At 44.4% G+C, this 115,343-nt stretch carries 96 protein-coding genes and 3 tRNA genes (2 of these 99 cut by a window edge); 29 read left to right on the top strand and 70 right to left on the bottom strand.

What is annotated here, in order from left to right; genetic code table 11:
• Positions 1 to 84 carry the end of an STAS domain-containing protein gene (locus ACDQ55_RS12735; RefSeq protein ID WP_420981778.1) on the top strand. 291 nt of this gene lie to the left of the window's left edge, so 84 of the gene's 375 nt are visible here — the last part of the coding sequence; its start codon lies off the left edge, out of view; the stop codon is at positions 82 to 84.
• A gap of 162 nt (positions 85 to 246) precedes the next feature.
• Positions 247 to 1,155 (top strand): ribonuclease Z, encoded by a 909-nt coding sequence (locus ACDQ55_RS12730; protein ID WP_420981777.1) that lies wholly within the window; start codon positions 247 to 249, stop codon positions 1,153 to 1,155.
• A 140-nt stretch (positions 1,156 to 1,295) separates the two neighbouring features.
• Here the strand turns inward: ACDQ55_RS12730 and dapA are convergent, their stop codons facing one another.
• The gene (gene dapA, locus ACDQ55_RS12725) at positions 1,296 to 2,171 is read right to left on the bottom strand and encodes a 4-hydroxy-tetrahydrodipicolinate synthase (RefSeq protein WP_420981776.1); all 876 of its coding nucleotides are present in this window, start codon (positions 2,169 to 2,171) and stop codon (positions 1,296 to 1,298) included.
• Positions 2,172 to 2,250: 79 nt separating this feature from the next.
• A complete protein-coding gene (locus tag ACDQ55_RS12720) occupies positions 2,251 to 3,204 on the bottom strand; it encodes an acetyl-CoA carboxylase carboxyltransferase subunit alpha (protein WP_420981775.1) in 954 nt (317 codons plus the stop codon).
• 160 nt (positions 3,205 to 3,364) lie between these two features.
• On the opposite strand from ACDQ55_RS12720, the gene ACDQ55_RS12715 reads away from it, so the two are divergent.
• Positions 3,365 to 3,438 (top strand) — tRNA-Asp (locus tag ACDQ55_RS12715).
• 20 nt (positions 3,439 to 3,458) lie between these two features.
• On the opposite strand, the gene ACDQ55_RS12710 is transcribed toward ACDQ55_RS12715, so the two are convergent.
• From ACDQ55_RS12710 to ACDQ55_RS12700, 3 genes are all read right to left on the bottom strand, one after another.
• Entirely contained in the window at positions 3,459 to 3,638 is a 180-nt protein-coding gene (locus tag ACDQ55_RS12710; RefSeq protein ID WP_420981774.1) for a hypothetical protein, read from the bottom strand.
• Between the two features lie 377 nt (positions 3,639 to 4,015).
• Positions 4,016 to 5,755 (bottom strand): SWIM zinc finger family protein, encoded by a 1,740-nt coding sequence (locus ACDQ55_RS12705; RefSeq protein ID WP_420981773.1) that lies wholly within the window; start codon positions 5,753 to 5,755, stop codon positions 4,016 to 4,018.
• Between the two features lie 278 nt (positions 5,756 to 6,033).
• Positions 6,034 to 6,435, bottom strand: a complete 402-nt coding sequence (locus ACDQ55_RS12700; protein WP_420981772.1) for an ATP-binding protein — start codon at positions 6,433 to 6,435, stop codon at positions 6,034 to 6,036.
• Between the two features lie 336 nt (positions 6,436 to 6,771).
• Between ACDQ55_RS12700 and ACDQ55_RS12695 the strand changes: the two genes are divergently transcribed.
• Entirely contained in the window at positions 6,772 to 7,692 is a 921-nt protein-coding gene (locus ACDQ55_RS12695; protein WP_420981771.1) for a hypothetical protein, read from the top strand.
• Between the two features lie 152 nt (positions 7,693 to 7,844).
• On the opposite strand, the gene ACDQ55_RS12690 is transcribed toward ACDQ55_RS12695, so the two are convergent.
• From ACDQ55_RS12690 to ACDQ55_RS12675, 4 genes are all read right to left on the bottom strand, one after another.
• Positions 7,845 to 8,198 carry a DUF805 domain-containing protein gene (locus tag ACDQ55_RS12690; protein WP_420981770.1) on the bottom strand — a complete coding sequence of 118 codons (354 nt, stop codon included), beginning with the start codon at positions 8,196 to 8,198 and terminating at the stop codon, positions 7,845 to 7,847.
• Between the two features lie 74 nt (positions 8,199 to 8,272).
• The gene (locus tag ACDQ55_RS12685) at positions 8,273 to 9,451 is read right to left on the bottom strand and encodes an acyltransferase family protein (protein ID WP_420981769.1); all 1,179 of its coding nucleotides are present in this window, start codon (positions 9,449 to 9,451) and stop codon (positions 8,273 to 8,275) included.
• A 196-nt stretch (positions 9,452 to 9,647) separates the two neighbouring features.
• Complete coding sequence (locus ACDQ55_RS12680; RefSeq protein WP_420981768.1) at positions 9,648 to 10,634, bottom strand: aldo/keto reductase; 987 nt, start codon at positions 10,632 to 10,634, stop codon at positions 9,648 to 9,650.
• 294 nt (positions 10,635 to 10,928) lie between these two features.
• On the bottom strand, positions 10,929 to 11,621 hold the full coding sequence (locus ACDQ55_RS12675; RefSeq protein WP_420981767.1) for an HAD-IB family phosphatase: 693 nt from the start codon (positions 11,619 to 11,621) through the stop codon (positions 10,929 to 10,931).
• Between the two features lie 261 nt (positions 11,622 to 11,882).
• Here ACDQ55_RS12675 and ACDQ55_RS12670 point away from each other — a divergent pair, with 261 nt between their 5' ends.
• Positions 11,883 to 12,866 (top strand): family 43 glycosylhydrolase, encoded by a 984-nt coding sequence (locus ACDQ55_RS12670; RefSeq protein ID WP_420981766.1) that lies wholly within the window; start codon positions 11,883 to 11,885, stop codon positions 12,864 to 12,866.
• A 46-nt stretch (positions 12,867 to 12,912) separates the two neighbouring features.
• On the opposite strand, the gene ACDQ55_RS12665 is transcribed toward ACDQ55_RS12670, so the two are convergent.
• Genes ACDQ55_RS12665 through ACDQ55_RS12650 form a run of 4 tightly spaced genes read right to left on the bottom strand, consistent with a single transcriptional unit; the run spans position 12,913 to position 15,136 of the window.
• Positions 12,913 to 13,311 carry a hypothetical protein gene (locus tag ACDQ55_RS12665; protein ID WP_420981765.1) on the bottom strand — a complete coding sequence of 133 codons (399 nt, stop codon included), beginning with the start codon at positions 13,309 to 13,311 and terminating at the stop codon, positions 12,913 to 12,915.
• Positions 13,295 to 14,071, bottom strand: a complete 777-nt coding sequence (locus ACDQ55_RS12660; RefSeq protein WP_420981764.1) for a methyltransferase — start codon at positions 14,069 to 14,071, stop codon at positions 13,295 to 13,297. The genes ACDQ55_RS12665 and ACDQ55_RS12660 overlap by 17 nt, the downstream gene beginning before the upstream one ends.
• Positions 14,065 to 14,799: a DUF2071 domain-containing protein gene (locus ACDQ55_RS12655; protein WP_420981763.1), complete on the bottom strand. Its 735-nt coding sequence runs from the start codon at positions 14,797 to 14,799 to the stop codon at positions 14,065 to 14,067. The genes ACDQ55_RS12660 and ACDQ55_RS12655 overlap by 7 nt, the downstream gene beginning before the upstream one ends.
• A complete protein-coding gene (locus ACDQ55_RS12650; RefSeq protein ID WP_420981762.1) occupies positions 14,783 to 15,136 on the bottom strand; it encodes a DoxX-like family protein in 354 nt (117 codons plus the stop codon). Before ACDQ55_RS12650 ends, ACDQ55_RS12655 begins: the two co-directional genes overlap by 17 nt.
• A gap of 168 nt (positions 15,137 to 15,304) precedes the next feature.
• Between ACDQ55_RS12650 and ACDQ55_RS12645 the strand changes: the two genes are divergently transcribed.
• The 3 genes from ACDQ55_RS12645 to ACDQ55_RS12635 all read left to right on the top strand — a co-directional run bounded on the left by ACDQ55_RS12645 (position 15,305) and on the right by ACDQ55_RS12635 (position 17,108).
• A complete protein-coding gene (locus tag ACDQ55_RS12645; RefSeq protein ID WP_420981761.1) occupies positions 15,305 to 16,153 on the top strand; it encodes a helix-turn-helix domain-containing protein in 849 nt (282 codons plus the stop codon).
• A gap of 31 nt (positions 16,154 to 16,184) precedes the next feature.
• Positions 16,185 to 16,382, top strand: a complete 198-nt coding sequence (locus ACDQ55_RS12640; protein ID WP_420981760.1) for a KTSC domain-containing protein — start codon at positions 16,185 to 16,187, stop codon at positions 16,380 to 16,382.
• Positions 16,383 to 16,739: 357 nt separating this feature from the next.
• Entirely contained in the window at positions 16,740 to 17,108 is a 369-nt protein-coding gene (locus ACDQ55_RS12635) for a hypothetical protein (protein WP_420981759.1), read from the top strand.
• 48 nt (positions 17,109 to 17,156) lie between these two features.
• Here ACDQ55_RS12635 and ACDQ55_RS12630 read toward each other — a convergent pair whose 3' ends face one another.
• A complete protein-coding gene (locus ACDQ55_RS12630) occupies positions 17,157 to 17,999 on the bottom strand; it encodes a rhomboid family intramembrane serine protease (RefSeq protein ID WP_420981758.1) in 843 nt (280 codons plus the stop codon).
• 544 nt (positions 18,000 to 18,543) lie between these two features.
• Here ACDQ55_RS12630 and ACDQ55_RS12625 point away from each other — a divergent pair.
• The 7 genes from ACDQ55_RS12625 to ACDQ55_RS12595 all read left to right on the top strand — a co-directional run bounded on the left by ACDQ55_RS12625 (position 18,544) and on the right by ACDQ55_RS12595 (position 25,757).
• Positions 18,544 to 18,617 (top strand) — tRNA-Asp (locus ACDQ55_RS12625).
• 392 nt (positions 18,618 to 19,009) lie between these two features.
• The gene (locus tag ACDQ55_RS12620) at positions 19,010 to 19,339 is read left to right on the top strand and encodes an ArsR/SmtB family transcription factor (protein ID WP_420981757.1); all 330 of its coding nucleotides are present in this window, start codon (positions 19,010 to 19,012) and stop codon (positions 19,337 to 19,339) included.
• 117 nt (positions 19,340 to 19,456) lie between these two features.
• Positions 19,457 to 20,542: an ACR3 family arsenite efflux transporter gene (gene arsB, locus ACDQ55_RS12615; protein WP_420981756.1), complete on the top strand. Its 1,086-nt coding sequence runs from the start codon at positions 19,457 to 19,459 to the stop codon at positions 20,540 to 20,542.
• A gap of 50 nt (positions 20,543 to 20,592) precedes the next feature.
• Positions 20,593 to 21,006: an arsenate reductase ArsC gene (locus ACDQ55_RS12610; RefSeq protein ID WP_420981755.1), complete on the top strand. Its 414-nt coding sequence runs from the start codon at positions 20,593 to 20,595 to the stop codon at positions 21,004 to 21,006.
• Between the two features lie 86 nt (positions 21,007 to 21,092).
• A complete protein-coding gene (locus ACDQ55_RS12605) occupies positions 21,093 to 21,416 on the top strand; it encodes a DUF6660 family protein (protein ID WP_420981754.1) in 324 nt (107 codons plus the stop codon).
• A 115-nt stretch (positions 21,417 to 21,531) separates the two neighbouring features.
• Entirely contained in the window at positions 21,532 to 23,658 is a 2,127-nt protein-coding gene (locus ACDQ55_RS12600; protein ID WP_420981753.1) for a TonB-dependent receptor, read from the top strand.
• 434 nt (positions 23,659 to 24,092) lie between these two features.
• Positions 24,093 to 25,757 carry a Hint domain-containing protein gene (locus ACDQ55_RS12595; protein WP_420981752.1) on the top strand — a complete coding sequence of 555 codons (1,665 nt, stop codon included), beginning with the start codon at positions 24,093 to 24,095 and terminating at the stop codon, positions 25,755 to 25,757.
• Positions 25,758 to 25,838: 81 nt separating this feature from the next.
• On the opposite strand, the gene ACDQ55_RS12590 is transcribed toward ACDQ55_RS12595, so the two are convergent.
• A complete protein-coding gene (locus tag ACDQ55_RS12590; RefSeq protein ID WP_420981751.1) occupies positions 25,839 to 26,729 on the bottom strand; it encodes an SDR family oxidoreductase in 891 nt (296 codons plus the stop codon).
• Positions 26,730 to 27,256: 527 nt separating this feature from the next.
• Here ACDQ55_RS12590 and ACDQ55_RS12585 point away from each other — a divergent pair.
• Both ACDQ55_RS12585 and ACDQ55_RS12580 read left to right on the top strand, forming a co-directional pair.
• Positions 27,257 to 28,027 carry a DeoR/GlpR family DNA-binding transcription regulator gene (locus ACDQ55_RS12585; RefSeq protein ID WP_420981750.1) on the top strand — a complete coding sequence of 257 codons (771 nt, stop codon included), beginning with the start codon at positions 27,257 to 27,259 and terminating at the stop codon, positions 28,025 to 28,027.
• 65 nt (positions 28,028 to 28,092) lie between these two features.
• Positions 28,093 to 28,437, top strand: a complete 345-nt coding sequence (locus tag ACDQ55_RS12580; protein WP_420981749.1) for a four-helix bundle copper-binding protein — start codon at positions 28,093 to 28,095, stop codon at positions 28,435 to 28,437.
• 52 nt (positions 28,438 to 28,489) lie between these two features.
• Here ACDQ55_RS12580 and ACDQ55_RS12575 read toward each other — a convergent pair whose 3' ends face one another.
• From ACDQ55_RS12575 to ACDQ55_RS12525, 11 genes are all read right to left on the bottom strand, one after another.
• Complete coding sequence (locus ACDQ55_RS12575; RefSeq protein ID WP_420981748.1) at positions 28,490 to 29,269, bottom strand: alpha/beta fold hydrolase; 780 nt, start codon at positions 29,267 to 29,269, stop codon at positions 28,490 to 28,492.
• Between the two features lie 97 nt (positions 29,270 to 29,366).
• Positions 29,367 to 29,798 (bottom strand): SRPBCC family protein, encoded by a 432-nt coding sequence (locus ACDQ55_RS12570; RefSeq protein WP_420981747.1) that lies wholly within the window; start codon positions 29,796 to 29,798, stop codon positions 29,367 to 29,369.
• Between the two features lie 205 nt (positions 29,799 to 30,003).
• The gene (locus tag ACDQ55_RS12565; RefSeq protein ID WP_420981746.1) at positions 30,004 to 30,801 is read right to left on the bottom strand and encodes a patatin-like phospholipase family protein; all 798 of its coding nucleotides are present in this window, start codon (positions 30,799 to 30,801) and stop codon (positions 30,004 to 30,006) included.
• Between the two features lie 49 nt (positions 30,802 to 30,850).
• Positions 30,851 to 32,269 (bottom strand): hypothetical protein, encoded by a 1,419-nt coding sequence (locus tag ACDQ55_RS12560; protein WP_420981745.1) that lies wholly within the window; start codon positions 32,267 to 32,269, stop codon positions 30,851 to 30,853.
• Positions 32,270 to 32,376: 107 nt separating this feature from the next.
• The gene (locus ACDQ55_RS12555) at positions 32,377 to 33,972 is read right to left on the bottom strand and encodes a RagB/SusD family nutrient uptake outer membrane protein (RefSeq protein ID WP_420981744.1); all 1,596 of its coding nucleotides are present in this window, start codon (positions 33,970 to 33,972) and stop codon (positions 32,377 to 32,379) included.
• A gap of 17 nt (positions 33,973 to 33,989) precedes the next feature.
• Positions 33,990 to 37,382, bottom strand: a complete 3,393-nt coding sequence (locus tag ACDQ55_RS12550; RefSeq protein ID WP_420981743.1) for a SusC/RagA family TonB-linked outer membrane protein — start codon at positions 37,380 to 37,382, stop codon at positions 33,990 to 33,992.
• Positions 37,383 to 37,416: 34 nt separating this feature from the next.
• Entirely contained in the window at positions 37,417 to 38,382 is a 966-nt protein-coding gene (locus ACDQ55_RS12545) for a FecR family protein (protein ID WP_420981742.1), read from the bottom strand.
• A gap of 47 nt (positions 38,383 to 38,429) precedes the next feature.
• Positions 38,430 to 39,014 (bottom strand): RNA polymerase sigma factor, encoded by a 585-nt coding sequence (locus tag ACDQ55_RS12540; RefSeq protein ID WP_420981741.1) that lies wholly within the window; start codon positions 39,012 to 39,014, stop codon positions 38,430 to 38,432.
• 122 nt (positions 39,015 to 39,136) lie between these two features.
• Entirely contained in the window at positions 39,137 to 39,400 is a 264-nt protein-coding gene (locus ACDQ55_RS12535) for a UBP-type zinc finger domain-containing protein (RefSeq protein WP_420981740.1), read from the bottom strand.
• An 11-nt stretch (positions 39,401 to 39,411) separates the two neighbouring features.
• Entirely contained in the window at positions 39,412 to 41,070 is a 1,659-nt protein-coding gene (locus ACDQ55_RS12530) for an FAD-dependent oxidoreductase (protein WP_420981739.1), read from the bottom strand.
• Positions 41,071 to 41,083: 13 nt separating this feature from the next.
• Complete coding sequence (locus tag ACDQ55_RS12525) at positions 41,084 to 42,481, bottom strand: ATP-binding protein (protein ID WP_420981738.1); 1,398 nt, start codon at positions 42,479 to 42,481, stop codon at positions 41,084 to 41,086.
• Between the two features lie 175 nt (positions 42,482 to 42,656).
• On the opposite strand from ACDQ55_RS12525, the gene ACDQ55_RS12520 reads away from it, so the two are divergent.
• A tRNA-Asp gene (locus tag ACDQ55_RS12520) sits at positions 42,657 to 42,730 on the top strand.
• Between the two features lie 459 nt (positions 42,731 to 43,189).
• Here the strand turns inward: ACDQ55_RS12520 and ACDQ55_RS12515 are convergent.
• The 15 genes from ACDQ55_RS12515 to ACDQ55_RS12445 form a co-directional block, all read right to left on the bottom strand.
• Positions 43,190 to 44,092 carry a metallophosphoesterase family protein gene (locus ACDQ55_RS12515; protein ID WP_420981737.1) on the bottom strand — a complete coding sequence of 301 codons (903 nt, stop codon included), beginning with the start codon at positions 44,090 to 44,092 and terminating at the stop codon, positions 43,190 to 43,192.
• A 141-nt stretch (positions 44,093 to 44,233) separates the two neighbouring features.
• Positions 44,234 to 46,039 carry an OmpA family protein gene (locus tag ACDQ55_RS12510; protein WP_420981736.1) on the bottom strand — a complete coding sequence of 602 codons (1,806 nt, stop codon included), beginning with the start codon at positions 46,037 to 46,039 and terminating at the stop codon, positions 44,234 to 44,236.
• 71 nt (positions 46,040 to 46,110) lie between these two features.
• A complete protein-coding gene (locus tag ACDQ55_RS12505) occupies positions 46,111 to 47,124 on the bottom strand; it encodes a PorP/SprF family type IX secretion system membrane protein (RefSeq protein WP_420981735.1) in 1,014 nt (337 codons plus the stop codon).
• 4 nt (positions 47,125 to 47,128) lie between these two features.
• Positions 47,129 to 52,483 (bottom strand): Ig-like domain-containing protein, encoded by a 5,355-nt coding sequence (locus tag ACDQ55_RS12500; RefSeq protein WP_420981734.1) that lies wholly within the window; start codon positions 52,481 to 52,483, stop codon positions 47,129 to 47,131.
• 473 nt (positions 52,484 to 52,956) lie between these two features.
• Complete coding sequence (locus tag ACDQ55_RS12495) at positions 52,957 to 53,481, bottom strand: hypothetical protein (protein ID WP_420981733.1); 525 nt, start codon at positions 53,479 to 53,481, stop codon at positions 52,957 to 52,959.
• A gap of 287 nt (positions 53,482 to 53,768) precedes the next feature.
• Positions 53,769 to 54,194, bottom strand: a complete 426-nt coding sequence (locus tag ACDQ55_RS12490; RefSeq protein ID WP_420981732.1) for a c-type cytochrome — start codon at positions 54,192 to 54,194, stop codon at positions 53,769 to 53,771.
• Between the two features lie 9 nt (positions 54,195 to 54,203).
• On the bottom strand, positions 54,204 to 55,490 hold the full coding sequence (locus ACDQ55_RS12485; RefSeq protein ID WP_420981731.1) for a PQQ-dependent sugar dehydrogenase: 1,287 nt from the start codon (positions 55,488 to 55,490) through the stop codon (positions 54,204 to 54,206).
• 119 nt (positions 55,491 to 55,609) lie between these two features.
• Positions 55,610 to 58,744, bottom strand: a complete 3,135-nt coding sequence (locus ACDQ55_RS12480) for a lantibiotic dehydratase (protein WP_420981730.1) — start codon at positions 58,742 to 58,744, stop codon at positions 55,610 to 55,612.
• A gap of 82 nt (positions 58,745 to 58,826) precedes the next feature.
• Positions 58,827 to 59,204 carry a response regulator gene (locus tag ACDQ55_RS12475; protein WP_420981729.1) on the bottom strand — a complete coding sequence of 126 codons (378 nt, stop codon included), beginning with the start codon at positions 59,202 to 59,204 and terminating at the stop codon, positions 58,827 to 58,829.
• A gap of 50 nt (positions 59,205 to 59,254) precedes the next feature.
• Positions 59,255 to 59,437 carry a hypothetical protein gene (locus ACDQ55_RS12470; RefSeq protein WP_420981728.1) on the bottom strand — a complete coding sequence of 61 codons (183 nt, stop codon included), beginning with the start codon at positions 59,435 to 59,437 and terminating at the stop codon, positions 59,255 to 59,257.
• A 129-nt stretch (positions 59,438 to 59,566) separates the two neighbouring features.
• Positions 59,567 to 60,319, bottom strand: coding sequence for a LytR/AlgR family response regulator transcription factor (locus tag ACDQ55_RS12465; protein WP_420981727.1), 753 nt, complete (start codon positions 60,317 to 60,319; stop codon positions 59,567 to 59,569).
• Positions 60,320 to 60,328: 9 nt separating this feature from the next.
• Complete coding sequence (locus ACDQ55_RS12460; RefSeq protein ID WP_420981726.1) at positions 60,329 to 61,492, bottom strand: sensor histidine kinase; 1,164 nt, start codon at positions 61,490 to 61,492, stop codon at positions 60,329 to 60,331.
• A gap of 559 nt (positions 61,493 to 62,051) precedes the next feature.
• Positions 62,052 to 62,957 (bottom strand): DUF1266 domain-containing protein, encoded by a 906-nt coding sequence (locus ACDQ55_RS12455; protein WP_420981725.1) that lies wholly within the window; start codon positions 62,955 to 62,957, stop codon positions 62,052 to 62,054.
• A 155-nt stretch (positions 62,958 to 63,112) separates the two neighbouring features.
• Positions 63,113 to 64,297 (bottom strand): FAD-dependent oxidoreductase, encoded by a 1,185-nt coding sequence (locus tag ACDQ55_RS12450; RefSeq protein ID WP_420981724.1) that lies wholly within the window; start codon positions 64,295 to 64,297, stop codon positions 63,113 to 63,115.
• A 77-nt stretch (positions 64,298 to 64,374) separates the two neighbouring features.
• Positions 64,375 to 64,980 (bottom strand): TetR/AcrR family transcriptional regulator, encoded by a 606-nt coding sequence (locus tag ACDQ55_RS12445; protein WP_420981723.1) that lies wholly within the window; start codon positions 64,978 to 64,980, stop codon positions 64,375 to 64,377.
• Between the two features lie 118 nt (positions 64,981 to 65,098).
• Between ACDQ55_RS12445 and ACDQ55_RS12440 the strand changes: the two genes are divergently transcribed.
• Positions 65,099 to 66,439, top strand: coding sequence for a DUF2252 domain-containing protein (locus ACDQ55_RS12440; protein WP_420981722.1), 1,341 nt, complete (start codon positions 65,099 to 65,101; stop codon positions 66,437 to 66,439).
• A 212-nt stretch (positions 66,440 to 66,651) separates the two neighbouring features.
• On the opposite strand, the gene ACDQ55_RS12435 is transcribed toward ACDQ55_RS12440, so the two are convergent.
• From ACDQ55_RS12435 to ACDQ55_RS12415, 5 genes are all read right to left on the bottom strand, one after another.
• Positions 66,652 to 67,896 carry a DEAD/DEAH box helicase gene (locus ACDQ55_RS12435; protein WP_420981721.1) on the bottom strand — a complete coding sequence of 415 codons (1,245 nt, stop codon included), beginning with the start codon at positions 67,894 to 67,896 and terminating at the stop codon, positions 66,652 to 66,654.
• 258 nt (positions 67,897 to 68,154) lie between these two features.
• Entirely contained in the window at positions 68,155 to 68,562 is a 408-nt protein-coding gene (locus tag ACDQ55_RS12430) for a c-type cytochrome (protein ID WP_420981720.1), read from the bottom strand.
• A gap of 109 nt (positions 68,563 to 68,671) precedes the next feature.
• Positions 68,672 to 69,886 carry an alginate lyase family protein gene (locus tag ACDQ55_RS12425; RefSeq protein ID WP_420981719.1) on the bottom strand — a complete coding sequence of 405 codons (1,215 nt, stop codon included), beginning with the start codon at positions 69,884 to 69,886 and terminating at the stop codon, positions 68,672 to 68,674.
• 95 nt (positions 69,887 to 69,981) lie between these two features.
• Positions 69,982 to 70,110 (bottom strand): DUF4466 family protein, encoded by a 129-nt coding sequence (locus ACDQ55_RS12420; protein WP_420981882.1) that lies wholly within the window; start codon positions 70,108 to 70,110, stop codon positions 69,982 to 69,984.
• Positions 70,111 to 70,214: 104 nt separating this feature from the next.
• Positions 70,215 to 70,460 carry a DUF4466 family protein gene (locus tag ACDQ55_RS12415; RefSeq protein WP_420981718.1) on the bottom strand — a complete coding sequence of 82 codons (246 nt, stop codon included), beginning with the start codon at positions 70,458 to 70,460 and terminating at the stop codon, positions 70,215 to 70,217.
• A 313-nt stretch (positions 70,461 to 70,773) separates the two neighbouring features.
• Here ACDQ55_RS12415 and ACDQ55_RS12410 point away from each other — a divergent pair, with 313 nt between their 5' ends.
• The 3 genes from ACDQ55_RS12410 (at position 70,774) to ACDQ55_RS12400 (ending at position 77,042) form a co-directional block, all read left to right on the top strand.
• Positions 70,774 to 71,613: a bifunctional transcriptional activator/DNA repair enzyme AdaA gene (locus ACDQ55_RS12410; protein WP_420981717.1), complete on the top strand. Its 840-nt coding sequence runs from the start codon at positions 70,774 to 70,776 to the stop codon at positions 71,611 to 71,613.
• Between the two features lie 934 nt (positions 71,614 to 72,547).
• Positions 72,548 to 76,474, top strand: a complete 3,927-nt coding sequence (locus ACDQ55_RS12405) for a Pls/PosA family non-ribosomal peptide synthetase (protein WP_420981716.1) — start codon at positions 72,548 to 72,550, stop codon at positions 76,472 to 76,474.
• 37 nt (positions 76,475 to 76,511) lie between these two features.
• On the top strand, positions 76,512 to 77,042 hold the full coding sequence (locus tag ACDQ55_RS12400) for a GNAT family N-acetyltransferase (RefSeq protein ID WP_420981715.1): 531 nt from the start codon (positions 76,512 to 76,514) through the stop codon (positions 77,040 to 77,042).
• 34 nt (positions 77,043 to 77,076) lie between these two features.
• Here the strand turns inward: ACDQ55_RS12400 and ACDQ55_RS12395 are convergent, their stop codons facing one another.
• From ACDQ55_RS12395 to kduI, 5 genes are read right to left on the bottom strand one after another with little or no spacing between them, the layout of a single operon-like run.
• Complete coding sequence (locus ACDQ55_RS12395; RefSeq protein WP_420981714.1) at positions 77,077 to 78,276, bottom strand: glucuronyl hydrolase; 1,200 nt, start codon at positions 78,274 to 78,276, stop codon at positions 77,077 to 77,079.
• A gap of 19 nt (positions 78,277 to 78,295) precedes the next feature.
• Positions 78,296 to 79,351, bottom strand: coding sequence for a LacI family DNA-binding transcriptional regulator (locus ACDQ55_RS12390; protein ID WP_420981713.1), 1,056 nt, complete (start codon positions 79,349 to 79,351; stop codon positions 78,296 to 78,298).
• A 30-nt stretch (positions 79,352 to 79,381) separates the two neighbouring features.
• The gene (locus tag ACDQ55_RS12385; RefSeq protein ID WP_420981712.1) at positions 79,382 to 80,143 is read right to left on the bottom strand and encodes an SDR family oxidoreductase; all 762 of its coding nucleotides are present in this window, start codon (positions 80,141 to 80,143) and stop codon (positions 79,382 to 79,384) included.
• 52 nt (positions 80,144 to 80,195) lie between these two features.
• Complete coding sequence (locus ACDQ55_RS12380; RefSeq protein ID WP_420981711.1) at positions 80,196 to 82,412, bottom strand: DUF4861 family protein; 2,217 nt, start codon at positions 82,410 to 82,412, stop codon at positions 80,196 to 80,198.
• Between the two features lie 27 nt (positions 82,413 to 82,439).
• The gene (kduI, locus tag ACDQ55_RS12375; RefSeq protein WP_420981710.1) at positions 82,440 to 83,282 is read right to left on the bottom strand and encodes a 5-dehydro-4-deoxy-D-glucuronate isomerase; all 843 of its coding nucleotides are present in this window, start codon (positions 83,280 to 83,282) and stop codon (positions 82,440 to 82,442) included.
• A gap of 427 nt (positions 83,283 to 83,709) precedes the next feature.
• Between kduI and ACDQ55_RS12370 the strand changes: the two genes are divergently transcribed.
• Entirely contained in the window at positions 83,710 to 85,356 is a 1,647-nt protein-coding gene (locus tag ACDQ55_RS12370) for a UxaA family hydrolase (RefSeq protein WP_420981709.1), read from the top strand.
• 159 nt (positions 85,357 to 85,515) lie between these two features.
• On the opposite strand, the gene ACDQ55_RS12365 is transcribed toward ACDQ55_RS12370, so the two are convergent.
• Genes ACDQ55_RS12365 through ACDQ55_RS12345 form a run of 5 tightly spaced genes read right to left on the bottom strand, consistent with a single transcriptional unit; the run spans position 85,516 to position 91,395 of the window.
• Complete coding sequence (locus tag ACDQ55_RS12365; RefSeq protein WP_420981708.1) at positions 85,516 to 86,805, bottom strand: MFS transporter; 1,290 nt, start codon at positions 86,803 to 86,805, stop codon at positions 85,516 to 85,518.
• Between the two features lie 32 nt (positions 86,806 to 86,837).
• Positions 86,838 to 87,500 (bottom strand): bifunctional 4-hydroxy-2-oxoglutarate aldolase/2-dehydro-3-deoxy-phosphogluconate aldolase, encoded by a 663-nt coding sequence (locus ACDQ55_RS12360; RefSeq protein WP_420981707.1) that lies wholly within the window; start codon positions 87,498 to 87,500, stop codon positions 86,838 to 86,840.
• Between the two features lies 1 nt (position 87,501).
• Positions 87,502 to 88,506, bottom strand: coding sequence for a PfkB family carbohydrate kinase (locus ACDQ55_RS12355; protein WP_420981706.1), 1,005 nt, complete (start codon positions 88,504 to 88,506; stop codon positions 87,502 to 87,504).
• The gene (uxaC, locus tag ACDQ55_RS12350) at positions 88,500 to 89,894 is read right to left on the bottom strand and encodes a glucuronate isomerase (protein WP_420981705.1); all 1,395 of its coding nucleotides are present in this window, start codon (positions 89,892 to 89,894) and stop codon (positions 88,500 to 88,502) included. Before uxaC ends, ACDQ55_RS12355 begins: the two co-directional genes overlap by 7 nt.
• Before the next feature lie 7 nt (positions 89,895 to 89,901).
• The gene (locus ACDQ55_RS12345; protein WP_420981704.1) at positions 89,902 to 91,395 is read right to left on the bottom strand and encodes a tagaturonate reductase; all 1,494 of its coding nucleotides are present in this window, start codon (positions 91,393 to 91,395) and stop codon (positions 89,902 to 89,904) included.
• Positions 91,396 to 91,583: 188 nt separating this feature from the next.
• Between ACDQ55_RS12345 and mnmA the strand changes: the two genes are divergently transcribed.
• Positions 91,584 to 92,690, top strand: coding sequence for a tRNA 2-thiouridine(34) synthase MnmA (gene mnmA / locus ACDQ55_RS12340; protein WP_420981703.1), 1,107 nt, complete (start codon positions 91,584 to 91,586; stop codon positions 92,688 to 92,690).
• 87 nt (positions 92,691 to 92,777) lie between these two features.
• Here the strand turns inward: mnmA and ACDQ55_RS12335 are convergent, their stop codons facing one another.
• The 3 genes from ACDQ55_RS12335 to ACDQ55_RS12325 form a co-directional block, all read right to left on the bottom strand.
• Positions 92,778 to 93,935, bottom strand: coding sequence for an Fmu (Sun) domain-containing protein (locus tag ACDQ55_RS12335; RefSeq protein ID WP_420981702.1), 1,158 nt, complete (start codon positions 93,933 to 93,935; stop codon positions 92,778 to 92,780).
• Positions 93,936 to 94,116: 181 nt separating this feature from the next.
• The gene (gene odhB, locus ACDQ55_RS12330; protein ID WP_420981701.1) at positions 94,117 to 95,682 is read right to left on the bottom strand and encodes a 2-oxoglutarate dehydrogenase complex dihydrolipoyllysine-residue succinyltransferase; all 1,566 of its coding nucleotides are present in this window, start codon (positions 95,680 to 95,682) and stop codon (positions 94,117 to 94,119) included.
• Between the two features lie 98 nt (positions 95,683 to 95,780).
• Complete coding sequence (locus ACDQ55_RS12325; RefSeq protein WP_420981700.1) at positions 95,781 to 98,540, bottom strand: 2-oxoglutarate dehydrogenase E1 component; 2,760 nt, start codon at positions 98,538 to 98,540, stop codon at positions 95,781 to 95,783.
• 242 nt (positions 98,541 to 98,782) lie between these two features.
• Here ACDQ55_RS12325 and rpsT point away from each other — a divergent pair, with 242 nt between their 5' ends.
• Entirely contained in the window at positions 98,783 to 99,037 is a 255-nt protein-coding gene (rpsT, locus tag ACDQ55_RS12320; protein ID WP_420981699.1) for a 30S ribosomal protein S20, read from the top strand.
• A 74-nt stretch (positions 99,038 to 99,111) separates the two neighbouring features.
• Positions 99,112 to 100,836 carry a M14 family metallopeptidase gene (locus tag ACDQ55_RS12315; protein ID WP_420981698.1) on the top strand — a complete coding sequence of 575 codons (1,725 nt, stop codon included), beginning with the start codon at positions 99,112 to 99,114 and terminating at the stop codon, positions 100,834 to 100,836.
• 38 nt (positions 100,837 to 100,874) lie between these two features.
• Here ACDQ55_RS12315 and ACDQ55_RS12310 read toward each other — a convergent pair whose 3' ends face one another.
• The 10 genes from ACDQ55_RS12310 to ACDQ55_RS12265 form a co-directional block, all read right to left on the bottom strand.
• Positions 100,875 to 101,915 carry a beta-ketoacyl synthase chain length factor gene (locus tag ACDQ55_RS12310; RefSeq protein WP_420981697.1) on the bottom strand — a complete coding sequence of 347 codons (1,041 nt, stop codon included), beginning with the start codon at positions 101,913 to 101,915 and terminating at the stop codon, positions 100,875 to 100,877.
• On the bottom strand, positions 101,905 to 103,119 hold the full coding sequence (locus ACDQ55_RS12305; RefSeq protein WP_420981696.1) for a beta-ketoacyl-[acyl-carrier-protein] synthase family protein: 1,215 nt from the start codon (positions 103,117 to 103,119) through the stop codon (positions 101,905 to 101,907). Before ACDQ55_RS12305 ends, ACDQ55_RS12310 begins: the two co-directional genes overlap by 11 nt.
• A 14-nt stretch (positions 103,120 to 103,133) precedes the next feature.
• Positions 103,134 to 103,391 (bottom strand): phosphopantetheine-binding protein, encoded by a 258-nt coding sequence (locus tag ACDQ55_RS12300; RefSeq protein WP_420981695.1) that lies wholly within the window; start codon positions 103,389 to 103,391, stop codon positions 103,134 to 103,136.
• A gap of 92 nt (positions 103,392 to 103,483) precedes the next feature.
• Positions 103,484 to 104,782: an ABC transporter permease gene (locus ACDQ55_RS12295; protein ID WP_420981694.1), complete on the bottom strand. Its 1,299-nt coding sequence runs from the start codon at positions 104,780 to 104,782 to the stop codon at positions 103,484 to 103,486.
• 23 nt (positions 104,783 to 104,805) lie between these two features.
• Positions 104,806 to 105,552: an ABC transporter ATP-binding protein gene (locus ACDQ55_RS12290; RefSeq protein ID WP_420981693.1), complete on the bottom strand. Its 747-nt coding sequence runs from the start codon at positions 105,550 to 105,552 to the stop codon at positions 104,806 to 104,808.
• 17 nt (positions 105,553 to 105,569) lie between these two features.
• Positions 105,570 to 106,577 (bottom strand): BtrH N-terminal domain-containing protein, encoded by a 1,008-nt coding sequence (locus tag ACDQ55_RS12285; RefSeq protein ID WP_420981692.1) that lies wholly within the window; start codon positions 106,575 to 106,577, stop codon positions 105,570 to 105,572.
• A gap of 111 nt (positions 106,578 to 106,688) precedes the next feature.
• Entirely contained in the window at positions 106,689 to 107,087 is a 399-nt protein-coding gene (locus ACDQ55_RS12280) for a hypothetical protein (RefSeq protein WP_420981691.1), read from the bottom strand.
• 25 nt (positions 107,088 to 107,112) lie between these two features.
• Positions 107,113 to 108,249, bottom strand: a complete 1,137-nt coding sequence (locus ACDQ55_RS12275; protein WP_420981690.1) for a beta-ketoacyl-ACP synthase III — start codon at positions 108,247 to 108,249, stop codon at positions 107,113 to 107,115.
• A 161-nt stretch (positions 108,250 to 108,410) separates the two neighbouring features.
• On the bottom strand, positions 108,411 to 109,340 hold the full coding sequence (locus ACDQ55_RS12270; RefSeq protein WP_420981689.1) for a hypothetical protein: 930 nt from the start codon (positions 109,338 to 109,340) through the stop codon (positions 108,411 to 108,413).
• Between the two features lie 363 nt (positions 109,341 to 109,703).
• Positions 109,704 to 110,441 carry a head GIN domain-containing protein gene (locus ACDQ55_RS12265; protein ID WP_420981688.1) on the bottom strand — a complete coding sequence of 246 codons (738 nt, stop codon included), beginning with the start codon at positions 110,439 to 110,441 and terminating at the stop codon, positions 109,704 to 109,706.
• A gap of 92 nt (positions 110,442 to 110,533) precedes the next feature.
• Here ACDQ55_RS12265 and guaA point away from each other — a divergent pair, with 92 nt between their 5' ends.
• Together guaA and ACDQ55_RS12255 are read left to right on the top strand one after the other, a co-directional pair.
• On the top strand, positions 110,534 to 112,072 hold the full coding sequence (gene guaA / locus ACDQ55_RS12260) for a glutamine-hydrolyzing GMP synthase (protein WP_420981687.1): 1,539 nt from the start codon (positions 110,534 to 110,536) through the stop codon (positions 112,070 to 112,072).
• A gap of 126 nt (positions 112,073 to 112,198) precedes the next feature.
• Positions 112,199 to 113,506 (top strand): ABC transporter substrate-binding protein, encoded by a 1,308-nt coding sequence (locus tag ACDQ55_RS12255; RefSeq protein WP_420981686.1) that lies wholly within the window; start codon positions 112,199 to 112,201, stop codon positions 113,504 to 113,506.
• A 77-nt stretch (positions 113,507 to 113,583) separates the two neighbouring features.
• On the opposite strand, the gene ACDQ55_RS12250 is transcribed toward ACDQ55_RS12255, so the two are convergent.
• A complete protein-coding gene (locus ACDQ55_RS12250) occupies positions 113,584 to 114,720 on the bottom strand; it encodes a cytochrome-c peroxidase (RefSeq protein ID WP_420981685.1) in 1,137 nt (378 codons plus the stop codon).
• 367 nt (positions 114,721 to 115,087) lie between these two features.
• Here ACDQ55_RS12250 and ACDQ55_RS12245 point away from each other — a divergent pair, with 367 nt between their 5' ends.
• Positions 115,088 to 115,343, top strand: partial view of a ligase-associated DNA damage response exonuclease gene (locus ACDQ55_RS12245; protein WP_420981684.1) — the beginning only. The gene runs 758 nt beyond the window's last position; only the first 256 of its 1,014 coding nucleotides appear in the window; it begins with the start codon at positions 115,088 to 115,090; its stop codon lies off the right edge, out of view.

Below are 115,343 nucleotides of genomic sequence, written 5' to 3'. Positions count from 1 at the left end.
AATATTGCTCCTACAATGGCCGAAGCCATCGACCTAGTAATGATGGAAGAGCTGGAAAGGGAGTTATTGGATGGGCTGGAATGATGCCACGCAGCTGGTAGCTGTTAACAACAGGCTGAGCGCAAACATTTAGTTTCGGCTATTGCTCTCAGCTGTAAAACATACAATACACAATAAACACTCGAGCAGTTTAGCTTTTGAGCATAAGCGGCGGCAAGGGTTAATGATAAGCTAAATGCCATTACCATGTTTGCAGTAACAATTTTAGGTAACAACTCTGCTATCCCTACGCTGGACAGACACCCCACTGCCCAGATCGTTACCTGCAACGAACAGTTACTGCTGATCGATTGCGGTGAAGGGACCCAGCTACAGATAGCCAGGTATAAAATAAGACGCAGCAAACTGCGCTATATTTTCATCAGCCATCTTCATGGAGATCATTATTTCGGGCTGATCGGCCTGTTGAATACCCTAAGCCTGATGGGACGTACTGAGCCCCTTAGCGTATATGGCCCTGAAGAACTGGGGCAGATCATCCAGCTACAATTGGACTGCTCAGCTACGGAGTTAAAGTTTCAGCTCTCTTTCATCCCACTTCAACCGGGTTACAGTGGTGTTATCTTAGAGGATAAAGACCTGCAGGTAGGTTGTTTTCCTACCGAACACCGTATTACCTGCTTTGGTTTTTCTATCCAACTGCAAAAGAAGAAACGCAGGTTGATCGCTGAACAAGCCAGGGCCTATGAGATACCAGCCGCATATCTCTCCAAATTACAGGACGGGGCAGACTATTTACGTAAAGATGGTGTACTGGTAAAAAACGACTGGGTAACACTGCCTCCTTGCCCGGGCAAACGATATGTGTATTGTGCAGATACCATTTACGATACCAACCTGATACCCTGGTTAAGAAATGCCGATATGATGTATCATGAAACTACTTATCTGCATGCACTGCAGGAAAGGGCAGCAGAACGCTACCACAGCACCTCTATACAGGCGGCCTCTCTGGCAGCAGCGGCCAACGTAAAAAAGCTGCTTATCGGGCACTTTTCTTCTAAATATACCGCACTACAGCCTTTTTTAGACGAGGCCCAACCGGTATTTTCCAACACTGCCATCGCGGAAGAAGGCGTGACGTATATCGTATAGCTGCCAAGGCATTTAAGCCTGGCAAATGAGTGGTTGCCGGGCCCAAACGTAAAAGTAACAGCCTTTATATTTTTAGTCGTTAAAACGGGCTAAAAAATATAAAGGCTGTTACTTTTACGATGGTAACCGGTTATAGTAAACTAGTAATTTCCCAGGTAGGTTTGTATTTTGCCATATAACCCTTCGGTAACGGGCACCACGGGTAAGCGGAAGTTGTTTTCCACAATTCCGGCATGATGCAAGAATGCCTTGATACCAGCAGGATTGTTTTCTGCAAACATCAATTCAAAGCCTTCCAACATTTTATTGTTCAGTGCGCGGGCAGCCGGGTAATTATTCGTTAAAGCAGCTTTTACCATACCGGAAAAGTCTTTAGCGAAATAGTTGGCCGCCACAGAGATAACGCCATCCATACCGCAGGCCAATTGACCAAGGGCCAGGGCATCGTCGCCACTGATCACCAGGAAATCCTTTGGCTTATCGCGAATAATTTGCATGCATTGCATCATATCTCCGGAGGCTTCTTTCATGGCAACGATATTTTCCACTTCATGCGCCAGGCGCAGCGTGGTTTCCGCTGTCATGTTACGGCCAGTACGGCCAGGCACATTATAGAGGATAATTGGTTTAGGAGAAGCAGCCGCTATTGTTTTATAATGCTGAAAAATGCCTTCCTGGGTAGGTTTACTGTAATACGGCGCTACGCTGAGTACCGCTACCGCCTCATCCAGCGGGCATTTTTCCAGTCTTTTTACTACATCCCGTGTGTTATAATCGCCCACACCAATTACTACAGGCACCCGCTTCGCCACCTTTTCGAAAGTGAATTTTATCAAATCCAGCTTTTCATCTGCAGAAAGAGTGGGGGTTTCACCAGTAGTGCCTAATGACACCACATAGTCGACGCCGCCATCGATCACATAGCTGATCAATTTTTCCAAAGCATTCCAATCTATGCTTTCATCTGCTTTAAAGGGTGTTACCAATGCCACCCCGGTGCCTTTGAGTTGTTCCATATTACGTTTACGGGAAAATAAAAATTTCGAATTCCAAAGGCCGAAATTCGAAATTTTTATTGTGATCTCTAAATATTTTTTATTTCTCTTCGTAAAAACCCATACGGGAGAACTTGTCGATACGTTGTTCTATACGGGTATCAGGATCAATTTTCCTCAGTTCGGCCAATGTTTCTTTGATACGAATCTTTAAGATCCGGGCCATTTCATCAGGGCTTACATGTGCGCCACCGAGTGGTTCACGTATAATACCATCTACCAGCCCGAACTGGCTCATGTAATCGGATGTAAGTTTCAGCTCTTCTGCAGCCTTTTCCTTGAAGCTCCAACTACGCCAGAGGATTGTAGAACAGTTTTCAGGAGAAATAACGGTATACCAGCTGTTTTCCAGCATAAATACCCTGTCGCCGATACCGATGCCCAAAGCGCCACCGGAAGCACCTTCTCCAATAATGATACAAATAACAGGTACACGAAGCTTCACCATTTCAAACAGGTTACGGGCAATAGCTTCAGCCTGTCCCCTTTCTTCTGCTTCCAGACCAGGATAAGCACCAGGCGTGTCGATCAGCGTAACAACAGGCTTATCGAACCTTTCCGCGAGTTTCATTAGGCGGAGCGCTTTACGATAACCTTCAGGATTAGCCATACCAAAGTTTCTCAGCTGACGCATTTTGGTATTAATACCTTTCTGTTGGCCGATAAACATTACAGTTTCCCCATCCAGATCAGCGAAACCGCCCACCATGGCCTTGTCATCTTTCACATTCCGGTCGCCATGCAGTTCCATAAAATTAGTGCACATTTTTTCGATGTACGCCAACGTATAAGGCCTATCAGGATGACGGCTCAACTGTACCCGCTGCCAGGGAGTGAGGTGGTCGTAGATATCTTGACGGGTAGCAGCAATTTTCTGCTCATACTCGTTCACGGTAGCCGATACATCTACGCCTGATTTTTCACCATTTTCCTTCAGCTTATCCAGCTGCTCATATAAGTCAGCGATAGGTTTCTCGAAATCCAGGAATTGCATAATTTGATTAAATTGGTTAAAGATCGGCTGTAAAGATAATGCTGAAAATATTTTTTAAAAAAGATTTGCTTAATTGGGAACTTTGTTGCTATCTTTGCAATCCCAAAACGGAACAACACAACGAATTGGGACACAAGTTCTTAGTTAGAATTTACGGAAAGGATCAGTAGTTCAGTTGGTTAGAATGCCGCCCTGTCACGGCGGAGGTCGCGGGTTCGAGTCCCGTCTGGTCCGCAAAAGGGGACAAATCATCATCAGCATGATTTGTCCCCTTTTTCATTAGAGCCGGTATTGCCCGACAGGCTGGCGATTAACGCGAATACTTCATTTACTTTTCCGGTTCGAAATACCTCATTTTTGCGATCGTAGCCGATTCCCTCAGAAAATATGAGTTTTTGCAACTTCTCTTTCATACCCGCATCACTGAATGCCATACCATAGGTAGTTTCAGCTCATAGCTAATCTTGGGTCATGAAATCAAATGGAACCTCCTCGGAAACATGAACATCTTTCCTCTTTTACGATATTCTCTTATAAAAGAAATAAGCCATTTCGAATAGTAAGAGAAGTCTGCATCATTGTATTTGGAAAAAAGTTCAAATACTTCACCATTCCAGTCTACTACTACGTAGGAGTAATATCCATCAATTTTTCCCGTTCCCCACAAGAGACTATCCGTGGTCCGATACATTGGGTATCCAATGCCTTCTGCAATGTGTTGTTTATATTTTCCATCGTTCCAGAAGAAACCCGCTCATTGAGCGGGTTTCTTCGAGTTTTGCCGATTTCAGTTTAATGGCCTCCGATCAGTTTAACAAACGACTGCATTCAGTTCTTCAATCATAGCGGGACGGCGGGGGTATTTACGGATTAATTCCTTTGCCACGGCGATAATTTCATCTTTCCCTTCAGGAATAGCTTTAATTACCTTTTCCATTTTGATAGCCAAATCTGCATATTCCCTACGGTTCCCAACCACATCTCCTTTACGCTCAAATGCAGGAATATATATTGCCAATAGCTGTACCGGATATATCTTTATCAAATAGTTATGATACTGTAACAATCTGTCCAAATCTGTTTCCTTGCTTATAAGTGCAAGTAGCCTGTCCCAATATTTTTCTTCAATATAAATAGGGGCAAGTAAATCAAGCAGTAATGTATCGGTCGAATACCATGCTTTGCCCTTATTTTTTTGATATTGCAGTTCTACACTTGTTATTCTTTCCTCAATATATTTTTCTATTTCCTCTTCCCATTCATCAATGGTGAAAGTATTCTTCCATTGATTATAGTAAACTGTATCAAAGCCCCGATTAAAAGCAAAATACTTCGTGTAATGCCTGATCGTCTTTTTATCGTTTTCTAAGACGGCAATGCGCAGCAATTCTTTCTGCCACTCCGCAACGGTTCCGGGATGGTCTTTCTTTTCAGCAATTTTAATTCCTTCAGCTATAAATTTCTTCGCGGGAGAGAAATCTTTTTCTTCTATTAAACTATTTACCTCTCCACGTCTGACATCAACAATATCTAAATTTTCAAGAACAAGCTCTTGAGCTCCTCTAATATTTCCTATAGCTTTCAGAAAGACTATTTTTTTTACAATGAAATACTCTTTTCTGTAGGGATATTCATCCGCTGAAGTCATTTTAATCTGACCATCAACAAACTCCAAATAGGATTTTTCTCTATTTAGTTTTATGGCAAGAGTTTGATACAAATCAACTATCTCATATCCAAAGTCACCATAATCAAAGTATATAGAACGATTTAGCGCTGATTGCACGAAAAAAAGGACTTCCTCCTGCAAATCCACTACTAAGCTTTCAGCGTCTGCAACAACCCTTATCAGTTCTATAGAACTGTTGATAATATCACCAATATATCCACTGGAATCATCGCAGTAAGTAATAAGTTCGATAACTTCTGTTAATACAGATCTCGCTACAATAAAAGCACCGCGGAAATTGCTTTTTTGTATCATCTGGCGGCCCTCATCAAGCAATCCATTAACCTCGTTTGCCAGCCTGTGAATGGATCGATAATCAATAAAATCTCCGCTCGAATGACTCCTTATGAAACTTTTAAGCTGTTTCGTATACTTATCTTCTATATTAATGCTGCTATCCTTATCCGAAAAGTACCGCTCAAAGAGAAATTTGAAGGTTTCATCCTTTGTGGCATGGGTCAAAATAAATTCCTGGAACTCCTCTAAGCTTATTCTTTGTATTAACTTATAAAAATCTGTTTTGGGGACTACGTTTTTGCGAACAGCAGTGTTTATAATTTTTTCCCTCAGAAGAAATAAAAGAGCTACGACATGTTTGCAAATATCACCGTCATAAGGGCAGTCGCATGAATATGATTTTATTCTATCCTTTTTGAAAATATCCACTCTCACGGTATATAGTTCGGTTCCCATCACTTCGGCTTGCCAGAAGTCTTTTCCTGTTTTTTCAACATCAACAACAGCTCCATTTTCATAATATTCCCTTCCTCTATATACGATTGTATCACTTATCTGTAATTCAAATTTTCTCAATGTGAGCATAAGTAATATTTAAATCATCGAAATAAATCATCCATAGTTAAACTATTCTGGACTATGCTATTAGAATGCATATTTCTCACTATTCCAAAAGTAGTAATCATAGTCAAAAAAATGGATTTATTAGTACGTGTTGCTGTTCGGAATGTGTCTATTTTATCTTGTAATTCTGTTTGATACTTTTATCAATAGTAAAAGGATTAATAGAGAACTTCATTTCGCATATATTGATAACATCGTCTTTTCTATCTATAACCAGATCTATTTGTCGCTTGCTCCCCTCACCTGTGTTGATCCATGAAAGAGCTACTTGTCTGGACACCACTGATACCAAGAGCATGTTTAATCTCTCTCAGATGAGCAAGACACACCTGCTCAAATGCATAACCACTCCAGGACCTTTGTTGCGGTGAATCAAGTCCATTAATCCAGGTATTCTTGTTCAACGCATGATTTCCGCGTATAAATCTGATATAAAACAAGGAATAAAAATCACTTAACTGAAAAAGACTATTAGCTACACCAGTAAGGTAAAATGCAAAATCCTGTTGAAAAGCTTCTCTGATTAAAAAAGTTTTACCAACCCTTCGCCTTCCATATACTGCAATAAACTGGGAAGTCTCAGATCCCATTGCCTGTTCTAGAATTTTCAATTCCTTCTCTCTTCCTATTATTCTACTCATTTCTTGCAATTTGGCTTTAAGTATACAAATCCAAACACTTAGAGCCAAATTGACTATCAATTCGCTCTAAGTCCGATCATATATACTGGTAAAGCCAAATAGGTAACTTATGAAGATTTTATAATATCCGTGACTTATCCTTCCTAAATTGGCCTCATCATATTATTTTACAAATGACTATCAGACTATTACGCATTAATGTATTATCCGACACCTGGCAGAAACACCACAAATACCGCCAAAAGCAACCTATTTACCACCATTGGTTTAACTATTTTTATTAAATTAGCCCCATAATAATCCATTTCACCCCATCTATCCTATATTGCTAAGACTATGCCTGAGAATAATAATATCCCTACCATCCCTCAAGAATGGATAACAGCAAAAACACTCAAAACAATTAGTGGCGCAGCACTATGCTGCTGGATGACCACCCTATTTTTTGATCTCATTTGTTTTATGCCTATTCAAAGCTATCAGCTGCATACCACACTCGTTGGGATCATCAGTACGCTTAGTTGCCTTAGTCTTGCTATTTATAAAATTTTCAGCTCCAGGAGTAAAAAAATAAAAACCCTGTGGATGCTTGTTTTTCCTAACGCCATGCTCATATACATTCACGCTTTAGGCTTTCAGGTAGCTACTAAAGAGTTGGCATTAAGAGCTTATAGCAACGAGGAAAGAAAAGAAACAACCAATAAAGCTGCAATTGTTCCCTTTTTCTATTTTCTCACACAGCAAACTTCCTGGATACCGGATCTGGGGTTAATGAATAAACTCAATATAGCAGAAAATCAGATAGGCAACCTACGCCAGGAAAACCTGGCACAACACAATACCATCCAAGCGTTAAATGAACAAATAATCAAACAATCAGCCATGATTAATGGCCGGCAACCAGCTGTGAATACTTCAGCAACTGGTACAGACAGTACTTCTTATTACAGCAATCAGTATAAAAGATGCTTAATAGCAAATACTTCGCTAACCAAAGAAAGAGACTCACTTGATAACCGGGTCAAACAGATCATCTCTAATTACAACGCCTGGAAAGAGCAGTATACTACCTACGATAAAAGAGATGCTATACTCATCAAAAGAATTGAAGATAAAAATGCACTTATCAATAAGTGGAATCAATATATGCAAAGCATGCAGCTTCCCCGTGCAGAAATTGAAAGGCAAATGAATGGCTATATGGGAGATGAAAACTATTATAGGAAATTATTCACACCTATCGGTATGTCTTTTTAACAGACTATGAATAACAAAGAGCGGATTAATGCTGCCTGCACATCAACTAATAGAAAGCATACCGGGGAAATAGTGACGGTAAGCAAATAAAACATTCAAAGATCAATAAGCGTTAGCCTTAATCCCCAACGCTTATTGATCTTTGACCGGGCTTATATTTTTTCTTCTTCTACGTCTACACCAATACTTTCAATTTCAACAACGTCTACAAACCCTTTAGGATCATCCCCATATTTGTTGCTACCCTGGATACCTTCAGCAAACAATAACCATAACCCATAAAAAGGAATGATAATAAACCAACCGCTTTTATTAAGGTCATGCGCTCTTTTAACTGACTGAGCTATAAAAAGCCAAAGCATAGGAAGAAAAATTATCAAAGAAACATAAGCGATTGTTTCATTTAAAAACTCCATAAGTAAACAGCTAGCTATATAAGCAATCAGCGACAAACCGTACTCTGTTCTTTTAATACGGCCAGAAAAGGAAAATGGCTTTTTAAACATAGGTATCATTAAATTTTAGATAAAAAAACAAGGGAAATGGGGCCACACCAGCCGGTACAGGATGCGGTGCAACATTATACATACCTGCTGATCATCTTATACTTTCTCAACCAACTGCTCAACCACCAGCTTCCTCCCAACGCCACTCCGAAAGTAAAGAGAAATTTTATTCCTGCCGGCAAAGCTATAGGTAGTAAAGCAAATTGAGACCAGGTAACAAAAATATAATGCACCAAATAAATGCAATAAGCATTTTCAGACAATGAACGGCTCCACTTACCAGAGGCATTACCTATTGCACAAAACATACTGATAAATGCAAGACTGCTACAGGCACAGGAAGCGGCAAAGCATATAAAGTACAACGACCATCCAATAGCAGCTGGCATAAGCTGCTGCTTTACCCATTGGGTTAAAACAACCGAAGCCAATACCAACGTGGCATATACCAATACCATTGCCAAACTCCATCCTATCCATCGCTTTATTAACAGTCCCTCTTGCGAAAATATACCCGTATTAAAATTGGTGGCTCCTACGCAAACGCCTATATTGAAATAGCCAAAATAAAGCAATATTCTGCCTATCTGGAAATCGAAGGGCCCTATCCCTGTCCAGGTGCCAATACCTACCCAGGCAGATACAGGTGCATGCAACAACAACGTCAGCAACCATAATACCCCAAAAACGGCCAACGGCTTCGCACTTCCTTTTACCAATACCTGACGTAACCAGGGGATACGCCTTTCAATAACCTCCACATATAACAAAGCCAGGAAATTAAACAGGAATAATACCCAGATAAACCAGGGAGGCCCCACTGGCCAACCTTGTGCAGTGAAATAATCCACTACAAACCCGATGATACCCGTTTGTTTGGTAGCAAGATAGTAAGCAGGATAGTAGGCTATTAACATCAAGCAAGTGCAGCCTACAGCAAAGGGTATAAACAAACGGAAAAATCTTTCCTTCAAAAATGCTCTCTTCCCCTTTTTCCGGATGCTTTTAACGATAAACAAACCACCAATGAAAAACATCAGTGACATAAAAAAAATATCATTAAAATCCACGAAAAGATCTAATCCTTTCCAACGTTGGGTATCTACCACCGGATGCGTAGAGTTGATATACCGCTTTGGATCGAACCAGGCAAAAGTAGTATAAGACAATGCGGAGTGATGCGCCACTACCAATATGGTAATGCATGAGCGCAGGTTATCGACCCATTGGGTCCTTTCTGGTATTGGTTTCATTGCTGTACGGATCGTGTCAGCTTTCGAGTATGCAGGACTTAAAGATAAGTGCCGCAGCACTGGAATTCAAATTTTTTTGATGTAAAAATTGCTGGCGGGGATTTATTATCTGCAGAACGGCAGAAGAAACCAATCTGTAAACAGACTTTGATACCCTTATCGCACCAAAGCCTGTTATAGTACTATTATATTATGCTCAGCCCATCGCAGCCAAGGCTGAATGGATGAACTTCATTTCTTCTCCGGTGATCTGTATACTGGCAGCACGTGCATTTTCTACCGACTGCTGGGCATTACGGGCGCCAGCCAAAGCAATGGTAATACCGGGCTGCTCTAGGGTCCAACGCAATACAAGTTGGCCCAATGTAGCGCCCTTAGCTGCTGCCAAAGGCTTTATTTTTTCCAGAAAGACATTGGTTTTTTCAATGCTGGCAGCTGTAAAGAAAGGGTTACCAGCCCGATGGTCTCCTTCCTGGAATTGCTGGCCGGGCTTCATTTTACCCGTAAGCAATCCCCTTTCCAATGGACTGTAAGCCAGTATAGATTTACCATGTTGCAGGCAATAAGGCACTACCTCTTGCTCAATCCCCCTGTTTACCATGCTGTAAGGCACCTGGTTAGATACAATGTTCACCGCTTTCTCTGCCTCTGCCATCTGTGCAGCACTATAGTTACATACCGCTGCATAGCGTACTTTTCCTTGCTGGATCAACTGTGCCACAGCCTCAAAAGTTTCCTCTATAGGCGTAGTACTCTCCGGCCAATGGATCTGATAAAGGTCAATATAATCCGTACCCAGACGCCGTAAACTATCTTCACATTCCTTTATCACACTTTCTTTTCCGGCGTACTTATAGATATCGATGTCTTTACCACTGTTATCTTTACTTTTAAAGGCAAAATCTCCTTTCGCCAGATCCCAGCGCATACCAAACTTGGTAAGTATCTGGATGTTGTTACGAGGCAAATCCTTAATCGCCTCCCCTACAATTTCCTCACTTGTACCTTGTCCATATATCGGAGCTGTATCAATAGAGGTTACCCCTTCATCATATGCCGCGCGGATAGCAGCTACTGCATCTGCCCTGTCTGTTTTACCCCACATCCAGCCGCCTGCAGCCCAGGCGCCAAAAGTAATTACCGAAACGTCTAAGTCACTATTTCCGAGTTTTCTGTGTTGCATATAAAAAGATTAAATGATAAAATACCGGTTAAATTGTAAACAAAAATAAATGCCGTGGAGCGCTTTTATGTGTAACAAACTTTTTCAACAACAACAGATATTTTCAAAATGTTGCGCGGCACAGGAAAGGATCAATCATGCGGAATTTCACCGTATTCGCTACCTGCCTTAAATCTTTCACTATCTGTTTATCATAATCTGTGGCAATATCGGTGACCGCATAGCCAATCTGTTTATTAGATACTGTGATATAATGTTGATCTGATGATCAGCAAACACCTGATTCACTTTGGCCTACGGTTTAGGATAAGAGATGGCAGCTGGCAGTTGATTGATATACAGAAATTCATCCAGGCTGGGAGTAATATAGTCTGCTTTGGCTATCACCGATTTACGTTCTATGTTTTCTGTGAAAGCATAAAACTTACTGATCATACCAGATTCTTTTAACTGAAAATCCGAATAACCATCACCAATACCATGAATGTCGCCCTCCAACTGCAGCTCACGTAACAGCTTTACTTTCCCTCCTTCATAAGAAAGTGGGTTACGCTCATCGTACCCGATAATTCCCCCCTCTTTGTTAAACAGAAAAGTATTGGCATAAATGTTTTCTTTTTTAATATGAAAAGGCAACACTACCGGAGTAATAAACTCTTTAAATCCACCTGATACAATTAATACGTCGTCTGCATGATGTTTAAAGAAATTTTTATTGCGGGCAAAAGAAACAGATACCAGCTTCTTCAAATGTTTCACCAATTGTTTCAGGTGATTCTTATTGGCCTCCAGTAATTGTATCCTTTTCGCAAGACTTTCCCGGAAAGAAAGCTGGCCTTCCATCGCCTGGTTCGTTAAAACTTCAATTTCCTTATAACTATTTTCCCTTTCTGGATGATCTTTCAAAGAAATGCGGGCCAGTTCATCTAATGCTTCTACCTGGATGAAAGTACTATCGAAATCAATAATATAATATTTTTTACTCACGTATCTGGTTATTTAATGCCCGGTATTCCGGCAAGCGCTGAAAGAAGTACAAAATTATACGTTTCAAGAAATTCTAGTAGTTAAACTTATTTTTCCAGGGGGATAACCACCGGAGAAGAAAGGAATAAGTGCACATCACATGTAAAGGTTTTCCTAAATCCACCACTAATTAAGGACTATTTGCGCAAAATTAGCGCTATTGTTAGGGCATGCTGCTTAATTTTAAGCGTTTACTCTTTGTATTCAACATAATATTAATCAATGATGAAATCTGATCAATTTTTTAATTCCACGATGAAGGCATTTAAAAGAGTTATGCTGGCTCTTGCTATAACAGTAGGAATAAGTAGTACCGCTGTAAAGGCACAAACCAATCCTTTTATTACAGACATGTATACTGCAGACCCTTCTGCACACGTATGGAAAGACGGACGGCTTTATGTATATGCCTCTCATGATATTGCCCCACCCCGTGGTTGTGACCTGATGGACCAGTATCACGTATTTTCTACCAACGATATGATCCACTGGAAAGACCATGGCGAAATTCTCCGGGCCAGCCAGGTTCCCTGGGGCCGTAAAGACGGTGGCTTTATGTGGGCACCGGATTGTGCCTATAAAAATGGCACTTACTACTTTTACTTCCCACATCCTTCTGGCGACCAGTGGAATACTACCTGGAAAATAGGCGTAGCCACCAGTAAAAAACCCGCCAGTGACTTTAAGGTACAAGGATACATCAAGGGATTGGAATCTATGATCGACCCTTGCGTATTTGTAGACGACGATGGGCAAGCTTACCTGTATTACGGCGGCGGCGGCACCTGCAAAGGCGGTAAACTGCAGGATAACATGATGGAAGTAGATGGCGAAATGAAGCGAATGGAAGGACTGGAAGATTTTCACGAAGCCAGCTGGGTACACAAAAGAAATGGTATTTATTATTTGTCTTACTCAGACAACCATAATGTAGATGGCAAGCATAACCGCATGCGTTATGCTACCAGTAAAAGCCCATTGGGGCCATGGACCTCTCAGGGCATCTACATGGACCCTACCGATAGTTATACCAACCACGGTTCTATCGTAGAATATAAAGGCCAATGGTATTCTTTTTACCATACCAGCGCCCTGTCTCATCACGATTGGCTGAGATCCATCTGTGTGGATAAATTATACTACAACCCAGATGGCACCATCCAGAAGGTGATACCTACCCCTGCTACCACTGATGTGCAGAAATAAAGAACATCGCAAAAACCGTTGCTATTTCGCTATAGCAACGGTTTTTTTATACTGTCCAGAAGGCAAGAAAGAATATCAGGCTAAAATAAGTCCACAGTACAGAAAATATAATGTGTACCGCTGTCTCAAAACGCTTTCCCTTCCATAATTCTGGTGCGTACACGAAAAACTGGAAAAACAAACGGCATCCCCAAAAAATAAATAATCCCAATGCCAATAAATGCCCCAGGCGGGTATGCAATATATCTGTTGCAGCATAGATGCAACCTACTCCCATTAATAATACCACCAGGGCTATAAAGAAAGTGTGTACATACATCACTTGCCTGCTTAACTGGCTTATGGCCGCAAATTCCTTCTTCCAGTTAAAATATCGTGGAAAAAACACATGCAATAGGGCCAATAACACGAGTAGATAACCTGTAATATTAAGCTGTAGTTCCATTTTTAACCAGTATAAAAGCCGACAAAAAAGGGGTCACCTTTCTTTCTTCTTCCACAGTAAGACCCGCGCCACTGAAAGTACATGCCCATTCGCTCCGGGAAAGGAAATGCAAGCAACCTATGTTGTAGGCCAAACAATTAGGCGTATCTCTCAGGTGTTCCAGCACAACTATTTTTCCGGTGATTTTCAAGCAGCGGCACAGCTCCTGAAAAAAAGCAATGCGCTCTCCGCGGTGCCGGATCTCATGCGCAGCTAACAATACCCATATGGTATCTGCCGATGCCGTTTCCAGGGGCACCGCCGTTGTGGTAATGGTTTGGGTACCCGGAAAAGGGCGATACACCCGGCGGGCACGCTCTATGGAAATTTCTGTATGTAGTCGTGGGTCATAGAAATCAAATACCGCCAGCACCGCCTGTGGATATTGCTGTTGCAAGCGAAAACTTGTTTCGTCGAATCCGGCATGAACATTTACCATTCGCTCTCCCGGATCAATACCTTCCAGCCAATGCAGTTCATATAATCCCGACCAATCGTAAATATACCAGGATACCATCAAAGAAAGCAAGGTACTTATCATTGCCAGGAATATCAGCCCTTGTCCACACACCTGAAGAAAAACGGGCGCCTCCCGGATGATCCACCAACCTGTTAACATCCCCCAGAGTGCCAGCACATAAAAATGCCAATTGAACCGGATAATGTTCCGTACACCTTGAAGAGGTCTCCTAACGGCAGCTCCTGCGCTTATCATCACCATAGATCTACTTTACCTTTTTTCCAATAATAAGGGATATGCTGGATCATGAAAGCATTAGCCAACCGGGCTTCCTGCCATACAGATTGCTGCAGAAAAGCAATACGGCTTTCCAGTACTTCTACAGGCGCAGGCGTCCAGTTTTCCCTCACCCCCTCAATCACCAGTACTTTACCCACCACCCCATCGCAGGTAAAGGTAAAGGGCAAAGGCCCGGCAAAGCGCCTGGCCTCTTTCCAGCTATTAAATGGAGAATCAGTCGGCAATGGCGCCGCTGGCGAGCCCGTATTCAGCACAATATGCAACCCCGATTGCTCAGAATGCACCTGCACCTGGTTATGCTGGTGCGTATATTGGATATCTGTAGTAGTATAGTTATAATGAGTAAACAAATTTCCTAAAAAAGCCATTTTCCTTTTATCTGTTTCAGATTTCAGTATATAAAGCCCCCGTAAATTTTTACCCTGTGGAGTAGTATAGCGAACAAATACCCGATAGCCGGTAAGTATAAAATCAGTACCCATAAACGCAGGAAAGCCCTTTGGCCGCAGGCCCCTGGTTTTAACAATGGCAATAGCAATAAAAGCCCATTCGTCAAGAAAAGTATCCAACATCAAACGGCGGGGCACCTGCTGCCGCAATATTGCTGCAGGCACAGCATAAGTGAGTACCAGAGAGCTTTCAAAAAAGGCTTCCACTGCAAAAGGATGATCTTTAAAAACGGATAACATCTATCAACGGTTTACATTCATTAATATAGATCACTGCCATAAATATAACAGCAAAGATGATATTGACCCTGCCAAACAACAACAGATCGGCCGCCAGTATAAATTCTATCACATTCATCACCCCTATCAACAATATCTGTAGCAAAGCGCACCAACTTGGTTTTATACCAGATAATATCCAAACAGCCATTCCTATTTCCAGCCATCCGATGATACGGGTGAGCAAAGTGGCATGAACCTCCCCTAATATTCTAGATACAATCTGTTGGTGACGCGGTACCTTATTCATTACCTTACAAATAAAGCCGTTAACAAACCAAACCAGGGCAATCATCATGTGTATAAGAAATTTCAGCATTAACATAGGCTATCTGGCCAACAAGGTAAGGTAAGAAAAACAAATAATGAACGGGCCACTCAACAAACAAATTTGAGCCGTACAGCAAACTTATTAATCTTTTTAAACCGGATCTTTGTTTATAGATAAACAAACGCACCCACATTAATGAGTCATACAAAACCAACAACTTTTACAGAAGACTTACAACAGCAATATAATATCCTATACTCCTGTGTGAGCAAGCAAAAACGTGGCCATCAACAGATAGTGGCCGAGCACGCCCTGTGTTACGTACAGGCGGGCGAAATCAGGTTTTATACCAACGAAGGTACGATTAGCCTTATGCCTGGCGACTTCGGGATTATCCGGCGTAACCAGCTGGCCAAATCCTTAAAGCTGTGCGCACCCGATGGCACACCATTCCGATCTACCAGCATTTTCCTGGAACAATCGCTGTTACACCGGTACAGCAAAGAACATAATATTGTAGCCTCTGGCCCTTATACGGGAAAAGGCCTAGTGGTATTATCGCCCGATCCTTTCCTGAAAGGATATTTTGAATCCTTACAACCTTATTATGAACAGCCGGTGCAACTTACTTCTGCTATGGCAGAACTTAAAACCCGGGAAGCATTAGAGCTGCTATTACGTTTCCGCCAGGAAATGAAATCTTTTTTGTTCGACTTCAGCGAACCACACAAGATAGACCTCGAAGCCTTTATGAACCAAAACTTCACCTATCACGTACCTATCAGTCAGTTTGCCCGGTTAACAGGCCGTAGCCTGGCTACCTTTAAACGGGACTTCCAAAAAGTATTTCCTTTGCCTCCCGAAAAATGGTTGATCAAAAAAAGATTGGAAGAAGCACATTTTCTGATCGCCGAAAAGAGACAAGCCCCTTCGCAGGTGTACCTGGAAGTAGGATTCGAAAACCTCTCCCATTTTTCAGACGCCTTTAAAAGGATGTTTGGTTATAATCCTTCCAACCTTGCTGCTATCCAGGCAGAGCAATAAGTGCCGGTACAATAATTGATCTAAGGCACCTATGCCTTCTTCCGTTGTAGCCCATATGATTTATCGTGCTAATACCCATACATTACGGATCATATTTGTATCCGGGATGATATATGATTACAAAGAAGTACCCGAGGCAGTATACCTGGCTATGAAATCAGCGGAGTCTAAGGGCATCTACCTAAATAAACATATTAAAGGCCACTACAACTATGAAAAAATAAGATAGGCCTCTTTTATGAATGCTTATATATACTTGTAACAATGCCGTCTTCCCCTTATCAATAATTAAGCATTCCATCTTCGTAGAATATCTATTATTTTATTACCTGAATTATTATTCTATACAATGGTTTATCATGCCAATATTACATCGTTCATGAAATATCATTAATAAATGATTATCAATCATTTATCTCAATAAAAATTATTCTTTGCGGATATTCAAACCATGGCTAATTTTGATTTAAAATCGTAACAAATAAAAATGTTTTAACCAATCAAAACACACCTATTCTAAAAGGGTCATGATCTGAATAATTTTTATTAGCGTTTTACATTTTGACCGAATTCTAAATCTAAAAAAATGGATACAAACATCTTTGAACAAATACTGGCAGGGTTTGATGGAATGGAGAAGAAATTTGATAGTATAGATGAAAGATTTAATGCTATAGATAAGAGACTGGATGATATTGATGAGAGACTTAACGTTATTGATGAAAGACTGGATGGTATTGATGAAGGGCTGAACGTTATAGATAAGAGACTGGATGGTATTGATGAGAGACTAGATATTGTGGATGAAAGATTTAACGTTATAGATGAAAGGTTTAATACGGTAGATGAAAAATTAGATCCTATAAATGATAAGATTGATACAATAGCTGAATGGTTACCCTACAGAAAACCCCGTGTTAATATTCCTATAAATGCAAAACCGAAAAAAAACTAATACAAATCAATTAGCAGACAATTATCCATACCAGTGTGTAGTTGCCTGCTAATTGATTTGTTGGGAATACCGTTCCAATTTTTCTTTCTCTGCTTTAGTTAAACTGCTCATCCCCTTGTTATGGATCTTCTCCAATAAAGCATCTAATTCCTTCTGGCGGCTGGCCTTTTCAACATTGTACTTATCATCGATATCGGCGAATACCTGGTGCTGCCGGAAAAAATAATTATCGATTAACAGGAAATACGGGCGGGTAACAATCATATAGATAAAAAAGATACAAGGCAATGCCATCACCAGCACGGTGGGCAGATTTGCCAACAAGGCCTGAGGGGATATGAACAATGCCAACAACATACCAGTGAGACCACCGCCCAGATGGGCATCATGACCAATATTATCCTGCCGGGATTTAATACCGTATACCGCAATTAAAACATATACCAGTCCATACAACCATCCAGGTACCGATAACAGCCCAAAGAAACTAATCCCTATACCAGGATACAAAGCAATACAGGCAAAGATCACTCCACAGATAGCCCCCGAAGCTCCTACTGCACTATAATCGCTATCATATCTATGGATAAACAGCGAAAGCAGATCTCCCCCTATCAAACTACCAAAATAGATATACAGAAAAGAAAGGCCGCCCAGATCTGTTTCCAACAACAAACTGAAAGTCAATAAGGAAATCATGTTAAACAACAAATGCCTCCAGCTTACATGAAGGAAACCAGAGGTAATTAAACGCCAGTATTCCCTGAATACCTTTACCCGTTCTACCTCGAAAGTATACTTATCAAAAAAAGTGCGGTTTTTAAATCCTTTGTAAGAGAAAATAATATTGACCAATATGATCACCAGGGTTATCATGCCGGTATGTTGCATAGTAGAAAGGGATTTTTAAGGGTTGTTTTCAAACGCCCATGCAATAAAAGACCATAGCACGAGCCACGAATCTGGACAAAGATAAAACATTTACTAACAGGCATTACTATCCCACTGCAAACAAATCACCTGCTTTTTGCTGCCACCTTACCAAATCCACAGTAGATATCCTAATGCACAGAGGGCTACATGTGATACAACTGCCAAGGCCATACGAACTTCTCCTAAACCCACGGAATATACCAAGACGTTGGCTATATCTTTTGGATGAAATAGATAATAACAATATTAATTATAAAGCCGCCATACAATCGCAGTACGGTAGTGACGACCATGTTTCAAAAGATATGTGGTTACTAAATAACTACGTTTATTTTAGCTCCTCCAGGAATATTCATGAAGGAGCTTTTAGCATGACCAACACGGGGAAAACCAATAAATTTTATATTTTTTTTAAAAAATATTTGGAGGATTGGAAATAATCTTGCTACATTTGCAATCCCAAACGGGAATACAGAACGGCTGAAATGCCCGCCAGTATTAAGGATCAGTAGTTCAGTTGGTTAGAATGCCGCCCTGTCACGGCGGAGGTCGCGGGTTCGAGTCCCGTCTGGTCCGCAACAAGGACTTTCTTAAAGTTAAATCCGCGTCAATCGTATGATTGATGCGGATTTTCTGTTTTTAGCCTGCGCGCGTTGAGTCTGAGCTACTCCGGCATTATCATCTCGTGAAAGACACCACAACACTACCTCCTTATTATTGAAATTACCAGCGGAGATCATCCGAAAACAAGAATATAATAGCAGTTAAAGTGATGCCACGTGCATCACTTATTAACCGATGAGATGCCGGCCCCAAGACAATCCCAACACCGTACGTCAGCTACATAACCCATGAAAGTATCCACCATATTAGTCTTCATCTCCTTCTCCAGTAACGCGAAGAAATATTCCAGTTTCTTGTGAAATTGAAAACTTATCGTAATATTGCAATAACACAATAATAATGATATGGGTGCAACAAAAACGGACTTATTTACCAAGCAGCAAAATGATATTGCAATGATGGCTAAAGCCTTGGCACATCCGGCCCGTATTGCCATCCTGCAATACCTTGTTAAAAAGAACGCTTGCGTATGTGGTGATCTGGTAGAAGAATTAGGTTTGGCCCAGGCAACTACATCCCAACACTTAAAAGAACTGAAAACAGCCGGAATTATCCAAGGTTCAATCGAAGGAGCCAGTGTATGCTACTGCATCAACCCCAAAGTATGGAAACAGTATAAAAACTTGTTCAACTCATTCTTCAAAGACATTGAGCTAAAGAATAGCTGCTGCTAAAAATTTTTTACTTAAAATAATCGCAATATTGCAATAATACAATATCATTTAGATCATGACTGCAAACGAATAAATGAAGTACAGTAGTTGGAATTTAAAAATTATTATCAATTAATTATGCAAAATTATAATCCGGCTCAACATAAAAAACTCAGTTTTTTAGACCGCTACCTAACATTATGGATTTTCCTCGCCATGGCTACAGGAATAGGCATCGGATACTTCTTTCCCTCATCTTCAATATTTATCAACTCCTTTTCATCAGGAACCACCAATATTCCGTTAGCAGTCGGCTTAATCCTCATGATGTACCCACCGCTGACAAAGGTGAAATACGAGCATATAGGTGAGGTGTTCCGTAATACAAAAATCCTTTTTGTATCCCTGTTGCTGAATTGGGTGATTGGGCCGATACTCATGTTTGGTTTAGCTGTTTTATTCCTGCATGGATACCCGGAATATATGACCGGTCTTATTCTGATCGGATTAGCGAGGTGTATTGCAATGGTAATCGTATGGAATGAGTTAGCAGATGGCAGCCGGGAATATGCAGCCGGACTGGTAGCCCTGAACAGCATCTTTCAGGTACTGCTCTACAGTGTATATGCGTATGTGTTCATTACCTGGCTTCCGGCTGTTTTCGGCATGAAAGGTATAACAGTAGACGTTTCCATTGGAGAGATCGCAAAAAGTGCAGGTATTTACCTTGATATTCCGTTCGCAGCTGGTGTTATCAGCAGGTATGCGCTGATTACATGGAAGGGTGAAAAGTGGTTTCAGGAAAAATACGTGCCTTTCATTTCCCCCGTCACTTTAATCGCACTGCTTTTCACCATTGTTGTGATGTTCAGCCTTAAAGGAGAATTGATCGTACAGGTTCCATTTGATGTAATCCGTATAGCAATTCCACTGGTGGTATACTTTGCTATCATGTTCCTTGTGAGTTTCTTCTTAGGTAAAACAATGGGGGCAGACTATTCAAAAACTACCTCAATCGCCTTTACTGCTACTGGAAATAACTTTGAGTTGGCGATAGCTATAGCCATTGGCGTGTTCGGCATTAATGCTGGTCAGGCATTCGTTGGCGTAATCGGTCCGTTGGTAGAAGTACCGGCATTGATTGCACTGGTAAATGTTGCTTTCTGGCTCAGGAAGAAGTGGTATCGTAACAGTGAAATTCCAGTAGTAACTGTAGAAGCATAGGAACAAAAAAACGGACCAGCGAATAATAATTAAAAGAATCCTTTATAAAGATGAAAAGAATATTGGTACTCTGTACTGGCAATAGCTGCCGCAGTCAGATAGCAGAAGGTTATCTCAGACATTTTGCCGGCGACAAAGCCGAAATTTATAGCGCTGGCGTAGAAACACATGGCGTCAATCCTAAAGCAATCGCTACAATGGCCGATGATGGTATTGATATTTCCGGACATACGTCTAATAATATTAGTGAGTACAGCAGTATTCCATTTGACTATGTAATTACCGTTTGTGACAATGCAAAAGAAAGGTGTCCGTTTTTCCCAACTACCGCACAGAAGTTCCATGAAAATTTTCCGGATCCTGCAAAAGCCACCGGAACTGAAGAAGAAATCATGCAGCAGTTCAGCACAGTAAGACAGATCATAAAAGAGTATACCCAATCCTTTGTAGCGGCTCATTTGTAATGTGGCACCTGATATTTAAGCAATAGGCCAGATTTGGGCCTATTGCTTAAATATCAGGAAATCCATATTTTCTTTATTTTTGCCAAATGAAATGGCTACTCTTGTTATTTTCATTATATGTAATTATACTCTCCGGCATTCCCTGCGATTGCCAGGAGGATGATTTCATGTATGCAACTGCCACCTCAGCTGATAGCCATAATAACCATCATGACGGAGAACACCAGCAACAAGACTGCCCATGTTCACCGTTTTTCGCATGTAGTACCTGTCATGGGGTAGTAATCCCGGATGGGAGTATTAAAATCATTAAACCGGTGTACGTGGATAAACAGGTATTCTACCCGTACAAGGAAAACGCAGTTATTCAATACCCCTTTTCTATCTTCCAACCTCCCCAGCTAACATAATCCCATCCTAACAAGATCTACAAGGTAACACCGCTGGTGGTGAAGTACATTTATACACTACAAACAAAGAATGAAACGCATAACTTTCATAGCAATGTTGCTATGCTCATTTGTCATGAGCCACGCACAACATAAAATATTGGTCTCTGTTAGAGACGCCGATTCCCATGAGCCACTACCAGGAGCTACTGTACTCCTTAGTGGCACCAGTATCGGTATGCAAACAGATTCCCTCGGTACAGCCACATTAAATAATATTACTGATGCCAGTCACGAACTAACAGTGCGGTTCATTGGCTACCTGGAATACAGTAAAAAACTTCAGTTCCCACTGCCAGTAGATACCATCATTGTACAGCTGGAGCATACCGGAGAAAAGATAGAAGAAGTAGTTATTTCATCTACCCGCAGCAGCAGAACTATTCAGAACATACCTACCCGAGTTGAATTTATTGGCAGGGAGGAGTTGGAAGAAAAAGGGAATATGAAGCCCGGAGACATCCGTATGATGTTGAATGAAAATACAGGTATCCAAACACAGCAGGTATCTGCCACATCCGCCAATTCCAGTATCCGTATTCAGGGCCTTGATGGAAGATATACACAGATACTGAAAGACGGATTTCCTTTGTACGCAGGGTTTTCCGGCTCATTTGGACTACTACAAACCCCTCCATTGGATTTAAAGCAGGTAGAGGTGATCAAAGGCGCCGCATCCACTTTATACGGTGGCGGTGCAATAGCTGGTCTCGTAAATCTTATATCAAAGGCCCCAACGAAAGAAAAAGAACTGCGTTTCCTGCTGAACGGCACTTCTGCCGGTGGCTTTGATGTGAACGGTTATTATGGGCAACAATTTGAAAAAGTAGGTGTAACTATATTCGCTTCCCGAAATAGCAATAGGCCCTATGCCCCTGCTAGTACAGATTTTACAGCTATCCCGCAATTTGAAAGATATGTTATAAATCCAAAGCTTTTTGTCAATTTAAGCCCAAAAACAAAACTGAATATAGGCTTAAACGGGGCCTTTGAAGATCGTACAGGCGGCGATATAAAATACCTCAAAGGCAATGGTAACAGCACCCATAGCTATTTTGAAAAAAACAAAAGCACCAGGCTATCTACCCAATTCGCCTTCGAGCATCAATGGAATGAACATAGTACACTCGCAGTTAAAAACTCAATCAACAATTTTCAACGTACCACCACTATACCTGATTACATATTCGATGGAAAGCAGCTTTCCTCCTATTCAGAAGCTACCTACAGTAATCAGCATGAAAACGTTGAATGGATTGGAGGATTAAACTACTATACAGACCATTTTAAAGAATATCCCAAAGACGCATTTCTTAAACGGAACTACGATCAGCAAACTATTGGCGCTTTCTTGCAAAACACATGGAAGGCCAACCCCTGGTTACAACTGGAAACAGGGCTGCGGGGTGATTATGTTATAAACTACGGCTTAGTGCTGCTTCCGCGAATCTCCGCTTTGTTCAAAATATCCCCTAAAGTCAGTTCCCGTATAGGCGGAGGGTTAGGATATAAAACACCAACTATATTTACAGAAGAGACGGAACGTATTCAGTTCAGAAATGTTTTCCCGATCAATGCTGGCAACAATGAACTGGAAAGATCATACGGTGGGAATTTTGATGTCAATTACCGCAACTCTTTCTTTGACGGCAAATTAAGTTTCAGTATCAATCAGTTATTTTTTTACACCCGGATAAACAATCCGTTATTAATGGAATCCACATCGACTAACACATATCACCTTATCAATGTGGATGGTTACATGAACACCAAAGGTTGGGAAACCAATGTTAAACTGGGGTATAGAGATTTCAAACTATTCATTGGATATACATTCACCGATGCACAGATTGCAGAACAGGAAAAAAAGTGGAATACCACTTTAACAGCCCGCCACAGACTTAACAATGTACTGATGTACGAAATAGAAGATAAATGGAAAGTCGGGCTGGAAGCATACTATTACAGCAAACAACCTTTGAGTGATAACGATACAGGAAAGGCATACTGGTTATGCGGGTTCATGGCTGAAAAGATTTGGGAAGGGTTTTCAATATTCGTGAATTTCGAAAATATGCTTGACGCCAGACAAACCCGTTTTGATAGTATCTATACCGGTACAGTTACGCATCCAGTGTTCAGGGATATATATGCCCCGCTGGATGGATTCGTTGTAAACGGAGGCTTAAAATTGAGGCTATAGCATTATCCTTCTGGTACTCTATGGCATAGGTACGGGCAAACAGCAAATTTTGCCCGTACCTATGCCACCTAGGGGTATTTTGATTGTCATATCCCTGCTTGGGATCATTGGGCCACTATCTGATAAAATTAATAAATACTAATTAACCGTTATGTGGCAAACTGGATTTTCCGGTAGATAAAAACAGCATCCCATCTTACGGTTTACCAGACAACTAAAATTATTTAGGATTCCTACTACGTAGGCTATTTACAATAGCATCATTTACCAGATACGATACTGCAATACCACTTATTTGAAATAATAATAAATTCCACCATTATTAATGTAAAAATTATATATTAGTGAAGAATTAACATCTCTGATGTAAACGTCATGTGTGTCCCTCAGTATAGATCAAACAAACCTCAATCAATAACCACAAAATCTATTTTATGCGGTCTTTACCGAACTTAACAGCGCAACAAACAGACCAATTGATTGTGTTTCATCAATCATCTATCCAGGAAAAAACAATGTACCTGGACCCAAAGGATGCCGTTCATCGGAATTATATTACCACCATGCTCGAAGCAGCAGGAAGATCACGTCAGGATTACCCCCATCTTTACAAAGCACTGGAAACGTTTACCAGCTTTAATGTACATCCTGATACCGACAGAGTGCATTTGGTGGATGCTGGCAAAACCGATGCAGGAAAAGCCACTGCTACCATCTGGTCGCGCTCTAGCAGCGACACCATGGTAAAAGGGGGTTGCATTATGCTATTTGATGCCGATACTAATACTATGCTGGCACAGGGAGATAACACCGCTGTACGAAGTGGTTTTATAATGTGTCCTACCAGAAGCACTACCGCCGCTCCGGCAGGAAAAAACCTCACCATTTTATTCCTGGGCCATGCAACAGATACAGATGGCGCTACCCGTTTTTTTAGCTTTACCAGCAGCAGAGCTGTATCAGACGCTAAAATAAACATCAACATAACAGCGCCGATTGCTGTCTACCCTACTCATACTACAGATATTAAAATTGCCGTTGGACGCGACAGGCCCCATCAAACACTTGGTGATGCCGACTACGTATATGTAGAAGATACCGACTATACCAATCCACATCTCATTGTTCCCTTCACCGGCAGTGCCGATTTAAATGGCACTGTAGACTTAGGAAGCCTAAATATCTCAAACCTTACTACCAGTATTTTTATCAGTAATACAGGAGGATCAACAAGTGAATTAAATCGTGCATCAGATATCAGTACAGATCAAAAAATGGTGGATGCCTTCTCTGTAGGGGCGCAATCTAATAACCTACGTTGGAATTACCCTTATGATCAACTTGGTTATCAACATACCAACTCTATTGTATATGACACCACCAGCATAGGCGATCAGATAGATAGCTATTTCTATTTTTCCTTTAATATACCCCTCAAAGAAGGTTATTATGCGATATTCTCTGTTTGTAGTGAGGGTAAGATTCCGGAAGCACAATCCAACAACTGCCAAACAATTCCTAACCTCTATTTCTGGTGGCATTGCGTAGCAAAAGGCACACTCATCACACTGGAAGATGGTAGCAAAAAACCGGCGGAAACACTCAATGAAACCTATCGTGTAAAAACAGGTACTAATGGTAGCAGCCTAGCTGTATCAGCTACCGTGCAGGGACAGCATAGCGCTGATCCGGCAAAGGGAGAAATATATCAGCTCACTACCGCCAACGGCAAAAACCTCATCTCTACTGGCTCCCATATGATCTTTATGACTGCCAATAAATGCCGTGCACTCTCCGATCTCATAGCCGGCGACAGTATCGTTACCGAAGAAGGCATTTCTACTGTGGCTACCATTGAAGCCATCTCCTACGATGATATGTTTTATGGCCTGGTACTGGGGAATACAGAAGAACAGGCAGATGAGAACTTCCCACATAATATGGCTAATTATTATGCCAATGGTATTCTTTGCGGAGATCAACAAACCATGCGCTACAATACAGTTGCTGCATATGAAGACCTTGACTATATGCTGCCCCGCATTAAACCGGAATTGCACCAGGACTATACTTCTGCTTTAAGGGATAAACGCTCCTGATATGAGCACATTTTATAAATGGCAATGGACTGTCTTAAAATCTTACTTTTAAGACAGTCCATTGCCATTTATAAACAAAAACTAAAAATAATGTCCCATATCCAGATCTGCAATCAGTCCTGGTTGGCTTGGGCGCCAGTCCAGCCTTTCCTGTGTTAGCTTGCTTGAGGCAGGGCAGTCTGTGGCAAAGAAATTACCAATCCAGCCAAAATGTTCTACTGCTTCCTCGCGGGTTTTGCTTACTACGGGCACGTTCAAATGTCTCCCTATCGCCTCTGCTATCTCGCGGCAGGGTATACCTTCTTCAGCCACGCCATGATACCTGCTGCCAGCTATACCTTTTTCCACTGCCAGCCTGAACAGGTGGGCTGCATCAAGCCTGTGCACTGCAGGCCAGCGGTTAAGCCCTTCACCTATATAAGCTGAAACCTTTTTCTCACGAGCTATGGCAATCAGCGCCGGCACAAAGCCATGATCTCCCTCCCCATGTACCGATGGCGCCAGGCGCAACACCGAGGATCGCACTCCGCGTGCAGCCAGTGCCAGTGTTACTTCTTCCGATGGTATTCTGTGTTTCGCTGCCGAATTAGGGTTAGGCGCATCCTCTTCCGTTCCTACCTGGCCCGGTATCAGGTGTGCAATTCCGGATGTCACCACCAGCGCTTTACCTGTTCCTTCCAGCGCTTCACCCATGGCTATTACTGCCAGTTTATCCGTTCTGCCGGCAGCGGCAAGGTCGGAGAAATCATGAATAAAGGCCGTATGGATTACCCCGTCTGCGGCAGCCGCACCGCGCTTCAAGCTCTCCAAGTCGTCAAGTGTGCCCATATGCACCTCTGCCCCCGCAGCTATAAGCAACTTAGCCGAAGCTGCCGATCGCGCCAGGCCCAGCACCTGGTGACCCACACCTATTAATTCCTTTACTATGGCCGAGCCTATAAAACCCGTAGCCCCTGTTACAAATACACGCATTGTTGTATTTTTTTAGTTAACAATTAGGTTTGATCTGCTGCAAATTGATCAAACCCACTACTAAAATCAAGGACATTTGTCACCATTTTTCATTTATCGTTTCAGCTGTGTATACCGTATACGGCTAAGTGTCTCCCGCGAAACACCAAGATAAGAAGCTACCATGTGCAATGGCACACGCGCAAAAATGTCAGGATAAGTTCTTACAAATTCATCATACTTTTCCTCTGCCGTAGAGCTTATGGCGCTAATACCTCTTTCCGCTGCAGCGTACGTGCTACAGCTAGCGACCGCATCAGCTGTATATCCTCATTACACAGCCCTGCCTGCTTCTTTATGTAATGCTCAAATTCAGCGAACATCGTTACACCAAAAATAAATAAAGTAAAGGGAAAAATCTTACTAACGTGAAAGTAGGGTACGAAAAAGCTATCTTACAGGCGTTTTCTCTCACCAACGGCTTTCAGCTTTTTTATCGATATTTGTTACTGACGCCAATAAACAGCAATGTATTACTTTTATAGGATATGTCTATGATCAATATTGCCGAACGTCATAAGTATATTCTCAACAAACTGCATGAGAAAGGATACGTTAATGTACTGGAACTATGTAAAGAATTGGATGTATCCGGGGTCACTATACGAAAGGATCTACAACTGCTGGAAGATAAATCCTTATTATTCCGTTCCCATGGAGGCGCCACTATTCATAATCCGTACACTATCGACAAACCGGTCAATGAAAAAGAGAACATCCACCGGGATGAAAAAAACTTGATCGGCCAAACTGCGGCTGTCCAGATCGTATCTAATGATGCCATCATTATGGCCTCCGGTACTTCTGTACTGGCGCTCGCCAAACATATACAAGCCAAAGGACATCTCACAGTAATCTCCGCCGCACTGAATGTAGCATTAGAACTGCTGCGCCACCCAAATATTGAAGTAATACAATTAGGCGGGTCTCTACGGAGCAGCTCTACCTCAGTTACCGGCCTTTATGCAGAAAAGATCCTGGAAAACTTTTCCTGCAGTAAATTATTTTTGGGCGTAGATGGTATAGACATTGAATTTGGTCTGACTACCACCAATATCATGGAAGCTCAACTAAACCAAAAAATGATTGCTACTGCACAAAAAACCATTGTTTTGGCAGACTCCAGCAAATTTGGCAAAAGAGGATTTGGCCGCATTTGCAGCATAGAAGACATTGATGAGGTGATCACCGATAACGGCATACCCACCCATACTGTAAAAAGAATGGAAGACATGGGAGTAAAAGTAACGATAGTGTAAATATCCGGAACGGTCATTGGAGCATATACAGAGTAATTATTTTTTTACCTGTAAAACTTAACGTTATGATGGATCGTCATTATCAGGAATGCATCGAAGCCTGCCAGGAATGCACAGCATCTTGTGATTATTGCGCTACGGCTTGTTTAAAGGAAGAAGATCTTTCCATGTTGACTATGTGCATCCAGTTAAACCGGGAATGCGCCGTTATGTGTAATGCTACGGCCACTATCCTAAGCATGGAAGGCACCATGATTGAGCAATTGTGTCATTTATGCGCCGACATCTGCTACCGTTGCGCAGATGAATGTGATAAACATGCTAATCTGGATTTTTGCAAGGAATGTGCAGATATGTGTAGAAAATGCGCAGCAATCTGTGAGGAAATGTCTGCTCCGGTCGGAAGGTAAACGTTATCAACTTATAGGGGCTGGTTACCAGCCTCTATAAGTTGATAAACTGCTAAAAGCTGTTAATCAAATTCAGTAATTTATCCGTTTCAGACATTATACTTACATGTGTGGCACCGGGAATGATCGCCAACCGGGAAGCAGGCAATCCTTCCATATCAGCAAGAACACCGCCTCCAAAAAGGTTATACATGGTGGCAATATGCTGGAGATCTACCCCATCGTTATCCCCACTGATGATAAATACCGGCTTTTTAACGGCCTTTACATTTTCTGTACCCAGATCAAAAGGGCTTGTGTCAAATTTCATCAGTTTGTTCACGAAGTCGGCCCAATGTTCCTTATCAGGAGCCAAACTATCGTACGCTGCTTTTAAGGGTGTTTGCGACAGGAACTCCGGCTCAATAGTAGGATATACTTCTCTCGCTGCAGGCGTCCATCCTTCATATTTATATACCGAAGAAATAAAGATCAGTTTATTAACTAATGATGGATACCGGATCACTAGTTCCAATCCAACGGTAGCACCCAGGCTATAACCCAGCACATCTGCCTGATCTATTTTCAGGTATTGTAATAAAGCGGCTACATCGTCGGCCAACATTGGATAAGAAAACGGACGGTCGATATCAGCCGTTCTACCATGCCCTTGCATCTCTAAAGCAATCACCTGGTGGTTTTTTGCCAGCTCCGGAATTAATGAGCCATAATTAAGATTAATGGTCATAAAGCTGCCATGGAGCAATATTAAAGGTTTGCCTGTACCATGTATTTCATAGTACATTTGCAGTCCGTTTACCGGCGCGTAGCCTGATAATTGTGAAGTGTCCATGTCGTTATTTTTTAAAGATTACGCATACACTTTATCCAAACAAGTATATCATATAACGCAAATGCATATACGGAAAAAATATATTTAGCTTATTGCATTAATAAGTAACCGTTTCTGTATATTTTTTAAAGTTATCCAGAATAGTCTGCCAGCCTTTACGTTGCTGCTCTACCGGATGAGTGGATTCCGCTTCAAATGTTTCTATTACCTCGGTAGTAGCCCCGTTACCTTCGAAATGAATCGTTACTTTCCTCCCGTCTTCAATACTATACACAATCAATTCATGCAACTTTACTTCGTCGTAAATACCCACAAAATCGAAGCCCATGCTGCCATCCTTGGCTTCCATGCGCGACAAGAACTTACCTCCTGTACGCAGGTCATTTTCTGCCCGTGGAGTATGCCAATCATCAGCACCACTGTTCCATTTAATAATATCTTCCGGTGTACTCCATAATTTCCATACTTTTTCTATCGGGGCGTTTACGGTAGTAGATACAGTGATGGTAGTTTTATCTGCTGTGTTCATTATTTACAATTTTTAAAACAGTGAATAATAATTGATATTGCAAACTTAAGTGGAGTATCGCACATGCAGAATGGTTGAATACGACAAAATAAAGGAGCATTTGCGACATATCCTGACGGCAGTCAAGCCCTTCGCAGCTATCCCGCTCATTTACCAACATCTCCAGGCTGTTGCATCCGGTAAACCAGCCATACTGCAAAAGGATTTAAGAATGGCTAACTATCACCGGAAAAGGCGTTTGCTGCAATAATTTTTGAGTGTATTCCAAACCTGTCGTATATATATCTTCCAACCTGTTAAATTCAAATATACCATATTTTCCCAAGCCGGTAGGCTCCACGAAATAACTGCACAACTTCTTACTCTTCAATACCGGCTCTTGCATAATCAAGTTCAAGGTACGTTCTACATTGGCAAAAAGTCCCGTTGCCGGGTTATAAGGAGTAAGTGGGTTTACATGCACGCCAATAGTGCCCTGGTAGTCTGCCAGCAACGGTTCTATGGGTAAATTGCCCGATAAACCGCCATCTACATATTGTATTCCCTCTATCTCTATTGGCGGAAACAACAGCGGTACTGAAGAAGCAGCTAAAATAGCAGGAATCAATGGACCTTCCTGGAAGATCGTTTGGTTACCATTTAAAAAATTAGTAGCAGACACAAACAATGGAATCTCCAGTTCTTCAAAGGTTTTATGTCTTAAAGTATGCTGTAATACTTCTTCAACTTTTTTGAGAGACAGGAAACCAGCTCGCCAGTTCTTCCACTGCATAGAAAGACCGAGCTTATGCTCCCGGAATATAGCCCTCACCTCATCGGCACTGTACCCATCGCATATAAAAGCTGCTGCAATAGAACCAGCGCTCGTAGCTGCAATTGCTTCAGGATAAATATTGCATTCGGAAAAAGCCTTTAACACACCTAGGTGGGCGTAACCGCGGGCGCCTCCTCCGGATAATACAAACGGACGCCTTACCGTTGTTTGGGTCTTCAGTTTATTCATGGGGACTAATATAGAAAACTAGCAGAGTAATCCAATGGAAAGCCTTATTTTACTCCATCACAATATATAAGGGACTTTCTCCTATCACCAGTTGGATAACACTATCGCCAATACGTTGCCAGGGTATTTCCGGCGCCACGCCGGCTGTAGTAGCCATTCCTATTATGCTTTGAGGAGGCGATGGCAACTGATCCAGTACAACCGTCCCTTCCTTTGGCACATATCCCTCCTTATGCTGCGAACCTGTCCCGGTGGGCGACCAAGCCACCCACATCCGCGACCCGGGCTTACGGCTATGTACAAATTCATACACATATAAATCATTGTCCTGTTTTTTTACAATGCGGTTGAAACGGTAGTCGCCCAATGTCTCATACAATTGCTTCACTGCCCAGAAAGAGGGTTTAGGAATAAAATGGCGGGTTAGGCCGGAGGCGGCATGCACCGACGCTTCATCTTCATCATTATAATAAAACAGATAAGCCCGTTGTATATCCATGGCAGCAAACAATAGAAAAGACCTTACCAGGTATTGCGCCTGTTGCAGATCGCTCACGCCTTGCCAATTAAGCTTCAGCGCCCAGTCTTTCCGCTGCTGCATGGCTGCGGGTGTACAGGCATCATACCCAAACTCCGTGATCCAGATATCTTTTTCTTTGGCATACCGATTACGCCAGGCAACAGCCGCGTCCACAACGCGAAGATAATCCAAGGAACGATCTTCCGGATAACTCCGGTTCCAGCTGTTATCATTCCCTGCAAACCTGGGCAATATAGGATAGGTATGCAGGTTAATGACATCATAAAGCGGTAGTATGTCAGGATCGGCGTACATATCGTTGAGCCCCTGGGAATAATCATCTGCATGGCGGGCAGTCACTGCGGGCGTTACAATACGAACCTTGGGGTCGCCAGCACGGATACCTGTTGCCATCTCCTTAAACAGCCGGCGATAAAGCTGCGGATCAAACCTATTACCTGGTTCATTATCAATTTCAAAAGAAGTATTCAATTGCTTTTTTCCGGAAGGCCCGTACCAGGCGGCCATCGCCTTACCATACTGATAAGCCCAGGACTCATGACCGGTCCACAAAGTGCGGTAATGGGAATTAGCAGGGCCTAATTGATTAAACTGCAAACAGATATCTGTTTCAAAACCGGTGGCCTTCCAGGGGCCATATACGTCTTGTTGCCAATTAATATGATTCAAGGTAAGCGGAATATGCAGGGAATCACCGGGAGCAGTGGCATCCCAATCGATGTTGTGGTAACTGCGTACCAATCTACACACGGTTGCATACAAGGCCGGTTTAAAAGTTACATGGGCATTAATGCCCATAAAATCCCTGAATAATGGTTTAGTGCTATCAATGGGGAGCGGGGAGGTATTTACGGTAGTGTTAGCACAACCGGTACAGGCAAACACCAGACAAATAAAACGAACAGCGTATGTATTCCATGCAGGCATATGGGGAAACTTAAAACGGTTGAAGCGGATAGTAACCGAAGATATACATAAATATCTGCAGTTACTATCCGCTTCAACCGTTTTTCAACCGTCAGGTTAGGTAACGATTACCAACCTGGGGTTTGCTTATAGGTGCCGTTGCTCCGGGAAATTTCATCGGGGCTAATAGGCCATGCCATATGCTTAGCTGGATCAAAGTTACGCTTAGGCCATATCACTTGAATGGTATAAGGTGATTGAGAATCAGACTTATTAGCGTGTATACGACCATGCAGCGGTGCATTGATCTTATCGTAATCTCCCCATCTTTTCAGATCCTGTAAACGGTCTGTCCACTCGCAAGCCAATTCAACCCGGCGCTCATGCTTAAGATCGTTCATAGTAGGGTTTACCACCGGCGTCAACCCTACACGGCTGCGCACTTCATTCAATGGAGCTTCTGCTTCTCCATTCTTTCCTTGCTGTATCAGCGCTTCTGCTTTAAACAACAGGATTTCTGCGTAGCGCATCAACGGCAGATTGAGCGCGGTGGTAGGATAGTCTCCGTTTTGGTTAATATAAGTATTGGAACTAGACTTGCCATCTTTACCATAAGTATATGGTTCCATGTATTTATTCATTTGGAAACCAGACAAGCTGTTATTAGACCAATATTCTCTTTCTTCACCGAAGTAAGTGAATTTATCACCGTAGTTAAGAATGGTTACTTCTCTACGAGGGTCACCTTCTTCGTATTCATCATACAGTTCTGCAGTAGGTTGAAAATATCCCCAACCATTGTAGATATTCCAGCCGGTATTTTCCAACACTACACCAGGAAATTCAGAACCACCCTGTACGCCTGAAGTAACGGACCAGATGTATTCAGTGCTCCAGTTGTTAGCGATAGTGAAAACAGATCTGTAATTCTCTTTACCGCTTCCTTTTCCTTGTACCAGTGCGCGGTGGCCTTCATTCTTGATCTTATCGCACAGCGCAGGTATTAATGCCCATTTAGAAGCATCATATTGTGCCCAGTAAGCGTATGTTTTCACCATGTAACCCCATGCAGCTGCCTTATGTGCGCGGCCTTGGTTATCTGCTGAATATGTTTCAAAGGTTGGCAACAGATCAGCGGCTTTCTGCAGATCGCTGATAATCTGTGCATAGTCATCAGTTACAGAAGGTAACTGCGGCGCCATACGTTTGCCAAATTCCGGATTTTCTGCTGCATCGAAAGGAACACCTTGATTTTTGTGTCCCCACAGGTAAGCGATCCAAAAATGGGTAAAGCCTCTCATGAAGTAAGCTTCACCTAAAGCCTGGTTACGTGCCGCCTCTGTGGTATTCTTAGAAGTTGGTACTCCTGCAATTACCTGGTTAGCCCTGTTGAGCGTTCTGTAAAGGTCGTTCCAACCACTGGTCAGATAACCTTCACGGCCACTTGGAATGAAGTTCTTGATATTTTCACCGTCTGCTTTAGGTCTTCCTACAACTAAGTCATCGCTGGCGTCCTGTACCCAGAAAAGGTCCCTTCCCCAGGTAGATTCATAACGCATAGCCACATACATATCGTTGGTTGCTTTACGCAGGTCGTTATCACTTTGCCAGAAATAAGCTGTACTGGGCGCACCATAAGGCTTGCTATCCACCCATTTGTTACAGGCGCTCATACCACCCATTACAGCGGCCAGGAGAGATATATAAATGATTTTCTTTTTCATAATACTGTTTGATTAGATCAGAATTTAACATTAACACCGAGTGAATAAGTACGGGAAACAGGGAACTGTCCGCCATCAAACCCTATACCACCCACTTCTGGGTCCATACCGGTATACTTAGTGAAAGTAAGCAGGTTATCACCGCTGAAGTATACACGGAGACCTTGGTTCCAGCTCATTTTCTTGAAGGTGTAACCGAGCAACAGGTTCTTTACTCTCAGGTAGTTACCATTTTCCAGGTACCAATCGGAGTTAGTCTGGAAGTTTTTGTTAGGATCGCTGGCAGAAATACGTGGGATATTGGAGCCCTTGTTTTCAGGAGACCATGCATCCAGTATTTTATCCCAACGGTTGTAACCTTGCTCAGAACCGCTCAGGGTGGTCATTTTAAAGGCATTGAACAATTTCACGCCGCCTACACCCTGCATAAATACGCTCAGGTCAAAGTTCTTCCAGGTAACGGAAGCAGTAAAGCCATAAGTCATTTTAGGGAATGCGCTACCCATGTATACGCGGTCACCATCGTCGATTTTTCCATCACCATTCTGATCCACAAATTTGAGATCACCGGCTTTAGCATTTGGCTGAACCATTTTACCATCTTTCTGGTAAGATTTCGCTTCATCATCAGATTGGAAGATACCTGCTGTTTTGATCAGCCAATAAGAGTAGTAAGACTCTCCTACTTTTGAACGGTAAGGATTCAGTACACCTCTGAAGCTTTCACCATGCGCCCAGAAGGAATTCTGGTTATCGTCAATGTATACTACATTATTCTTTAAAGTAGCGATATTAGCGCTAACGTTATAACCTACTGTTCCAACGTGATCGTTCCAGCTTGCAGCTACCTCAAAACCTTTATTACCGATTTTACCCTGGTTAATTAATGGTGCACCATAACCGAAAGTGTTAGGCCATTTAGTATCCTGGCGTTTAATCAGGTCGTAAGTCAGTTTATCGAAGTAATCGGCATTAAGGGTCAGACGCTGTTTCAGCAAGCTAACATCGATACCAATATCTTTTTGCTGTGAAGTTTCCCAAGAGAGGGAAGCATTGTACAGGCTACTGTTAGCCAAAGAGTTAGATCTAGGCGCTCCATTACCCACCTGGTAAGTATAATCAGGCGAGAGAGTAGGATAACCATAGCTATATCCGATGGAACCGATATTTCCGATTCTTCCCCAGCTAGCTCTTACTTTCAGCAGGTCTATATTTTTTACCTGGAAGAATGGTTCAGAACTGAGTTTCCATGCAGCAGTTACACCAGGAAAACCTTTTGCCTGATAACCTTGTGCCAAACGACCTGCCACATCGTAACGGTAGCTACCAGTCACGAAATAGCGGTCTGCCCAGCTGTAAGACAATCTACCTACGTAAGAAGCAGTACGGTCTACCCATTGACCATCACCTGGTTGGCTTTGGTTAAAAATGGTAGCGTTTGTGAAAAACTGCGCCCAATCAGCTTCATTCTCAAAGCCTTTAGCAGAGGCAGAAAAATTACGGCCAGATGCTTCTTGTGCAGTCATAGACACCATTGCACCGATGTTATGGCGATTGATGAGCTTATTATAGTTCAGGGTATTTTCCCAGATCCAGTTATAGCTCTTATCGGTAGAATAGGATAAAGTATTCTGATCGTTTGGTTTTCCAGGCTCTGTTCTCTTAGGTTCAAAGTTTTTCCACAGCGCGTTATTCTGGCGATAGCTAAAACGGGAGAGATAAGACAACCCAGGAATAACATCAGCAACACTCAATTCAGTTACTGACTGCAGATCGCTGCGTTTGTTGTAAGGCTTGTTTCTCAACAGGGTAGCTACCGGGTTGATCGCATCACCATAGATACCATTGTACTGGGAACCACGTGGACCTACGCCACCAAAAGTACCGTCAGCATAGTAAGGGGTAGCTGAGCGGGGCATGTAGATGGCAGACAGGATAACGCCACTGTAACCGCTGGCGGTTTCAGCATCCCTGTTATCATTGTTATTCCAAAAGATATTTTCATGCAGCTTGATCTTCTTAGTGAATTCGTAAGAGCTGTTGAATCTCAGGGAAATATTTTTGTTATAAGTGTTGATCAGCGTTCCTTCTTCATTCTCGTAACGGGCCTGAAAGAGGGTAGAGAATTTGTCGGAACCCGCATTTACACTGATGTTATGTCTTTGTGTGATACCAGTACGGAATATCTCATTTGTCCAGTCAGTACGAGTGATCATACCATCCGGATTTTTTTCAGCGTTCCATCCGTCCTGTAAAGGCATACCAGCATTTTTGTAGGCCAGGTTGTATACATTCGCTTCGTCTTGTGCACTCAGCGAATGCAGTGTGCGCCAAGCTTGTTTAGCGCCAACAAAACCGGTGTATTGTACGCTAGGCTGTCCTTTTGCTGCCTGGCGGGTAGTGATCAGGATAACACCTGCTGATCCGGAGAAAGCACCGTAGATCGCTGCGGAAGCCGCATCTTTCAGTACAGTGATAGACTCCACATCTGCTGGATTGTAAGGGGCGCCGGGTACACCGTCTACCACATACAATACGTTTTCGTCCTGACGGGAACCCATACCGCGGATTACCACTTTATTGGAATTGCTGGTATGGCCACCATTGCTCACCACAGTTACACCAGGTACCTTACCCTGAATCATGTTAGGCACATCCATTACCGGCCGTTCCTTGATCTGTTTCATGTCTGGTACAGTAGCTACAGCGGCAGAGAGATCACCTTTTTTAGCAGTACCATAACCCAATACTACTACTTCGTTGAGAGCACTGCTGCTAACTTTGAGACTGATATTCAGATTGTCTGCATTGCCAGCCACTTGTTCTACTGACTCATATCCAACAAAGCTGAAGTTCAGCACTACTTTCTCATCTTCCACGGTGATCTCATATCTCCCATCTGCATCTGTCACTGTTCTGGTCTTAGTTCCTTTTACCCATACAGATACACCAGGTATAGGTTCTTTCTGCTCATTAGTAATTCTACCGGTAATTTTCCGGGTAACCACAGCTACAGCAGTGTTTTGTGCACTCTGTTCCTTTTCTGATTTTCTCAGCAGGATAGCTTTGTCGCTTACACTGTACTCAATGCCGGACTTGTTACGAAGCAGGTTCAATGCGTCGTTTAAAGTAATATTATCAGGCTTGTAATCTTTGACAATGATCTTGTCGAAGTCTTGTTTCACATAATTAAATGTAAAGCTACTCTGAGAACCTAATGCACTCAGCACCTGTGAAAGGGAGGCGCGTGAAATGTCGAGCTTCACTTTTTCGTTCAACACATTTTGCCTGCCATAACCCATAGAGGCGGGCAAAAGAGCGCATCCAAGCAAGAGGATCTGTCTGATCCTGGATGCAGCAGGCCCGGTGCTACGAGGGCACTGATCTGAAATGGTAGATTTCATGTTCATGATTTGTTTTTTACAGGGAATGTTCACGCAATAGTTAGTAAATGGTAACCTGTCTGTTGGTAATATGATATTGTTTACGACTGATATAGCATAGATTGTCAAGCATTTTCACAAAGCTTTCTTTCTTAAACAATACAGAAATATTTTTATCAATGCCTTGTGTATTTTCCCACTGTACTTTGTACCCGTAGCGTGTGCACAGGCGTAGTACAGCATCTTCAAAGGGCAGGTCGGTAGCGCTAAACGCGCCTTCTTTCCAAGCCATCATATTATCAGTTGGCACTTCACTGATGTCTATTCCTTGTTCACCGTTATAATAAGATGCAGCATAACCTGGTTGCAATACTGCGGTTACTTTGCCCTCTTTACGCGTTTGTACTTTTACTTTACCCTGTATCAGCGATACCCTGGTGATACCTTCACCGGCATAGGCTTCTACGTTAAATTGTGTGCCTAACACACGGATAGCCATATCCCTTGTATGAATAATAAAAGGCTTTCCAGCTTTTCCGTTCACTTCAAAAAAACCTTCGCCAGTCAGTTGCACACTACGTATTTTCTGGTCAAAATCTCCTTGCCAACGTAAAGATGTTGTAGTGTTTAACCATACGTGCGAACTATCTGGCAACACGACTAGCTTTGGCGTACTGTTTTCATTGGTCACTACAAAAGTGGCCAATACGCTGGCCCTGGCGGCGGTTTTATGTTGCTGATAACGCCATAGGTAACCTCCTCCGGCCAACAACAGCATACATGCTGCAGCAGCCCATTGCAGCGGACGACGTTTCCACCATACTATATTTGCTGGAAACTTGCTGTGAAAATTCGATAAAAACATCTCCCGATAATAGGCAGTTGTTTCCGGAGACAATCCATTATTGGATTCATCTCCGATACCATCATACCAGTTATCTAACAGCTCCAGTTCTTCCGGAGTGCATTTTCCTGCCAGGAATTTTTCTAACAGTACATTTGCCTTAAGATTGTTTTTTGTTGTCATCTACTCTTGAATACCCGCAGTGCAAAAAATGTTAACCAATAGTAAGGTTAAGAAATTGTAAACAAGGTTAAAGTAGAAACAAGACTGGCTGTTAAGGCTGGATTAGCTTTAATATGCGCTTTCACTTGCTTCAATGCACGGCTGTACAAAACCCTTGCGGAGGCAGGATCTATTCCCAATTGTTGCGCTATTTTCTGATAAGAATAATGGTCTCTTACACGCAGTACAAATAGTTGGCGCTGGCTGGGCGTTAAACTGCCCAATGCTTCGTTGATAACAGTTTCTTTTAATACATACAACTCTTCCTGGGCAAGCGCGCCAGATGTTTCCAACGTATCGTTCAGCACTATTTCCAATTTTTTCAGGTGCGCCTGATAACGGTCGCTGGTACGATAATATTTAAGTATACGGTATTTAAGGGCATGGAGGAGGTAATATTCCAGTGTTTCATCTTTAGGCACTTCCTCCCACTTCTCCCATAACGACAACAGCACGTCCTGCACAATATCAAAAGCATCATGCGGATTGGTTTTAGCCGCTGTTATTCCTAGCAGCTTATCCCAGTAAGCAGCTACAGATGCTTCAAATTCCGCCCGAGAAGAGGCCGGTTGAGCGGGTATTTTATGATCCACGAACATAAATTAGGAATATATCGGTTACTACAAAAGTAGTAGCTCTATATTACGTGGATATTAATTCTGATGAGTTACTAACCAAAGGGGGGAGTATATTATTCCCTGGTTATCTTGCTGAATCAATATTTAGCCAGTACTTTATCTATATAACACCATAACCATTGTTCACCTGGTTCTGCAGATGCGATTACAGGATGGCCTGTCTCATGAAAATGTTGTGTCATATGTTTGGCGGGGGAATCATCGCAGCACAGCGTAACACCGCAGGTCTGACAAGTCCGGAGATGCACCCATCCGCCATGATGTTTGATACATTCTTCACAAACATACGCTTCACTTACTTTTACTTCGGTAATTGCCTGGAGGTGTGAACACTGTGCCATAAAAACTTTTTTTAAACTTCTGCCAGATATTTGTGTACCAAACTAATACTCATGGAACCTTCTCCTACTGCGGAAGCTACACGACTCATCGCGCCAGAACGCACATCGCCGGCAGCAAATATGCCAGGACAGCTGGTTTCCAGTACATAAGGCTCGCGGTCGAGTTTCCAGAGCTTGCCAAAATGATCGAAGGATTTCATTTCCCGGCCGGTTTGTACATATCCTTTCTCGTCTTTTATAATCAAATCGCCTAACCAATCTGTATAAGGTTTAGCGCCTATAAATATATATAAGGCATCTGCCCTCACTTCATTAATAGTATTGGTGGGTGTATGTACAATTTTCAGGCATTCCAGCCTGTCTGTGCCCTCCGCTTCCACGATCTCACTGTTATTCAACAAAGTGATATTAGGAATATTTTTTATTTGATCGATCAAGTAGGCAGACATCGTAGCTACCAAATCTGTTTTCCGGATAACAATAAATACTTCTTTCGCAAAACGGGAAAGATATACCGCTGCCTGCCCGGCAGAATTACCTCCACCCAATACATATACTATTTTATCCTTACAGGATGCCACCTCCGTAGTGGCAGCCCCGTAGTACACGCCAGCACCAGTAAACTGTTCTATGCCAATAGTATCTAGCTTGCGGTAGTCGACCCCCGTGGTAATCACCACTGCCCTTGCATTAATTTCGGTGCCATTTTCCAGACAAACGATCTTATAATCGGCTTTGAGGCGGATAGCTTTCACCACTTGGGGCGACAGGAACTCTGTCCCAAAACGTGTAGCCTGGGCAATAGCGCGGCGGGTTAACTCGGCTCCACTTAACCCGGAGGGAAAACCAAGATAATTTTCTATCCGGGAACTGGTACCTGCCTGTCCTCCTGGTGCATGCCGCTCTATCAACAACGTTTTTAAGCCTTCTGAAGCGCCATATACAGAAGCTGCGAGCCCCGCTGGCCCCGCCCCTACGATCACTACGTCATAGATTTCATTTTTCAGGGCCGGATTTAATCCAGTTCTGCTGGCAATATCAATAATAGCCGGGGCAGACATTACCTCCCCATTTTCAAATATTACTACAGGCAAGGCTGTATTATCCAGCTTATTCAACTGCAGCAGTTGCTGTCCTTCTTCTCCGGCTGCATCTATAGAATGGTAAGGAATCAGGTTACTACCCAGAAATTCCTTGATCTCGTATGCTTTGGCAGAAAAAGGATGTCCAATCACTTTGATACCATGAAATTCTGGCCGGTAGGAACTTTGCCAGTCGTCTAACAGATCGTTGATCACAGGATACAATTTTTCTTCCGGCGGATCCCAGGGTTTCATCAGATAATAGTCCAACCTTAATTCATTGATCGCCTTAATGGCTGCACTGGTATCTGAGTAAGCAGTGAGCAATACCCTTTTGGCAGCAGGGAATATTTCCATGGCCTGTTGCAGGAAGTCTACGCCCTCCATCTCCGGCATACGTTGGTCCGATATAAAAAGCGCGATCGTTTCATTCCGGTTCTTCAGCGTTATCAAACTTTGCAACGCTTCATTCGCCGATGCTGTGCTTAAAATATGGTAAGACTTCCTATAGTAAGCTTTCAGGTCCTGAGTAAGCGCATTCAGCACCTGTTTATCATCATCCAAAGCAAATATGATAGGCAGATTCATAATTTTTAATTAATTAATTTTCTATAGGGATAGCAACTGTAAAAGTAGTTTTCCCAGGCACGGTCGTTAACTTTACACTTCCACGGTGCCGCTGTACGATCTGTACCACAACATCCAACCCCAGGCCCGATCCCTGTCCCATTTCCTTAGTAGTAAAAAAAGGCTCAAATATCCTGGACCGGATGTCTTCCGGAATACCAGGACCATCATCTGTCACCGTAACATATACACATTGCCGGTCTTTTGTAGTGGCAATTTCCAAGACACCCTTCTTATTAAATTCCATGGCATCAATGGCATTATCAACAAGGTTGGTCCATACCTGATTCAGTTCTCCTGGCAATGCCTTTATTTTGGGAATAGCCTCATCAAATTTTTCCACCAATACAATATTAGCTCTACGCAGGCGGTAGTTCATCATTGCCAGGGTATTACGGATACCATCATGGATATCTACAAATTGTTTATCCGGCGCCTGGTCCATATACGTATAACGTTTTACCGCCGCCACCAGGTCGGAGATCCGCTTGGCAGACAGTTGCAGGTCGTACACCATCCGGCCGGCCTGCCAGGCGCTGTTGATCCAGGAAAATATAGCACCCAGATAATCTGAGGGAAACTGGCTGCTGAATGTTTCTAACTTATCGATCGGCTCATCACATTCCGCTAATACCTCCGCTATTTCTGGTTGAGAAATATTTTTACTGTTTAACCAATCTTCTATCAGACTAACTTTATCCGATAGCTCCAACATGCTTAACGTTATTTCCGGTCTACTGGCCTTCATACGCAATAATTGCTCTACTACCAGGGCTGCCTGTTCCGACGTTAAACAAAGCGCTGCCATCTGTTGAAAAATAACCGGTGTGTTACGGATATTTTCCACCAAAGCATCGGAGCTACGGGTAATAGCGGCTACCGGGTTATTCAGCTCATGCGCCATGCCAGCTGAAAGCTTTCCCAGCGCCATCATTTTCTCATTCTGTTGTTGCATAGCGGTTGTATCCCTTACCCTGCTGGTCATAATATGCACCAGCGCTTCTGTAAGCTCGTAATGTTTTTCTATGCCCATTTTAAGCTTTTCAGATGGGCAAGATAAAATCCGGGTATCTTTTATGCATGTGGCACTACCCATAGCATTCTTAATCCGGGAAAAGGGTAACCAACCACTAATGCTACCATCATTCAGTTCCATCATTTCCTGATAATGGCCATTGATGTAAGCAGCAATACGTATTTTTCCGCTGATAATAAAAAAGGTATTAACAATGGGATCGCCAACCTTGAACAACATTTCCCCTTCCGACAAAAATTTCTCTTCCGATTGACTGATCAGCCAATCTAACTGTTCCAGCGGTATCTCCTGTAGTGCGAGCTGTTGCTTTAACTGTATGGCAGTGATAGGTTCCATAAAATAAGCATTAGGAGTTGCTTACCAAATATAAGCTTTCACTGGGGTTAAAAGTGTATTTATTTCAGGTAGATTGCTTACCAGACACCACCTAGTTAGCATCATTTAAACACAAGCAGTAAAAAAATTGGAATTATCATTTTTTTTATTCTATATTTGCAGCCCCATCCGGGAAGGATCAGTAGTTCAGTTGGTTAGAATGCCGCCCTGTCACGGCGGAGGTCGCGGGTTCGAGTCCCGTCTGGTCCGCAAAAAGAGACAAATCATCACTAGTATGATTTGTCTCTTTTTCATTTGAGCCGGTATTACCCAACAGATTTGGGATCCGCACAAAAACTAAGTTAACTTTCCCGGTTCAAATTGCCTCATTTTTACGATCATAGACGATTCCATCGGGAAATATTAGTTATGGCTTGTTGCAAAAAATGCGTTAAGCAGGCCTAGACATAGCACTCATTGTGCGCATAATCTGGTTGTAAATTTCCGACCATCATTATATTCAATTCTTCCTTACCTCTTTCCAACAATCGCTATACATGACCCTATAGGCTTTAGACAGCTATATTTTATTTATGGAGATGGCACATACCGCATTGAAGCAACCCGCGCTAAGTGCGTTTTTGCTTTTCATAGAAAATAAAAGGCCTCCAAATCATCCGACTTGAAGGCCTTTGAAAGTTATACCACTTTCTTAATTCCGCATATAGATCAATAATTCACATACTGTTCTTCAAATGTACCATTGGCGTACAGATCAATCAAACCATAGCCGGGGGCTGTTTCGCGTTTATTGCCGTTCCACCAGGCGCCGCTTACCGCTCCATTACAGAGATAAGTTACGTTGTTGTACACTACTTTGTCCCGCAAGTGAATATGCCCGCTCAAACAAAGCTTTACATTCGGATGTTGATAAAACAAACGAATAATAGCAGCTGTATCAGTATGCATATCTCCTCCCAGCATCTCCCATTTATTTACAACGTCGTCTTCGATCATGAGGGTTGCCGTTAAAATAGGTATATGCGACAACACGCACACCGGCATTGCCGCAGGGGTATTTTCCAGTTCCTGCTTCAACCAATCAAGTTGCTCGGCGCCTAATTTACCAATGTACCAGGTATCATCTATATCCAGATGTACACTATCCAGGCAGATGAACTTCCAACCCTTTTTGATAAAACTGTAATAGGGTTTGGATAACTGCAACTGATCTAAAGCATATTTTTTACCGTAAAAGGCTTGCTGCTTATCCTCTTCATTCCACCAGATATCGTGATTTCCTAATACATAATGCACCGGCAAACTGCACTCCTCCTTCATTACCTTATGCAGGAGTTTCCATTGGTTATTTATTGTATCTATATTCTCCTTATTCATATCAAACACAATATCTCCACCATTCAGCACAAAATCTACTTTAGGACTTTGCTGCTGCACATGGTGTAAACATTGGCGCAAACGCTCCGGCGCATTCCACTCATCTTTTAAATGTATATCTGTGAGGTGGGCAATCCTTAATACAGGTGTTGATTTGGTAATAATATGTTGATAAGGAATAGCTGGCGCTAATAACAAGCCACCCATTCTTTTTATAAGTGATCTTCTTTCCATCTGTTAAACGCTGTTGGCTGGGCAAAGTTAGAGATATATAACAGGGGGCTATATTATTATCTTATTAAGAATAAAACTCGCCCACAAAAGTAAAAGCCAGGCTACACTGAACCTGGCTTTTACTTTTTATATATTTCCCATCTATTGTTTAATCCCAACGACCCTGCATTCTACTCTTCGGTTCATTTCGCGTGCCTGCGGAATATCAATTCCATTGGCGCCCATTTCTGTTGCTACCGGCATCGATTTACCCATTGAGTGTCCTGTGATACGGTTACTCTTTATTCCTCGTTTCGATATCAGGTATTGGATACAGGCATTTGCCCGCATATTGGCCAGATGCAGGTTATATACATCTGTTCCTTTACCATCGGTATGGCCCCAGATCTCTACACGTAATGTGGTATCTTTCTGGAGCACGGCTGCCAGGGCATCCAGCTCTTCCAAAGCAGACGGGCGCAAAGCAGCTTTATCAAAATCGAAGTGGATAAACCAGGAAGTATCCTTTTCAACAACCTCAGCAACAGGAGCAGGTGGCAGTGCTTCTATCTGTACTGGAACTGGAACCGGTGCTGACGGCACTTCTTTTTTCACAGTAGGTATATTCACTGCAAATAATTCCAGACAGCAATCCGAAGCCCTATCAGAACTGATATAGGCTTGCTCCAGCAAATCTTTCTGCTCACGGCCGATGAAATACAGATCGTCTTTAGTAGAGTTTACCGGATAGCCCATATTTTCCGGTTGTTGCCATTGCTTAAAGTCACCCTGGCTCTTGTACAAATCCAAGCCACCCATACCTGTTCTTCCATTGGAAGCAAATACCAATTGACCTGTACGGCTATGGTAAAATGGTGAAAACTCGTCGGATGCCGTGTTAATAATAGCCCCCATATTCAGCGCTTTAGCAGGTACACCATTTGCGTCTAACGTGGTTACCCACAGATCATAACTACCATATCCTCCTGGCTGATCGGAGGCGAACAGCAAATGCCCACCATCTGCAGTAACAAATGGTTGCAAAGCATTATAACCTTCTACATTAACGGCAGCATCCAACTTTACGGGCTTGGACCAGGCGCCGGCAATGCGTTCACTTCTATAAATAGCGGCTATTTCCTTTCCCTTCTTCACCTGCCAACGGGTAAAAAATAAGAACCGGCCATCCGGCGTGTAAGCAGAAGCAGCTTCCTGGTCTGTTACGCCTTCTTCCAGTTTAAACAGGGAAATGCCTTGCAGCTTATCTTCGTGTATACTTGCCCGGTATAACCGGTTATTATACATTTTTCCTTCGTGCATTACCCCGGTAAAAGTAATACTGTCTGCATCCTGCCAGGACAGGGCGCTGGCTGTTGTTAAAACTCCTTCCCCTGCTATTAATGGCTTCACCAGAGATGCCTGGCCCGCCTTCTCCTGCAGTTGCTCACGGATAAACCGGATATTCTCCAGTTCTCTTTGTGCATCTGTGGTATATTTATCCGCAGTAGTATAATTTTTCAGGAAGATATTAAACTCATTTTCAGCAGCATCCAGTTGTTGGTTAGCCCGCAGCGCTACGCCATACCAGTAATGATTATAAGGAATCCCTTCTCCTATAGCAATGGCTTTTTCGTACCATGTTGCTGCAGCCTTATAATGATGACATAAGCGATAGCTTTCCGCCAGTTTGTACATGGCTTCCTGGTGGGTGCTTTGTACGGCAGTACTTTTCTTCTTTATTTTCTTTACCGAGAATGGCGCTGCATATACATTGGTGGCGCCAGGCAGGGCGGTCAGGTACTTTTCATATACCTGCGCCGCAGCATAATATTCCTTTTGCTCGTACAAATCATCTGCCTGCTGCAACACTAGTTGCCGCGATTGCGCCTGTACAGCGGTCCCTGTAAGCATGATCGCAGCAAACAAGGTTATTTTTATAAAAGGTATAGGTAAATAACTCTTTTTCATTTCTTTAAATAAGAATGGTAACAATCACCAAATGGTAATCAAATGCCTTTTAAAACTTCGCTACGGTATCATTAAAACCGCGGACATTTAAAATAATCCGTACGGATACTATTATGCCGCTTTCCAACAAATGACAACGACAACTCAAAGCTATTCACATTATTGGCAGACTTACCCAATTTAGAGATGTTTGTGTCATAGCTCAAGCCAATGGTCATCCCTTTGATATATACCCCCACAAAAGGTGAAATAGCATCCTGCATGCGCCAGTTTCCTCCCAGCATCAGGTCTGCATTCTCATTTACCATCATCTGCAGGTAGGCGCCCAACATTTTCTCCTGTGAATTACCCTGAACAGTATAAATACCGTTAGGTACCAATGAAACTGCGTCTGTCATTGCAATGCGCACACCTAAATGTGCACTGTAACGGATAGGCAAGGTACCTTTCTGGCCATCTTTCAGGAAAGGGTCTTTCGGTTGTGTTAAGTGAAAAGCCGATACACCACCAAATGCGCTAACAGGCTTGTCTGGCGTACCATCGTAATAAGCAATACCAAAGCCGGCATCAAATACACTGGAACTGCTACGTTCAAATGTTTCTCCGGATGGGGTACCGGGGCTATATCCGGTACCTGGCATCCACTGTTCTCCAAATTGAAATTTAGCAGGATCAAAACGACGGCTCAGCAAACCACCCTGTAATCCGAATGCTAACCGTTGGTAGCCCTCCGGGCCAAATTTCACACCGGTATAAGCCAGTGTGAAATAACCATTCAGATAATTATAGCCGCCATTACCTGCTTTCTGGTTGAATATATTCACGCCCAGGTTCAGATTACTGCCGGTGGTCATATCTGCCGAAACCCCTACTGTGGAATAAGGACTACTCACATTTCCCCATTGGCTTCTGTAAATAGCGCTTACCCGGTAATCTCCATCCATCGCCCCGGTAAGGCCAGGGTTTAACCCCATGGGATAAATATAATATTGTGAGAAATGCGGATCTACCTGTGCATGCACCTGTGTTGTTACCACTCCACCCAATATTCCAATTAAAAAAGCTATTACTATATTTCTTTTCATGTTTTTAACGAATTAAGTTGACAGATCCCTTTTGGTTAACCACTGTTCCATCGGCCATGATGGCTCTTACGGTGTACACGTACACGCCTACTGGCTGCTGGCGGCCTTTATAAGTACCATCCCAGCCCCTTACGCTATTCCCGCTGCCTTCATACATTACCTCACCCCATTGCGAGAATACTTTCAGTTCTACAGATTGGATGGCAGAACCATATGCTTTGAACACATCATTCTTTCCATCTCCATTAGGCGTGAAAGCGTTCGGAATATAGAAATCGTTATTGTTAGGCAATATATTGAGCGACAACATGGCTGTAGCCTCACATCCCGCAGCAGACATTGCTTCTACCCTTACTATAATATTAGTAGCCTGGATAGGAGTGAATGTTTGTTCTTTTGCAGTTTGGTTAGGGAATAATGCGCCAGGCTGCCATGACGATACCGTATAAGCTTCGTCTGAACTGGTTTGCAGGTTAATTGGCTTACCAGCGATCAATGGCTCTGTGCTGGTTAACTTCACATTAAAATCATCTACGTTCACTGTCACTTGCGCTGTATTGGTACAACCACTTGTGGTAACAGTATAAGTAATCACCACACTGCCTTTCGCGTTTCCAGTTACTACGCCGGTAGCATCTACTGTAGCTATCGCCGGATTACTGCTGCTCCAAACACCGCCTGCAGTAGCATTCGATAATGAAGTACTTGCATTTTTACAGATAACAGATGCGCCTGTAATAGGTGCTATCACTGGTATATCATTAACTGTTATGAGGTGACTTACAAACGCGTCACCACAGCTGTTGGTAACAGTATAAATAATTGTAGCACTACCTGCTGCAACACCTGTTACAAGACCTGTACTAGCGTCTACTATGGCAATAGCTGTATTGCTACTGCTCCAAACACCACCCGCTGTAGCGTTACTGAGTGGAGTAGTAGTGTTCTTGCAAAGCGCATTGTTACCTGTGATATTACCTACCACTGGCAAATCATTTACAGTCACTAACGTGGTTCTGAATGCACTGCCACAACCATTAGTAACTGTATAAGTAATCGTAACAGTTCCAGTAGCCACACCCATCACTACACCTGTGCTGCTGTTTACAGTAGCAATCGTATTATCGCTGCTGCTCCATACACCACCTATTGTAGCATCGTTCAAGGTTATTGTAGCACCTTTACAAACTGCATTAGCACCGCCAATAGGACTTACTACTGGCACATCATTTACCGTGATCGTAGTACTTACTGGCGTACTTCCACAACCGTTAGTAACTGTATAAGTAATGGTTACTGTACCTACTGATACACCGGTTACTTCACCGGTTGTACCGTTTACAGTAGCAATCGTATTATCACTGCTGCTCCATACACCACCTATTGTAGCATCGTTCAAGGTAATATTGGCTCCCTTACAAACTGCACTGGCGCCGCCAATAGGACTTACCACTGGCACATCATTTACCGTGATCGTAGTACTTACTGGCGTACTGCCACAACCATTAGTAACTGTATAAGTAATGGTTACTGTACCTACTGATACACCGGTTACTTCACCGGTTGTACCGTTTACAGTAGCAATCGTATTATCGCTGCTGCTCCATACACCACCTACTGTAGCATCGTTCAAGGTTATTGTAGCACCTTTACAAACTGCACTGGCACCGCCAATAGGACTTACCACCGGCACATCATTTACCGTGATAGTAGTACTTACCGGCGTATTGCCACAACCGTTAGTAACTGTATAAGTAATGGTTACTGTACCTACCGATACACCGGCTACTTCACCGGTTGTAGCGTCTACAGTAGCAATTGTATTATCACTGCTGCTCCATACACCACCTAAGGTTGCATCATTCAAAGCTATTGTAGCACCTTTACAAACTGCATTAGCACCGCCAATAGGGCTTACCACTGGCACATCATTTACCGTGATAGTAGCACTTACTGGCGTACTGCCACAACCGTTAGTAACTGTATAAGTAATGGTTACTGTACCTACTGATACACCGGTTACTTCACCGGTTGTACCGTTTACAGTAGCAATCGTATTATCGCTGCTGCTCCATACACCACCTAAGGTTGCATCGTTCAATGTTATTGTAGCATCTTTACAAACTGCATTAGCACCACCAATAGGACTTACCACTGGCACATCATTTACCGTGATAGTAGTACTTACTGAGGTATTGCCACAACCGTTAGTAACTGTATAAGTAATGGTTACTGTACCTACTGATACACCGGTTACTTCACCGGTTGTACCGTTTACAGTAGCAATTGTATTATCGCTGCTGCTCCATACACCACCTAAGGTTGCATCGTTCAAGGTTATTGTAGCATCTTTACAAACTGCATTAGCACCGCCAATAGGACTTACCACTGGCACATCATTTACCGTGATAGTAGTACTTACTGGGGTATTGCCACAACCGTTAGTAACTGTATAAGTAATGGTTACCGTACCTACTGACACACCAGTTACTTCACCAGTTGTACCGTCTACTGTAGCAATTGTATTATCACTGCTGCTCCATACACCACCTAAGGTTGCATCGTTCAATGTTATTGTAGCTCCTTTACAAACCTCACTAGCACCGCCAATAGGACTTACTACTGGCACATCATTTACCGTGATAGTAGTACTTACTGAGGTACTGCCACAACCATTAGTAACTGTATAAGTAATGGTTACTGTACCTACTGATACACCGGTTACTTCACCGGTTGTACCGTCTACTGTAGCAATTGTATTATCGCTGCTGCTCCATACACCACCTAAGGTGGCATCGTTCAAAGCTATTATAGCATCTTTACAAACCTCACTAACACCATCAATAGGCGCTACTACTACTTCAGCACCTACTGTAATATCATATGTTTTAGTTACATCGCCACAATCATTGCTTACTGTATAGCTAATTGTTGCTGAACCTGTAGTTACTCCTGTTACTTTACCGGTAGTAACATCCACAGTAGCAATATTAATATCGCTGCTGCTCCAGGTACCATCCGGAGTAATATTGGCCAGGGTAATAAAGCTTCCTACACAAACATTATCTGGTCCGGTAATATCAGCGACCACCGGTACCTCGTTTACAGTGATATCTCTAGTCACCTGTGTACTGCCACAATCATTGCTTATTTCATAAATAATCGTCGCTGTACCTGCTGACACACCAGTTACTTCACCTGTGCTGCTATTCACAGTAGCAATTGCATCAGCATTGCTGCTCCAGGTTCCGCCGATAGTAACATCAGACAACGTAATGGTAGCATCTTTACAAACAGCTGTAGGTCCGGCGATAGAACTTACTACCGGTACATCATTTACTGTAACCGTATAGTCTTGGGAAGCAGTACCACAACTATTGGTAAGCGTATAAGTAATCGTCGCTGTACCTTCCGCCACACCAGTCACCTCACCTGTGCTACTATTCACAGTAGCAATTGCGTCAGCATTGCTGCTCCAGGTTCCGCCGATAGTAATATCAGACAAAGTAATAGTAGCATCTTTACAAACAGTTGTAGGTCCGGCGATAGGACTTATTACCGGTACATCATTTACAGTAACCGTATAGTCTTGGGAAGCAGTACCACAACTATTGGTAAGCGTATAAGTAATCGTCGCTGTACCTTCCGCCACACCAGTCACCTCACCTGTGCTACTATTCACAGTAGCAATTGCGTCAGCATTGCTGCTCCAGGTTCCGCCGATAGTAATATCAGACAAAGTAATAGTAGCATCTTTACAAACAGTTGTAGGTCCGGCGATAGGACTTATTACCGGTACATCATTTACAGTAACCGTATAGTCTTGGGAAGCGGTACCACAGCTATTGGTAAGCGTATAAGTAATCGTCGCTGTACCTTCCGCCACACCAGTCACCTCACCAGTGCTGCTATTTACAGTAGCAGTTGCGTCAGCATTGCTGCTCCAGGTTCCGCCAACAGTCGCCGTACTCAGAATGATAGAAGCATCCTTACAAACTGTAGCCGGACCACCAATAGGCCCTACTGTAGGCGCCGGGTTGATAACAACAGTGGTATTGGCGCTTCCGGAACAAGTACTATTGCTTACAGTGATAAGCGCCGTATATGAACCTACTATTGCACCGGCAGGTACTGTTACGCTAGTAGGAGAAGCCGGCAATGCAACATTCACCACATTGGTAAATCCGGCTGCAATGGCTGCCGCATCCCAGGTAATGCTATATTTTGTAGGGCTTCCTGTAGCCGTGTAGCTAATTGAAGCGGTAGTAGCTCCCTCACAGATGTCTACAGTCGCTGCTGGGGTTATCTGCGGAACTGCTACTACTGTAATCATTGTAGTAGCCGTAGCAGAACATGCCCCACTGGTAGTATAGCTGATCGTAACCGTACCTGGATTTTTACCGGTAACCACTCCCGAAACGGGATCAATACTGGCTATAGTATTATCATTACTACTCCAGGTACCACCGGCCGTGGCGTCAGACAGGGTAATGGTAGATCCTACACATACTGAAGTTAAGCCGTCAATAGGGAGTACTGAAGCCGTAACAGGCGTTCTCATAGCATCTATCCATGCCTGGTTGGCAACAGAGTTACCTTTTCCTGGAGTTTCCCCAGCGGGTACACTGGCTACTTGCCAGCTGGCCTTTACATCATATTTATCGTCATTTAGATAAGCACATTTACTTGCAGCTACTGCACCTAATAAGACAGTAGGTGTTTGAAAACCTGCGCCCGGCGTGAATCCAAAAACAATAGAAAAAAACGGAGTCGACGAACTTACATTCGGGTTCGTAATAATAACGGCATCTCCGCTATTACTCAATCCTAAAGAAGTTTCCCATGGCGTAGTACCAGATATGGTAGCATATCCCGTAGTAGCATAGGCATAAGTAGGGGAAGAAGGGGAAGTCGGTAGCGACTTATTGTGTTCAATCAATGCATCTACCGTTGCATTACCGGTACCAATCGGAATAACATACACGTTATCTCCATTCGCATCGGTAGGGTCATCGGGAAGCGTAGCACTTATCGTAGCGTTTTTGTCATTTTTATTGTACACTACGATAATAGAGCCAAAAGGCACGTCCTTCCAGACATTACTGGTGGTAAATCGCATATGCCCCTGGGCAATGCCTGTACCGGAGCCTCCGTACCAGCCATTCTGGTCATCAAAGATCCAGCCCCGCAGGTCTGCAGTGCTTTCAGTACATGTTCTTGTACCAACCACCACAAACTCAAAGTATTCGCCGGTTCCACCAGAACCCTGCGAAAACTCATTTACAACCAGTCCTTTGAATTGTGCCTGCGCTGAAAAGAAGCAGAAAAGAATAGATATAAGGGTAAAAAATCTATACATAGGTATCGATATAAGTTGAGGTGTAAAGCTATCAGGCTACTGTTAAGGAATTGCGTGGAAAAGATTAACAAATCATTATATTATGACATTTATTTTTTAGTAAATATTATTTTTATTAAACATATAAATTAAATAACAACTTTTATTGATTATATTACTATACACTAAGTATAAATTATACTATCAGGCAGAGAGGTTATATTGATTTACATTATTGGCCGCACTACAACCGTTATAGGTATTCATTCATTCTTCACAAGGAGTAAAATATATTTCAGTACCGAATCCACTACGTAAATACACTGCGCTCAGGACGCATATCTTAGTAGTGAATTGTTTGTTAACCAAGAAATTAATTATGATATAAACATTCGTCCGCCATACCACCCATTAAAAAGGGCTGACAGGAGCAACTCCTCATCAGCCCTTTAATACATTATCATATGGCATCACAGTATATTTTCACTCGCTGTTCAAGGCAATTGTACTATTGCTTTATCCTCAAAAACCACATCTCCTCCATTAGCTGATTGATACCGGCCATGAAAAAGCAACTCCTCTAAGATACCCTGGTCGCTCAATGAACTATTATAATGGGGCAGCCGAACGAAATATTGCCGGCTTATTTTAATGCGGTGGGATGAAATCAACACAAAGCTATCCATGCAAACAGTCAGTTGTGGATCGTATGTCTTGTACCGGCTTCCATCTTTTACGACCACAAATGGTACACCGTCATGAAAACCATAGATCATACTGGATGCTTGCAACGTTCTTCCAGGAACAATAAAACAACTCAACATATCCCATGCTTCAAAATGCCGGGGGAAACGCGTATGCCGGATCATATCCACATACGTTTCATTTACCCACATACCGGCAAAATTCAATGTGGTATCAAGGGTTTTAAAATCTGCTATACGACCTTTAGAAGCAGTAGGACGAATACAGGAAAAACAATAACAATTGATCAACAGCAATAAAATAACTCGTTTCATAGGTATCAGACAAAATTGATAGAACAAGGTATTAACTATCCAAACAAAGATAATAGACATTTCTACCTACACCCATTCCTGGAGTGATTACCTTTCCCACCACTTCATGAAAATAATTGGCTCCCCGGTAACAGTTGTAGGTTAGCAAAAAGAGGATGTATAAAAAATAAATGGAGTCTCTGAGTATCGCTTAAACGACCGCCTGTCCCCATCAGGTACCCGAATAAAGAGAGGGTGTATCATACTTTTGATACACCCTCTTCTCTTTTAAAAATATAGTAGTACGTTTACTGTTTGGCCCGTACAGCTTTCACCTCATCTGGCGTAACCGCAGTGGCTTTATTGCCAAAGTTATTACGGATAAACGTGAGTACGTCTGCAATCTCCTGGTCTTTCAGGAAACTATGCGGCGGCATATTATTGGAATAATATTCGTCGTCGATCGGCACAGACGCCTGCATGCCTTTTAAAACGATCTGCGCCAGAACAGCCTTATCTCCTAGCACATAGGAAGTTTTGATCAACGGCGGGTTCATATGTGGCACACCGCCACCATCTACCTGATGACAAGTAAGACAATACTGCTCATATACTTTTTTCCCCCTGGCTACCGACTGGCTGATACCAGGTTTTGTTGCGGGCTTTTTTGTTTGGGCAGATAAAAAAGAAAGTGTTGCCACCAATACAACACCGGTCAACATCCATTTTTTCATACAATACAATTATTTACCACTGTAGGTTATTTTATACACAGTGCCTTTCACGTCGTCTGTTACGTACAGCGCGCCATCAGGGCCTTGTGCGAGTCCGCAAGGGCGGTGCTGCGCCTGGCTTGGCGATTGTATATTTTCTATACCTGCGAAATTATCGGCAAATACTTCCCATTTACCTGGTTTACCATCTTTAAATGGTACAAACACTACAAAATAGCCTTTCTGGCCTTTTTGCCTATTCCAGGAACCATGGAAGGCGATAAATGCTCCATTCTTATATCTCTCCGGGAATTGGCTGCCTGTGTAAAACAATAAACCATTAGGCGCCATATGAGCGGGGAAAGATGCGATGGGATCTATTGCATTTTCACCAGCAGTTTTTTTGCCATCGCCACCATATTCCGGGGACAATATCTTCTTATGCTGGATACCATCATAGTAGATATAAGGCCATCCGGCGTTATCGCCTTGTTTCAGGGCGTACATACATTCTGCCGGTAATTCGTTGCCTTCCTGCAGGGAATAATACTCAGGGAACATATCGTATAAGCCATCCCGCCCATGTTGCATTACAAACAACTGATTAAGCTGTTTGTTCCAATCAAGCCCCATTACGTTACGTAAACCAGTAGCATAACGGGTGCCATCGCCATAAGTCTGGTTCTCTTTATCTGCCCTGAACCGCCAGATACCGGCAGCGGAGTCCAGTATAGGGCAACCAGGTATACCTTTGGAACCTTTTTCCCGGTCTTGCACCTGGCAAGAATTAGAATAAGCGCCGATATTCACATACAGGTTACCATCGTTGTCCAGTGTTAAGGCTTTGGCTTCGTGCTGGTGACGGTTAATTAATCCGGTCACTACTTTTTCGGGTTGGTCAGGATTGATCACTTCGTATCGATCGTTCAACGGATAGCGGTATACTTCTTCATCGGAAGAGGTATATAGGTAATTACCTTTAATAGTGATACCGGTGCCACGGTAGGTGCCAAAAGTTTTTACCTCATAGGTTTTACCATCTGTATTAGGATGCAATACAGCAATGGCTTTTCCTGGTTTTGGAGTTTGTACCTTTATGTAAACCTCCCCCAGCGGTGTAACGGCAATATGACGGGCCTGGCCCAGATTTTCGGCTATAGCCTGGGCCTTAAAGCCTGCCGGCAGTTTAAGGCCTGCATTATCCGGGTCGGCAGCAGTATGGCGAAGCATAACACTATCACCATTATCTGCAAAACATGTTTCAGTAAACAGGGCTATCACAGACAAGCATCCCAGAAGAACGATTTTTGTTTTCATGCTATTTGGTTTTCAATGAGCTATTTATTTCCTATGATTGATAAGGGCGTTTCAAACCTGTCCTGTAAAAATAACAAAGGTTTTTTTTAATCTGTAATTAATAAGATGAACGGTAGCCCTTATAGTTCCCCTTCCTTATTCCGAGCTTTCTGGGAAACATAATATTTCATCAGGTAATGATATACCACCAATTCATGTAAACGTGCATTGGCTGTAAACATCCTGTTCAGGAACATATGCAGGTAATGTGCAGGCAGCTCCGTAACCATCAATGGCTGTATCATCGTTAACTGATGAAATATATCCCGGATAGCAGCTGTACGAGCACTAAAAACGCCTGTTGTGGACCTCAGCAACGCAGGCACTTCCGCATTATCTGGCGTATGTTCATGCACGTTATAATCCAGCCAGGCTGCCACCACTTTTGCCTGCTGCCGGTATTTATTATTCAATTGCCATTGGAGATCTGCATCCCCTCTATGCTCTTTAAAAAACTCCTGTTGTAAGTGACGTACCAGCTCCAGTTTCCTGGATAACGTATAACCGGCGCCGTTCAGGAGCTCGTCGGCCCCTTTCAGGGCCAGCAACCAACGTTCCGGCGTTTCAACACCACCTGTTGCCGCCAGCAAGGCAACGGCTGCCTGGCTATCCTGGTAAAAAAATGTTTCACTCAACTCCATAGCTAATGCACCATATCGCTCTAATTCCCGGATATAGGTATCCAATTGCAACTGCTGTATAATATCATTATCCTGGTAAGATTGCAATGCACTTTTCAATTGCTGCAACAAGATATGGCCTTGTTGGGGATCGGGTAAATGAAAACGCACCCGCAGGTGGGGCGCCGGGTCTTGATAACGGATAAAGAACCAATGGTCCGTTATTCCATTAGCCTGCCATTGCGATACCAAGGGAGCTATTTCTTTTACCAACAATTTGTCTAACCACTTAGGGCCGCCGTAAATTTTAACATATACCCATTCGCTTCCTGGCGGAAAACTGCGTTGCACATCCACCGTCTGTGGGAAAAAGGCAGTTTCTGCAGGCGGCTGGTAGCTGGTATTATATAGCGGCAAAATCATTTCATTGCAGAAAACACCGTGCTCATTGGCTAATAAACCAGTAGTGTTGTTATATAACTGTTCATATAATACAACAGCGCCTTTCTTTAATTTATCTGTTAGCAGGGAGGCCGCTAATGGATGGTCGAGATCCAAGGGCAGCTCATTATCCCCTTCTGCCATCAGCACTTGTACGGGTATACGATGTTGTTCCCGGAGACGCTGTAATGCAGCGGCTGGCGGAAGTTCCTGCAGCAACTCCAGGAAAGATGTGGAGGAAATATGCCACCTTGCCCGTTCCAGTATTATTTGTTGATATACTACCCTGGGCAGAAAGGGTTGCTCCGGCAAAAAGTTCCAATTCCAGTGGATAGCGATGGCCTGCTGTTGCTGCAGGTCGCATAGAAAACGGTATACGGCCAGGCCATGGCTAAAGTTGTGTGCACTGGTAAGACGCGGCAATATTTCTTTGCCCAGGCGGGCCGACCGCAGCACTACCTGGTTATTGCGTACAGACACCAACAGATCGCTTAACTGCAATTGAAAAGCTTCCGCTACACTACTCTTGCCCAGAAAAGGTATTTCATAATCGTATATGGATGGCCGTAGTAACACATTCCCCACCCTTCCCTCCGGCAAATGCACTATTTCCGCGATGATGCGGTCTTTTGCCATGGCTTGTTCCATTTGCGCAAAACTTTTCAGGGAGGCGGCCAGGGTTGCATTGCCCGCTGCAAAACGACCCAGCAGGGCCAGGGCGTTGGGGCCAGAACAGGACTTCAATACAAACCGGAAATCCCCTTTATCTGCTGCTGCTGCATCGCTGGCTATGAGCGATCCCATCAGGGAGAGATAAGGTGGCAAAACCGGCGCATCGCCTGCAGCAGCTAATTCATCCAGGTCTGCTTCCGTGAGCCGTATTTCCATCGCCTGTTGCTGCTGTGCAGTCAGGAACCTTTGCAGCATAAATTGCGTTTGCACGTTCCAGTTAGTAGCCGTATCCTTTTTCATGGCAGGCATTACCAGGTCGTCTATCAATGGTGTATAGCTGGCTGCAGCGCCGGCCACTACTCCATAACCGATACCGGTATCACTGTCGAGCGCTGTCATCAGTGGTATTTCCCGCAACTCATAGCGTTGAAGGAACTGCTCTTTAAATGTTTGCAGATCTATAGGTGTTCCCTTCTCGCCTAATACGGCTAGCTTTGCCATGCCGGCTGTTAATATGCCAGTTACCTGCTCAGATAAATCGGCAGTAGCCGGTTCAAAAAAAAGGTCTACCTGCACCGGATCTTTTACCGTGATCCGGGGAAAATGAGTGGTTAAGATCTTTTTAATATCCTGGTAACACTGTACCCCCGTGTTGGCTGCCAATAGTCGCTGTACTTCACGGAGTGGCGCTACATAATCCATGGCCGGGGGGCAGGCCTGTAGTTGTGAGATCAGGGTGGTTAACATGTCTGCACCAGTGATGGCGGGCGCCCAGCCGGCTACCAACAATTGATTTTCTATCAAGGAATCGATAAATGCAGTGGCTTCGACTTCCGGAAAGCCTTGTATACAAAGATGGGTGATGAGCTCACTGATCCGGGCGCCCTGAGCGGCAGCCTGCAACAGCTCCATTAGATAAGCCTGCTGCGAGAAGGCGCTCAGGAAATAATGCCGTTCCTTGTTTTGTTCCCGGTATTCGTAATAACGGCAAGAAGTGCCAGAAGGATATATACTGTTGTTAGGAAAGAACAACACTTGTTGCCGGATATCCGGATGTTGTAAGAGATCCTCTGTTAAAGCCGATAGATACTCTATATCCAACCGGGCAAGCTTACGACGGCTGTTTTCCGCAGGGGGCAACAGCGTGGTAGCCGATGAGTATATACGCCCGTTGCTACAGCCTGCAAATAGGCCATAGGGAGTACAGCGGGTACTCATCCTGAGTAAATACCGGTATAAAGCCATCGGTAGTTTAAGGCGCTCATCGGCTGGTTGTTCCAGCCATTTCATCATTTCATCGTAAAGTACAGGGCTGGCCAAAAAAATAGCTTCCTGCAAAAGCGGCCGGGTATACTTGTCTCGAATCGCCTGTATAAAAGAGGTCTCGCCAGACCGGGTGTTGCAGTGTAGTTGCCACACCTCTTCACATGACAATAACGGTGTTCTGAGCAGGTAGAAACCGTAGGTACTTAACAAAGACATAAATGAACAAACATACACTCTTTGCCAGATCGCTGCATAGAGTGGGTGAGTATGCCTGAGTAAAGGTAAAGGTTTTATACGCTCAGGTAGTTGCTAATTTCACACCAGGGATCATTCTCTCCATTTCATCGACAAACTTTTTATAACTCGCCGGTTTGCCCAGGTAGCCCTGGTTTTGTTTCCGGCAAAGATGTTTTACTTCTTTACTTGAGTAAGCTGTTACAAGAATAAAAACGCAGTCCTTTTGCAGGAGCTGCGTTATAATGTCTCTCGTATTACCCCGTAAGTTTACATCCAGAAATACGACATCTACTTGCCTTTCAGTGATCAGCTCTTCAATAGTATGAAGTTCTGAAGACTTTTTCACCAGCTTTAGGTAGGAGGTCCTTTGGATATAACTTTCCAGTATATCTAATGCCAGCGGCTCATCATCTACTATTGCACATCTATATTGCTGCATTGTATAACAAAGGGGTTAATCATTAGGAATAGTAACAGAAAAATTAAAAGTTAAAAGGTGATAACAATAGTTCCAAATGTGGTAGGAGTGGTGGGTACGCTGGAGTGTACCAAACCTGCCGCCGGTCTGCCGGATTTCATATTTTCAACAGCAGATACTTCAGCTTTAGCAATGATTTCCTTTTCTAATAATAAGGAGGGACGGCTGTTCACAGACATGTTCTTGTCAGACATAAAAAAAGATTTAAAGTCAAAGACAATTGATAACAATGTCGAAGCTCGCCCATTGGACGTATATCTCACATTTTATTAGACATAACTACACTTTCTTTCGACCAACTGGATACAATACACGCTTACCAGTTACTCTTCATCCTCATTATAGTTAGCTATGCCAAGCAAACGTTTGAGTTCTTGCCGGGAGGTTTTGGAGATGATCACGGAATGACTGTTGATCAGTTCTACAGTGTTGCCCATAATAGATTTAATCGCCTGCAACCGTACGATATAGGATTTATGTATCCGCATAAACTGATCGGGTGGCAACACATCCTCAATCGTTTTCATGCGCATATAAGTGATGATATTTTTATCTTTGCAAATAATTTTAATGTAATCTTTCATACCCTCCACATAATAAATATCCTCGAAGAGTATTTTAGTCAGCTTGTTATTGTCTTTTACAAAAAGGTGATTGGTAGTGGCTACTTTGGGTTTAACGGCATCTGTACTGGCAGCTTGTTGCCACTTCTGGCTAATATGGTTGCGGGCTTTATTCACTGCTTTCAGGAAGCGCTCGAAAGAAATAGGTTTTACGAGGTAATCCACTGCATCCAATTCAAAGCCAGCAATAGCATGATCCCTGGAAGCAGTAGTAAAAATAATGAAAGGTGGATTGCTCAGGGAGCGAATCATTTCTATCCCATTGATATTAGGCATTTGTATATCCGAGAATAACAGGTCTACTGGCTGCCGCTGCAATTCATTGATGGCATCAAAAGCGCTTTCACAAAAAGCTATTGGCTGAAGAAAAGGTACCCGGCCAATATAATTTTCCATTAGGTCTCTTGCAAAAGGCTCATCGTCAACAACCAGACAGGTAATAATTTGCTCCATAATTTACTTTTAGTTCAACGTTAATGTCAAGACAACTTTGTAATATTCGGGATTATTTTCAATAACTAAGGTATGCCGGTGAGGATACAATAAAATCAATCTTTTTCTTGTATTGCTCAGACCGATACCGCCAGGCACTTTTTTCTCTGCCGGCATTTCGCCCTTGCTATTAGCCATCTCGAACCGTAATTGGTCGCCGTTTACTTCCATTTCACCACGTATCCAGCAATTATTGGAAGTAGTACTATGGGAATATTTAAAAGCATTTTCCATAAACGGGAACATTAGCAACGGCGCAATTAATTGCTGACCCATCTGATCGGTATCACAATCGAAACGGATGCTGGCATTTTTCCCATACCGCACACTTTCCAGTTCCACATAGTTCTTCAAAAACTCCGCTTCCATATACAAAGGCACCTTTTCTGTATTGGAGTCATAGAGCGTATAGCGCATCATTTCCGATAAGTGCATGATCAAGTCTGACGCCATAGCATCATTACGTACTGAAAGGGAATAAATGTTATTGAGCGTGTTAAACAGAAAATGAGGATTCAACTGCGAACGCAGAAAATCTACTTCAAGATTCAGGTTATCCCTTTCTAACCGTAAGGTACGGGTAGAAGCGCGTATAATATCCAGAATCAGTTTCAACGACATAGGCGGGGCGATGGTCATAATCACTGGAATAAAAATCTTCCAAAAATGCTCAAAAGACAAAGTATCCGGCCAACCACCTTCTACTACCCTATCCAATATACCTTGTAAAGCCGGATCTTTGATATGCATATAAGCCACTGCATATAGAGAACTCAGATAATTCAGTACAGACCAAAACACAAAAGGTATATAAAAACAAATCAATGCCAATAAGAAACGGCCTTTCAATAAAATCCTCGGTATGGTAAAATAAAAGACAGAATAAAAAAAGAACATCGCTCCCAGAATATTCCTAATCACAAAAACCAGACTGGCGCCTGTGGATACTGTAAAACTGGAACGCATCATGAGCAGGTACAATAAAGCTAAACATAACCACATCAGTATATGCGACCATATCCTGATCCTGGTTCCATAATACCTGTCTGATAAAAAGAAGGAAAACCATTCCATTAGTTTCCTGCTGATATCAGTGCCCTCTGTATCAGTCTTACTTTTAAAAAAAGCTAGCATCGTAACGGAATATAAATTTTAGTATTAGCAGGTAGCAAGTAATGTAAAAATCCCTTACCAATCCCAAATTTCTTTTATTAAACGAAAATTGGATATTATAAAATTAAGTCCAGAACATAACTAACACATTATGAATGAATTATAAAAATGGCAATTTGTTATGTTGGCTACAACAGTAATTTCATCGCGTTTATGAGTCAATTCATCTAATAAGTTTAATAGGTTGGGAGTTTATTTAGACTTTTGGGGTACATCCATGGAAGAAACAATTACCACGGATGCTACAAAACAAGGATGAAGTTGTGTAATAAACACTACGATAAACAGGCATTCATCCATTGTTGTTACCATTGTCACTATCAGGCAATTAAAATATTATACCGATCTGGTCAGATAAAGTGAATATTTCATCCCTCCGTTACTCCAAAAAAAACTTACAATGGGCAATTACGCCCATCTCGTTATACTATTCTATTCTATGGAAATTCTATGAAAACCCCTACAGCTCAAAAGAGATAGGCCCCCTCGTCTATCTCTTTTTGGTGGGCGCCATTTTTCCCTAGTAAAAAGACAACCTGGTCCATGGACTGTCTGCTGCCATCAGCAGATAGTCCATATTACCCAATAAAGTTTCAACGCTTCCCAACTCTACGCCATTCCATATACAGCGGGCAAACTGATAGGAAAGGGAAAGATGTTTCCATGAGGTATAGGTTCTTTTCAGCAAAGGCACTCCCCACAATAAATTAGCAACAGCCTGCTCCCGGCTCAAATAACCGGCATCATAGCCAATACGGCTCAGATTAATCATACGGGCCATATCCCAGATTAACATATCCGGCGCCTCGTTTTCACCAGCCAGCTTTCTTTTATGGAACAGCTCCTTCACCGCACGGGTATTACGCAACCGCTCCATTATCATCGCTTCTTCCAGCTCGTTGGTAATAATATATTCCCTTAAAAAAGCTTTACTTTCTTTTATAGATACCAGGTTAATAGCCTGCCAAATAATATCATACTCTATGCGGTGGCCATTCTCTTGCAACCAATGCAACATTTCCTTCAAGGCGGCCGCATCATGGATGTCCCACCAGTCCGATAGCTGTGAGCGGCTGGCTTCCTGGCTTAATCCAGTGCTCAGGTCGTTCAGGTAATAATGGTTTACAAAGGCTACATCCGCACCGCAGGCAACAGCCCATTGCAATGCCGGCTCAATAGCTGGCGCCGGATGAATAATCACCTGCAAAGGAGCTTCTTCTACATCGTTCAGGTCTGCATCGTCGCCAGACATTAACTGGTTAAATTGTTTCAGGTTGCCAGCCAACAAACCTACCTGGGTGGCCCAATGGTTAGATGAATGGCGGGATTGCGCTATCTGCTGCCGGTACCGGTCAATCATTTCTTCCGGAAGACCCAGGTTACGCAAATGTTGCCAGTACTGCTCGTAGTAGTGCTGCTGGTCCATAAGGATTGGTACGATTAAGGTGTCGGTTAAAATACAACTTCTATGTATATACGAATAAAATGACAAGGAAGTTTCTAATCAATTGTATACCAAATATAAATAATATAACAGATCCGGCAAATAATTGCTGAAAGCCTGAAGGTATTAAACACGCTTTAGAAACGCCCTCCGGCAGCTGCCTTACAACCAAGTTTTTTTAGCAGATCTGCTATCGCAGTAGGAGCATGAAAGATATCTTCTGATGTTTTAGTGCGCTCCTGTGCTGCAGCTGAGCGGGCCAGCATAGCTATTTCATAGGCATGTATTGCTGCGGTAACGTCTGTAAATGCGGGATCGGTTAAACAGTTAGCCAGTTCCAGCGCATCCAGCATGGCCATGTTTACGCCCACACCTGCAAATGGCGGCATTACATGGGCGGCATCACCTATCATCGTTAAAGCAGGTTGGGTATCCCATTGTTGGTGTACCGGTGTGCCGTACATAGGACGGGGCACAAAATGGGAAGAGGCGTTGAACAAAGTGAAGAACGCCGGGTTCCAACCAGCATAAAATTGCGTTAGGAAATCCACTGCCTTTGCCTTTACAGCAAAGTCGATACCCACAGTCCTTACCCAATGTTCCGGGTGTTTGGCCGTGGCATAAAATATTAACGTCCCGTCGCCTTTTTGTTGCAGCATCAAGCCCTTCTCATCTCCCAACACAATCATATTGCCCTGGTGCACCATTTCATGCACTTCCGGGCAGCTTATAGCGGGTTTTTCCACCTCTCCCTGTATTAGGGTAGTACCGGAGTAATGCGGCCTGATATCAGTAATATATGGCCTGATCCGGGAGTTGGCGCCATCTGCCGCAATCACAATATCCACCTGCGCCCGACTGCCATCTTCAAAAGTAAGCAGGTAACCGCCGGCTGCTGTTGCTTCCAAAGCAACAAAACGTTTGTTCCACTGCACCGTGCCAGGCTTCAGGGCGTCCAGCAGTAGGTCGCGCAATACGCCCCTGTCAATCTCTGGCCTGGATGATGCTACCTGGTACGCCGGGATATCCAGTACCAGGCAGCCGTGCTTATCATAAATCCGGTGCTGCTCTCCTTCTGGCCTGGCCACTTTGGCAAAGGCTTCCATCAGGCCAGCTGCCTGTATCAGCAATTGCCCCGAGTCTGCATGCAGGTCCAGGCTACTGCCCTGTACACGGGCCATCCTGGAAGCATCCCTTTCATAAACCGTTACCTGTCCTCCGCGGATCTGTAACATCCTGGCCAGTGATAAGCCCCCGGGCCCTCCGCCTACAATGGCGATCTGTTTATCCTGAATCAATTCAGCTGAAAAATTGCCTTCCATTTTATTGTTTATTTAAACCGACCATCCGGTTTTTAATTAGATAAAAAAAGTACGGAATAACTACTTCTATAAGCCTATTATGTTTGGATAGCCTGGTACAATCCGTCCCAGAGTGCTTTTAACTCTTGTTTCTTACGGTTCATCTCATCATTTATAATCAGGTTCAGATTGGCGCCATCACTCAGGAATATAAACAATTTAGCTACCTGCTCGTCTGTCATTGATGTTTGTATTTCCCCACTTTTCCGCGCAGCAAGCACCACCCGTTTCCAGGCCGCCAGCTCTTCTTTTTGCTGCCTGGTATGTTGTGCTTTGAAATCCGGCAACAACCGCATGGCATCAAAAATCAGGTAGTAGTAATTATTGCTAATATTATTATTACTATGGGAAGCCAGCAGTTTAGCAGACGCCAGCCGGCTTTTCTCAAGCTTCTCCAGGATATCTGTATAAAACTGTTTCAGAGAAGCCTGTGAAAACAGACCGTAATCAATGATCATCATGTTCAGGAAAAAATGATTGATCACTTCGGCAAATACCTGCTCCTTACTACTGAAATAATGATAAAAGGCCCCTTTGGACATCCCTGTTTTATCCACAATTTCTTTCATTGTCACCTCTTTAAACCCCTTCTGCAAAAAAAGCGTCAATGAGGTTAACAGAATATGTTCTCTTGAATCATTCATAAACCGACCATTTGGTATGTAAAGATAGGGTATTTTGGAAAATAACCTAAACAGGAAAATTGCTGCGCTGGCAAACAAGGGATGTATCCATTACGTTTGAATATTAATATCTGGAATAATGGCAAATACTCCTACTCCCCCCGATAGCGGTAAAACGCTCCGCAACAAGGTTTCCCGCAGTTCTCAGGGAATATTTAAATCATCTCATGACCGCCCCACTGTGCTGGCTACTATCAACGCCTCCAACCACGACCGGGTAAAGCACCTGATACCGATCCGGATGAGCCGGATGAGTGCTTCACCATTCGCCTTTTACCGGGGCATGGCCGACCTGATGGCTTACGACCTCTCATTACTGCCCCATACCCAACTAAAGGTACAAGCCATGGGAGATTGCCACCTTATGAATTTTGGCGGCTTCGCCACTCCCGAACGCAATCTCATCTTTGATGCCAACGACTTCGACGAAACGTTGCCTGCTCCCTGGGAATGGGATGTTAAAAGACTGGCCACCAGCTTCGTATTAGCTGCCAGACATCATAACATGAAAGAAGCCGATGCCCACCAAATAGCCATCGACGTGGCAGCGGCCTATCGCAACGGCATCATAGAATATGCGCAGATGAACACCCTCGACCTATGGTACATGAAGTTTGAATTGCATGATCTGCTCAACAAAGCACATAGTGAAAAAGTAAAGACGATGCTGCGCACCGCTATAGAGAAAGCAGAAAAAAACACCCAGCAGAAGGTCTTTTATAAAATTACCCAAAGCGCATTAGGTAGCTTCGAAATCGCAGACCAACACCCGCTCATCTACCACCCCATCGACCTGGAGCAACAAAAAAGTATGGTACTATCCTTCCTCGACCTCTACAAAAACACCCTGCAGGAAGACCGCCGTTTCCTATTCAGTCAATATGAAATTACAGATATAGCCCAGAAAGTAGTAGGCGTAGGCAGTGTGGGCACCCGCTGCCTGGTAGCCCTGTTGATGAACAAAAAAGAGGAACCGCTTTTCCTGCAGGTAAAAGAAGCCAGGGCCAGCGTGCTGGAGGCCTATACCGGCAAGAGTAAATATCAGCATAATGGCGAACGCATTGTGCAAGGACAACGGCTCGTGCAAGCTGCCAGCGATATTTTTCTCGGATGGAGCACTGGCCTGGATAAAAGGTATTTCTACTTACGCCAGCTACGGGACCGCAAAATAGCCCCCGATGTAGAACATTTCGATAAAGAACTACTGACCGTATACGCCGGCCTATGCGGACACGTGCTGGCCAGGGCGCATGCCAAAACGGGGCCGGCCGCTCTTATCAGCAGCTATATGGGCAAAGCGGGAATTATAGACGAAGCTTTCGGCCGATTCGCTGTTGCCTATGCTAACCAAACCGAAAAAGATTATGGGGAATTTATGAAAGCGATTAAAATGGGGAAACTGCCCATGAGCAAAGAGTGAGATAATACATAGATGCCCATAAGGTTTCCGGAGATTTCCTTTTACTGTAATGATACCTGTTCTCATCCCAAAGTACCTTTGGAACTTTCCTGACAGCTATTGAAAACGCTTTTATTTCTTTTCTGGCAGATGTCGGAATTACAGTTTTTCAGAAGCTCTCCGGTATTTCTTAAAGAGCAATAATTAACAAAAGAAACTATATCATTTCTTTCTTAAAACGTTTTGTCCCGCTTATCTACCTTCCCTTTACGATTCTTAAATTTAGGCCTTCTCGGCGGAGCTTTAGGCAGATCCGGGTTAGCATTATTGGCTTCAATCAATGCGGCTTCTTCAAAGGGATGACTTACAGACGGAATAGTCTGACGGGTCAGTTTATTGATACTGTTCAGGTACGGTCTTTCTTCGGTATCACAAAAAGATAGGGCATACCCTGCAGCGCCGGCCCTACCGGTTCTACCTATACGATGCACATAAGTTTCAGATACATTAGGCAGATCGTAGTTGATCACATGTTCCAGCGAGTCTACATCTATCCCCCTGGCAGCAATATCAGTAGCCACCAGCACACGCAAACGGCCATTTTTAAAGTTACTCAAGGTAGTTTGCCGGGAAGCCTGCGACTTGTCGCCATGCAGCGCATCTGCATCGATATTGCGTTTACGCAGGTTCTTGGCAATCCTGTCTGCTCCGTGCTTGGTTTGTGTGAAAACAATGGTACGTTCTATCCGCTTATCTTTCAAGATATGATCCAGGAGAGACTGCTTGTCTTTCTTTTTTACAAAGTAAACAGATTGCTCTACCCGTTCTGCTGTAGTAGATACAGGCGTAATGGTTACTTTTTCCGGTTTATATAGTAATGAATTGGCCAATTGTGCGATACTTGGCGGCATGGTCGCAGAAAAGAACAACGTTTGACGCTGCTGTGGCAGTTCCTTGATCACCTTACGGATATCATTAATAAAGCCCATGTCCAGCATACGGTCGGCTTCATCAAGTACAAACATTTCGAGATGGTTCAGGTATACGTACCCTTGGTTCATGAGATCCAGCAGCCTGCCTGGCGTAGCGATCAGGATATCAGTCCCGTTACGCAACGCAATAGTTTGCCGGTGCTGGGGTACTCCACCAAAAATCACATCATGCTTCAATCCGGTATGCCTGCCGTAAGCAGCAAAGCTTTCATCGATCTGCACAGCTAGTTCCCTAGTTGGCGTCAGGATCAGGGTACGGATATGTTTGTAACCGGGTTTTACCGGCATATTATTGTGCAATAATTGCAAAATCGGAATAGCAAACGCTGCCGTTTTACCTGTACCTGTCTGGGCACAACCCAACAAGTCTTTTCCCTGCAACACAATAGGAATAGATTGCATCTGTATGGGGGTAGGCGTGGTATACCCTTCGGTTTTAATTGCCTTTAAAATGGGCTCAATCAGCCCTAATTCGTCAAATAACATGTTGATATTTCTGATGTAATAAATATAAAATAACGCTGCTTCATCTATAGCGTCATCACAATTGAGGAGAGCAGTAAAGAAAAGATTTCCGGACTGGAGAGAATGAATAATTCTGTGCTTTATGCCTTTAACTCAACAGACAAAAACAAAGATACTGTTTTTCCCGTCAGCATACCGTTACATAAAAAAATAATATATAAAATAAGGCAGGTTTCTAAAATTATAATAAAAAAGCCGCTTTGCAGCGGCTTAAAGCATTTATTTTGCAGCTTCCGGCGCTACATCCGGTTTGGTTTTCGGTTCTTCATTGCCATGGTGGCAAGTGTAACAGGTAACTTCCATCGTTTGGCTACCCTTGAAGAACTTCTTGTTGATACGGCTGGTCATCTTCAACATATCCCTTGCCACATCTTTGTGTGGATTTGCATCGCTGGCGAAGTCTAGTTTCTTTGCATCGTCTTTACGGGGCTCATGACAGAAATTACATTTTACGCCCAACGCAGTATTAAAACCGCGCATCACGCTTATCAGCTCTTCGTGGCTGATATTTTTCGGCAATACTTTCAGGTTATGCGCCTTCTCCGGCTCCTGAGGCAATGCGAGTGAACATAAAGTGCCAGCAGCCAACAATGCTGCTGCTACCACGAAACTTTTCCTGATTTTCATGACCATGAGTTTAATAAATCTAATAATGCTTCCTTCAGATGAGGAAATGTACAAAAATCATATTACTTTTTTGTACATTTCTTCATCCACCCTACCTATAAGCAACAAATCAATCACCCCATCCGGTGAGCTGAAAATAATAACCGGGGTGCCTGGGATGTTTTTTCCAGAGTGCCGAAAAACCCAGGTCTGGATAATATTTTTCTGCGGCCATAGCCAGACTTTCGTACCCGTTTGTATGCATATCCTTTATCTGCTGGTATTGCCAGGTGCTGTTGCCGGCAGCAAATGGCAGCATCCAGGCAAAAGCGTTACGCAGGCTTTTCTTATCCAGACTTACGTAATGCCATAAGTCTACGCTTACATTCTCTCCCAGCATAGCCAGTTCAAAAAAAGCTTCGAGATTAAAGCAAGAATAATTCCAGGACAAAGTGCGCGCGAGCTCATGCGGTTGTTGCCCATCTGTTTCCAACTGGCTGTTAATACGTTGGTTCGTTTGCGTTGTAAGAATTTCTTTGGCCAACGCAGGTTGTTCAGTGAATAAGGCAATGGCTACTGCTTGTACATCGTACCAGGTGCCGTGGTTATTTTTCTCCTCAGCTTCCTCTTTTCCAATAGGACTATTACGCATCCAATTGAGAAATTGGCGGTACCAGTCCTGGATGCCTTTATAATCAGCTGCAGAAAGGGAAGGTGAATTTTTCAGTAGTTGTACACCATCTATCAACGCAGTAACCATATGCGTATCGATGATGCCAATGCCCCTCCCCTCCGTAATCCCCGGTATGGCCTGCCCATAATTCAGGTGGGGCGCCATATAGGTAACAGTATCTAAAAACCAGGTACGAAGTAAACCGGCAGCCTTGTTCGCATATCTTACATTGCCGGTGAAATACCATGCCAGTCCTAGTATGTTTACATCCCTGCACAAGGAATTATAATATTCATCGTCTTTCACCGCATAGCGTTCCGGGTTAGTAACGCCATCGCGGCGGATATAAGGCAATCCATTGGCTTTAGTAGAATCGGGCCACCAATATGGGGCAACGCTCATGTAATTATGTTTATCACCACTAGGAGGCGTCTTGCTTTTATAAGTAACAGCGTAAAGCCCATGCTCCAGCGTACGGTTGGCTATTGCTACCAGTTCTGAAAGGGCGCGCTCTTTCGCTGTATCATGCCGGTTGATAGCAGCCTTACTTTGCGCCAGTACAGCAGACTTCAGCAAATAGGTTGGCGGCGCTGCCTGTTGTGCCTTCCCTGGTAAAGATCCGTATACGATCCATAAAATAAAAGTGGCTAGTGTACGTGTGAACATATTCATCTGTTATATTTTTTATCCGTTATAATTTTTCTCAGTATTGATCCGCCCACCTACAGGAATTAAGAGGGCCGGCAATCGATGCCAACTCCGGGAGATTACTTCATTGTATAACGTTTTATACTGATCACTGCACTCTTATTCGTATCATCTGCCTTATTGATGTAAATGTAAGCCCTGTATTTACCATCAGTAGTTTCTACCCAAACGCCGGCCTGTTCTTTCAGGTTAATGGCATAGTCCGGGAGGTAGACAAATCCAGTTTCACAAAATCCACATCATCTATATATACGCCATATTATAAACGGGCCAGGTTAAAATTACGCAACCCTCATACTTTGCTCACTTTCGTATCCCTGTTAACGTTAGCCGGCAACGTTACACCCGGAAGGTATTCCAGATCTGCCGCCGGCGACACCAACGCATGTTTAAAAGTAATGTTCGCAATGGCAGGGTACAAATATACCAGGTCTATATTAGCCGCATGGGCTGCTGCATCGGTGGCATTATACGCAGCCATACCTGCAATGGAAATATAACAGGTTTTACCATCTGCCACGCCCAGATCCAGCGTCATACAAACGTTTGCAGCTAAACAGCGAAAAGCTCCTTAATTAGCAATAAACTCATACGTGGAAAATTGGTTGTTAAGAAATATAGATTTTGGAATCGGATTGTTGGCGCCGCATGCTATTATAACAATCGATTGAAATTACAATTATTTGGGAAATACTTAAAACTTAAACTTCTACAATATTTTTCAAACCTACAAATTTTATGCATACGTTTTCATAAAAAAGTAAGTAACGTTTTCTCCCATTTGGCAATTCCGCAATAACCGGGTTTTTTACCGAATTTAGCAATGCTAAGTTTGTGATAAACAACGAGCCATGAATCATTACAATAACATAGCCATAGCTATAGATTACATCAAGCAACACTTTAAATCCCAGCCGGGCCTGGAAGAAGTGGCGGCGGCCGTGCATATGAGCCCCTTCCATTTTCAACGGATATTCGCAGAATGGGCGGGCGTTACGCCTAAAAAATTTCTGCAGTACCTTACCCTTGACTACGCTAAAAACATGCTACGGACCGGGCAAGCCACTGTATCCGATGCTGCCTTTGAAACCGGATTATCCGGTACCGGCCGTTTGCACGACTTATTCATCAACATTGAGAGCATGACGCCCGGCGAATACCGGAATGGCGGAAAAGCCCTGCACATCAACTACAGCTTTGCAGAAAGCCCTTTCGGCAATATCATTGTAGCAGCCACGCCCAAAGGTATCTGTCACCTTGCCTTTGCCGACGACCGGGAATTAGCCCTCCAATACCTGATAGCGCAGTTTCCCCATGCCCTGTTTACCCAAACGGTAGACCTGATACAACAACATGCCCTGTATATTTTTACGCAGGACTGGAGCCGGCTGGCCGAAATAAAACTGCACCTGAAAGGCACCGACTTCCAGCTGAAAGTATGGGAAGCCCTCCTGAAAGTGCCCATGGGAAAATTAACTACTTACTCTATGCTGGCCAAGGAACTGCAACGCCCCAACGCTTTCAGGGCAGTAGGCAGCGCAGTGGCGCAAAACCCTGTTGCCTTTCTCATCCCCTGCCACCGGGTCATCAAAGCTAACGGCGCTACCGGCGAATACCATTGGGGCAGCACCCGCAAAAATGCCATCATCGGATGGGAAGCCGCCAAAACCGACAAGGAGGCAACAACCTAGTTGTTCTGCCCCATGCCAACGGCTCTGCTGCCTTATTGCAACGATGGTGATACAGTTTCTTCTTCTTATACCTGCCCGGCCATCAGCAAATAAAAGGGCTGCCCGCTTGTGATAGGACAGCCCCGTTTTTGCTTATGAAAAAAAGACGGGCACTAAAGAACGCCTGCCGGTTAAAACGAGAAAAAAAATTTAACAAGGGTATAAAGCAATTCATAAATACTGGCCGGAAAAGGCCATAGATCGGCTACACAGTTAATGGCCCAACACCGTTAACCAACCATTTCAACGAAGACTATGGCGTATGGCTCAACATAAATGTGCAATAACAGTTTCCTTTTGATATATCCCTACGGATAGCTATTAACAGTGCCAGACCACACAATTATCTACCACAAAACAAACAATTAAACTTTAACGTTAACTAACGGCTAAAAACTAATTACAAGTCCAGATTTAGTTCAACTTAGTCACCCCCGCAGGAATTGCGCTAAAAAATAGTTTTACAGATTTTGGTTGCTATAATTCCTATAAGTTACTATTTATACTTTATAGGTTACTTAAAAATAAAAATTATTTGACATTTTAACGAATAAAAGTGCATACTTTTCATTTGTTAGGCAATAAATAACTTTTACCTCAAGAACAATATTTAATATCAATAGTTTATATATTCGATATCCACTTGTTTTATATACTGATTAAGTGTTCTCCTTCCGGGCTATTCCAGCCAAAGAGAAAGCCATTATTTATGGATGGTTGAAAATGCGGAACAACGATTGCGGATAAGAACTTATTGGGAAAATGTACTGGGCGGGATCAGTAAATATATATAACGCCGATTTTTAAGGTCATTATAAGGCTTTACTTCGATTCTTACCTGTAACTTTGTGCTTACGAAACACCAAAGAACCTACGGGAACGCGAACATATGAATGTGAATAGCATAGTTAAAGGACCCTTGAAGCCGGAATTACTTCACGAGGAAACACTGGCAGATATTTTTTCGCATGCCGTACGGGAACATGCTCATCATACGGCGCTGATCTTCCAACAACAAACACTCACCTATAAAGAGCTGGATCACTGGAGCGACGCGATAGCCGCCTATCTGCAGGCCCGCGGCATTGGTCCGGGTAACATGGTAGGGGTTTGGTGGCCACGGGGGCTGGAACTCCATGCCGCCATACTGGGGATTATCAAATCAGGTGCAGCCTATGTACCGCTCGACCGCGAAATGCCCGCCGAACGGGTGGAAGGCGTGCTCAATGAAGTAAAAGCCGCTGCCTGTTTCAGCGAAGTACCGCTGCAATTGAATGCCGACATACTCACCGTTCCTCCGGTACCGGATAGCACGGAAACATTTACGCTGGGTGCTGGCCCCCAACCGGATAATTTCGCCTATGTACTGTATACTTCCGGTAGTACCGGTAAGCCCAAAGGCATTCCTATCAGCCACCGGCAAATATGCCACCTGGTGAGGGCCGAGCAAACGATTTTAAACATACACGCTACCGATAAAGTGTACCAGGGCTTCTCCGTGTCGTTCGACATGTGGTGCGAGGAAACCTGGGTAAGTTATTTTGTAGGCGCCACACTCTGGGTAGCCGACGCCACTACCGCCAAAGCCATCGATGAATTGGGAGAAGTGCTGCGCCAGGAAAAAATTACCGTTTTACATGCCGTGCCCAGCCTGCTGGCGATCATGGACGACGATATTCCTTCCCTCCGCTTGGTGAATGCAGGCGGCGAAGCCTGTACCCCCCAGGTGCTGGCCAGATGGGGGGCGCCTCCCCGGCATTTCTACAACAGCTACGGCCCTACGGAAACAACGGTAAGCGCTACTTTTGCCGCACTCAAACCCGGCGATCATATCACCATCGGCCAACCGTTGCCCAACTACAACATGGCCGTAGTAGATGAAAAACTCGATATACTGCCGGCCGGCGAACGCGGAGAACTGGTCATCTCCGGGCCTGGTGTAGGCCAGGGTTATATAGACCGCCCTGAACTTACCCACGAGAAATTTGTGAATAAACCCGCCTCTATGAGCGAACTGCCCGGTAACCGGCTTTACCGTACCGGAGATGCCGCCGTTATTTTACCAGATGGCAGCATCGATTTCCAGGGCAGACTCGACGACCAGATCAAATTACGCGGCTACCGCATCGAACTGGGTGAAATAGAGAACCAATTACACGACATAGAAGGTATCATAGCAGCCGCTGTAGCTGTAAAAAAAGACAGCAACGACCAGGATCAGCTGGTGGGGTATGTAGTTGCGGAAGATGACCAGCCTTTTGACGAGTCTTTACTCAGGGCCCATCTGGCAAAAGTGCTTCCTCCTTATATGGTGCCCGGCGTTATCATGTTGCTGGTTGACATGCCCCGGCTGCCCAGTGGCAAAATAAACCGGAAAGCGCTTCCTATACCGGCAGCCTTTACGCAGGTTACCTCCCACGAAGCCATTAATCCCGACGCCCCCTTGCAAGACCGGGTATTAGCCATTCTTGCGAAAGTATTTCCGGACAAAAACATCCAACTCCAGCAAGACTTCTTCACAGACCTGGGAGGCCATTCCCTGTTGGCAGCAGCCTTTGTATCCCGCCTGCGCCGGGAGGCCAATGTGCCCCAAGCTTCGTTGAAAGATATCTACATTCACCGCCCCCTTCAGGAACTGGTGGATGTATGGAACACCGCCCCGCAAAAGGTGAAACAAAAAGAGCGCACTTTTAACAAAGTGCCGTGGTGGCGCTATCTCGCCTGCTGGATCGCACAAACCATTGTAATACTGATCATTTTTGGCCTGTTCGCCATGCAGATATTCCTGCCTTACCTGGGATACTACTATGTACAAGAGGCAAGCAGCAATCTTGGATATGGCATTATTACAGCACTGGTAATGTTTTGCCTATTACCACCGCTGTTCTCTGCCCTCATTATTACCAGTAAATGGCTGGTAATCGGTAAAATGAAAGCCGGCGACTACCCGCTCTGGGGCCTATATTATTTCCGTTGGTGGACAGTAAAAACCATACAGCGCCTTATGCCTTCCCAGTTCCTCAACGGCACGCCTTTATACCCTGCCTACCTTCGTTTGCAGGGAGTAAAAATAGCGCCAGATGCACAACTGGGCGCAGTTACCATTGGGGCGGAAGACCTGGTGACCATTGGCAGCGATGTGAGCATCAGCTCCCAGGCGGTTATCAATAACGCTTTTATAGAAGATGGCTGGCTGAAATTACGGACCGTGTACCTCGGCGACCATGCCTACATTGGCAGTAGCGCTATTATTGGCGGCAATACGGTTATGGAGCCCTGGAGCGAGCTGCAAGACCTTAGTTTCCTCCCGCAAGGCAGCGTGGTAAAAACCGGCGAAGTATGGCAAGGCAGCCCCGCCGCCTTAAAAGTAACTAAAGCAATCAGTGAATTGCCACAACCATTACCGGTATCCAAAGCTACCCGCTGGAAATACAGCCTTATATTTTCCCTGTTCCTGCTGATCTTTCCATTTACCGTGCTGTTACCTTTATTACCTACGATCATCACGCTGAACCAAATGGATGACGCCGCACCGGATTACAATTTTAATTACATGGTAATCACTCCGGCATTGGCACTGAGCTATATCATCCTGTTCACCGTGCAAACGGTACTGATCACCCGTTTGCTGCAATGGCGCATCAAACCTGGTACCTACCCCATTTACAGCTCTTTTTATGTGCGTAAGTGGTTTGCCGACCAGATGATGTCTTTATCCCTGATTGTAATCCATCCTATATTCGCTACTGTATTTATCTCTTCTCTTTTCCGGGCGCTGGGGGCAAAGATCGGCCGTAATACAGAGGTGTCTACTGCCAGCAGTGTAACACACCCCCTGCTGGAAATAGGCGACGGCGCTTTTATTGCCGACGCGGTAACCCTCGGAGAATCTGATATACGCGGCCAGCAGCTGATCCTGGAAAAAACCATCATCCACAATACCAGCTTTGTAGGCAACAGTGCCCTGATACCGCAGGGATACGAACTGCCTGAAAATATGCTCATCGGTGTACTGTCTACACCACCATCGAAAGAACAACTAGCTGGCAGCACAGCCCGCGATTGGTTCGGCTCTCCCGCCATTGCGCTGCCCCGCCGCCAGGAAAGCCACTTCTTTCCACCGGAACTTACTACCAATCCATCCCCCCAACGCAGGTTGGCCAGGGCGCTGGTAGAGTTTATCCGTATTCTTATCCCCGAAACAGTGGTGATCTGCTGCAGCATCCTGTTCATCGCCTACGGCCACGATCTGGTAACCGACAAGCCCTGGTGGATGATCTTACTGCAGTTCCCGTTCTATTATCTCTTTTTCCTGGGCATTCCCGCCTTTCTGTTTACCGTTGTACTTAAATGGGTGTTGGTAGGCCGTTATAGAGCGCGGCAAAGTCCTATGTGGACCTCCAAAGTATGGCGCAGCGAAGCCATCACTTCTACTTACGAAGCCCTGTCTATTCCATTCCTGTTGGAATATTTGAAAGGCACCCCCTGGTTGCCGCTGCTCCTGCGTTTACTGGGAGTAAAAACCGGCCACCGGGTGCTGATGAATACCGCCGACATTACCGAATTTGACATGGTGGAAATAGGTACAGATAGCGTACTGAATGAAGATAGTGGTCCTCAGACCCACCTGTTTGAAGACCGGGTAATGAAGATAGGCCCCATCAAAATTGGTAAAAGAAGCAGCATAGGCGCCCGCTCTATTATTTTGTACGACAGTGAAGTAGGAGATGATGTGAATATTGCGCCACTGTCGCTCCTCATGAAAGGGGAGAAACTGCAATCTAATACCAATTGGACAGGTAGCCCGGTAAAACCGGAATAAGGCATATTACCTGCATGAATATACGAAAACTGGCTATATGATAACAATTACGCCTATACGCATTCGTGAGCACTACGTCCTTGTCAGCGAATTAATGCGCCTGCTCCACCTGTCGGAGAAGGCATTTTTTCCGAAAACAGCCGATTGGGACAGCATTGCGACTAACTACATGCAACATGTGATAGACATGCAGGAAACATGCGATGGCGTATGCCTGCTGGCTACCGTAAACAATCAGCCGGCAGGCTTCCTCTTTGCCTATTTGGAAGAAGCCGACGAAAGCCGCATAGAAGACTATAGCGGCGATACCCTATACGTATCTGATGGATATGTACACGCCGAATACCGGCGACAGGGCATTTACCGGATGATGAATGAAGCGCTGGAAAAAATATATATACAAAAAGGCATCCGCAGGATTGTCCGGTACACCCTCACCAATAACTACCGGATGCAGCAGTTCCTGGCCACCCAGAACTATGTACCGGTAAGACTGGTCTATGAAAAATGGCTATCCCCCAACGGTAAAGAAGTGAGCCCACTATTTCCCCCTGAGCACCAATCGTAACCTCGTACTATATACGAAATCCTGTTCTGTTGCGCTACCGGCTGGCCCACTGCCGGTAACGCAACAGGGCTTCTACAAAATAATAATCGGCGTAAGTTAACGGTACATCCACTTCAGATGTATGCGGAAGGGAGCCTACACTGTGCAACAGGATAAAATTATTATTCTCTCCTTCCTTTGCCAGGTAAGCGGAACTACAAAGACTGTGAAGTGTTTTTTCTGCAGCACGCCAATAACGCCCGGCAGTTGCTTTATCTGTGTAGCGGCTCAATTCCAGCAAAGCGGAAGCGGTAACCGCGGCGGCAGATACATCACGCGGAGCATTGGGAATACCAGGAGCATCAAAGTCCCAATAAGGTACGCCATCTGCCGGCATATGGGGATGGTTCAGGATAAAGTCTGCAATATGACAGGCCTGTTCCAGGTAAGCGATGTCTTTGGTATCGCGGTACATCATGGTATAACCATACAGGCCCCAGGCCTGCCCGCGTGCCCAGGCAGAACTATCAGCTGCCCCCTGGTGGGTTTTGCGCTCGTATACAGCACCAGTACCGGGGTCATAATCTACTACATGAAAAGAGCTATAATCTTCCCGGAAATGGTGCTTCATAGTTGTATTGGCGTGGGTACGTGCTATCTGTGCGTATTGCGGATCGCCGCTCTCCCGGCTAGCCCAGTTCAACAATTCCAGGTTCATCATATTATCAATGATCACTGGAAATTTCCAGACGCCATGATCCCACGATCTGATACAACCGGTTGTAGGATTAAAGCGGGTAGATAAAGATTTCGCGCTGGTGAGCAGGATGTTTTTCCAGGCAGTATCTTTTGTTATTCTCCAGGCATTTCCGAAAGAGCAATACATCATAAAGCCCAGGTCGTGGGTGTGGGTATTATATTGCTCTTTTTTGATGAGCGCCATCCGTTTCAACGCTTCCTCCTTAAAAGCAGGATCTTTCGTGTATTCATACAGGAACCAGTTAGTACCCGGATAAAAACCGGAGGTCCACCAGGTGGAGTTAGCTACCATCAGGCTACCGTCTTTAGCATTAGTAGACCTTGGCAACGTACTGTCGGGAACATGTTGCCTCATCAGTTTATATTGCTTGGCGGCCAATTGCAAAGCTGCCGCCGTTTTTATCAATAAGGCCTTATCCGCTTTGCCAGATTGTGCATACGATTGCATTACTATTAATAGCAAACATAGGGCTAAGTAGCAGTGTTTTTTCATCATAACGTAGCTTATAAAATGATCATTTCTTTTTCCTGGCCGGCTTCATTTTACCGGCGGTAGATGCTCTGGCGATCAGTTGAATAGGTATAATTTCTTGTGAATAACGGGGAGTTTTTGAAGGAGAAGGAGTATGAATCAGCTCCATCAGCGCAGCCACTACTCTTTCCCCCATCATGGCCGGGTATTGATCTACGCTGGTAACCGGAGGGGTTACAATCTCTGTTCTCGGATCATTGGAATACCCTACTACTTTCACATCTTCCGGCACCCGTACATTTATTTTACGGCAGTATTCCAGAATGGTGATTGCCGTAGTATCATTGGAAGCGAAAATACCGTCCGGATAAGGCTTCTGAGCAAATATTCTCTCACAGGTTTGCCAGGCATTTTCCCGCGTAAGCTCCTGGAAGAAGATGCGTGTTTTTTTGAAAGGCAGCTTATGTTCCTGCAAAGCATTTTTATAGCCAGCCACTCTTTCTACATACAAATTGCTGGTCAGCGGACCTGAAATATGTACAATATCCTTACAGCCCTTTTCTACCAGATGTGTGGTAGCCGTGTATCCTCCCAGGTAATCATCTCCCTTGATCACTTTCACATTGTAATCTTTGGGCACACGGTCAAAAAATATCAGGGGGATATTGTTATCCCGGAAAATATCGAAATGGGAAAAATCGGTAGTATATAAAGTAGTAGACACTACCAACCCGTCAACCCTGGCAGAATACAGCGTATTCACCAATGCTACCTCCTGTTCATAAGAGTCGTTGGATTGACAGATAATCAGGTTGTAGCCATGCTCTTGTAATTTATTCTGGATGATCGTACTGATAGCAGCCGGAAAAAACATAGCAATACGCGGTACAATAAGTCCTACCGTTTTGCTTTTATTGTTACGTAAACCGGCAGCCAACGCATTTGGGCGATAACCCAGTTTGCGGGCCATCTTCTTCACTTTATCTTTCGTACGTGCGCTAATGTTAGGATTATCATTCAGTGCACGTGATACAGTGGATACAGAGAGTTTTAGCGCTGCTGCGATATCCACTATTGTTGTTTCGGTACGTTTGCTCATGTAAGGAGGCTATTAACTGTCATTATCCTGTTATCTTCCCATCCAGCCACCATCTACTGTGAGGATAGTGCCGTGTACGTAATCCGCTGCATTAGAAGCGAGGAATACCACTGGTCCGGCAAAGTCTTCCGGTTCTCCCCAGCGGCCAGCAGGGATACGGTCCAATATGGCACTGCTGCGTTCTGGGTCTGCCCGGAGTGCAGCGGTATTATCCGTAGCAATATATCCTGGGGCAATCGCATTAACATTCACTCCCTTCGAGGCCCATTCATTGGAAAACGCTTTTACCAGCGAGCCTACTGCGCCTTTACTGGCGGCATATCCCGGCACATTGATTCCCCCCTGGAAGGTGAGCAAGGATGCCGTAAAGATAATCTTTCCCTTTCCACGGGCAATCATTCCTTTCCCGATTTCCCTTGTCAGGATAAACTGGGCGTTCAGGTTAATGTTGATCACTTCATCCCAATATTCATCGGGATGTAAAGCGGCGGGCTGGCGGCGGATGGTGCCGGCATTGTTCACCAGTATGTGTACTACCGGCACTTCCTGTTCCAGTTTTGTAATAAAACTGTATAAAGCCGTTCTATCAGAAAAATTGCATTGATAAGCCTTAAAGCTGCGGCCTAACGCTGTTACTTCTTTTTCTACCTCGCTGCCACTTAATTCCAGGGTAGCAGACACGCCAACAATATCTGCTCCTGCCGATGCCAGGGCCACTGCCATCGCTTTTCCTATGCCACGGTTGCATCCTGTTACCACGGCCGTTTTTCCGGTCAATTGAAATAGCTCCATTGTAAATAGTTGAAATTACCCGGCCTTTAGCGCCAGATAACGGATCAATAAATTATTGCAGGGTTACCTGTAAAGGTTGCCTGATCTTCTGTGCAAAGGTTTCCAGATAGCTAAACCATGCTGCTGCATTGGTGATACGGCCTCCTTTGTTCCAGGCGGCGCCAAAGTAGTATTCATAAGTCTGCTTATCGGTTACTATGCCGGAACTGAGCAAATGTACCCCATCTACACTCATGCCTAGCACTTCCCGGGCAAATACACAGCCTACTCCCAATGTGCCATCCTCTCCATGTGCAGGCTCCCAATATCCCATTACACCATGTTGTTCGTCCAGCAAGATATTGCCTGGTTCTTTACGCTTTACAATACCTGTTACTACAGGCAGCTGATTACCACTGAACAGGTATTGGAGTTGCATTTTATTTAGCTGGGAGCCTGCATCAAGGGAAATTGTTTTGGTAACGGTAACGGGTATATTTCCAGCTTGCCAGGTATCATAGCTGAGTACAAAGGAGGTACGCAAAGGACCATTGTCCAGCGTTTTCCAATGGCGGTAGTTTTTAGGATAATAGATGGTATCTTTCCCATAAGGTGCGGTATCTCCGGCGCCCAGGGTAAGGCCTACACTATAATAATCCAGCCCCTGGCCATTATCGTGGTGGTAGTTATCCAGTTTATACCAGGTATCAATTACGGGGTCGCTGGTACGTTTTGCCCACACATCAATGCCATAGGCCATTTCCGTGGGTACCTGCTCCAATGCCTTGCCATACATACGGTAAGCCATGCGGTCGTTTTCCCAGGCATAATCATCTTTACGTTCCGGTACATAACGGCCATAAGCCTTTACTTTTATCGGGGCTGGTGTACCTTCCTGTACAGCGGCATACAAACTTGCTCCGGCAGGCAAACTTACCTGCAATAATACTTTCTGTACTGTTTTATTACCTTCATACAACAACTGATAAGGCACTTCCCTGCCACTCAACAGATCAGTAATTTTAAAGCTTTGCTGCGTTTGTTTGAAGTACTTCGCAACAAACTGTTGATATGGGATCTCCACCAGGTCTTCTTCCCTGTTAATACCCGTATTATTGGTGATCTGCAAGCCAGCAACGGTTTTACGCAGCTCATATTTGATCAGTTCTCCACCTGCTAACAGAAAGGCCCCAACGCCGTATACTTCGGTATCTGCTGCAGTGGCCTTACCCGGAGCAGCGCCGATAGCTTGTACAAATCCGAGCTTGCCATCAGGTTGCACACAATCGTTGAGGGCTTGCCAACCTTTTTGGATTACTGGCATAAAATCTTTTTCCGGCAGCAGGCCGTTGTTCACGCCCCACGTCAGCGCATATACGTAAAATCCGGTACCGCTTGTTTCTTTCGCCGGATAGCTTAAAGGGTCTAACAGGCTGGCATGCCAGGTGCCATCAACCGTTTGCAGGGTAGCAATACGATAAGCCATTTGCTTATATAGTTCCTGGAAGCGGGCTTTATTAGCGTAACCGGCGGGCATATTTTCCAGCATGCGCACCAAACCGCCCAGTACCCATCCGTTGCCGCGGCTCCAATACACATTAGCGCCATTGTTCTCTTTTTTACCGATAAAGCTACCATCCCGGTAGTACAGGCTATCCTGCCGGTTATACAGGAAACCGGTGGTTTTCCACCAAAGTTTATCGGCGGTTTCCAGGTAACGCAGATCACCGGTAACAGTGCTTAAATAGGCCAGCGCAGGCGGTCCCATGAACAACGCGTCGCACCACGCCCATTCCCGGTGGTGCACACCGTTCTTCCATTCCAGCGATTCCGTATGTGGCGCTGCTACAATACTGTCTGCCAGCTGACGGAATTTTTCCGTCATTACCGGGTCTTTGTATAAACTATAAAGTTGTGCATATAGCTGCCCTACACAATATTCATCTGCAAAAAACCTGTCCGGACCGGTATTCCAACCATTCTCTTTCCCTACCTGCACCAGGCGGTCAATAAAAAAAGGGTTGGCGGTTACCCTGGCCAATGACAACATACCGGCATACATGGCGCCATTGGTCCAGTCGGTGAGCGCATGTGTCCATCCTTTTTCTGCTATATAGCGCCATTGCCAGGCGGCTACTTTCTCCATTTGCGCCCGGATGGCGGCGGCGATATAGGTACCGGCAACAGTATCGGCAGGCATGGCTACAACAGGCATGGTGGTATGCGCCGGTAAGTTTACATGCAGGAAAGACAAGCCCAGCAAGCTTCCTGCGATAATTGTTTTCATCATGATAGCAGCTATTATCAGTTCATGTCATTAACGTAAATCGGTGATACTGCAATGATCCATATCGCTATAGTCAAGGTTTTCTCCTGCCATTCCCCATATAAAAGTGTAGTTACTGGTACCTGCACCAGCGTGAACAGACCAGGGCGGTGAAATCACTGCCTGTTCATTCTGCATCCAGATATGGCGGGTTTCCTGGGGCTCTCCCATAAAGTGGCATACCGACTGCCCTACGGGCAATTCAAAGTAAAAATACACTTCCATCCTTCTGTCGTGCGTATGTGCCGGCATGGTGTTCCATACGCTGCCTGGTTGCAGTGCTGTCATTCCCATCTGCAATTGGCAGGTTTCCAACACGCTATTCACCAACAGCTTGTTGATAGTACGATGATTCGATGTTTCCAATGCACCCAGTGCTACGATATCTGCCTCTTCTTTAGTTACTTTGCGGGTAGGATAACTGTGATGTGCAGGCGTGGAGTTTAAATAAAATTTAGCGGGCGACGCTGCATTTTTACTATGGAAAATTACCTGCCGATTGCCCTTACCAATGTACAGGGCTTCTTTATAAGCCAGTTCAAATAATTCACCATCTACTTCCACCATACCGTCGCCGCCAACATTAATCATGCCCAGCTCCCTGCGCTCCAGGAAATATGCTGCTTTGAGCGGCGCTATTGTTTCCAGCGCCACCGCTCCATTTACAGGCATAGCGCCACCCGCCAGATAGCGGTCGTAGTGTGTATGCGTCCAAACTATCTGATCTGCGTCGAAAATTTTTTCAATTAAAAATGCCTGCCTTAACCGGGCAGTGTCCATTTGTTTCACTTCTGCCGGGCTACTGGCGTACCTCGATTCGAACGTAGTGCTCATATAATGTCAAAATATTTTTTAAATGAAAAGGGTTAGTGCTGACTGCTAAACCCTGCAAACACCGGCAGAGCCCTACAGTTCTGCCGCCAACAAGCACATAATAATAGCAGTTGCCAGTAAAACGTTAACCACCGGTAATTAAAAATATGCAAACGTTTGCAAACATAAAATTAATTTCGGGGCAGGCCTGTAAAAAATTTCGGTGACGGATACCGGTGGTAATCAAAAATATTGAATCTATCGGGCAATTCAAACGTTTGCATTAATATTTTTATAGGGGAGACTGATAGCGTATTAACATTTTATAATCTATTCCTGACATCCGACTGGCCCCCTCTTTCCGTTCAAAATCAAATGGTTAAAATCTTATTATGGATTAACATTTTAGTATCACCAGCCGGAACGCTTATTTACTACTTTAGCTCTTATGAACGCTTATTTACAAATTCATCCGAATGATAATGTGCTGGTAGCCTTGCAAGATCTACCGGCTGGAATGGAAATATCTTTTAACGGACATCAGATTCAATTACAGCAACATGTTGCTGCCAAGCATAAATTCCTGATAGAAGATATCAGGGAAGGCGATCCGGTGACGATGTACGGTGTGTTGGTAGCCAAAGCCAGCAAAAACATCCGCCGGGGTGAGAGCATGACCACCGGGAACGTAGTACATGATGCCAATGCCTTCCATGAAAAGGATGGTTCACTCGAATGGCAGGCGCCTGACATCAGCCAATGGAAAAACCGCAGTTTCCTGGGCTACCACCGTGCCGACGGGCAAGTAGGCACCCGCAATTACTGGCTGGTTATTCCACTGGTTTTCTGTGAAAACAGGAATGTAGGCGTCATCAAAACCGCTTTCGAGAAAGGGCTGGGATTTGCACCCGCCGAAGTATATAACGAACAGGTGGCCGACCTGGTGTCGCTCTATAAAAGCGGCAACCTCGAAGCGATTAAAAATTATGAAGCAGGGAATATAACAGCAACGAATAAACGCAATGTAATATTCCCCAATATAGACGGCATTAAGTTCCTCACCCATGAAGGCGGATGCGGCGGAACCCGTCAGGATTCCGACGCTTTATGTGCACTGCTGGCAGGTTACATCCACCACTCCAACGTAGCCGGAGCCACTATCCTAAGCCTTGGTTGCCAGCACGCCCAGGTGTCTATCCTACAGGAATCATTAAAAAAACTGAATCCAGATTTCAATAAACCACTGCTGATATACGAACAGCAAACAAGCGCTTCAGAATTTGCGATGCTGTCGGCTGCCATTAAAGATACCTTCCTGGCACTGATAGAAGCCAACAAACAAACCCGCCAGCCAAGCCCGCTCTCCAAACTGGTAATCGGCCTGGAATGCGGCGGGTCCGACGGCTTCTCTGGCATATCCGCCAATCCTGCTGTTGGGCATACCTCCGACCTGCTGGTAGCACTGGGCGGTACTTCTATCCTCTCCGAATTCCCGGAATTATGCGGAGTGGAACAAGAGCTGATTAACCGTTGCCAAACCAGGTCAATTTCAGATAAGTTTATCCGTATCATGCGCGCGTATGAAAACCAAGCCCAGTCTGTAGGTTCTGGTTTCTACATGAATCCTTCCCCCGGCAATATCAAAGATGGCCTCATCACCGACGCTATTAAATCTGCCGGTGCGGCCAAAAAAGGAGGCACCTCGCCTGTAACAGATGTATTGGATTATACAGAATATGCTACCAAACCAGGATTGAACCTGCTATGCACCCCAGGCAACGATGTGGAATCTACTTCCGCAGAAGTAGGCTCCGGCGCTAATGTGGTACTGTTTACCACCGGCCTTGGCACGCCCACCGGCAACCCGATTGCCCCGGTAGTGAAACTAGCCACTAATACCAAACTGGCTGACCGGATGAAAGATATCATCGATATTAATACCGGCACCATTATCAGCGGCGCGCACAGTATCGCTGAAATGGGTGAAGAAATACTGGAATATGTGATCAAAACCGCCAGCGGTGAAATACGTACCAAAGCGGAATTATTGAACCAAGATGACTTTATTCCCTGGAAGAGAGGCGTATCCTTATAAAATTACGTATATCATTCCCCGTTATATTATTTTCCGGGAGATGACCAGAGCGAAATGTTTACTAGTGAGAGATGATTTGATAAAACAGCAAACGTCCGGACTTCTGCCCGGACGTTTGTTTTTATTCTTCTCTTATAGATTACACAGAACATTTTCCTTTTAATCTAGCTGTACACGCTCCATCTTCGGCGCAAACAGGTGCATAACACACCAGGCCACCAAATAAGCTACACCACAAATGGTAAAGAGGATGTTATAGCCAATGCCGATATTACCGATCAGTTTATAGTGGTCCAGCATGGTACCTATCACAATAGGGAACAGCGTACCGCCAATGGAACCGGCCATGCCTCCTATCCCTACCACAGAGCTAACCGCCCGCTTGGGAAACATATCAGATGCCGTAGTAAAAATAGTGGCAGACCAAGCCTGATGTGCCGCAGTGGCAAGGCTGATCAATGCAATAGCCAACCATACCTTATTAGTGTATTGTATCAGCACAATAGGCGCCACACAAGCTGCAAAAATCAACATAGATACTTTACGGGCTTTAAAAACAGGCCAGCCGGATTTGATCAGATGAGAGGATAACCACCCGCCACCAATACTGCCAAAACTTGTAATAGAATAAATGATGATAATAGGCAATCCCAGACTTGATTTCATATTGATATGGAAAATAGATTCCAGGTAACCAGGCAACCAAAAAAGGAAAAACCACCAAACCGGATCGGTTAACAATTTACCAAATACGAAAGCCCATGTTTGCCGGATACCCAATAATTTGCCCCACTTTACCGGTTTAGGCTTTTCTACTTCTATTTCCTGGTCGGAATGAATATAATCATATTCTCCTTTCGATATCTTTTTATGCCGGCCGGGCACTTCGTAATATACCCACCAGAATATTAACCATAAAAAGCCAATAGCGCCAGTCCATACAAATGCGCTTCTCCAACCATGGTTCCTCGCCAGCCAATACACTAACAACGGGCCTATCACAGCGGCAATATTGGAGCCGGAATTAAAGATACCTGTAGCCAAAGCCCTTTCCTTTTTGGGGAACCATTCAGCGGTAGCTTTAATAGCTGCCGGAAAGTTACCCGCCTCACTTACTCCCAAAATAGATCTTACCAATCCAAAACCCAGCGTGGTACGTACCAGTCCATGCGCCATGGCCGACAGGCTCCACACAACAATAGAAACACTGTATCCCAGCTTAGAACCTATTTTGTCTACCAGTGCACCAAAAAAAAGCAATCCTACAGAATAAGCAGCAGAAAATACCATCACCAGGTTACTGAAATCTTTCTCAGACCAGTTAAACTCCTGAGACAGATCATTTTTTAACAAACCAAGTACTTGTCTGTCTATATAATTGATAGTGGTTGCTACAAATAGGAGCGCGCATACCCGCCAGCGATATTTACCTAAAGTTGTGGAATTCATAACGGTCTGTTTGGAGTTTATAAGTGCATAAGTTATTTCATTGCCTTGAGAAATGCAAACGTTTGCATTATTTTATCTTTCAGCGATTCCCAATCCTTGCTATCTATCAATATTTTAGATAATAGATTAGCGCCCATACCCACGCATACCACACCGGCATCGAACCAGGTATCCAGGCTCAGCTGGGTAGGTTCTACTCCACCAGTAGGCATAAACTTCAACCGGGGGAACAGCGGCTTGATCGCTTTTACGTATCCTGGTCCTAATATATTACCCGGGAAAAGTTTCACCAAAGTAGCTCCATTTTTTTCTGCTACCGAAATTTCAGTAGGCGTCATACAACCAGGAATCCAAACGATATTGGCCGATTGGCAATAGACAGCCGTTTCCGGATCTACTATAGGACAAACAATAAAATCGGCGCCCAGTGCGGTGTATACTGCGGCATCAGCTGCATGTTTGATAGTGCCGATACCCAGGTAAAGATCCGGCATCGAAGACTGTTTCAATTCACGTAAAACAGCAAAGTTTTTCTGCGCATTTTCTCCCCTGCTGGTAAATTCGAACACCCGCAAACCAGCATCGTAGCATGCTTGCAGCACTTCGCGGCAAACTGTTACATCATCATGGTAAAAAACCGGGATAATCCCGCTTTGCTCAAATGCAGCTATAATTATTTCAGGACCTGGTGCCATATTATATCAGTTTAATAATGTCTTCTGCGGAAGTAGTATTAAAATCTCCCTTTACAAAAAATTTGGAATAAGCCGCAGCAGCAGCAAAGGAAATGATCTGCTGGTCGTCTAGCCCCTGCAACTGCGCATGTATTAATCCTGCCATAAAGCAATCGCCACTTCCTACCCTGTCTACCACCTCATTGGTAGCATATTCCCGGGAAATACTCACTGCGCCGTTATGGTAATAAAAGGCATAGTACAAGTTATGCGTAGGCGTGCTACTGAAACGGAAGGTAAAAGCTACGCGCTTACAACGTGTATAGGTACGCGTTATCTCTTCTGCTACCTGTTCTGCCTGCTGCAGGTAGGCCGTCTTGGTGCCCGCCTGTAGAATTTCTGTATCCAGGTTGGTATCCAGCATATTATTGGCCGCCCAGATATTTCCCATTATTACATCGCAGTATTGCACCAGCTCCGGCATTACTTCTACCGGCTTTTTGCCGTACTGCCATAATTTAGCGCGGAAGTTCAGATCGGTGGAGATAGTAAGCCCTTTACGGCTGGCAGCCTGTATCACTTCCTGGCAAACGGCGGCGGCGGCCGGATTCAACGCCGGCGTAATGGCGCTCCAATGAAACCACTCAGCATCACCTAACAATGCCTCCCAATTCACCGTTCCCGGCACGATCTGGCTAAAAGCAGACCACGCGCGATCGTATACTACCTCTGCATGTTTCAGGTCGCTCCCCTGCGCCAGGTAATAAATACCGATGCGATCGCCGCCCCACAACATCCGGTCGGTATAAATACCACGGTTACCTAACTGTTGCAATACCTCCCTGGACAAGCCATTATCGGGCATTTTGCTGATATAAGCGACTGCCGTGCCCCAATTTGCCAGGGCTGCAGCCACGTTAGCTTCTGCGCCACCTACGTAGATGGCCGCCGTGTTTTGCGCCAGCTGGGGCGATAAACGCAACAATATCTCTCCGAAAGTGATCACTTTTACTGGCTTCATCAGCATCCGAAATATGCTTTAGCGTTATGGTAACAAATATCCTGCACCAGCTTGCCTAACCAGGCAATGTCGTTGGGTAATTCCCCCTGTTCCACGTCTGTGCCGATGAGGTTACACAAAATACGCCGAAAATATTCATGTCGGGAATAGGATAGAAAACTTCTGGAATCCGTTAACATGCCTACAAAACGGCTCAATAAACCCATGTTGCTCAGGGCATTCATCTGCTTCTCCATACCCTCTTTCTGATCCAGGAACCACCAGCCGGAACCAAATTGTATCTTACCTGGTACGGTACCATCCTGGAAATTACCGGCCATCGTGGCAAACACTTCGTTATAGGAAGGGTTCAGGTTGTAGATAATGGTTTTAGCCAGCTGATCTTTCTTATCTAGCTCATCAAAGAAAGCGCTCATCGCTTCAGCCATGCGCCAATCACCAATAGAATCTACCCCCGCATCGGCGCCCAAGCGTTGCAGCAGGCGGGAATTGTTATTACGGATAGCTCCTACGTGAAACTGTTGCACCCAGCCCCTGGCATGATTCCACCTGCATACAGCCAATAATATCGCTGTTTTAAACTGTGCGTTCTCGTAAGGAGTGGCTATACGGTTATCCCTGGCATTGGCAAAAATCGTTTCCAGCTCCTGACTACTGGCGGCAGCAAAGTAAAAAGTATTCAACCCATGATCACTTAACCGGCAGCCAGATTCATGAAAGTGAGTATGGCGGTTGTACAGGGCTTCCAATAGCCCCTCAAAGCTACGGATCTCCTGATTGGCCACTACCTGTAACTGATCTACAAAATTGTTGAATACGGCGGGATGGTCTACTGCCATGGCTCGGTCTGGACGGAAGGTAGGCAATACCCGGGTGCCAAAAGGTTTAGTGGCAATCTCCCGGTGATGCGCTAAGCTATCTACCGGATCGTCTGTGGTACAAAGGGTTTCCACTTTATAATGTTGCAGTAATGCCTGCGTAGAGAAACGGGGCAGCTGCGCCTGGCAATCCTGGTATATTTTCTCCGCTGTTTCCTCACTCAGCAATGCTGTTATGCCAAAAGGATTTTTCAGCTCCATATGCGACCAATGATATAAGGGGTTACGCATAGTATAAGGGGCCGTAGCCGCCCAGTAACGGAATTTCGTATAGTCGTCGGCTGCACCAGTGATAAATTCTTCCGGTACGCCATTGGCACGCATGGCACGCCATTTATAGTGATCTCCTTTTAACCAGAGGGCAGTCAGGTTCTCAAATACTTTATTCTGCGCTATCTCGTTTGGTGGCAGGTGGTTATGATAATCTATTACCGGCATAGCGGCAGCGTAATCAAAGTACAACCGTTTAGCCGTTTCCGTTTTCAACAAAAAATCTTCCGATAAAAACTCCTTCATAACGTGATCAATTTTTCTGATGCTGCAATTGCATAAATGCTTTTACTCCTTCTGTTTGCAGGATGGTTAATAACGAGGCTACTTCTGCTGCAAAACCGGGCAAGGTATTCAGGTCTGTTTCCCACAGGCGTTTATCAGCGCAAATACCGGTTACCATCGCTGTAATGTTAGTTCCTTCCTTCCACCAGGCGGCAAATACCGGGGCATTATCGTCTGTAATAAGATATTCCTCTTCTGCCCGCTGGCCAAAATATTTGCCCGCTTCTTCCCGCACTGGCCGTAAAAACAACAGCATGGCAGCAAAACCCAAACAGAGATAGGGCGGTAAAACCTGGTACTGCTCATAATAACGTATCAGCGTGCGCACATTACGGGCATTCATCTTGGAACTTTCCTGGAAAGTAATGCTGATCAGTTTATGCGCAATAAATGGATTGGCAAAGCGGTCCAGTACCTCCTGTGCAAAAACTGTTGCGACAGGGCAGCCCTCTGCTATCGTCGGCAATATCTCTTTCAGGACTACCTGGTGGAAAAAATGCCGTATATGCTCCTCCTGCATACACTCATACACGGTGTTTAAGCCATAGAGATAAGCCAATGGCGCAGCGGCAGTATGACTGCCATTTAATAGGCGTAACTTCTGTTCCCGGAAGGGAGTGATGCTGGTGGTGATCAACATCCTTGCATCCGCCTGATAAAAACCCAGTGTTTTACGGATAATATCATTGCCCTCTATAGCCCATAACAGGTATGGCTCTACTTCTATCCACAATTGGTCGGTATATCCTGCTGCAGAGGCTATTGCCGGCAGATTGCGGGGTTTACCGGGCACAATACGGTCTACCAGCGAGTTACAGAAATAATTGGCTTCATGTATCCACGTAATAAAGGTAGCTGGCAGTTCATTGTAGGCGGCCAATTGCAATACAATATCTTTCAACAAACGGCCATTGTCTACCACCAGCTCGGTAGGTACAATTACAAAGCCTGTATGGTTGCTTCCCCCCAAATAATTAAAACGCTCCCACAAGATGGCCAGCAACTTGGCCGGGAAAGATGCCGGCGCTTCTTTCCCTATTCTTTCCGGTATATATTGGATACCCACTTCGGTGGTATTGGAAATGATCGTCTGCAAAGCAGACTGATGCACAGCATCTAAAATTTGCCGCCACCCTGCATTCGATTGCAAAACACGGCTAATAGCTGCATTTATGAGTAGTTCATCTACTAATTCCCCCTGGGAGATGCCTTTGATATGGGTAGTAAAAAGACCATCCTGACTGGAAAAATCGTTGGTATCTCCATCGGTGGATTTTACGACTACGATTCTGCCTTGATAAATACCCTGTTTGTTAGCCTTGTCTACCAGATAGTCTACCAGGCCGCGTAAAAGCACGCCGGTACCAAACTGTAATATCTTTTCCGGGTAACTATATATTCTTTCATAAACGCCGGAATCAGGGTGCTTCGATATAAATTCTTTGTTTAATATGGGTAGCATTACGACCAATTTATGCTAATAAGATGGCTAAAATTATAATTCCCGATCAACAAATTAAAGTATTTACAGAAATAATCTGCATCCGGGGCTGATATAACCAGAATTGATCTGCCCATTGGCAGGATCAATAAAGGATTGCTGAGCATTGGCTGGAATTTAAGTAAATTTGCACTCTTAAACTTTTATAAATGAGTAAGCTTGGAAAAGTGCTGGTTGCCATGAGTGGCGGCATAGACAGCACTGTTACAGCGCTGATGTTACATGAACAGGGATACGAAGTGGTGGGTATCACCATGAAAACCTGGGACTATGCCTCTGCCGGCTCCAGTAAAAAGGAAACTGGCTGCTGTAACCTGGATTCTTTTAACGATGCCCGCGCTGCTGCGGTGCACCACGGATTTCCGCATTTCGTGCTGGATATCCGGGATGAATTCGGTGATTTCGTAGTGAATAACTTTGTCGAGGAATACATTGCAGGACGCACACCTAATCCTTGTGTGTTGTGCAATACCCATATAAAATGGCGCGCACTCATGAAACGTGCAGATGCCATGGACTGTGAATTCATTGCTACCGGACACTATGCCCAGATCCGGCAGCACGACAATGGCCGCAGCGTGATCAGTAGAGGCATAGACGACACTAAAGACCAGAGCTATGTGCTCTGGGGCATTCAGCAAGACGTACTGGCCCGCACTATACTTCCCTTAGGTAAATACCGCAAAACGGAAATCCGGCAAATGGCCTTCGACTTCGGTTATCCCGAACTGGCCAAAAAAGCAGAAAGCTATGAAATCTGCTTTGTGCCCGACAACGATTACCGCGGATTCCTGAAAAGAAAGGTAGAAGGACTCGAAGAAAGAGTAAACGGCGGCAACTTTGTATTGGCAGACGGTACCATTGTAGGGCATCACAAAGGTTACCCCTTCTATACCATAGGACAACGCAAAGGACTCGATATCGCACTTGGACGGCCGGTATTTGTTACGGAGATTATCCCGGAAACTAATACGGTAGTGCTGGGCAATGAAGACGAGCTCCAGAAAAGCGGTATGTTCGTTAGCGGCATCAACATGGGTAAATACGATACTATCCCGGAAGGAATGGAAGCCATCACGAAAATCCGTTATAAAGACAAGGGCGCTCTCAGTAACCTGTACAACGAAAACGGCCAGGTAAGAGTGGATTTCTACGAAAATGTAAAAGGCATTGCACCTGGGCAATCGGCGGTGTTTTATGAAGGCGACGACGTGATCGGCGGCGGTATCATCCAACGGAATATGCCGGCTTTATAAGATTAATTTCATAAGATAGATAAACAAGGGTGGGAAGATGGCTTCTCACCCTTTTTAATGCCTATGCACCGCCTAATAAGTCAATAATTACGACAACCTTACGGCATACATGGTATCCGCATCCTTGCCATAACCAGCTATCACGCCGCCCCGCTCACGCTTCAATTCACTGATAGATTCAATATAATCCACCACCTCTTCGTTTTCCTGCTTAAATACGGAGCAGGTAATATAGATCAGCGTACCACCTTTCTTAACAAAAGGAACTACCTGGCGGGCAATATTTTTTTGTAATTGTTGATAATGTAAGATCTCTTCCTGCTTAAAAAACGAAATATTCTCTGGCGTACGGCCCCAGGTACCAGAACCGCTGCAGGGCGCATCAAGGATGATACCGTCGAACTGGCGGTTTCCCATTGTCGCCGGAAAATTGGCCGCAGTAAGATCAGCCACACGGGCCTCATAATGTTTGATGCCCGCCGCCGCAAAACGGTGTTGCAGGTTATCCAGGATAGAGCGCCTTACATCGGATACCAATAACTGTACATCTGATTGTTGATCTTTAAGCAGAATGGATTTACCACCACTGGCTGCACAGCAATCCCACCAACGGCTTTGTTTAGCGGGTGAGAATAACTCTCCTGTCTGCTGACTGGAAGCATCCTGCACTTCATACCAGCTTTTTTCAGTTACAATTGCTTCAATCCTGGTACCATTAGGCAACGCGATAGTGGTGTTGTTGGGAAACACCTCATAAGCCACGCCTGCCTTATCGAGCAGGGCCACTATTTTATCCAGTTTACGATAGCGTACCCGGATAAATAATTTTGGTTGTTTGAGCTGTGACAAAGCAAAATCGCTGGCATCTATACTGTCCGATAAGGAAGCTATCAAAGGAAACAAGGCTTCCGGCGTAACCGTGGGCGCCAGCAGGGACATCTTTTCTGTTAAGGATAAAGCGATCTGCTCATTCCATTCCGGACGCAGCACTGCCAACAAATCGCTGGGGGTAGATTCACATAAAAAAGTACCTGCCAGGATACGTTCCCCTACCGGCAAATCACGTCCCCATTGCCCCAGGCGGTAATAATGGTATACCAACTGCGAAATCCAGCGCCGGTCGCGCCCTCCCATATAAGGATGCTCTTTAAAAAAAGCCTTTAGGAAATGATGTAACGGGAGGCTCCCGGAGTAAGCTCCAATAACTTTCTCAGCAGACGTGATATAGCTTTTAATATGACTCAAGTGATGTATATTAATCCTGATATAAGAAGACGAAAGATAACTGGTTGTTGGCCATAATAATTGCTGTTGATGATCTATTAAAAAGATTAGCGAAGACCATACAGTAGCCTGTACTTATCTTCGCTAATCCCTATAATAAAAAATCAATAATCAGGACAATCAAAAAATCCCAACAATCATATTAGAGTTTCAATAATGCTTTCAGCGGATCTTTTCCGAACAGCAATTGTTCAGGATTTTCCAGCATTTCTTTCACTCTTACGAGGAAGCTTACAGACTCACGACCATCAATGATACGGTGATCATAGCTCAGCGCCACGTACATCATTGGACGGATAACTACTTGTCCGTTGATGGCCATTGGGCGTTCCTGGATTTTGTGCATACCCAGGATGGCAGATTGAGGAATATTGATGATAGGAGTGCTCATGAGAGAGCCAAATACGCCGCCATTGGTAATAGTGAAAGTACCGCCGGTCATTTCAGGTAAAGTCAATTTGTTATCGCGGGCTTTGGTAGCCAGTTCCAACACTGTCTTTTCAATACCTGCCATATCCAGGCTTTCTGCATTACGGATTACCGGTACTACCAGGCCTTTAGGGGCAGATACTGCGATAGAGATATCACAGTAATCGTGGTATACCAGTTCTTCTCCGTCGATATAAGCATTTACAGAAGGGAATTCCTGTAAAGCGAAGCAGCAGGCTTTGGTAAAGAAGCTCATGAAGCCCAGGTTTACCTCGTGCTGTTTCTTGAATAGGTCTTTATATTTGGCACGCAGCGCCATGATTTCGGTCATGTCTACTTCATTAAAAGTAGTGAGCATAGCCGTTGTATTCTTGGCTTCCACCAGGCGGCGGGAAACGGTTTTACGCAGGTTACTCATTTTTTCGCGGCGTTCCTGGCGGCTAAACATTTCTTGTCCGATGGCTACGCCCGGATTTTGGAGGGCGGCATACACATCGTCTTTCATGATTTTGCCATGGGCACCGGTACCTTTGATGCTGGTAGGGTCTACGTGTTTGTCGGCAATCACTGCTGCAGCTACCGGAGATGCTTTCACATCATTTGGAATGCTGGTTACAGGCGCCTGCTGTGGCTGTGGAGCTGCTGGCTGGGCGGCAGGTGCTGCTGCCGGAGCTGCTTTACCCGCTGGTCTTGCTGCGCTGGTATCTATTTTACAGGCTACATCGCCAATTTTCAGGGTATCGCCTTCTTTTGCCACGGTAATCAGTACGCCGGCTTCTTCTGCGTTCAGTTCAAAAGTGGCTTTTTCTGATTCCAATTCGCATACTACCTCGTCGCGTTCTACATAATCACCATCTTTTTTCAGCCACTTTACGAGTGTTACTTCACTTATAGACTCTCCTACTGTAGGCACTTTCATCTCAATGGTCCCTTTATTCACTGCCGGAGCTGCTGCTGCCGGTGCAGGCGCGGATGCTACGGGAGCTGTAGGCGCGGATGCTGCTACTGGTCCTGTGGCGCCCTCTAGGGGAGCAACAGCGTCTGTATCAATAGTACAGGCTACGTCACCGATCTTCAAAGTAGCTCCTTCCTGAGCTGCTGCGGCAATTTTCAGGATGCCTGCCTTTTCCGCGTTCAGTTCAAAGGTCGCTTTCTCGGATTCCATTTCACACAATACCTCGTCCTGCTGAACATAATCTCCGTCTTTCTTCAACCACTTTGCAATTGTTACCTCGCTAATAGATTCTCCTACCGTAGGGACTTTGATTTCGATAACCATATTTAATCAGTTGATGGTGATACCAGGTTAATTGTTGCTATTAGCTCTTAGCTGTTAGTTAACACATAACCAGTTTATTCTGTTTATACTTTTCGTTTTTAGATATTAAAAGCCGTATCAATGATCTGTTGTTGCTCCCGCGCATGCACTTTGGCATAACCGGTAGCGGTAGATGCACTTGGATTGCGGCTGATAACACCATAATTGATCTGCTTTAGGTTCATCTGCAGATAAGCAGCTGCGCCCATGTTCAGCGGTTCTTCCTGTACCCAGAAGAAAGTAGCGCCTTTATATTTCTGGGCAATGGCTTCCAGCTGTTTTACCGGCAACGGATACAATTGTTCCAAACGAACAATCGCCACATCTTTACGGTCGTCCTTAGCTTGCTTGTCGCTCAGATCAAAATACATTTTACCGGAGCACAGTAATACTTTCTTCACCAAACCGGCATCATCAATAAACGGATCATCTAATACTTCTTTGAATCCGCCCTGGGTAAACTCTTCTGTAGCAGAATAAGCACCTACATGACGCAAATTGGCTTTGGGCGAGAAGTTGATCAGTGGCTTACGGAATTGCCAGATTAGCTGACGGCGTAAAGCGTGGAAGAAGTTAGCAGCAGTAGTTATGTTGGTTACTACCACATTTTCTTCTGCACATTGCTGCAGGAACCTTTCCGGACGGGCGTTGGAGTGATCGGGTCCGCCACCTTCATAACCATGAGGCAGCAGCATTACCAAGCCATTCTGTGTGGTCCATTTCTGTTCTGCACTGGTAATATACTGATCTATTACGGTTTGCGCACCGTTTACAAAGTCGCCGTACTGGGCTTCCCATATAACGAGGCTGTTGGGGTTAGCCATGGCATAGCCATATTCAAAGCCCAATACACCATATTCACTCAGCAAAGAGTTATAAATTCTGAATTTACCTTGTTTATCCTGGAAATGACTAAGACGGTTGTATGTATCGTTAGTACGTTCATCGAACAATACCGCATGACGGTGGGAGAAAGTACCGCGTTTTACGTCTTCACCGCTCATTCTCACCTCTTTTCCTTCTACCAGCAGGCTGGCATAAGCCAGTAATTCACCGGTAGCCCAATCCACCTTACCTTCCTCCTGATACAGCTTAACCTTGTCTTGCAGCAGCTTGCTTACTTTACGCAGCGGCACAAAACTTTCCGGCCATTTCATGAGGGCGTCGAACAGGCGTTTAAATTCCTCTTCTTTGATAGCGGTAACCGGGGAAGATTCAAAATCCTGCGGGGTAGACTTACGGAGTGCCTGCCACCATTCTTCCGGTTTTTGGTTGGCATAAGGCAGCGGATGTTGTTTTACTTCATCCAGGCGGGCCTGCAGTTCATCCCAGAAAACTTTTTCCATTTCCTTGGCTAAGGCCTGTGCATCGGATTCGCCATTATTGAGCAGGAACTGGGTATATACTTCGCGTGGGTTCGGATGTTTGTCGATCAGCGAATAAAGGTTAGGCTGTGTAAATTTAGGCTCATCACCTTCATTATGACCATGTTTGCGGTAGCAAACCATGTCAATGAATACATCTTCATTAAATTCCTGGCGATAGCGGGCGGCCAGTTGGGATACTTTCACCACTGCTTCTGCATCGTCGCCATTTACGTGGAATACCGGTGCCTGTACAATAGAAGCTACGCTGGTGCAATAGTCTGAAGAACGGGCATCATCAAAATCTGTGGTAAACCCGATCTGGTTATTGATCACAAAATGAATGGTACCACCTACGTAGTAACCTTCCAGTTTGCTCATCTGTTCTACTTCGTACACAATCCCCTGACCGGCAACGGCAGCATCGCCATGGATGAGGATAGGCAATATTTTATCGTAATCGCTGTCGTAGATCACATCTGCTTTACTGCGTGCAAAACCTATCACAATAGGGTCTACCACTTCCAGGTGGGAAGGGTTAGGCATCAGTTGCAGGTTTACCGGTTTACCGGCAGGAGTAGATATCTGGGAACGGAAGCCCAGGTGGTACTTCACGTCGCCGCTACCCATGGTCATATCTGGTACCGCCAAGCCTTCAAATTCATTGAAGATCTGCTCGTAAGTTTTACCCAGGATATTTGCCAGTACGTTTAAACGGCCACGGTGCGCCATCCCTATCACAGATTCCCGTACACCATAATCAGCTGCCACATTGATGATAGCATCTAAAGCCGGGATAGTGGATTCACCACCTTCCAAACCAAAACGTTTCTGGCCGATATATTTCGTGTGGAGGAATTTTTCGAAGATAACGCCCTGGTTCAGCTTCTGCAAGATGCGGCGGCGTTGTTCGAGCGATAAAGGCTGCGTCATGATGGCCTCAAATTCCTTTTCCAGCCATTTGGCTTTATCGCGGGCATTGATATAAGTGTATTGGATGCCCACAGAACTGGTGTACACCTGTTTCAGATAGGCGACAATTTTCTCAAGGGAAGCCTTACCGACGCCAATAGCAGTTCCCGCATAGAAATCGGTTTTTAGATCAGCATCACTCAACCCAAAACTGGCCAAGTCCAGGTTGGCCTTGCGGTCTTTACGTTCACGGATAGGATTAGTTTTAGCAATCAGGTGGCCTTTTTTGCGATACGCCTGTATCAGGCGGTATACGCCCAGTTCTTTTGCCAACTGGTCGTCGCTCACCGGCAACGAAGTGCTGCCCCCTGCTACCGGGGCGGATCCCGCGGCATGGCCATTTACATTGGATACTGCAAAATCAAATCCTTCAAAAAATTTAACCCAATCCGGGTCTACGGAGCTGGGATCTTTGCGGAAATCCTGATATAACGATTCAATGTAAGCAGGATGTGAGTTGGTGACGAATGAGAAGTCCTTCATTTACAACGAGTTTTGCTGAGCTTCAGTTCAAATACTTTTCTGTTGATTCCACATATATTAATATGTGGGATTGCAAATATCGCTCGTTTTTCGATACATCGAATGGAAAAAATGAGAAAATATCAGTCAGTTATCTGTGCAAAAAGGTGCTTATATTTGCACTTTGACGGAAAAACTACATTTAGTTTGTTTTATAAAAGGAATATAATTACCTTTGCCGTCCGAAACTTGAAATTTGAAAAATGGCAAACCATAAAGCAACAAAAAAAGACGTACGTCAAAGCAGAAAGCGTAATGAGCGTAACCGTTACCACGGTAAAACTACCCGTAATGCTATCCGTGATCTGAAAGCGGTGACTGACAAGGCTGCAGCAGAGAAGGATTTGGCTGAGGTAGCTTCTATGATTGATAAGCTGGCCAAACGTAACGTTATTCACAAGAACAAAGCAGCAAATCTGAAAAGTAAGTTAGCTAAGAGAGTTCAAGCTCTGGCTTAATTGTTTCAGTAACAATATTTACAGCTCTTCCTCCCAAAGGAAGGGCTTTTTGTTTTTCTATTCATGTTCGTATAATGAAAAAGATAATGCTACTACTGGGTGGTCTGTTGCCCTTATTGATACAAGCGCAAGACCTTACCACCCGCTATGAAAAAACAGATGGCCGCGAAACAGCTACCTATCAGGAAGTAATCCAATACTACCAACTGCTGGCCAAACGCTTCCCACAGATCCACCTGCAAACCATTGGCACTACAGACGCAGGCTACCCCTTGCACCTGGCTACCTACTCTCCACAACGGGATTTCGACTTTAAAAGCCTGCACAAAAAAAACAAACGCATTATCCTCATCAACAACGGTATCCATCCCGGCGAACCAGATGGTATAGATGCCAGCATGCTGCTACTGCGCGACCTGGCCCTGGGTAAAATAAAATTGCCGGACAACATTGTTTTAGCCATTATACCCGTATACAATATCGGCGGAATGCTTAACCGATCACCCTGGTATCGTGTAGATCAAAACGGTCCCGATTCCTTCGGCTCCCGCGGCAATGCCCAAAACCTGGACCTGAACCGCGATTTCATCAAATCAGATGCTAAAAACACCCTGGCTTTCCAACAAATCTACCACCTCACCAACCCAGACGTTTTTGTGGATAACCATGTTAGCAACGGCGCCGATTACCAACATATCATGACCCTGCTTACCACCCAACATGATAAACTGGGTGGCCCTATGGGAACATTTATGCACAATAGCTTCGAACCCGGCCTCTATGCCCTGATGAAGGAAAAAGGTTACGACCTAGTACCTTATGTCAACCATTTCGGAGAAACACCCGACAGCGGCTGGGTGGAATTTGCCGATGTACCCCGTTATTCCACAGGATACACCACCCTCTTTCATACTTTTGGCTTTGTACCAGAAACGCATATGCTTAAACCTTACCCACAACGGGTAAAAGCTACCTATGCGCTGATGGAATGCTTTATACAGTTTACAGCTGCCCATAGCGATAGCATCCGGCAACTACGCGAGCAAGCCAAACAAATGGCCCTCACACAAACTACCTTTCCCCTATCATGGCGGTTCGATATGAACAAATACAGCCTTATCACCTTTCGCGGCTTTACGGCCGGCCATAAACCCAGCTACATTTCCGGGCTCCCGCGCCTGTACTACGACCGCAATAAACCCTACATAAAACAGATAAAATTTTATAACTATGCCATTCCGGAAAACTATGTGGAAAAACCACGCGCCTATATCATTCCCCAAGGCTGGTGGGCAGCGATCAACCTGCTGAAGAATAACCAGGTGCAAATGCAACCACTAACAAAAGATACTGCACTCCTTGTAGAAGTATACCATATAGCAAACTTCCAGAGCTATACCAAACCATTCGAAAAGCACTACCTGCATACAAATATTAAGGTAACCAGCACTATGGATACCATCCATTTCCGCAAAGGCGACTTCTATATTCCCATGAATCAGGCAGCCAACCGGTTCCTTATAGAAACCCTGGAACCTGAGGGAGGCGATTCTTATTTTGCCTGGAACTTCTTTGACGCTATCCTGGGGCAGAAAGAAGGCTATTCTTCTTATGTTTTTGAAGATACCGGCGCGGTCTACTTAAAGGAACATCCGGAATTACAACGTTTACTGGAAGAAAAAAGAGCTTCCGATACGGCATTTGCCAACAGCGCCAGCGCTCAATTGGATTTTGTATTTAAAAACTCTCCTTATGCAGAACCAGCGTATATGCGCTATCCGGTATATAGGGTAAGGTAATCAAAGTAACTTCCCGGGCTATAAAAGGCTACAGGAAGTTATACCCTTTCCAAATGCAATACTACATGCTGCTCACCATAAAAATGATTGTAAAAAAGAATGGAATTCACAGCAGGCAACGGTGTGGAAAAAGTATACCATTGCTGGGGCAATTGCTGTGTTTTAAGCAACTGTGCGGCCAGCCAGAGCCCAAAAGCACCGGCAGTATCATACTCCCCACATAAATGCTTGAAAGATAATTGCGGGATGCCGGGGTAAAGATTGTTGAGCAACCCGTAAAAATGTTCATATCGGCTGTCTCCATTGCGGCCGGTAATAATCAGATCGGGGGCGCCGGCCGTATCAGCGAAAGCTTTTACGAGCTTGTCTGTGGCGGGCTTATACAACATTTTAAACCCGGATATGGCTGCATAGCTTTGTGGTGTAGCCGTAGCGGTGAGTGTAAAAAAAGTAGCGCCTTCTCCGGCAATCGTCCCTGGAGACAACTGTTGATATAATTCCCGGTTATCTACCGGCGTATCTTTCCAGAAGCCGATGCGGCTTTTGATGTAAAAATGCTCGGCAGTAATTTCTTCAAAAGCGCCGGTAAGGGTATGGGAGGCCCCTTCCTGGATCAACATCATGCTATCCAGTAAAGCATTCTCGAAAGAAAACCCGCGGTGTACGAATGTATTATTATAAGCCGTGCATTTCTGTTGCAGGGCAATCAATCCATTTACGGAATTGTAGGTAGACTGAATAAAAGGAGTAGGATTTAATGCCGTTTCCTGATACACTTCTATCTCCTTGATAAATTTTTCCGTATCCTGCAGGCTGCCTTTACCGGTACCGGTAACAATAGGCCCAGGGGTAGCTATACCGCTATTCTCGATACATTTAAGCGCAGTAGTGAGGCCCATCTTCAGCAACCTCGACATGCGGCGCAGGCTATTAGCCGGAATAAATGGTTTGTAATCTGGTTCCACACAGGTAAGCATATTGCTATCTGTATGCACCAGTGGCATAGAAGAAAACTCCCCTTCAAAAGTGGGCTGGGGGGAAATTGCCGCCAATCCTTGTATGTAACACTTACCCTTCATATTTGCTGATCACCAGAGAAGCATTATTGCCTCCAAAGCCAAATGAGTTTGAAATAACATTATTTACCGGATACCCTTCTATCAGTTCTACTACCGGGCTGATGTACAGTTCTTCCATTTTTTCTGAAAAATTGAGATTCGGGAATATTAACCCGTGTTGTATGGCCAATACTGCATAAATGGCTTCTATAGCACCTGCAGCAGCCAGCGTATGCCCGGTAAACGGCTTTGTTGAGCTAAACAATGGTACATTCCTGCCAAATAAGCGTTCCAATGCCTTTCCTTCTGAAATATCATTATTCAGGGTAGCTGTGCCATGTACATTGATATAGGCTACATCTTCCAGCGAGCGGCCGCTCATAGTCAATGCAGCTTTCATCGCCTCATAGGCCCCATCCCCGTCGGGCGACGGCGAAGTAGGATGAAACGCTTCGTTGGTATTACAGTATCCGGTGAACTCTGCCAGGATACGGCTATTATTGGCCCTGGCAAAAGATTCACCTTCCAGTACCAGGTAAGCAGCGCCCTCACCCAGATTAAGCCCCGTACGTTGCTGGTCGAAAGGACGGCAAAACTGTTTGTCTACATTCTTTAACGAATTAAACCCATTCAGCGTAAAACGTGTAAGGGCCTCTGTTCCTCCACAAACCATGCGGGGCAAAAATCCCTGCCGGATCATACGCGCACCAAACATCAACGCATTCGCAGAGGAAGAACACGCTGTGCTAATGGTAGCAATATGTTCGCTGAATCCTATGGTATCAGCTATACGCTGTGTGCAGTCCGCACAGTCCAGCGTATCTATATATTGCAAAAAAGATCCCGTTTTACCGGGATCAATGATATCAAAATATATTTTTTCTGTGTCGCACATACCGCCAACAGTGCTGGCATTGATAAAGCCCGTGGGCGCAGACTGTACGTCTGTAATACCCGCCTGTTGCAAGGCTTCACGCATAGCGGTAAGCCCCAGTAGTGTAGTTCTTGTAAACCCTGCTGTTACCGGTAATCCGGCCAATGCAAACAAAGATTCATTTGCATGCTTTACTTCTGCTACCGGCAATACTTCCTTGTATTTGGTATCCAGGTAAGTACTGTATCCTAAGCCACTATGCCGGGAGCGCAAACTATGTAAATTTCCGGCTACGTCATCACCAATGGCGGTGATCATTCCTACTCCTGTTATAAACACTCTTTCCGCCATGCCGTTCTCCCTGCTTATGCCGGTTGTTTAGAAGTAATAAATGCTGCCATAGACTCAACAGATTGCAGGATCTTCCTACCTTCACGCGGATCTTCCACCTTGATATGATATTGTCTTTCCAGCAATACCATCAGCTCCAGTGAATCGATGCTGTCCAGCCCAAGTCCTTCTCCGAATAACGGGGCATTGTCGTCAATATCTTCGGGTTTTGTATCCTGAAGGTTCAGCGCCTCAATGATTTGTTCTTTCAGTTTCTTTTTTAATTCTTCCATAATATTGTAGGTTTATCACCTGTTGTTCACAACAGGCGAATGCCCTTGTGGGGAGTAAAAATACAGTTTTACAATTGTTTTGAAAACATTTATCAGTTCATTCTTCTTTTTTCCACATATCCCGCAACAGCCAGCATAACCATTCCGGTTAGAACCAATTTCAATACGTTCTGCCAAACATAATCTATATCTCCGTTACGCAGGTAAATGTCGTTGATGGCATCCAGGCCCCAACTAAGCGGCGATAAACGTCCCAGCAGTTGCATTTTCTCCGGCATTACTTCCAATGGTATCCAAATACCGCCGATGGCAGATAAGATCACAATAGATATTGCACCAAAGTTTAATGCCTGGTTAGGCGTCTTAAATACCGTGCCTATCAAAATACCGTAGGCTGTAGCTGCCAACCCGATACCCACCGCTACCAGTAAGGTAGCACCGTGGTGATGTCCCATTACCAGCTGCGGTAAGTCTAACCATGGCATCAGGTAAATACCCACCAACATCATCAGGTAAAACTGTAAAACACAGATCCCTACAAAAAACACCATCTTCCCAGCCAAAATAGCCAGGTAAGAGCCGGGTATCAGTTTCATCCGCAACAAGCTGCCATCTTCCCGTTCCCGGATCATATTGCCGGCGATGGAAATCACGATAAAAAACATGGCAAAAATGCTCCAGGCAGGCACATTATGCTGCACCGAATTGGAAATTACATCTATCTGCTTACCCGTACCTGTACTATGCTCCTGCAATCCTACTGCCTGCAGGCGTATAGGCAAGGTATCAGCGCTGTTGGCCGTTGTACTGTCTTTACCCCGTAATTCATGCCTGATCCTTCCCAGCAGCATGTCGGTTTCCACCTGTGTGAGAAAATTATCTAATGCCTGATGAATGGCCCCTTTAAAAGCCTTCTTGGCAGCGGGATCAAAATAGATCACTACATTAAGGGAGTCGGCCACCTTTTTTACCGGCAGGGAAACAGGCATGCCCATACGCTGTGAAATATCATTCACAATACGGTTGGCATTGCTCACAATAGCTGCAGTAGCCCCGGCAGGTACAATAATACTGATCTTGTACTTGCCTGTATTAACCAGTTGTTTGGCTTGGTCTGCCGTAATCGGCTTACCATCTAGTGAGTCGATAATATTAAATTGCCCACCCGATTCCAGCCCATCTTTTATATAGCGGCCCAAACGGCCATGGTCATTGTCTACCGTTAATATATCAAACTTAATATCCTGGTAATCTTTGAATGGCGCATCTTGTATCAGCGCCATTACTGTGATTAATACTACCGGCATCACAAACAGCAATGATAATCCTGTTTTATCACGCAATAGCAGTTGCCATTCCTTCTTTATTGTTGCCAGTATCCGTAACATCATAATTTACTTAAATTTCCTGCCGCTTAGTCCCGGAGGGCATGCCCGGTAAAATGCAGGAATACTTCTTCCAGGTTACTACAATGGTTGTGCTGATGGATCAGGTGCTGCGGATTCCCTTGCGCAATTACCTGTCCTTCATCCATAATCACTACTTCTTCACATAAAGATTGTGCTTCTTCCAACAAGTGGGAAGTATAAAGGATACTATGCCCCTGCCGGTTGTAATCGCGCAGGAACTGCAATATCATGCTGCGGGACTGCACATCTACCCCAGCAGTAGGCTCATCCAATATGAGTAAGGCAGGGTTGTGAAGGATAGCGGCAATAATATTAACGCGCCGCTTCATGCCACCAGAGTATTTATAGATTTCTTTGTGTGCACTCTTCTCCAGTCCGAACAGCTCCAGGTAATACATAATTTTCTGTTGCAGCGCTTTTCCACGAAAATTATACAGATTACCAAAGTAAGTAAGATTTTCCACCGCCGATAACTGCGGGTACAAAGCAATTTGTTGCGGCACAATACCAATGATATGTTTAATCGCTTCCCTATGGGCGGCATCCTGTTTTAATCCATGGATCACCACTTCTCCACTGTCGCCTCGTACAATACCACATAAAATAGAAATAGTAGTTGTTTTACCAGCGCCGTTAGGTCCTAATAAACCGGTTATCTTTCCCTCCCCAAACTGGAAAGTGAGCCCTTTCAACGTAGGTACTGCACTTCCTTTATAAGTTTTATACAATTGCTGAACAGATATACCGGACATAATCTTTTATTTGGATCTCACAATTTTACCTGCGCCAGCTTACGGAAAAAAACCTCCTCTGCTGCAGCGCATTGTAATAACATTTCACTCAACTCCTTATAAGACGTATGGTCTGCCGCCCTGCTTTTACATACACGGCCAGCCATGAACGCAAAATTACGCCAGAGGTCCCCTATTTTAGTCAGTTCTCCTGCCAATTTACTCAACTCGTCCTTTTTAAGCAATGTGGCAGCTTCCTGTAAAAAAGCGGCATAAAGGAAACGGAAACCGGCACCACCAGTACCTATTTCTTCCTGCATCCGGATAATATTACCGAGATACAAGTTGGCTTTGCGGTCGCCCGGATTTTCAGCATATCCGCTTACCTTTTTAGCAAGGAAACGGATACCTTTTACGCCAAACAGGGGTACCGGAATTTTGAGCATATAATGGCAGGCCTGTTCTATGCCTGCTTTAATAGGCTGTTCAAGTGAGGTCACTTCCGGCACTTGCAGCGGATAATACATTTTTCCTTTAGGCGCAGGAAATCCTTTAGCAAAACGGGCCTGGGCCAGGCTTTCGGGATCTATGGTAGTAACGGTATCCATTACAGGATCGCTCACCAGGTAATGCCCATCGTCTTGACGGCCATATACCACCAGATTGTGCGCATTAAAATGGAAACGGTAGGAAGGAGGAAAGTAGGGCAGGTAATATACGCTGGACAGTAACCCAACCGGGATACCTTCATTAATGATTTTATCCAGCGCTTGCATTCCTTTTTGCGGAGTAGAAAATTTTTCGGATTCCATTTTCACACCCAGGCGCTTACATACGCGTTGAAAAATAGCTCCCGGCCATATCCTGTAAGTAGTGCCAGGTACGCCATTCACCTTTACAAAAGGCAGGTGTCCGAAAAAGATACCTGCTCCAATACCAAAGGCCATGGGCTCACTGATCTGTAAACCATAATGCCCCAGTAAGTTGGATATAACGCCACTTTCACAATGGGCAGTCTGCGTATGTTGGAATAGTAAATTACTCATAATATTATGTCTCGCAAAGCAACAAAGGAAACCAAGTGCGCAAAGTTTATATACTGCTTCTTTAAACAACTACTTTGCGTACTTAATTTCCTTTGCCCTTCTGCGCGATATTTATTTGATCTGTAAAAGATCTGTTACGCTTATTTTGAAGGCCGCTGCATACCGTTGCAGCATTACAGGGCTCAATTTCCGGAACACGGCCGGTTTCATGTGCCTTTTTACCTGCCATTGGAATTTACCTACATAGCTAGCCAGCAAGGGCAAGTCCATCAGGTGTTTTTCCATGTAGTAGGCAACCGGGCTGATTTCTCCGGCTTCTACCCGGGCACGGGTGGCTTTCACTTTTTCATTCACTGCTTCCCAGGCTTGTCCGAGTGCAATATTTTCCGGCTCCCAGCCAGCGCTCTGCACCTGTACATAGTTGCCGGAGTTATCCACCGCATACATAATTTGCTTGAACGTACCTTCATGCAGGTTATCGCTATCCTGCGGCACTTCTTCTTTTTTCATGACAGCAGTTTTTAATAGTTACAGCTTATACCACTGTAATATGTGCATAAGCATATGAAAAACGTGCGCTTTCCGGTACCATCAACACTACTTTCTGACCTTTCTTGAAGCGGCCGCTATTCATCAGCTCTTCCAGCATCAGGTAAGGAGAGGCAGTACCTACGTTACCCACATTAGCCAGGTTCGTAAACCATTTATCCAATGGGATAGGGGCACCTATACGGGAAAGCTCCTCCTCGATCTTTAACCGGAAAAATTCGGACGACAAATGAGGCAAGAAGAAATCTACTTCATCCAGGTTAATGTTGTGGCGCTCTACCAGCTGTTTCCACATCTGCGCTCCAGAAGGAACAATATTTTTACCGAGTAAACGGGTATCTTGTTTAAATGAAAATACACTGTGCTGCGCCCATTCATCTGGTGTCATATCCACCCATCCGGTTGTGCTGCCATCGGATTGTTTAATAGCGCCCGCATACATACAGGTTTCCAGCTCGTTGGCGTAAGACAGGATCTCTACCCAATCTACCCGCAACGACAGGCCTTCTTCATTGGGCTTATCCTGGAATAAAGCAGCGCTGGCGCCATCGGATAGCATCCAACGAAGAAAATCCTTTTCAAAAGCGATGATAGGGTTTTCGTCCAGGCTTTTCAGGTTCTCTGCTTCTGGCTGGAACTTTTGCGCCAGCATCCAGGCAGAGAATTTTTCGGAACCAGTGCTCACCGCATTGGAAGTATTACCACAACGGATAGACATCCACGCATATTTAAACGCCTGCATGCCGGCTGCGCAAGCGCCAGTAGCAGCAATCAGTTCTACCGGCTGGCATTTCAGCAAACCATGTACCATAGCGGCATGATTAGGCAACAGTTGATCTGGCGAAGTAGTACCACAGGCCAGTAACTGCAGATGGCTGATAGGATACTGCTCATCAAATAACTGTTGCACAGCTGCGGCAGTCATCTCTGCATTGGAATGGGTAGATTTTCCTTCCTGATCTAAAGAATAATAACGTGTTTTGATTTTGTTGTTACCCAGGATCTTTAAACGTGCACGGGAAGCCTTTCCATCAACCATACCGAGAATGCTTTCCATTTCATCATTTTCAACAGGCTTGTTGGGTAAAAATTTAGACAGCCTGGTAATATAAACTTCCTTCATTTGAAATATCCATCTTTTAAGGCTACATGTAAAACCTGGTTGAAACTACCCTTGTCTCTTCAGTCAGCCCACAGTAAAACATAATTTATATAGATGTGTAAATATAGAACTCTAAACGCAAATACAACTATCGCGCCATCTGTTTAGAATTACCTGGTGGATCATGCGTTGGAACGCAGGGCAATACCCTTATAATAGTCCACTTCCTGCTGCAACTGCTTTTTTTTCAGGTTTAATTGTATCAGAGAAGTTACCAGGGAGATAGGCGACAACACAAAAATGCCTACCAGCAATAATCCCCTGTACATGGTTACACGTCCCTGCCTGGAAGCGGCGCCCGGACCTCCTTTGGCGCTGATAAACTTCGCCCAGAAACGGAATGCCTTGATCCCCTTGCTTTCCAGTATTACTAAGTTAGGTAGCAATTCTACAGATTCCAGGGAAAGCAGTTGCGGGTGCAATTCTTCCCACTGTTGCTTCGCCAATGCGTTTGCTATAGGGCCGGCAAAACGGCTGGCAGTCAGTATTTCCTTTTCCTGTACACCGGCGGGTGGTAAAAAGCGGGTCGCTTCTTTCTTCCCCTTGAAAGCCCAACGTAAAACAGTGATCAGGGAAACCAGGTTGGGTGACTTATCCACCAACACAATATTACCCGCTAGGGAAGCCCCGGCCTGATGCAAATAGCTTTTTACCTTTTCCTGTGCATTCAACCACATATTTCTGCTACCCAGGAGCGTAACCACCTGTTTACCTTTTAACAACTGCTTCGCCGCGTTACTTTGCAGGAAGGCCGCTGTTGGCTGGGAAGGCGATAGGAACCAGGGCTGATAAGCCAGGATCACCAGGTCGAAATGTGCGTTTACGTCCACTTTTAACGGTTCAATATCCCTCGGAGTGGCCTGAACCGTTTCCGGCATAGTATCATAAAACTGCTGCTTTCCCCATGGAAAGGGGAAAGGCGTTACAGGCACGAGCTGCTCGAACGTAATATCTGCTTTGTTTTCAAGTGGTGCCAACACATGATCAATAATCCTTTTTAATTGCCCGGTTTGTGTATAATATACAACCAGGACTTTCGGTCTTTCGTTCATAAAAGGAATAGGAGTTCAACAATTCATTCGAATATTCAACCATTTAAACCGCCATTTCAACGATTTAAGTTGTAAACATACAAAAAAACGATCATCATTCATGTGATTTAATGATAATTTGACGCGGACCTTAACAGGAAAAAGAACATGAAGCATACAGGAGAAAAACAGGGGTATGTGGGTACTAACGCCAGCGGCTATTGGCTCGCCTTGTGCCCCAGCCAGGTACAGCATTCACCAGCGTGATTATTGTAAATGCTGTACCTGGACTCAAGGACTTGATATTTTTTAAACCATTCCTATAACTGAAAAGCGATAGGAAATATGATAATCGAAATGTTAAAAATTTGTAAATATTGACGTTTACATTTTTTGTATAGTACCGGAGCCAGCCACTGAAGAAGACACCTGTGGCGTGCCTTTATAATTTACATTACCAGAACCAGCAATTTTTGCATCTAATTTCATACTGGCATATACATTGGCATCGCCGCTACCTGCAATTTTTACATTGGCATTTTCAGCCAATAGTTCATCACCTTTGAAATTACCACTACCAGCAATAAACAGGTTGATATCCTTGGTTTCACCTTTCAGCTTCATATCTCCGGAACCAGCTATAGAGGCCTTTACCGTTGGCGCATTGATTTCACCAGTGAGGTTGCCGGAACCGGCAAGGCTGAATTTTACAGCGGCCGTTGAATTGAATTTATCCTGGATTTTAAGATCACCTGAACCGGATAAACTCGCTTCATCCAGCTCCGGTGTGGTAAGATATATATTCATATTGTTATGGGTGCTTACGGCATAAGCACGTTTTAGCCGCACCACCAAACGGCCATCTTCTTCTTTTAATTCAATGAGCGGGATAATATTTTCATCGGCCTCAATCACCGCAGCCTTGGCCGCCCCCTGGGAAAGATATACATTCATACTGCCTTCTACCTTTAGCTGATGGAAAGCGGCTACCTGACGCTCTTCTTTTTTGAGGTTACCATTACCCTTTACCCGGTTTCGACCAACCGTATCGCAGGAGTGACAGAAAAAAATGCTAAAAATGGCCACAGTAGCCAGACATAGGAAAGATTTTGTTGATTTCATGGGTCTTGATTATTATAGGAAGATACGGCAGATTTCTTAAAATGTAATTTCAAAATCTGAAATTGGCAGAAGGGCTTTATCTTTGCACCACCATGACAGAAAAGATACTCATCCTCGATTTCGGTTCCCAGTATACACAGCTGATTGCACGCAGCATCCGTGAACTGAATGTTTATTGCGAAATTAAACCTTGTCTTCAGCCCATTGCCTGGGATGAAACGATCAAAGGAGTTATTTTATCCGGCAGTCCTTTCTCCGTAAATGATGAAAAGGCGCCCAATATCGACATTGCTGCCATTGCCGCCAAAGTGCCTGTACTCGGCATTTGCTACGGTGCGCAACTGATGGCCAAAAACTTTGGCGGTGAAGTTGCCAAGAGCAACATCCGCGAATACGGCCGCGCCTTTATGGAGCACACCGACAAAGAAGAAAAATTATTATACGATATCTCTCCCAAAAGCCAGGTGTGGATGAGCCATTCCGATACCATCAAACGTATCCCGGAAAATTTTGAAATCATCGCCACTACGGAAAATATCCCGGTAGCTGCTTTCAAAAGCACTACTGCTACCGTTCACCCGATATTCGGTTTACAGTTCCACCCGGAAGTAACCCACTCCCTGGAAGGAAAACAGATCCTCCGCAACTTCCTGCTCCATATCTGCCAATGCACACAAGACTGGACACCAGCCGCTTTTGTACATGAAACCATAGAAAAGATCAAAGCACAAGTAGGCGACAAAAGAGTAGTAATGGCATTGAGCGGTGGAGTAGATTCTACCGTAGCAGCAGAACTGGTACACAAAGCCATCGGCAAAAACCTGTTCTGTATCTTCGTAGACAATGGCCTGCTGAGAAAAGACGAGTTCGATACCGTACTGGAATCTTACAAACATATGGGCCTTAACGTAAAAGGGGTGAATGCCAAAGACCTTTTCTACGGACAGCTGGAAGGCGTTTCCGATCCGGAGCAAAAGCGCAAGATCATTGGCCGCCTCTTTATCGAAGTATTTCAGCAGGAAGCCGCCCACCTTACCGATATATCTTTCCTGGGACAGGGTACCATTTATCCCGATGTCATTGAATCCGTTTCCGTAAACGGCCCTTCAGTAACGATTAAATCCCACCACAACGTAGGTGGATTGCCCGAAAAAATGAATATGCAGCTGGTAGAGCCCCTGCGCTTCCTCTTCAAAGATGAAGTACGCCGCGTAGGCCGCGAAATTGGCATCAGCGATATTTTCCTAGCCCGCCATCCTTTCCCTGGCCCGGGACTGGCTATACGTATCCTCGGCGCTATTACTCCTGAAAAAGTACATATGTTGCAGGAAGCGGATGCTATTTATATAGAAGGACTGAAAGAATCCGGCCTTTACGACCAAGTTTGGCAGGCAGGCACTATCCTGTTACCTGTACAAAGCGTAGGCGTAATGGGAGATGAACGTACTTACGAATTTACCGTAGCCTTAAGGGCGGTAACTTCCGTAGATGGTATGACTGCAGACTGGGCACACCTGCCTTACGAATTCCTGGCTAAAATGTCTAACGACATTATCAACCGGGTAAAAGGCATCAACCGCGTAGTGTACGACATCAGCTCCAAACCACCCGCTACCATCGAGTGGGAATAAAACAGCATACATCACTAACAGATAGTTATTACGGAGTTGTGGATAGATAGCGGAAGTCGTCTACCTGCAACTCCGTAATGCTTTATTTCATATCCCCGGAATGATTTTTGTAAATTAGCGCCAATTATGAATTATCTAGTCTCTATAACAAAACTGTTCACCGGATTGGCCCTGTTGGCGCTGATCAGCTCCTGTTCCTCTACCAGAAAGAGTTCCGGCAAAGTAGACGGGCCTCCTCCATCACTGAGTAAACCCGTGGCTGCCCCTAAAACGGAAGAGAAGAAAGTAGCCGCCAAAGCACCCTTTAATGTGCCGGCGTTTGGCAAAGAAGTAAAAAAAGCTACTTACAATATCGCTTTCTTTACTCCTTTATACCTGGATTCAGTTTTTGCCACTACTACAGATATCCCTGGCCGTAATATGCCAAAATATGTATTGCCCGGTCTTGAATTCTACGAAGGCGCCCAACTGGCGCTCGACAGCTTGCAACAGCAAGGCTACCAATTAAAAGTAACCGTGTACGACAGCAAGGCTAAACAAAGCATCACCTCCCTGATCCGCAGCAAAGCATTGGATGGCACAGATCTGATCATCGGCGCTATCAGCAATCCCGAGCTAAAAGAACTGAGCGACTTTGCAAAAGAAAAGGAGATCAACCTTGTTTCCGGTACCTTCCCTAACGATGCCGGCATTAACGACAACCCTTTCCTTTATATCGCCAACAGCACACTTAAAGCCCACTGTGAAGCCCTCCAGCATTACGTGCAAAACGCTTTCTCTAATAAAAACATTGTGCTGTTCCATAGGAATACTCCCTTCGAAATCAAGCTGGCAGGAGATTTCAAAGCTTCTTATGATAAACTGGAAAGCAATAAGAAATCCCGGATCAGGGAAGTGGTATGGAACGACGCCACCACCCCCGAAGAAATCTCCAAATACCTGCTGACAGACCGTACTAATGCCGTAATCATCACCGCACTCGATGAAGCCGGCGCCAAAACCCTGCTGCGTAAACTAAGCGTTTCCTCAACCACTTATCCCCTGCAGATATTTGGTATGCCTACCTGGGATCTGTTTAAACTGAAAGAGCCGGAGTTCAAAGACCTGCAGATCTATTACTCCTCTCCTTATTTCAACGATAAAACAGATGCCTACAGCAAATATATAAACGACTATTTCCGCCGGATTTACAAAGTACGCCCGTCTGACATGGCTTACAAAGGTTTTGACCTCACCTACTACTTCGTAAAATTACTGCATAACAACGGGGTATATTTTAACAGCAAGGTAGATGATGCCCAGAAAGTAATTACCAGTTACGATTTCCAGCCGGTATACTTGAAAGAAGATACATCCACTCCTTCCTACTTCGAAAATAAAAACATCTATATTATTCAAAAAGGTGACAGCGCAGATATCAAAATGAATAAATAAACGCTGTTAACCCTTTATAAAAGAAAGCGCCGCTGATCATGATCAGCGGCGCTTTCTTTTATAAACAAAATGCTCTCTTATTGCGGCAGTTCCGGCCTTCTCATTTTATAGGGTACGCCGGTAATGGCGTGCAGGAAGGCTACTACTGCTTTTTTCTCTTCCACTGTAAGATCCAGCTTTTGCATCAATGGATCTGTGCGGGGAAATAAAGTATCATTTTCTTGTCCAGGCTTAGGCTTCATCATCTGCATACCACTATTGTAAATATTAATTACGCCATCAATATTATCAAACAGGCCGTTATGCATCCAGGGGCGGGTAAGCATAACATCACGCAGCGAAGGGGTTCTGAACTTACCCACATCTGCAGCCCGCTTGGTAACATTATACCGGCCCAGGTCTTCGTAGGTACGCTGATAATAAGTAAGACCGATGTTATGGAACTGGTTATCAGTAAAATACTGGCCATTATGGCAATTCATACAGCGAGCCTTGGTACGGAATAGATGCAGACCCTGGATTTCCTCGTCTGTAAGCCTGTTATAGCCACCGCTTATAAACAGATCGAAACGGCTGGTACGGCTGAGGATCGCCCGCTCAAAAGTGGCGATAGCCGATGAGATCTTCTGCTGGTCTATTTTTCCATCACCAAAAGCCCGTTTAAATAACTCCTGGTATCCCTTGATCTTTTGCAATTTTGCCGGCAGCGCAACAGGGTCCATGTTCATTTCATGATGCATCGCAATAGGATGCATAACCTGGTCTTCCAGTGAACTAACACGCCCGTCCCAGAAAAACCGGTTGCGTATCGCCACGTTCAATAACGACATCGTATTACGCGTGCCCTGCAGGTGATCATTCCCCAGTGATACGGTGCGGCCATCTCCCCATGCCAGATCCGGATCATGGCAACTGCTACATGAAATCTGGTTGGAACTGGATAAACGCGGATCAAAAAACAAGGTTTTACCCAGGATTACCGCAGGCTCTTGTAATAACCTGGGTATGCCAGTATCCGACGGCAGGGCGGCAAACTCCTGGTATTGCACACCGCTATCAATAAATGGCTTCGGCCACAGTGCTACCGGCCGGGCATACAATTGACGCAAGCTGTCGGCATATTGCTGCTTTTGCCCATTGTCTGTTTTTATGGTGAGCGCTGAGGTGATCATCACTACCAACAAAGAAAAAATAATAATCGCGGTCCTTTTCATTATGTATAACCCTTCGTTCTTTTCTAAATTTGTTCCCGCTTATGCCATTATCCGCGGTAATTGGGGCTGTTACTCCAGATAGCCCCCCTATATCAGTGTAAGATAAGATGCGGTGATCATCATCTATATGTACTGAGTTGGCACAGCAGCGGGCAAAGATAATCGTAATCCTGCACCTAGCCGGTCATTATTCTTAACATACTGGCATGCTTCCACTTTGATATTGGCCGTTGTAGTAAAACCACAAAATTACTGGCTTATCTTTCATCTTGTTTACGCAATAAGGAAATTCTCACAATATAAAACGTCAATAATATGTATAGGTACTGCAGCAACCACCCCGATCCCCGCTTTTTTACGTATATTCATGATGATGAACGTGTTACAGTTTACCGACAAAGGCATTTACTGCCCCAGGGGAGATTTTTATATAGATCCCTGGAAGCCTGTTAACAAGGCTGTGATCACCCATGCGCATTCCGACCATGCCCGTTGGGGCAATCAGCATTATTTATGTGAAAACGCCACTGTTCCCCTGCTACGGTTACGGTTAGGGGAAGATATTTCCGTACAGGGCGTAGCTTATGGCGAAACACTGTTCTTTAACGGTGTAAAGGTATCGC

The organism is Chitinophaga sp. 30R24 (genome assembly GCF_049056765.1).
Lineage (GTDB): Bacteria > Bacteroidota > Bacteroidia > Chitinophagales > Chitinophagaceae > Chitinophaga.
Note: the sequence above shows the minus strand (reverse complement) of the source record. Positions and strands in the feature narration are given on the sequence as shown.

Bases quoted from the DNA above. Each gene is read 5' to 3' on its own strand.
- ACDQ55_RS12730 (WP_420981777.1), top strand. From the start codon at position 247: ATGTTTGCAGTAACAATTTTAGGTAACAACTCTGCTATCCCTACGCTG.
- dapA (WP_420981776.1), bottom strand. From the start codon at position 2,171: ATGGAACAACTCAAAGGCACCGGGGTGGCATTGGTAACACCCTTTAAA.
- ACDQ55_RS12720 (WP_420981775.1), bottom strand. From the start codon at position 3,204: ATGCAATTCCTGGATTTCGAGAAACCTATCGCTGACTTATATGAGCAG.
- ACDQ55_RS12710 (WP_420981774.1), bottom strand. From the start codon at position 3,638: ATGGCATTCAGTGATGCGGGTATGAAAGAGAAGTTGCAAAAACTCATA.
- ACDQ55_RS12705 (WP_420981773.1), bottom strand. From the start codon at position 5,755: ATGCTCACATTGAGAAAATTTGAATTACAGATAAGTGATACAATCGTA.
- ACDQ55_RS12700 (WP_420981772.1), bottom strand. From the start codon at position 6,435: ATGAGTAGAATAATAGGAAGAGAGAAGGAATTGAAAATTCTAGAACAG.
- ACDQ55_RS12695 (WP_420981771.1), top strand. From the start codon at position 6,772: ATGCCTGAGAATAATAATATCCCTACCATCCCTCAAGAATGGATAACA.
- ACDQ55_RS12690 (WP_420981770.1), bottom strand. From the start codon at position 8,198: ATGTTTAAAAAGCCATTTTCCTTTTCTGGCCGTATTAAAAGAACAGAG.
- ACDQ55_RS12685 (WP_420981769.1), bottom strand. From the start codon at position 9,451: ATGAAACCAATACCAGAAAGGACCCAATGGGTCGATAACCTGCGCTCA.
- ACDQ55_RS12680 (WP_420981768.1), bottom strand. From the start codon at position 10,634: ATGCAACACAGAAAACTCGGAAATAGTGACTTAGACGTTTCGGTAATT.
- ACDQ55_RS12670 (WP_420981766.1), top strand. From the start codon at position 11,883: ATGATGAAATCTGATCAATTTTTTAATTCCACGATGAAGGCATTTAAA.
- ACDQ55_RS12665 (WP_420981765.1), bottom strand. From the start codon at position 13,311: ATGGAACTACAGCTTAATATTACAGGTTATCTACTCGTGTTATTGGCC.
- ACDQ55_RS12660 (WP_420981764.1), bottom strand. From the start codon at position 14,071: ATGGTGATGATAAGCGCAGGAGCTGCCGTTAGGAGACCTCTTCAAGGT.
- ACDQ55_RS12655 (WP_420981763.1), bottom strand. From the start codon at position 14,799: ATGTTATCCGTTTTTAAAGATCATCCTTTTGCAGTGGAAGCCTTTTTT.
- ACDQ55_RS12650 (WP_420981762.1), bottom strand. From the start codon at position 15,136: ATGATGATTGCCCTGGTTTGGTTTGTTAACGGCTTTATTTGTAAGGTA.
- ACDQ55_RS12645 (WP_420981761.1), top strand. From the start codon at position 15,305: ATGAGTCATACAAAACCAACAACTTTTACAGAAGACTTACAACAGCAA.
- ACDQ55_RS12640 (WP_420981760.1), top strand. From the start codon at position 16,185: ATGCCTTCTTCCGTTGTAGCCCATATGATTTATCGTGCTAATACCCAT.
- ACDQ55_RS12635 (WP_420981759.1), top strand. From the start codon at position 16,740: ATGGATACAAACATCTTTGAACAAATACTGGCAGGGTTTGATGGAATG.
- ACDQ55_RS12630 (WP_420981758.1), bottom strand. From the start codon at position 17,999: ATGCAACATACCGGCATGATAACCCTGGTGATCATATTGGTCAATATT.
- ACDQ55_RS12620 (WP_420981757.1), top strand. From the start codon at position 19,010: ATGGGTGCAACAAAAACGGACTTATTTACCAAGCAGCAAAATGATATT.
- arsB (WP_420981756.1), top strand. From the start codon at position 19,457: ATGCAAAATTATAATCCGGCTCAACATAAAAAACTCAGTTTTTTAGAC.
- ACDQ55_RS12610 (WP_420981755.1), top strand. From the start codon at position 20,593: ATGAAAAGAATATTGGTACTCTGTACTGGCAATAGCTGCCGCAGTCAG.
- ACDQ55_RS12605 (WP_420981754.1), top strand. From the start codon at position 21,093: ATGAAATGGCTACTCTTGTTATTTTCATTATATGTAATTATACTCTCC.
- ACDQ55_RS12600 (WP_420981753.1), top strand. From the start codon at position 21,532: ATGAGCCACGCACAACATAAAATATTGGTCTCTGTTAGAGACGCCGAT.
- ACDQ55_RS12595 (WP_420981752.1), top strand. From the start codon at position 24,093: ATGCGGTCTTTACCGAACTTAACAGCGCAACAAACAGACCAATTGATT.
- ACDQ55_RS12590 (WP_420981751.1), bottom strand. From the start codon at position 26,729: ATGCGTGTATTTGTAACAGGGGCTACGGGTTTTATAGGCTCGGCCATA.
- ACDQ55_RS12585 (WP_420981750.1), top strand. From the start codon at position 27,257: ATGTCTATGATCAATATTGCCGAACGTCATAAGTATATTCTCAACAAA.
- ACDQ55_RS12580 (WP_420981749.1), top strand. From the start codon at position 28,093: ATGATGGATCGTCATTATCAGGAATGCATCGAAGCCTGCCAGGAATGC.
- ACDQ55_RS12575 (WP_420981748.1), bottom strand. From the start codon at position 29,269: ATGGACACTTCACAATTATCAGGCTACGCGCCGGTAAACGGACTGCAA.
- ACDQ55_RS12570 (WP_420981747.1), bottom strand. From the start codon at position 29,798: ATGAACACAGCAGATAAAACTACCATCACTGTATCTACTACCGTAAAC.
- ACDQ55_RS12565 (WP_420981746.1), bottom strand. From the start codon at position 30,801: ATGAATAAACTGAAGACCCAAACAACGGTAAGGCGTCCGTTTGTATTA.
- ACDQ55_RS12560 (WP_420981745.1), bottom strand. From the start codon at position 32,269: ATGCCTGCATGGAATACATACGCTGTTCGTTTTATTTGTCTGGTGTTT.
- ACDQ55_RS12555 (WP_420981744.1), bottom strand. From the start codon at position 33,972: ATGAAAAAGAAAATCATTTATATATCTCTCCTGGCCGCTGTAATGGGT.
- ACDQ55_RS12550 (WP_420981743.1), bottom strand. From the start codon at position 37,382: ATGAACATGAAATCTACCATTTCAGATCAGTGCCCTCGTAGCACCGGG.
- ACDQ55_RS12545 (WP_420981742.1), bottom strand. From the start codon at position 38,382: ATGACAACAAAAAACAATCTTAAGGCAAATGTACTGTTAGAAAAATTC.
- ACDQ55_RS12535 (WP_420981740.1), bottom strand. From the start codon at position 39,400: ATGGCACAGTGTTCACACCTCCAGGCAATTACCGAAGTAAAAGTAAGT.
- ACDQ55_RS12530 (WP_420981739.1), bottom strand. From the start codon at position 41,070: ATGAATCTGCCTATCATATTTGCTTTGGATGATGATAAACAGGTGCTG.
- ACDQ55_RS12525 (WP_420981738.1), bottom strand. From the start codon at position 42,481: ATGGAACCTATCACTGCCATACAGTTAAAGCAACAGCTCGCACTACAG.
- ACDQ55_RS12515 (WP_420981737.1), bottom strand. From the start codon at position 44,092: ATGGAAAGAAGATCACTTATAAAAAGAATGGGTGGCTTGTTATTAGCG.
- ACDQ55_RS12510 (WP_420981736.1), bottom strand. From the start codon at position 46,039: ATGAAAAAGAGTTATTTACCTATACCTTTTATAAAAATAACCTTGTTT.
- ACDQ55_RS12505 (WP_420981735.1), bottom strand. From the start codon at position 47,124: ATGAAAAGAAATATAGTAATAGCTTTTTTAATTGGAATATTGGGTGGA.
- ACDQ55_RS12500 (WP_420981734.1), bottom strand. From the start codon at position 52,483: ATGTATAGATTTTTTACCCTTATATCTATTCTTTTCTGCTTCTTTTCA.
- ACDQ55_RS12495 (WP_420981733.1), bottom strand. From the start codon at position 53,481: ATGAAACGAGTTATTTTATTGCTGTTGATCAATTGTTATTGTTTTTCC.
- ACDQ55_RS12490 (WP_420981732.1), bottom strand. From the start codon at position 54,194: ATGAAAAAATGGATGTTGACCGGTGTTGTATTGGTGGCAACACTTTCT.
- ACDQ55_RS12485 (WP_420981731.1), bottom strand. From the start codon at position 55,490: ATGAAAACAAAAATCGTTCTTCTGGGATGCTTGTCTGTGATAGCCCTG.
- ACDQ55_RS12480 (WP_420981730.1), bottom strand. From the start codon at position 58,744: ATGTCTTTGTTAAGTACCTACGGTTTCTACCTGCTCAGAACACCGTTA.
- ACDQ55_RS12475 (WP_420981729.1), bottom strand. From the start codon at position 59,204: ATGCAGCAATATAGATGTGCAATAGTAGATGATGAGCCGCTGGCATTA.
- ACDQ55_RS12470 (WP_420981728.1), bottom strand. From the start codon at position 59,437: ATGTCTGACAAGAACATGTCTGTGAACAGCCGTCCCTCCTTATTATTA.
- ACDQ55_RS12465 (WP_420981727.1), bottom strand. From the start codon at position 60,319: ATGGAGCAAATTATTACCTGTCTGGTTGTTGACGATGAGCCTTTTGCA.
- ACDQ55_RS12460 (WP_420981726.1), bottom strand. From the start codon at position 61,492: ATGCTAGCTTTTTTTAAAAGTAAGACTGATACAGAGGGCACTGATATC.
- ACDQ55_RS12455 (WP_420981725.1), bottom strand. From the start codon at position 62,957: ATGGACCAGCAGCACTACTACGAGCAGTACTGGCAACATTTGCGTAAC.
- ACDQ55_RS12450 (WP_420981724.1), bottom strand. From the start codon at position 64,297: ATGGAAGGCAATTTTTCAGCTGAATTGATTCAGGATAAACAGATCGCC.
- ACDQ55_RS12445 (WP_420981723.1), bottom strand. From the start codon at position 64,980: ATGAATGATTCAAGAGAACATATTCTGTTAACCTCATTGACGCTTTTT.
- ACDQ55_RS12440 (WP_420981722.1), top strand. From the start codon at position 65,099: ATGGCAAATACTCCTACTCCCCCCGATAGCGGTAAAACGCTCCGCAAC.
- ACDQ55_RS12435 (WP_420981721.1), bottom strand. From the start codon at position 67,896: ATGTTATTTGACGAATTAGGGCTGATTGAGCCCATTTTAAAGGCAATT.
- ACDQ55_RS12430 (WP_420981720.1), bottom strand. From the start codon at position 68,562: ATGAAAATCAGGAAAAGTTTCGTGGTAGCAGCAGCATTGTTGGCTGCT.
- ACDQ55_RS12425 (WP_420981719.1), bottom strand. From the start codon at position 69,886: ATGAATATGTTCACACGTACACTAGCCACTTTTATTTTATGGATCGTA.
- ACDQ55_RS12415 (WP_420981718.1), bottom strand. From the start codon at position 70,460: ATGACGCTGGATCTGGGCGTGGCAGATGGTAAAACCTGTTATATTTCC.
- ACDQ55_RS12410 (WP_420981717.1), top strand. From the start codon at position 70,774: ATGAATCATTACAATAACATAGCCATAGCTATAGATTACATCAAGCAA.
- ACDQ55_RS12400 (WP_420981715.1), top strand. From the start codon at position 76,512: ATGATAACAATTACGCCTATACGCATTCGTGAGCACTACGTCCTTGTC.
- ACDQ55_RS12395 (WP_420981714.1), bottom strand. From the start codon at position 78,276: ATGATGAAAAAACACTGCTACTTAGCCCTATGTTTGCTATTAATAGTA.
- ACDQ55_RS12390 (WP_420981713.1), bottom strand. From the start codon at position 79,351: ATGAGCAAACGTACCGAAACAACAATAGTGGATATCGCAGCAGCGCTA.
- ACDQ55_RS12385 (WP_420981712.1), bottom strand. From the start codon at position 80,143: ATGGAGCTATTTCAATTGACCGGAAAAACGGCCGTGGTAACAGGATGC.
- ACDQ55_RS12380 (WP_420981711.1), bottom strand. From the start codon at position 82,412: ATGATGAAAACAATTATCGCAGGAAGCTTGCTGGGCTTGTCTTTCCTG.
- kduI (WP_420981710.1), bottom strand. From the start codon at position 83,282: ATGAGCACTACGTTCGAATCGAGGTACGCCAGTAGCCCGGCAGAAGTG.
- ACDQ55_RS12370 (WP_420981709.1), top strand. From the start codon at position 83,710: ATGAACGCTTATTTACAAATTCATCCGAATGATAATGTGCTGGTAGCC.
- ACDQ55_RS12365 (WP_420981708.1), bottom strand. From the start codon at position 86,805: ATGAATTCCACAACTTTAGGTAAATATCGCTGGCGGGTATGCGCGCTC.
- ACDQ55_RS12360 (WP_420981707.1), bottom strand. From the start codon at position 87,500: ATGGCACCAGGTCCTGAAATAATTATAGCTGCATTTGAGCAAAGCGGG.
- ACDQ55_RS12355 (WP_420981706.1), bottom strand. From the start codon at position 88,506: ATGCTGATGAAGCCAGTAAAAGTGATCACTTTCGGAGAGATATTGTTG.
- uxaC (WP_420981705.1), bottom strand. From the start codon at position 89,894: ATGAAGGAGTTTTTATCGGAAGATTTTTTGTTGAAAACGGAAACGGCT.
- ACDQ55_RS12345 (WP_420981704.1), bottom strand. From the start codon at position 91,395: ATGCTACCCATATTAAACAAAGAATTTATATCGAAGCACCCTGATTCC.
- mnmA (WP_420981703.1), top strand. From the start codon at position 91,584: ATGAGTAAGCTTGGAAAAGTGCTGGTTGCCATGAGTGGCGGCATAGAC.
- odhB (WP_420981701.1), bottom strand. From the start codon at position 95,682: ATGGTTATCGAAATCAAAGTCCCTACGGTAGGAGAATCTATTAGCGAG.
- ACDQ55_RS12325 (WP_420981700.1), bottom strand. From the start codon at position 98,540: ATGAAGGACTTCTCATTCGTCACCAACTCACATCCTGCTTACATTGAA.
- rpsT (WP_420981699.1), top strand. From the start codon at position 98,783: ATGGCAAACCATAAAGCAACAAAAAAAGACGTACGTCAAAGCAGAAAG.
- ACDQ55_RS12315 (WP_420981698.1), top strand. From the start codon at position 99,112: ATGAAAAAGATAATGCTACTACTGGGTGGTCTGTTGCCCTTATTGATA.
- ACDQ55_RS12310 (WP_420981697.1), bottom strand. From the start codon at position 101,915: ATGAAGGGTAAGTGTTACATACAAGGATTGGCGGCAATTTCCCCCCAG.
- ACDQ55_RS12305 (WP_420981696.1), bottom strand. From the start codon at position 103,119: ATGGCGGAAAGAGTGTTTATAACAGGAGTAGGAATGATCACCGCCATT.
- ACDQ55_RS12300 (WP_420981695.1), bottom strand. From the start codon at position 103,391: ATGGAAGAATTAAAAAAGAAACTGAAAGAACAAATCATTGAGGCGCTG.
- ACDQ55_RS12295 (WP_420981694.1), bottom strand. From the start codon at position 104,782: ATGATGTTACGGATACTGGCAACAATAAAGAAGGAATGGCAACTGCTA.
- ACDQ55_RS12290 (WP_420981693.1), bottom strand. From the start codon at position 105,552: ATGTCCGGTATATCTGTTCAGCAATTGTATAAAACTTATAAAGGAAGT.
- ACDQ55_RS12285 (WP_420981692.1), bottom strand. From the start codon at position 106,577: ATGAGTAATTTACTATTCCAACATACGCAGACTGCCCATTGTGAAAGT.
- ACDQ55_RS12280 (WP_420981691.1), bottom strand. From the start codon at position 107,087: ATGAAAAAAGAAGAAGTGCCGCAGGATAGCGATAACCTGCATGAAGGT.
- ACDQ55_RS12275 (WP_420981690.1), bottom strand. From the start codon at position 108,249: ATGAAGGAAGTTTATATTACCAGGCTGTCTAAATTTTTACCCAACAAG.
- ACDQ55_RS12270 (WP_420981689.1), bottom strand. From the start codon at position 109,340: ATGAACGAAAGACCGAAAGTCCTGGTTGTATATTATACACAAACCGGG.
- ACDQ55_RS12265 (WP_420981688.1), bottom strand. From the start codon at position 110,441: ATGAAATCAACAAAATCTTTCCTATGTCTGGCTACTGTGGCCATTTTT.
- guaA (WP_420981687.1), top strand. From the start codon at position 110,534: ATGACAGAAAAGATACTCATCCTCGATTTCGGTTCCCAGTATACACAG.
- ACDQ55_RS12255 (WP_420981686.1), top strand. From the start codon at position 112,199: ATGAATTATCTAGTCTCTATAACAAAACTGTTCACCGGATTGGCCCTG.
- ACDQ55_RS12250 (WP_420981685.1), bottom strand. From the start codon at position 114,720: ATGAAAAGGACCGCGATTATTATTTTTTCTTTGTTGGTAGTGATGATC.